Source organism: Pseudomonas sp. 4CAES_32.4 (genome assembly GCF_058136335.1).
On record NZ_CM176882.1, the window covers coordinates 5,597,501 to 5,712,843 of the forward strand.

100 protein-coding genes, 1 tRNA gene and 1 pseudogene (1 of these 102 cut by a window edge) are annotated in these 115,343 nt (G+C 59.5%); 58 read left to right on the top strand and 44 right to left on the bottom strand.

Annotated elements, in window-relative coordinates; all coding sequences use genetic code 11:
• Window positions 1-74: 74 nt before the first annotated feature.
• Together AC3Y64_RS25295 and AC3Y64_RS25300 are read left to right on the top strand one after the other, a co-directional pair.
• Window positions 75-1,499, top strand: a complete 1,425-nt coding sequence (locus AC3Y64_RS25295; RefSeq protein WP_489985615.1) for a peptidoglycan DD-metalloendopeptidase family protein — start codon at window positions 75-77, stop codon at window positions 1,497-1,499.
• Between the two features lie 3 nt (window positions 1,500-1,502).
• Window positions 1,503-2,594: an anhydro-N-acetylmuramic acid kinase gene (locus tag AC3Y64_RS25300; RefSeq protein ID WP_489985616.1), complete on the top strand. Its 1,092-nt coding sequence runs from the start codon at window positions 1,503-1,505 to the stop codon at window positions 2,592-2,594.
• A 71-nt stretch (window positions 2,595-2,665) separates the two neighbouring features.
• Here the strand turns inward: AC3Y64_RS25300 and erpA are convergent, their stop codons facing one another.
• Both erpA and argC read right to left on the bottom strand, forming a co-directional pair.
• Complete coding sequence (erpA, locus tag AC3Y64_RS25305) at window positions 2,666-3,016, bottom strand: iron-sulfur cluster insertion protein ErpA (RefSeq protein ID WP_003176443.1); 351 nt, start codon at window positions 3,014-3,016, stop codon at window positions 2,666-2,668.
• Window positions 3,017-3,183: 167 nt separating this feature from the next.
• Window positions 3,184-4,218 carry an N-acetyl-gamma-glutamyl-phosphate reductase gene (gene argC / locus AC3Y64_RS25310; protein ID WP_489985617.1) on the bottom strand — a complete coding sequence of 345 codons (1,035 nt, stop codon included), beginning with the start codon at window positions 4,216-4,218 and terminating at the stop codon, window positions 3,184-3,186.
• A gap of 134 nt (window positions 4,219-4,352) precedes the next feature.
• Here argC and hemJ point away from each other — a divergent pair, with 134 nt between their 5' ends.
• The 6 genes from hemJ to coq7 all read left to right on the top strand — a co-directional run bounded on the left by hemJ (window position 4,353) and on the right by coq7 (window position 8,926).
• Window positions 4,353-4,781 carry a protoporphyrinogen oxidase HemJ gene (gene hemJ / locus AC3Y64_RS25315; RefSeq protein WP_158955086.1) on the top strand — a complete coding sequence of 143 codons (429 nt, stop codon included), beginning with the start codon at window positions 4,353-4,355 and terminating at the stop codon, window positions 4,779-4,781.
• Between the two features lie 33 nt (window positions 4,782-4,814).
• Window positions 4,815-5,783 carry an NAD(P)H-dependent flavin oxidoreductase gene (locus tag AC3Y64_RS25320; RefSeq protein ID WP_489985618.1) on the top strand — a complete coding sequence of 323 codons (969 nt, stop codon included), beginning with the start codon at window positions 4,815-4,817 and terminating at the stop codon, window positions 5,781-5,783.
• Between the two features lie 79 nt (window positions 5,784-5,862).
• Complete coding sequence (locus tag AC3Y64_RS25325; protein WP_489985619.1) at window positions 5,863-6,813, top strand: DUF805 domain-containing protein; 951 nt, start codon at window positions 5,863-5,865, stop codon at window positions 6,811-6,813.
• Between the two features lie 61 nt (window positions 6,814-6,874).
• Entirely contained in the window at window positions 6,875-7,663 is a 789-nt protein-coding gene (locus tag AC3Y64_RS25330; RefSeq protein ID WP_489985620.1) for an SDR family NAD(P)-dependent oxidoreductase, read from the top strand.
• A gap of 81 nt (window positions 7,664-7,744) precedes the next feature.
• Entirely contained in the window at window positions 7,745-8,083 is a 339-nt protein-coding gene (locus AC3Y64_RS25335) for a histidine triad nucleotide-binding protein (protein WP_003228789.1), read from the top strand.
• Window positions 8,084-8,278: 195 nt separating this feature from the next.
• A complete protein-coding gene (coq7, locus tag AC3Y64_RS25340) occupies window positions 8,279-8,926 on the top strand; it encodes a 2-polyprenyl-3-methyl-6-methoxy-1,4-benzoquinone monooxygenase (protein WP_489985621.1) in 648 nt (215 codons plus the stop codon).
• Between the two features lie 119 nt (window positions 8,927-9,045).
• Here coq7 and AC3Y64_RS25345 read toward each other — a convergent pair.
• Together AC3Y64_RS25345 and AC3Y64_RS25350 are read right to left on the bottom strand one after the other, a co-directional pair.
• Window positions 9,046-9,180: pseudogene (locus AC3Y64_RS25345) on the bottom strand (adenosylmethionine decarboxylase); the annotation flags it as partial.
• A gap of 15 nt (window positions 9,181-9,195) precedes the next feature.
• Window positions 9,196-9,618 (bottom strand): OsmC family protein, encoded by a 423-nt coding sequence (locus tag AC3Y64_RS25350; RefSeq protein WP_003228794.1) that lies wholly within the window; start codon window positions 9,616-9,618, stop codon window positions 9,196-9,198.
• 238 nt (window positions 9,619-9,856) lie between these two features.
• Between AC3Y64_RS25350 and crp the strand changes: the two genes are divergently transcribed.
• Complete coding sequence (gene crp, locus AC3Y64_RS25355) at window positions 9,857-10,501, top strand: cAMP-activated global transcriptional regulator CRP (protein ID WP_095122650.1); 645 nt, start codon at window positions 9,857-9,859, stop codon at window positions 10,499-10,501.
• On the opposite strand, the gene AC3Y64_RS25360 is transcribed toward crp, so the two are convergent.
• The 4 genes from AC3Y64_RS25360 to AC3Y64_RS25375 form a co-directional block, all read right to left on the bottom strand.
• On the bottom strand, window positions 10,498-11,196 hold the full coding sequence (locus AC3Y64_RS25360) for a lipoate--protein ligase family protein (RefSeq protein ID WP_489985622.1): 699 nt from the start codon (window positions 11,194-11,196) through the stop codon (window positions 10,498-10,500). The genes crp and AC3Y64_RS25360 overlap by 4 nt on opposite strands.
• Window positions 11,197-11,331: 135 nt before the next feature.
• Window positions 11,332-12,168 carry an indole-3-glycerol phosphate synthase TrpC gene (trpC, locus tag AC3Y64_RS25365; RefSeq protein ID WP_489985623.1) on the bottom strand — a complete coding sequence of 279 codons (837 nt, stop codon included), beginning with the start codon at window positions 12,166-12,168 and terminating at the stop codon, window positions 11,332-11,334.
• Window positions 12,165-13,214: an anthranilate phosphoribosyltransferase gene (gene trpD, locus AC3Y64_RS25370; RefSeq protein ID WP_093441874.1), complete on the bottom strand. Its 1,050-nt coding sequence runs from the start codon at window positions 13,212-13,214 to the stop codon at window positions 12,165-12,167. Before trpD ends, trpC begins: the two co-directional genes overlap by 4 nt.
• Before the next feature lie 9 nt (window positions 13,215-13,223).
• Complete coding sequence (locus AC3Y64_RS25375; RefSeq protein WP_489985624.1) at window positions 13,224-13,817, bottom strand: aminodeoxychorismate/anthranilate synthase component II; 594 nt, start codon at window positions 13,815-13,817, stop codon at window positions 13,224-13,226.
• A gap of 408 nt (window positions 13,818-14,225) precedes the next feature.
• Here AC3Y64_RS25375 and estP point away from each other — a divergent pair, with 408 nt between their 5' ends.
• Window positions 14,226-16,133, top strand: coding sequence for an esterase EstP (gene estP / locus AC3Y64_RS25380; protein WP_489985625.1), 1,908 nt, complete (start codon window positions 14,226-14,228; stop codon window positions 16,131-16,133).
• A gap of 173 nt (window positions 16,134-16,306) precedes the next feature.
• On the opposite strand, the gene trpE is transcribed toward estP, so the two are convergent.
• From trpE to AC3Y64_RS25430, 10 genes are all read right to left on the bottom strand, one after another.
• A complete protein-coding gene (gene trpE, locus AC3Y64_RS25385) occupies window positions 16,307-17,788 on the bottom strand; it encodes an anthranilate synthase component I (protein ID WP_489985626.1) in 1,482 nt (493 codons plus the stop codon).
• Window positions 17,789-17,859: 71 nt separating this feature from the next.
• Entirely contained in the window at window positions 17,860-18,678 is an 819-nt protein-coding gene (locus tag AC3Y64_RS25390) for a phosphoglycolate phosphatase (RefSeq protein WP_489985627.1), read from the bottom strand.
• Window positions 18,675-19,349, bottom strand: a complete 675-nt coding sequence (rpe, locus tag AC3Y64_RS25395) for a ribulose-phosphate 3-epimerase (protein ID WP_007918813.1) — start codon at window positions 19,347-19,349, stop codon at window positions 18,675-18,677. The genes AC3Y64_RS25390 and rpe overlap by 4 nt, the downstream gene beginning before the upstream one ends.
• Window positions 19,350-19,428: 79 nt before the next feature.
• The gene (locus tag AC3Y64_RS25400; RefSeq protein WP_489985628.1) at window positions 19,429-20,577 is read right to left on the bottom strand and encodes an iron-containing alcohol dehydrogenase; all 1,149 of its coding nucleotides are present in this window, start codon (window positions 20,575-20,577) and stop codon (window positions 19,429-19,431) included.
• 223 nt (window positions 20,578-20,800) lie between these two features.
• Complete coding sequence (locus AC3Y64_RS25405) at window positions 20,801-21,625, bottom strand: ABC transporter permease (RefSeq protein WP_008084123.1); 825 nt, start codon at window positions 21,623-21,625, stop codon at window positions 20,801-20,803.
• Window positions 21,626-21,637: 12 nt separating this feature from the next.
• Window positions 21,638-22,885, bottom strand: a complete 1,248-nt coding sequence (locus AC3Y64_RS25410) for an ABC transporter permease (protein WP_489985629.1) — start codon at window positions 22,883-22,885, stop codon at window positions 21,638-21,640.
• 204 nt (window positions 22,886-23,089) lie between these two features.
• Window positions 23,090-24,133, bottom strand: coding sequence for an ABC transporter substrate-binding protein (locus AC3Y64_RS25415; protein WP_489985630.1), 1,044 nt, complete (start codon window positions 24,131-24,133; stop codon window positions 23,090-23,092).
• A gap of 48 nt (window positions 24,134-24,181) precedes the next feature.
• Window positions 24,182-25,306, bottom strand: a complete 1,125-nt coding sequence (locus AC3Y64_RS25420) for an ABC transporter ATP-binding protein (RefSeq protein WP_134177997.1) — start codon at window positions 25,304-25,306, stop codon at window positions 24,182-24,184.
• Window positions 25,307-25,654: 348 nt separating this feature from the next.
• Window positions 25,655-26,284, bottom strand: a complete 630-nt coding sequence (locus tag AC3Y64_RS25425; RefSeq protein ID WP_489985631.1) for a response regulator — start codon at window positions 26,282-26,284, stop codon at window positions 25,655-25,657.
• Between the two features lie 85 nt (window positions 26,285-26,369).
• The gene (locus AC3Y64_RS25430; protein WP_489985632.1) at window positions 26,370-28,766 is read right to left on the bottom strand and encodes a PAS domain-containing sensor histidine kinase; all 2,397 of its coding nucleotides are present in this window, start codon (window positions 28,764-28,766) and stop codon (window positions 26,370-26,372) included.
• A gap of 73 nt (window positions 28,767-28,839) precedes the next feature.
• On the opposite strand from AC3Y64_RS25430, the gene AC3Y64_RS25435 reads away from it, so the two are divergent.
• Window positions 28,840-29,829, top strand: coding sequence for an alpha/beta hydrolase family protein (locus AC3Y64_RS25435; RefSeq protein WP_489985633.1), 990 nt, complete (start codon window positions 28,840-28,842; stop codon window positions 29,827-29,829).
• A gap of 100 nt (window positions 29,830-29,929) precedes the next feature.
• On the opposite strand, the gene AC3Y64_RS25440 is transcribed toward AC3Y64_RS25435, so the two are convergent.
• Genes AC3Y64_RS25440 through AC3Y64_RS25450 form a run of 3 tightly spaced genes read right to left on the bottom strand, consistent with a single transcriptional unit; the run spans window position 29,930 to window position 32,386 of the window.
• Window positions 29,930-30,697 carry a DnaJ domain-containing protein gene (locus AC3Y64_RS25440; protein WP_489985634.1) on the bottom strand — a complete coding sequence of 256 codons (768 nt, stop codon included), beginning with the start codon at window positions 30,695-30,697 and terminating at the stop codon, window positions 29,930-29,932.
• Window position 30,698: 1 nt separating this feature from the next.
• Entirely contained in the window at window positions 30,699-31,370 is a 672-nt protein-coding gene (murU, locus tag AC3Y64_RS25445) for an N-acetylmuramate alpha-1-phosphate uridylyltransferase MurU (protein WP_489985635.1), read from the bottom strand.
• The gene (locus tag AC3Y64_RS25450) at window positions 31,367-32,386 is read right to left on the bottom strand and encodes an aminoglycoside phosphotransferase family protein (RefSeq protein ID WP_489985636.1); all 1,020 of its coding nucleotides are present in this window, start codon (window positions 32,384-32,386) and stop codon (window positions 31,367-31,369) included. The genes murU and AC3Y64_RS25450 overlap by 4 nt, the downstream gene beginning before the upstream one ends.
• A 130-nt stretch (window positions 32,387-32,516) precedes the next feature.
• Between AC3Y64_RS25450 and AC3Y64_RS25455 the strand changes: the two genes are divergently transcribed.
• The 11 genes from AC3Y64_RS25455 to AC3Y64_RS25505 all read left to right on the top strand — a co-directional run bounded on the left by AC3Y64_RS25455 (window position 32,517) and on the right by AC3Y64_RS25505 (window position 46,610).
• Entirely contained in the window at window positions 32,517-35,315 is a 2,799-nt protein-coding gene (locus AC3Y64_RS25455; RefSeq protein ID WP_489985637.1) for an LPS-assembly protein LptD, read from the top strand.
• Window positions 35,290-36,612, top strand: coding sequence for a peptidylprolyl isomerase SurA (gene surA, locus AC3Y64_RS25460; protein WP_489985638.1), 1,323 nt, complete (start codon window positions 35,290-35,292; stop codon window positions 36,610-36,612). The genes AC3Y64_RS25455 and surA overlap by 26 nt, the downstream gene beginning before the upstream one ends.
• Window positions 36,609-37,598, top strand: coding sequence for a 4-hydroxythreonine-4-phosphate dehydrogenase PdxA (gene pdxA / locus AC3Y64_RS25465; protein WP_489985639.1), 990 nt, complete (start codon window positions 36,609-36,611; stop codon window positions 37,596-37,598). The genes surA and pdxA overlap by 4 nt, the downstream gene beginning before the upstream one ends.
• A complete protein-coding gene (gene rsmA / locus AC3Y64_RS25470) occupies window positions 37,595-38,413 on the top strand; it encodes a 16S rRNA (adenine(1518)-N(6)/adenine(1519)-N(6))-dimethyltransferase RsmA (RefSeq protein WP_489985640.1) in 819 nt (272 codons plus the stop codon). Before pdxA ends, rsmA begins: the two co-directional genes overlap by 4 nt.
• Window positions 38,414-38,526: 113 nt before the next feature.
• Window positions 38,527-38,907 (top strand): Co2+/Mg2+ efflux protein ApaG, encoded by a 381-nt coding sequence (apaG, locus tag AC3Y64_RS25475; protein ID WP_150730241.1) that lies wholly within the window; start codon window positions 38,527-38,529, stop codon window positions 38,905-38,907.
• A complete protein-coding gene (locus AC3Y64_RS25480) occupies window positions 38,907-39,788 on the top strand; it encodes a symmetrical bis(5'-nucleosyl)-tetraphosphatase (RefSeq protein WP_489985641.1) in 882 nt (293 codons plus the stop codon). Before apaG ends, AC3Y64_RS25480 begins: the two co-directional genes overlap by 1 nt.
• 33 nt (window positions 39,789-39,821) lie before the next feature.
• Window positions 39,822-40,151, top strand: a complete 330-nt coding sequence (gene glpE / locus AC3Y64_RS25485) for a thiosulfate sulfurtransferase GlpE (RefSeq protein WP_283438574.1) — start codon at window positions 39,822-39,824, stop codon at window positions 40,149-40,151.
• A gap of 297 nt (window positions 40,152-40,448) precedes the next feature.
• Entirely contained in the window at window positions 40,449-42,371 is a 1,923-nt protein-coding gene (locus AC3Y64_RS25490) for a PrkA family serine protein kinase (protein WP_007910115.1), read from the top strand.
• A gap of 121 nt (window positions 42,372-42,492) precedes the next feature.
• Window positions 42,493-43,764, top strand: a complete 1,272-nt coding sequence (locus tag AC3Y64_RS25495; RefSeq protein ID WP_158953247.1) for a YeaH/YhbH family protein — start codon at window positions 42,493-42,495, stop codon at window positions 43,762-43,764.
• Window positions 43,761-45,323 carry a SpoVR family protein gene (locus AC3Y64_RS25500; protein WP_064119266.1) on the top strand — a complete coding sequence of 521 codons (1,563 nt, stop codon included), beginning with the start codon at window positions 43,761-43,763 and terminating at the stop codon, window positions 45,321-45,323. Before AC3Y64_RS25495 ends, AC3Y64_RS25500 begins: the two co-directional genes overlap by 4 nt.
• Window positions 45,324-45,386: 63 nt before the next feature.
• The gene (locus AC3Y64_RS25505) at window positions 45,387-46,610 is read left to right on the top strand and encodes a multifunctional CCA addition/repair protein (protein ID WP_489985642.1); all 1,224 of its coding nucleotides are present in this window, start codon (window positions 45,387-45,389) and stop codon (window positions 46,608-46,610) included.
• A gap of 91 nt (window positions 46,611-46,701) precedes the next feature.
• Here AC3Y64_RS25505 and folK read toward each other — a convergent pair whose 3' ends face one another.
• Together folK and folB are read right to left on the bottom strand one after the other, a co-directional pair.
• Window positions 46,702-47,217 carry a 2-amino-4-hydroxy-6-hydroxymethyldihydropteridine diphosphokinase gene (folK, locus tag AC3Y64_RS25510; RefSeq protein WP_489985643.1) on the bottom strand — a complete coding sequence of 172 codons (516 nt, stop codon included), beginning with the start codon at window positions 47,215-47,217 and terminating at the stop codon, window positions 46,702-46,704.
• Window positions 47,208-47,564, bottom strand: coding sequence for a dihydroneopterin aldolase (folB, locus tag AC3Y64_RS25515; RefSeq protein WP_489985644.1), 357 nt, complete (start codon window positions 47,562-47,564; stop codon window positions 47,208-47,210). The genes folK and folB overlap by 10 nt, the downstream gene beginning before the upstream one ends.
• Window positions 47,565-47,638: 74 nt before the next feature.
• Between folB and plsY the strand changes: the two genes are divergently transcribed.
• Window positions 47,639-48,208 carry a glycerol-3-phosphate 1-O-acyltransferase PlsY gene (plsY, locus tag AC3Y64_RS25520; RefSeq protein WP_489985645.1) on the top strand — a complete coding sequence of 190 codons (570 nt, stop codon included), beginning with the start codon at window positions 47,639-47,641 and terminating at the stop codon, window positions 48,206-48,208.
• 11 nt (window positions 48,209-48,219) lie between these two features.
• Here the strand turns inward: plsY and tsaD are convergent, their stop codons facing one another.
• Window positions 48,220-49,245: a tRNA (adenosine(37)-N6)-threonylcarbamoyltransferase complex transferase subunit TsaD gene (gene tsaD, locus AC3Y64_RS25525; RefSeq protein WP_489985646.1), complete on the bottom strand. Its 1,026-nt coding sequence runs from the start codon at window positions 49,243-49,245 to the stop codon at window positions 48,220-48,222.
• Window positions 49,246-49,444: 199 nt separating this feature from the next.
• Between tsaD and rpsU the strand changes: the two genes are divergently transcribed.
• The 16 genes from rpsU (at window position 49,445) to AC3Y64_RS25605 (ending at window position 70,006) form a co-directional block, all read left to right on the top strand.
• Window positions 49,445-49,660 carry a 30S ribosomal protein S21 gene (rpsU, locus tag AC3Y64_RS25530; protein ID WP_002551877.1) on the top strand — a complete coding sequence of 72 codons (216 nt, stop codon included), beginning with the start codon at window positions 49,445-49,447 and terminating at the stop codon, window positions 49,658-49,660.
• Window positions 49,661-50,145: 485 nt separating this feature from the next.
• Window positions 50,146-52,110, top strand: coding sequence for a DNA primase (gene dnaG, locus AC3Y64_RS25535; RefSeq protein WP_489985647.1), 1,965 nt, complete (start codon window positions 50,146-50,148; stop codon window positions 52,108-52,110).
• A gap of 67 nt (window positions 52,111-52,177) precedes the next feature.
• The gene (gene rpoD, locus AC3Y64_RS25540; protein ID WP_489985648.1) at window positions 52,178-54,025 is read left to right on the top strand and encodes an RNA polymerase sigma factor RpoD; all 1,848 of its coding nucleotides are present in this window, start codon (window positions 52,178-52,180) and stop codon (window positions 54,023-54,025) included.
• A gap of 127 nt (window positions 54,026-54,152) precedes the next feature.
• On the top strand, window positions 54,153-57,899 hold the full coding sequence (locus AC3Y64_RS25545) for a bifunctional diguanylate cyclase/phosphodiesterase (RefSeq protein ID WP_489985649.1): 3,747 nt from the start codon (window positions 54,153-54,155) through the stop codon (window positions 57,897-57,899).
• A gap of 15 nt (window positions 57,900-57,914) precedes the next feature.
• Window positions 57,915-57,991: transfer RNA gene (locus AC3Y64_RS25550), tRNA-Ile, on the top strand.
• A 249-nt stretch (window positions 57,992-58,240) separates the two neighbouring features.
• Window positions 58,241-58,807, top strand: a complete 567-nt coding sequence (locus AC3Y64_RS25555) for a PBECR2 nuclease fold domain-containing protein (RefSeq protein WP_489985650.1) — start codon at window positions 58,241-58,243, stop codon at window positions 58,805-58,807.
• A 297-nt stretch (window positions 58,808-59,104) separates the two neighbouring features.
• Entirely contained in the window at window positions 59,105-59,566 is a 462-nt protein-coding gene (locus AC3Y64_RS25560; protein WP_158953225.1) for an Lrp/AsnC family transcriptional regulator, read from the top strand.
• A gap of 206 nt (window positions 59,567-59,772) precedes the next feature.
• Window positions 59,773-61,455: a flavin monoamine oxidase family protein gene (locus AC3Y64_RS25565; protein WP_489985651.1), complete on the top strand. Its 1,683-nt coding sequence runs from the start codon at window positions 59,773-59,775 to the stop codon at window positions 61,453-61,455.
• Window positions 61,456-61,467: 12 nt separating this feature from the next.
• A complete protein-coding gene (locus AC3Y64_RS25570) occupies window positions 61,468-62,262 on the top strand; it encodes a carbon-nitrogen hydrolase family protein (RefSeq protein WP_489985652.1) in 795 nt (264 codons plus the stop codon).
• Window positions 62,263-62,300: 38 nt separating this feature from the next.
• Window positions 62,301-64,715 (top strand): pyrroloquinoline quinone biosynthesis protein PqqF, encoded by a 2,415-nt coding sequence (gene pqqF, locus AC3Y64_RS25575; protein ID WP_489985653.1) that lies wholly within the window; start codon window positions 62,301-62,303, stop codon window positions 64,713-64,715.
• Window positions 64,716-64,870: 155 nt separating this feature from the next.
• Entirely contained in the window at window positions 64,871-64,945 is a 75-nt protein-coding gene (pqqA, locus tag AC3Y64_RS25580; RefSeq protein WP_003422658.1) for a pyrroloquinoline quinone precursor peptide PqqA, read from the top strand.
• An 81-nt stretch (window positions 64,946-65,026) separates the two neighbouring features.
• Complete coding sequence (gene pqqB / locus AC3Y64_RS25585; protein ID WP_489985654.1) at window positions 65,027-65,938, top strand: pyrroloquinoline quinone biosynthesis protein PqqB; 912 nt, start codon at window positions 65,027-65,029, stop codon at window positions 65,936-65,938.
• A gap of 134 nt (window positions 65,939-66,072) precedes the next feature.
• Window positions 66,073-66,825 (top strand): pyrroloquinoline-quinone synthase PqqC, encoded by a 753-nt coding sequence (gene pqqC / locus AC3Y64_RS25590; protein WP_489985655.1) that lies wholly within the window; start codon window positions 66,073-66,075, stop codon window positions 66,823-66,825.
• Complete coding sequence (gene pqqD / locus AC3Y64_RS25595) at window positions 66,822-67,097, top strand: pyrroloquinoline quinone biosynthesis peptide chaperone PqqD (RefSeq protein ID WP_158953217.1); 276 nt, start codon at window positions 66,822-66,824, stop codon at window positions 67,095-67,097. Before pqqC ends, pqqD begins: the two co-directional genes overlap by 4 nt.
• The gene (pqqE, locus tag AC3Y64_RS25600) at window positions 67,069-68,241 is read left to right on the top strand and encodes a pyrroloquinoline quinone biosynthesis protein PqqE (protein ID WP_489985656.1); all 1,173 of its coding nucleotides are present in this window, start codon (window positions 67,069-67,071) and stop codon (window positions 68,239-68,241) included. Before pqqD ends, pqqE begins: the two co-directional genes overlap by 29 nt.
• Window positions 68,207-70,006, top strand: a complete 1,800-nt coding sequence (locus AC3Y64_RS25605) for a S9 family peptidase (protein WP_489985657.1) — start codon at window positions 68,207-68,209, stop codon at window positions 70,004-70,006. The genes pqqE and AC3Y64_RS25605 overlap by 35 nt, the downstream gene beginning before the upstream one ends.
• A gap of 117 nt (window positions 70,007-70,123) precedes the next feature.
• Here the strand turns inward: AC3Y64_RS25605 and AC3Y64_RS25610 are convergent, their stop codons facing one another.
• Window positions 70,124-70,282 carry a YqaE/Pmp3 family membrane protein gene (locus AC3Y64_RS25610; RefSeq protein ID WP_003228885.1) on the bottom strand — a complete coding sequence of 53 codons (159 nt, stop codon included), beginning with the start codon at window positions 70,280-70,282 and terminating at the stop codon, window positions 70,124-70,126.
• A gap of 194 nt (window positions 70,283-70,476) precedes the next feature.
• The gene (locus AC3Y64_RS25615) at window positions 70,477-71,760 is read right to left on the bottom strand and encodes an aspartate aminotransferase family protein (protein WP_489985658.1); all 1,284 of its coding nucleotides are present in this window, start codon (window positions 71,758-71,760) and stop codon (window positions 70,477-70,479) included.
• A 169-nt stretch (window positions 71,761-71,929) separates the two neighbouring features.
• Between AC3Y64_RS25615 and AC3Y64_RS25620 the strand changes: the two genes are divergently transcribed.
• The gene (locus tag AC3Y64_RS25620) at window positions 71,930-72,844 is read left to right on the top strand and encodes a LysR family transcriptional regulator (RefSeq protein WP_158955947.1); all 915 of its coding nucleotides are present in this window, start codon (window positions 71,930-71,932) and stop codon (window positions 72,842-72,844) included.
• Window positions 72,845-73,071: 227 nt separating this feature from the next.
• Here AC3Y64_RS25620 and AC3Y64_RS25625 read toward each other — a convergent pair whose 3' ends face one another.
• The 11 genes from AC3Y64_RS25625 to bioB all read right to left on the bottom strand — a co-directional run bounded on the left by AC3Y64_RS25625 (window position 73,072) and on the right by bioB (window position 87,892).
• Window positions 73,072-74,850 (bottom strand): acyl-CoA dehydrogenase C-terminal domain-containing protein, encoded by a 1,779-nt coding sequence (locus AC3Y64_RS25625; RefSeq protein ID WP_489985659.1) that lies wholly within the window; start codon window positions 74,848-74,850, stop codon window positions 73,072-73,074.
• A 212-nt stretch (window positions 74,851-75,062) separates the two neighbouring features.
• Entirely contained in the window at window positions 75,063-76,859 is a 1,797-nt protein-coding gene (locus tag AC3Y64_RS25630; RefSeq protein ID WP_489985660.1) for an acyl-CoA dehydrogenase C-terminal domain-containing protein, read from the bottom strand.
• Between the two features lie 90 nt (window positions 76,860-76,949).
• On the bottom strand, window positions 76,950-78,239 hold the full coding sequence (locus AC3Y64_RS25635; RefSeq protein WP_158955953.1) for a GGDEF domain-containing protein: 1,290 nt from the start codon (window positions 78,237-78,239) through the stop codon (window positions 76,950-76,952).
• 197 nt (window positions 78,240-78,436) lie between these two features.
• Window positions 78,437-80,539: a cytochrome-c peroxidase gene (locus tag AC3Y64_RS25640; RefSeq protein ID WP_489985661.1), complete on the bottom strand. Its 2,103-nt coding sequence runs from the start codon at window positions 80,537-80,539 to the stop codon at window positions 78,437-78,439.
• 268 nt (window positions 80,540-80,807) lie between these two features.
• Window positions 80,808-82,613, bottom strand: a complete 1,806-nt coding sequence (locus AC3Y64_RS25645; protein ID WP_158955957.1) for a phenylacyl-CoA dehydrogenase — start codon at window positions 82,611-82,613, stop codon at window positions 80,808-80,810.
• A gap of 275 nt (window positions 82,614-82,888) precedes the next feature.
• Window positions 82,889-83,185 carry a pyrroloquinoline quinone biosynthesis protein PqqE gene (locus AC3Y64_RS25650; RefSeq protein ID WP_489985662.1) on the bottom strand — a complete coding sequence of 99 codons (297 nt, stop codon included), beginning with the start codon at window positions 83,183-83,185 and terminating at the stop codon, window positions 82,889-82,891.
• Window positions 83,186-83,293: 108 nt separating this feature from the next.
• The gene (gene bioD, locus AC3Y64_RS25655) at window positions 83,294-83,974 is read right to left on the bottom strand and encodes a dethiobiotin synthase (RefSeq protein WP_489985663.1); all 681 of its coding nucleotides are present in this window, start codon (window positions 83,972-83,974) and stop codon (window positions 83,294-83,296) included.
• Window positions 83,971-84,780 carry a malonyl-ACP O-methyltransferase BioC gene (bioC, locus tag AC3Y64_RS25660; RefSeq protein WP_489985664.1) on the bottom strand — a complete coding sequence of 270 codons (810 nt, stop codon included), beginning with the start codon at window positions 84,778-84,780 and terminating at the stop codon, window positions 83,971-83,973. The genes bioD and bioC overlap by 4 nt, the downstream gene beginning before the upstream one ends.
• Window positions 84,773-85,504, bottom strand: a complete 732-nt coding sequence (locus AC3Y64_RS25665; protein WP_489985665.1) for an alpha/beta fold hydrolase — start codon at window positions 85,502-85,504, stop codon at window positions 84,773-84,775. Before AC3Y64_RS25665 ends, bioC begins: the two co-directional genes overlap by 8 nt.
• Window positions 85,497-86,675 carry an 8-amino-7-oxononanoate synthase gene (gene bioF, locus AC3Y64_RS25670; RefSeq protein WP_489985666.1) on the bottom strand — a complete coding sequence of 393 codons (1,179 nt, stop codon included), beginning with the start codon at window positions 86,673-86,675 and terminating at the stop codon, window positions 85,497-85,499. Before bioF ends, AC3Y64_RS25665 begins: the two co-directional genes overlap by 8 nt.
• 161 nt (window positions 86,676-86,836) lie before the next feature.
• Window positions 86,837-87,892 (bottom strand): biotin synthase BioB, encoded by a 1,056-nt coding sequence (gene bioB, locus AC3Y64_RS25675; protein WP_489985667.1) that lies wholly within the window; start codon window positions 87,890-87,892, stop codon window positions 86,837-86,839.
• Window positions 87,893-87,983: 91 nt separating this feature from the next.
• Between bioB and AC3Y64_RS25680 the strand changes: the two genes are divergently transcribed.
• The 5 genes from AC3Y64_RS25680 to rarD all read left to right on the top strand — a co-directional run bounded on the left by AC3Y64_RS25680 (window position 87,984) and on the right by rarD (window position 93,828).
• Window positions 87,984-88,718 (top strand): ComFC family protein, encoded by a 735-nt coding sequence (locus tag AC3Y64_RS25680; protein ID WP_489985668.1) that lies wholly within the window; start codon window positions 87,984-87,986, stop codon window positions 88,716-88,718.
• A gap of 184 nt (window positions 88,719-88,902) precedes the next feature.
• Complete coding sequence (locus AC3Y64_RS25685) at window positions 88,903-89,667, top strand: TOBE domain-containing protein (protein WP_489985669.1); 765 nt, start codon at window positions 88,903-88,905, stop codon at window positions 89,665-89,667.
• A gap of 70 nt (window positions 89,668-89,737) precedes the next feature.
• Window positions 89,738-91,639, top strand: coding sequence for a PhoX family protein (locus AC3Y64_RS25690; RefSeq protein ID WP_489985670.1), 1,902 nt, complete (start codon window positions 89,738-89,740; stop codon window positions 91,637-91,639).
• 166 nt (window positions 91,640-91,805) lie between these two features.
• On the top strand, window positions 91,806-92,780 hold the full coding sequence (locus tag AC3Y64_RS25695) for a serine/threonine protein kinase (protein ID WP_489985671.1): 975 nt from the start codon (window positions 91,806-91,808) through the stop codon (window positions 92,778-92,780).
• 160 nt (window positions 92,781-92,940) lie between these two features.
• Complete coding sequence (rarD, locus tag AC3Y64_RS25700; protein ID WP_489985672.1) at window positions 92,941-93,828, top strand: EamA family transporter RarD; 888 nt, start codon at window positions 92,941-92,943, stop codon at window positions 93,826-93,828.
• A 223-nt stretch (window positions 93,829-94,051) separates the two neighbouring features.
• Here the strand turns inward: rarD and AC3Y64_RS25705 are convergent, their stop codons facing one another.
• Complete coding sequence (locus AC3Y64_RS25705) at window positions 94,052-94,570, bottom strand: glycine cleavage system transcriptional repressor (RefSeq protein WP_016983184.1); 519 nt, start codon at window positions 94,568-94,570, stop codon at window positions 94,052-94,054.
• 515 nt (window positions 94,571-95,085) lie between these two features.
• Here AC3Y64_RS25705 and AC3Y64_RS25710 point away from each other — a divergent pair.
• Window positions 95,086-97,263 (top strand): malate synthase G, encoded by a 2,178-nt coding sequence (locus AC3Y64_RS25710; protein ID WP_489985673.1) that lies wholly within the window; start codon window positions 95,086-95,088, stop codon window positions 97,261-97,263.
• Window positions 97,264-97,474: 211 nt separating this feature from the next.
• On the opposite strand, the gene AC3Y64_RS25715 is transcribed toward AC3Y64_RS25710, so the two are convergent.
• Window positions 97,475-97,921 carry a response regulator gene (locus tag AC3Y64_RS25715; protein WP_430946100.1) on the bottom strand — a complete coding sequence of 149 codons (447 nt, stop codon included), beginning with the start codon at window positions 97,919-97,921 and terminating at the stop codon, window positions 97,475-97,477.
• A 258-nt stretch (window positions 97,922-98,179) separates the two neighbouring features.
• On the opposite strand from AC3Y64_RS25715, the gene AC3Y64_RS25720 reads away from it, so the two are divergent.
• From AC3Y64_RS25720 to AC3Y64_RS25755, 8 genes are all read left to right on the top strand, one after another.
• Window positions 98,180-100,114, top strand: a complete 1,935-nt coding sequence (locus tag AC3Y64_RS25720) for a putative nucleotidyltransferase substrate binding domain-containing protein (protein ID WP_489985674.1) — start codon at window positions 98,180-98,182, stop codon at window positions 100,112-100,114.
• Window positions 100,111-100,818, top strand: a complete 708-nt coding sequence (locus AC3Y64_RS25725) for a 3'-5' exonuclease (RefSeq protein WP_489985675.1) — start codon at window positions 100,111-100,113, stop codon at window positions 100,816-100,818. The genes AC3Y64_RS25720 and AC3Y64_RS25725 overlap by 4 nt, the downstream gene beginning before the upstream one ends.
• 242 nt (window positions 100,819-101,060) lie before the next feature.
• Window positions 101,061-101,537, top strand: coding sequence for an RNA polymerase sigma factor (locus tag AC3Y64_RS25730; protein ID WP_489985676.1), 477 nt, complete (start codon window positions 101,061-101,063; stop codon window positions 101,535-101,537).
• Window positions 101,534-102,508, top strand: coding sequence for a FecR domain-containing protein (locus tag AC3Y64_RS25735; protein ID WP_489985677.1), 975 nt, complete (start codon window positions 101,534-101,536; stop codon window positions 102,506-102,508). Before AC3Y64_RS25730 ends, AC3Y64_RS25735 begins: the two co-directional genes overlap by 4 nt.
• A 231-nt stretch (window positions 102,509-102,739) precedes the next feature.
• Window positions 102,740-105,178: a TonB-dependent siderophore receptor gene (locus tag AC3Y64_RS25740; RefSeq protein ID WP_489985678.1), complete on the top strand. Its 2,439-nt coding sequence runs from the start codon at window positions 102,740-102,742 to the stop codon at window positions 105,176-105,178.
• A gap of 74 nt (window positions 105,179-105,252) precedes the next feature.
• Window positions 105,253-106,383 carry a PepSY-associated TM helix domain-containing protein gene (locus tag AC3Y64_RS25745; RefSeq protein WP_489985679.1) on the top strand — a complete coding sequence of 377 codons (1,131 nt, stop codon included), beginning with the start codon at window positions 105,253-105,255 and terminating at the stop codon, window positions 106,381-106,383.
• Window positions 106,380-106,559 (top strand): hypothetical protein, encoded by a 180-nt coding sequence (locus AC3Y64_RS25750; RefSeq protein ID WP_489985680.1) that lies wholly within the window; start codon window positions 106,380-106,382, stop codon window positions 106,557-106,559. The genes AC3Y64_RS25745 and AC3Y64_RS25750 overlap by 4 nt, the downstream gene beginning before the upstream one ends.
• Window positions 106,560-106,767: 208 nt before the next feature.
• Window positions 106,768-107,397, top strand: coding sequence for a glutathione S-transferase (locus tag AC3Y64_RS25755; RefSeq protein WP_489985681.1), 630 nt, complete (start codon window positions 106,768-106,770; stop codon window positions 107,395-107,397).
• A 190-nt stretch (window positions 107,398-107,587) separates the two neighbouring features.
• On the opposite strand, the gene creD is transcribed toward AC3Y64_RS25755, so the two are convergent.
• The 4 genes from creD to rloA2 form a co-directional block, all read right to left on the bottom strand.
• Window positions 107,588-108,958, bottom strand: coding sequence for a cell envelope integrity protein CreD (gene creD / locus AC3Y64_RS25760; RefSeq protein ID WP_489985682.1), 1,371 nt, complete (start codon window positions 108,956-108,958; stop codon window positions 107,588-107,590).
• A 169-nt stretch (window positions 108,959-109,127) separates the two neighbouring features.
• Window positions 109,128-110,546 carry a two-component system sensor histidine kinase CreC gene (gene creC / locus AC3Y64_RS25765; RefSeq protein WP_489985683.1) on the bottom strand — a complete coding sequence of 473 codons (1,419 nt, stop codon included), beginning with the start codon at window positions 110,544-110,546 and terminating at the stop codon, window positions 109,128-109,130.
• Entirely contained in the window at window positions 110,546-111,226 is a 681-nt protein-coding gene (gene creB / locus AC3Y64_RS25770) for a two-component system response regulator CreB (protein ID WP_489985684.1), read from the bottom strand. Before creB ends, creC begins: the two co-directional genes overlap by 1 nt.
• A gap of 72 nt (window positions 111,227-111,298) precedes the next feature.
• Window positions 111,299-111,802: a retropepsin-like aspartic peptidase RloA2 gene (gene rloA2, locus AC3Y64_RS25775; RefSeq protein WP_008078089.1), complete on the bottom strand. Its 504-nt coding sequence runs from the start codon at window positions 111,800-111,802 to the stop codon at window positions 111,299-111,301.
• 306 nt (window positions 111,803-112,108) lie between these two features.
• Here rloA2 and yihG point away from each other — a divergent pair, with 306 nt between their 5' ends.
• Window positions 112,109-112,996, top strand: coding sequence for a 1-acylglycerol-3-phosphate O-acyltransferase, YihG family (gene yihG, locus AC3Y64_RS25780; protein ID WP_489985685.1), 888 nt, complete (start codon window positions 112,109-112,111; stop codon window positions 112,994-112,996).
• A 1-nt stretch (window position 112,997) separates the two neighbouring features.
• Here the strand turns inward: yihG and AC3Y64_RS25785 are convergent, their stop codons facing one another.
• Window positions 112,998-113,555 carry a DUF2780 domain-containing protein gene (locus tag AC3Y64_RS25785; RefSeq protein ID WP_489985686.1) on the bottom strand — a complete coding sequence of 186 codons (558 nt, stop codon included), beginning with the start codon at window positions 113,553-113,555 and terminating at the stop codon, window positions 112,998-113,000.
• Window positions 113,556-113,703: 148 nt separating this feature from the next.
• On the opposite strand from AC3Y64_RS25785, the gene AC3Y64_RS25790 reads away from it, so the two are divergent.
• From AC3Y64_RS25790 to AC3Y64_RS25800, 3 genes are all read left to right on the top strand, one after another.
• Window positions 113,704-114,339, top strand: coding sequence for a sigma-70 family RNA polymerase sigma factor (locus AC3Y64_RS25790; RefSeq protein ID WP_489985687.1), 636 nt, complete (start codon window positions 113,704-113,706; stop codon window positions 114,337-114,339).
• Complete coding sequence (locus AC3Y64_RS25795) at window positions 114,336-115,010, top strand: anti-sigma factor (protein ID WP_489985688.1); 675 nt, start codon at window positions 114,336-114,338, stop codon at window positions 115,008-115,010. Before AC3Y64_RS25790 ends, AC3Y64_RS25795 begins: the two co-directional genes overlap by 4 nt.
• Window positions 115,011-115,150: 140 nt before the next feature.
• Window positions 115,151-115,343 carry the beginning of a hypothetical protein gene (locus AC3Y64_RS25800; RefSeq protein ID WP_489985689.1) on the top strand. Its footprint extends 356 nt past the window's final position, so 193 of the gene's 549 nt are visible here — the first part of the coding sequence; its start codon is at window positions 115,151-115,153; the stop codon falls past the right edge of the window.

Sequence of the window (115,343 nt, forward strand, 5' to 3'; positions counted from 1 at the left end):
TTTATACAGTTATTTCATCTTCATCATGTCATTCATCTTTTCCAATTCATCTTTTTTCAAAGTCAAAACTACTTATGACCACAGAACCGTCTAAAGCGCCTCCGCTTTACCCGAAGACCCACCTGCTCGCTGCAAGTGGAATCGCCGCCCTTCTCAGCCTGGCACTCCTGGTATTTCCTTCCAGTGATGTTGAAGCCAAAAAGACGACCTTGAGTCTTGAACTGGAAAGTCCTGCTGAACAACTGACACAAGATCAAGACGCTGCTGATGCGGCTCAAGCCACAAATGAACCAGTAGCTTCACCGTTCGCCCAGATCGAAAACAGCGACGAAAATACCCCGCAAACCGCTGAAACCGAGCCTGCACCTGCGCCGGCAGCGGAAAAAACCAAGGCTCCCGGCCACCGCGAAGTCGTGGTCGCCAAGGGCGATACACTGTCCACCCTGTTCGAAAAGGTCGGCCTTCCAGCCGCGTCCGTGCACGAAGTGCTGGCAAGCGATAAACAAGCCAAACAATTCAGCCAACTCAAACACGGCCAGAAACTCGAATTCGAATTGAGCCCCGAAGGCCAACTGACCAGCCTTCACAGCAAGGTCAGTGACGTCGAAACCATCAGCCTAACCAAGAATGACAAGGGTTACGCCTTCAACCGTGTCACCGCGAAACCTACCGTTCGCACCGCTTATGTTCATGGCGTGATCAATAGCTCGCTCTCGCAATCCGCCGCACGCGCAGGCCTCTCCCACAGTTTGACCATGGATATGGCCAGCGTATTTGGCTATGACGTCGACTTCGCTCAGGACATCCGCCAAGGCGACGAATTCGATGTGATCTACGAACAGAAAGTGGTCAACGGCAAGTCTGTCGGCAATGGCCCGATCCTGTCCGCCCGTTTTACCAACCGCGGCAAGACCTACACCGCCGTGCGTTACACCAACAAACAAGGCAACAGCAGCTATTACACGGCTGATGGCAACAGCATGCGCAAGGCGTTCATCCGCACCCCGGTGGACTTCGCCCGCATCAGCTCGAAATTCTCCATGGGCCGCAAGCACCCAATCCTCAACAAGATCCGCGCTCACAAAGGCGTCGATTACGCTGCACCACGCGGCACGCCAATCAAGGCTGCCGGTGACGGCAAGGTCCTGCTGGCCGGCCGCCGTGGTGGCTACGGCAACACCGTGATCATCCAGCACGGCAACACTTACCGTACGCTGTATGGCCACATGCAAGGCTTCGCCAAAGGCGTGAAGACTGGCGGCACCGTCAAGCAAGGTCAGGTCATCGGTTACATCGGTACCACCGGCCTTTCCACCGGCCCGCACTTGCATTATGAGTTCCAGGTCAACGGCGTTCACGTCGATCCACTGGGTCAGAAGCTGCCAATGGCTGATCCAATTGCCAAAGCCGAACGCGCTCGCTTCCTGGCTCAGAGCCAGCCGCTGATGGCGCGCATGGATCAAGAGAGAGCCACCATGCTGGCTTCGAGCAAGCGTTAAGCCATGGCCCTGTATATCGGCGTAATGTCTGGAACCAGTCTCGACGGTCTGGACATTGCCCTGATCGAACAAACCTCGGCGATCAAACTGGTCGCCACGCAATACATCCCCATGCCTGAATCCCTGCGCGCCGAGCTGCTTGGCTTGTGCGCCAGCGGCCCTGACGAAATCGCCCGCTCGGCGATTGCACAGCAACACTGGGTGAAACTCGCCGCGCAAGGCATCGGCACTCTCCTCCATCAACAGCAACTCAAACCTGAAGACATTCGGGCGATAGGCAGCCACGGCCAGACCATTCGCCACGAACCGGCGCGCGGCTTCACCGTGCAGATCGGCAACCCTGCTTTGCTCACTGAGTTGACCGGCATCAGCGTCGTCAGCGACTTCCGCAGCCGCGATGTTGCTGCCGGCGGCCAGGGTGCACCTCTGGTTCCAGCCTTCCATGAAGCTTTGTTCGAAGAGCGTACCGGTAACCAGGCCGTCTTGAATGTCGGCGGTTTCAGCAATCTGAGTCTGATAGAGCCGACCAAGCCTGTAGCCGGTTTCGACTGCGGCCCGGGGAATGTTCTGATGGACGCCTGGATTCACCAGCAGCGCGGTGAAAACTACGATCGCAATGGCGACTGGGCAAAGTCAGGCTCTGTTGAGCCAACCCTATTGAAGTCATTGCTCAGCGATCCATTCTTCGTCACCAAGGGCCCGAAAAGTACCGGACGCGAAGTATTCAACCTGTCGTGGCTGGAACAACACCTGTCCCACCTGCCAGCCTTCGCAGCAGAAAACGTGCAGGCCACGCTGCTTGAGCTGACGGCCCTGACCGTTGTCGAGTCGCTGCAAAGCGCACAGGCTGATACGCAGGAGCTGCTGGTTTGTGGCGGCGGCGCACACAACGCCACACTGATGAAACGCCTGGCCGAGTTGCTGCCGAACACAACGGTCGCCAGCACCGCGACCCACGGCGTTGATCCGGATTGGGTCGAAGCCATGGCCTTCGCCTGGCTTGCCCATTGCTGCCTTGAAGGCATCGCCGCCAACCGGCCAAGCGTCACAGGCGCCAAAGGTCTTCGCGTACTCGGCGCCATTTACCCCAACTGAATAAAACGCGAGCAACAAAAAACGCCGCAGAACCGGAAGGCTCTGCGGCGTCTTGTTTGTAACGAAAGCGATCAGATCGAGAACGACGACCCGCAACCACACGTCGTGGTGGCGTTCGGGTTCTTGATCACGAATCGCGAACCTTCCAGACCTTCCTGGTAATCCACTTCAGCACCGGCCAGGTACTGGAAGCTCATCGGATCAACCACCAGACTCACGCCTTCGCGCTCGACGATGGTGTCGTCATCGGCCACATCTTCATCGAAGGTGAAACCGTACTGAAAACCTGAACAACCGCCGCCCGTAACGAATACGCGCAGCTTCAAGCGATCATTCCCCTCTTCATCGACCAGGCTCTTCACCTTGTGCGCGGCACCGTGGGTGAATTGCAAAGCCGTGGGGGTGAAGGATTCGACGCTCATGCTGACTATCTCCCGGCGTTACGCCGCCATAATGCGTGATGACGCGCATTATCCGCTTGTCCTAGAAAATCGGTCAACTATTGTTACGGTATATCAATAAACCCGATGAGCTGTTCAGCATGCAAAAAGGCCCGTTCAACGGGCCTTTTGCTGTGCAGCTTAACGTGTTACGGCAGCATACCGGCGTGGGACAGGCCGAAGCGCTCATCCAGCCCGAACAGGATGTTCATGTTCTGCACCGCCTGACCCGACGCGCCTTTGACCAGGTTGTCGATCACCGACAACACCACAACCAGGTCGCCATCCTGCGGACGGTGAACCGCGATACGGCAGACGTTGGCACCACGCACGCTACGGGTTTCCGGATGACTGCCCGCGGGCATCACGTCGACGAACGGTTCGTTGGCATAACGCTTTTCAAACAAAGCCTGCAGATCTACCGAGCGATCGACCACGGTCGCATACAGCGTGGAGTGAATGCCGCGGATCATCGGGGTCAGGTGTGGAACGAAGGTCAGGCCGACATCCTTGCCTGCAGCACGACGCAGCCCCTGACGAATTTCCGGCAGGTGGCGATGACCTTTTACCGCGTAAGCCTTAATGCTTTCCGACGTCTCGGAGTACAACGAGCCTACTGCCGCACCGCGACCGGCACCGCTGACACCGGATTTGCAGTCGGCAATCAGACGCGAAGCATCCGCCAGACCTGCCTCAAGCAGTGGCAGGAAACCCAGCTGTGTAGCGGTCGGATAGCAACCCGGTACGGCGATCAGGCGCGCCTTCTTGATCTGCTCGCGATTGACTTCCGGCAGACCGTAAACCGCTTCATCCAGCAGTTCAGGCGCGCCGTGCGGCTGACCGTACCACTTGGCCCACTCTTCGGCGTCCTGCAGACGGAAGTCTGCCGACAGGTCGATGACTTTGGTGCCCGCCGCCAGCAACTCGCCCGCCAAGGCGTGCGCGACACCGTGCGGCGTAGCGAAGAACACCACGTCGCAAGCACCGAGGGTTTTGATGTCCGGCACGCTGAAGGCCAGGCCGTCGTAGTGACCGCGCAGGTTCGGGTACATGTCAGCCACGGCCAGACCGGCCTCGGATCGGGAAGTGATGACAACCACTTCTGCCTGCGGATGCTGCGCCAACAGACGCAGCAGTTCGACACCGGTGTAACCCGTGCCGCCGACGATACCGACCTTGACCATAAACCTGCCCTCAACGAACCCACTGGAAAGCCGTCGATAATAGGGGCCGCGCGCCCCTGCGACAACCGTCAAGGTGACGTGCGGGCGCTCAAGCCTCTACTATCGGGCCTACCGTGAACCTGGAATAACTAAAAATGCTCTATCTATGGATCAAAGCTTTTCACATTGTCAGCATCGTCTGCTGGTTTGCCGGCCTGTTCTACCTGCCACGCCTGTTCGTGTATCACGCACAAAGCGAAGACACGATCAGCAAAGAACGCTTCAGCCTGATGGAGCGCAAGCTGTACCGCGGCATCATGGGCCCGGCGATGATCGCCACGCTGATCTTCGGCGGCTGGCTGATCTATCTCAACCCGGGCATCTTCAGCATGGGCGGCTGGATTCACGCGAAACTGACCCTCGTCGTCTTGCTGATTGGCTATCACCACATGTGTGGCGCGCAGGTAAAACGATTTGCCCGTGGCGAAAACACCCGCAGCCATGTCTTTTATCGCTGGTTCAATGAAGTGCCGGTTCTGATATTGCTGGCTATTGTAATTCTGGTCGTGGTCAAGCCGTTCTAACTTCAACAAGTACAGATCCTCGGGGTATTCAAAATGTCGCTGCCCGCTTTGCTGGAACAACGTCTGCGTTTGCCTGTGGTGGCGGCGCCGATGTTCCTGATCTCCAACCCGGAACTGGTGCTCGCCTGCTGCCATAATGGCGTGGTCGGCAGTTTTCCGGCCCTGAACCAGCGCGAAAGCAGCGGATTCAAGGCCTGGCTGGAACAGATCGAAGCGGGGCTGGCGACGCTGGATAACCCGGCGCCCTACGCGGTGAACCTGATCGTGCACAACAGCAATCCGCGCTTGCAGGCGGATCTGAATATTTGCGTCGAACACAAAGTGCCCATCGTCATCACCAGCCTCGGCGCGGTGAAGGAATTGGTCGATGCGGTGCACAGCTATGGCGGCCTGGTCTTCCATGACGTCACCACGCGCCGGCATGCGGAGAAAGCGGCCGAGGCCGGTGTCGATGGTTTGATCGCGGTGGCTGCCGGCGCCGGGGGCCATGCCGGCACCTGGAGCCCGTTTGCGCTGATCGCCGAGATTCGCGAGTTCTTCGACAAGACGTTGTTGCTTGCAGGATGTTTGAACCATGGCCATGAGATTTTGGCTGCACAACTGCTCGGCGCGGATTTGGCCTACTTCGGTACACGATTTATCGGCACTACCGAAAGTCATGCGCCTGACGCTTACAAGGAGATGCTGCTGACAGCCAAGGCCGCCGACATCATTCATACTCCTGCGGTGTCTGGGGTTCCAGCCAGCTTCATGCGCCAAAGCCTGCAAGCGGCCGGGTTCGATACGGCAGCACTGCAAGGCAAGGGTGAAGTGAACTTTGGCGACAAGCTCAAGCCGATCAGTGATGAAGCCAAAGCCTGGAAGACCGTGTGGTCTGCCGGCCAAGGCGTCGGGCAGATTGATGACTTGCCGAGCGTGGACCAACTGATTGCGCGCCTCGACGCAGAGTATCGCCAGGCCCAGGAACGCGTCGCACAGTTGCCGCAACGCTGGCCTCGCTAAGAAAAATCAGATCAGTCGCCGTCGGACTGGCCTTACACTGATGAACTTTCAATCTATTCGCGACAAGGATGCCTCGGCCATGAGTGACCCCCGTTACAAGATCGTATTCGACGGTGCTCTACAGCCCGGTGTCGATATCACCACTGCCAAACTCAATCTGGCGAACCTGTTCAAAAGCGATGTGGCAGCCATTGAGCGTTTGTTTAATGGCAGCGTCGTCGCACTCAAGCGTGACCTTTCCCACGGCGATGCCCAGACGTACTTGCAGGCGCTGAACAAAACCGGAATCGAGGCGCGCATTGAAAACGAAACACCTATCGAACTGAACCTCGCGGACGTCCGAGAGCATGCGTCGGCAATGGCGGAGCCGTACTCACCTTATGCACCACCCCGGGCCAACGTTGGCGAGCATCTTCCGGCATTCGCCACGCTCAAGCCATTCAGTGTCGAAGGCCGGATCGGTCGCCTGCGTTTTCTGGCGTGGACCATGGTGCTCAGCCTGGTGACGTTGCCAATAGTCGGCGTGTTCGCCCTGATCGCTTTGGGTCTGGTCAGCGGCGATTCGACCACGGGCTTGATCATTGGCGGCATTTTCGCCTTCTTCCTGTTTATCGGTTTCTTCATCGTCAGCATTCTGTTCAGCGTTCAGCGCTTGCACGATATCGGCTGGTCAGGCTGGCTCTGGCTGCTGAACCTGGTGCCGTTCGTAGGCAGTTTCTTCCCGCTGGTGATCATGGTCGTACCGGGCAATACCGGCGTTAATCGCTATGGACCTCCGCCTCCGCCGAACAGCACTGCGGTCAAAGTGCTGTGCTCGCTATGGATCGTGTTCTTCGCCTTGATCTTTGCCGGCGGACTACTCGGCGGCTTCTCGGCCGTCCAACAGGAATATGAAAGCAATCTGGAAAGCAGCTACGAAAGCGGCTCGGTAACCACCGATGAAATCGACGTCGAGGTCGAACCCGCAGCAAATTCCGCCGACGAGGCAGCCGAAGCCGCGCAGGCCCCTGTAGACTCTGCGCAAGAATGAACAGCGCTCCCCGCCGCGACACCCGCGTCGTTAGCGCGGAGCTGTTGCGATGGAGAATTGCATGACCCGTTACGCTCTGATCACTGGCGCTTCCAGCGGCATCGGCCTGGCCATGGCCGAAGCGCTGGCCCGGCGCGGCCGCAGCCTGATTCTGGTGGCTCGACAGCGTGATCAGCTGGAAAGTATTGCGATCGAACTGACCCAGCGCTTCGGCGTCGAGGTGCTGTTCCGCGCCTGTGATCTGGGCGAGCCGCTGCGCTTGTCCGGTTTTCTGCTGGAACTGGAAGAAGGCGACCGGCAGATCGACCTGTTGGTGAATTGCGCGGGCATCGGCACTTGTGGGCCATTCCTCGCGCAGGACTGGATGACCGAACAGGATCTGATCGAAGTGAATATCCTCGCCCTCACCCGTCTGTGCCATGCGATCGGCAACAGCATGGCCCTGCAGGGCGGCGGGCAGATTCTCAATGTTGCTTCGGTGGCCGCGTTCAATCCCGGGCCATGGATGAGCACCTACTACGCCAGCAAAGCGTATGTTCTGCATTTTTCCGAAGCCTTGCGGGTCGAGCTCAAGCAGAGCGCCGTGAGAGTTTCGGTGCTGTGTCCGGGGCCGACGCGCACAGCTTTTTTTCGCACGGCGCAACTGAACAGCGACAAACTCAAAAACAGCAAATTACTGATGAGCCCGGAGGAAGTCGCGCTGTACACCGTGCGCGCCCTCGACAAGAACCGCGCAATCATCATCCCGGGTCGGCGCAACCGCTGGTTCGCGTTCTTGCCGCGCCTGGGCTCGCGCTGGCTCAACCGCACTATCGTCGGCATGGTCAACAAAGCCTACTGCCCGCGCTGAAATGCCCTACAGGTAAATCACTGGGCGGGGCAGTCCGCCCTGAGTACACTCAGACCAGCCCAAACAACGGAGAAAACAGCAGTGGATACTCTGTTCACCAAGATCATCAACCGGGAAATCCCGGCCAAGATCATTTACGAAGACGACCAGGTTCTGGCGTTCCACGACATCGCGCCTCAGGCGCCTGTCCATTTTCTGGTGATCCCGAAGAAGCCGGTACGCACCCTCAATGACCTGACTGAAGACGACAAGGCACTGGCCGGGCATATCCTGTTCACTGCGCAGCGTCTGGCGCTGGAACTGGGTTGTGAGGAAGGTTTCCGGGTGGTGATGAACTGCAATGAAAAGGGCGGGCAGACGGTCTACCACATTCATATGCATGTACTCGGTCAACGTCAGATGAACTGGCCACCGGGCTGATTAACTACAAAACTGTGGGAGCGAGCTTGCTCGCTAAGGCGTCGGCAGATTCAAAATCTCCACTGCCCGACACTCCGCTTTCGCGAGCGAGCTCACTCCCACAAAAAAGCATGACCGCGCGGCACATGACCCAGCGCAAACCTTCCCCGGCCGATTCGGTTAAACTGGCCGCCGAGATTCTTCCCGGAGGTCAGCATGACTACCCAACGTCACTACTCGCCAATTGACCGTCTGCTGCTGCAAGCCGATGCCGCCATGCGCACTTTGCTGCCATTCAGTGGCCAGCCGTACCGTCCATCGCCAGCGATTTTGCAGCCGGACACGCCAATGAGCGATGAAGACACCCGCCATGTTGCCGGGCTGATGCGCATCAACCATACCGGTGAAGTCTGCGCCCAGGCGTTGTATCAAGGGCAGGCGCTGACCGCCAAGCTGCCACAAGTGCGCGAGGCCATGGAGCACGCGGCCGAAGAAGAAATTGATCATCTGGTGTGGTGCGAGCAGCGTATTCACCAGTTGGGCAGCCATACCAGTGTGCTTAACCCGCTGTTTTACGGGATGTCGTTCGGGATCGGTGCGGTGGCCGGGTTGATCAGCGACAAGGTCAGCCTCGGGTTTGTCGCGGCGACCGAACATCAGGTGTGCAAACACTTGAACGAACATCTGGAGCAACTGCCGGCGGAGGACGAAAAGTCCCGGGCGATTCTGGAACAGATGCGCATTGATGAAGAACATCATGCGGAGAGTGCGCTGGAAGCTGGAGGGTTTCGTTTTCCGGGGCCGGTGAAGTTCGGGATGAGTATTTTGGCCAAGGTGATGACCAAGAGTACTTATCGAATCTGAGAGTTGTAGTGCCGCAGAGAGCCTCTTCGCGAGCAAGCTCGCTCCCAGAGGGTTCTATGATCGAACAATAAAAAAAGGCGACTACCGCAAAGTAGTCGCCTTTTTTGTACTTGGGAATCTCAGGTCGGCATGTTGCGCGCGTAGAAGATTTCGAGCGCTTCGTGCGTCAAACGGTCGGTCACCTGAGCGCGTTGTTCGAGGGACAGGTTGCTGGTGGCGTCACCGAACAGGTCGTTATCCAGTTCGAAGTTCTTCGGGTGAATGTCGCTTCAACCGAGTTCGACGATTTCGTAGTCGTGGGTGATCGCCACACCCGCCGCGCCAAGCATGATCGAGGCCGAGCAATACTTCTCGGCGGACAACTCGATGGCGCGTTTGACCTGGGCTTCTTTCAAGCCACGGCCCTTGACCACGAAGTGCATGTGAATCTTGGTAAACACTTTAGGATCTTCGGTCGCGCGCTCGGCTTCGAGGAAAGCTTCGCAGCTCTCAACGGCCTGACGCGACTTCTTCAAGATGCTGACCACGTCGAAATTGCTGCAACCGCCCACACCGAGCAGGAGCATTTCCATCGGGCGAACACCCAGGTTACGACCACCGGCGTCCGGCGGACCGTCCATGACTACGACATGACCGCTGCCGGATTCGCCGAGGAACATGGCTTCGCCAGCCCATTGGATGCGTGCCTTCATCGCCAAGACTCCACTGTAGAAAAAAGGGTCGCCAGCTTAGCACAGGGCTTTGCTCGGACATCGTGGGATCCTTCGTAGGAGGGAAGCGTCTACGACGTAGGTAATTTCTCGAATTTGCGACGAAGTGTCTGTTAAGCTGGCGCCAATTCGCTGGCGCCCATGCCAGCTGTGCAGCGACCGCCTTCAGCGCCTCATAAAAAAATCAAACATCACCGTGCAGTCTTTTCGGGATACAACCATGGTTGCTATTACCCCCACACCCAAAATCAAGAACCTCGACAAGCTGTTGATGCATTGCCAGCGCCGCCGCCATGCGGCCAAAAGCAACATCATCTGCGCGGGCGATCGCTCCGATACGTTGTACTTCATCATAAAGGGCTCGGTGACGATCCTGATTGAAGACGATGACGGCCGTGAAATGATCATCGCCTACCTCAATGCCGGGGATTTCTTTGGTGAACTGGGCCTGTTCGAACAGGCTGGCCAAGAGCAGCAGCGCAGCGCCTGGGTGCGGGCCAAGGTTGAATGCGAAACCGCCGAAATCAGTTACGCCAAGTTCCGCGAATTGTCGCAGCAGGATCCGGACATTCTTTACGTCCTCAGCGGACAAATCGCACAACGTCTGCGCAACACTACGCGCAAGGTTGGCGATCTGGCGTTTTTCGACGTGACGGGTCGAGTAGCACGTTGTCTGCTGGAACTGTGCAAGCAGCCGGATGCGATGACTCACCCGGACGGCATGCAGATTAAAGTGACGCGTCAGGAGATCGGGCGGATTGTCGGTTGTTCGCGGGAAATGGTCGGTCGCGTGCTCAAGGATCTTGAAGAACGCAACCTGGTCGATGTGAAAGGCAAGACCATGGTGGTCTTCGGTACGCGTTAAGCGTACATCTGCGCCAGCATCAAACGAAACAGCTCATCAAGACGCGCCAAGGCCTGTGGCGCGTTGAATTTCTCATGCAGGGCGATGTGGCTTTGCGCCCTCACCCGCTGCTCCAGACCACACGCTTGGTTGAAGCGATTGACCGCCGCCACCATCGATTCGCGCTCGTCATCCATCAGCATCGCCCCGTGCACCAGACCGACCGGACGCTGTCCGCCCTGACTCTGGCGCCAGCGCTGGGCAGTGCCGACCATTTTTCGACCGTCGAGATTGACGTTGAAGCGACCATCACAGAATGCGCCGTCGATTTCGCCCAACGATGACGTGCCGCCCAATTCATCCAGCAACTGACAGATCGGATCGCACAAACGGCGGTAGCCGGTTTCGATGCGATTCAGATCACCTTCGCTGCGTGGTGGCGCATACACCAGTGCGATATTGATTGTTGCAGCCGATTGCGGGACGGGTTCGCCGCCGGTTTCACGCAGCAGGACCGGCCAACCGGCGGCAGCGGAGACTTCGCAGGCGTGGTCGAAAGCGGGTAAGCGATTGAGGCGGCGCGGCATGACCAACGCACGATCGCTGGGTTGCCAGAACAGCAGGCCAAATTCTGAGTCGCCGGCGCAGACCGAGGCCAGCAAATCCTGTTCGGCTTTAAGGCCGGCTTCGATGGTCAGGGGGGTTGGCAGCGACATTGAGAACTCCGGCAGATCCAAAATCTTCGGGGATTTCTAGTACCTCATCGCGAGCAGGCTCACTCCTACAATTGGAACGCGTTGCCCTGTAGGAGTGAGCCTGCTCGCGATGGGGTCGACTCGGTCTGGAGCGAATCAGTCGAGGGTCGACCCGCTGATCGGCACGCCACGCTCCGGGAAGAACAGACGCTGCAATTCAGTACCCGGATTTTCCGCACGCATGAACGCTTCGCCAACCAGGAACGAATACACCTCGCTGATTTCCATCAACTCGACATCGGCACGGTTGACTATGCCGCTTTCGGTGATGACCAGACGATCACGGGGAATCCGTGGCAGCAGGTCGAGGGTGGTTTCCAGGCTGACTTCAAACGTGTGCAGGTTGCGGTTGTTGACCCCGACCAACGGCGTGTCGAGGGTTTTCAACGCGCGCTCCAGCTCATCGCCGTCGTGCACTTCGACCAGCACGTCGAGACCGACGCTTTTCGCCACCGAAGCCAGCTCGGCCATTTTCACGTCATCCAGTGCGGAGACGATCAACAACACACAGTCAGCGCCCAGCGCGCGGGCTTCAACGATCTGGTACGGGTCGATCATGAAGTCCTTGCGGATCACCGGCAGGCTGCACGCCGCACGAGCCTGTTGCAGATAAGCGTCGGCGCCCTGGAAGTAATCGATATCGGTCAGCACGGACAGGCAAGTCGCCCCGCCCTTCTCGTAGCTTTTGGCGATATCGGCCGGAACGAAGTCCTCGCGGATCACGCCTTTGCTCGGCGAGGCCTTTTTGATTTCAGCAATCACCGCCGGCTGCTTTTTCTTTGCTTGCGCCAGCAACGCCTGGGCAAAACCACGGGGTGCATCGGCCGCCTTGGCCAGACTTTCCAGCTCGCTCAGGCTGACGCGGGCGCTACGCTCGGCGACCTCCTGAACTTTGCGGGCCAGAATGTTTTCCAGAACCGTCGGTACACTCATCCCTCATTCTCCACTTTGAATACCGCGGTAAAGGCACCCAGCTCCTCGAGTTTCTCCCGAGCGAGGCCGGTGTGCAGCGCGTCGTGCGCAAGCTCGACACCCTGTTTCAAACTGCTGGCCACGTCAGCGGCGTACAGCGCAGCACCGGCGTTGAGCACAATCATTTCGGCGGCTTTCTGGCCGTTTTCGGTTTTGCGCTTGCCAAGGGCATCACGGATCAGCGCCAACGATGCTTCCGGGCCTTCGACTGAAAGACCGTGCAGGCTCTGGCTCTTCATGCCGAGATCTTCCGGCTCGACCCAATACTCAGTGATTTCGTTGTTCTTCAGCTCGGCAACAAAGGTCGGTGCGGCGAGACTGAACTCGTCCAGACCGTCCTTCGAATGCACCACCAGCACATGTTTGCTGCCCAAACGCTGCAAGACTTCAGCCAATGGCCGGCACAGCGCCTGAGTAAACACCCCTACTACCTGATGTTTCACACCGGCCGGATTCGTAAGCGGGCCGAGCATGTTGAACAGCGTACGCAGGCCGAGATCGCGGCGCGGACCGGCGGCGTACTTCATGGCTTTGTGGTGAGTCTGGGCGAACATGAAACCGATGCCGACGTTGTCGATGCAACGCGCAACCTGCACCGGCGTGAGGTTCAGATAGATACCGGCGGCTTCGAGCAAGTCGGCGCTGCCGCTCTTGCCCGATACCGCACGGTTGCCGTGCTTGGCGACGGTGCACCCGGCAGCGGCGACAACAAAGGACGAAGCGGTCGACACGTTGAAAATGTTGGCACCGTCACCGCCGGTGCCGACCACATCGACCACGCCGTCGAGGGTTTTAAGTTCAACCTGATCAGCCAGCTCACGCATCACCGAGACCGCGCCGACGATTTCGTCGATGCTTTCGCTCTTCATGCGCATGGCCATCATGAACGCGCCGATCTGCGCGTCGGAGCATTGGCCGGTCATGATTTCGCGCATCACGTCGCGCATTTCATCGGTGCTGAGGTCGAGGTGATCGACGATACGGCTCAGGGCTGTCTTGATATTCATGGGAAGTCCTTAGCGCGTGCCGCCGGTTTGTTGGAGGAAGTTGGCGAACAGTTCATGCCCCTGCTCGGTGAGGATCGACTCGGGGTGAAACTGTACGCCCTCGATGTTCAGGGTCTTGTGACGCAGGCCCATGATTTCGTCGACCGAACCGTCGTCGTGTTGCGTCCACGCGGTCAGTTCCAGGCAATCGGGCAATGTGTCGTGTTTAACGATCAGCGAATGGTAGCGAGTCACGGTCAACGGATGGTTGAGGCCGTTGAAAACGCCCTTGTCCTCGTGGAATACCGGGCTAGTCTTACCGTGCATCACCTGTCGGGCGCGGACTACATCGCCGCCAAAGGCCTGACCGATGGACTGGTGACCCAGGCAAACACCGAGGATCGGCAGCTTGCCGGCAAAGTGCTTGATGGCTTCGATGGAGATGCCGGCTTCGGTCGGCGTGCAAGGGCCTGGCGAAACAACGATACGCTCGGGGTTAAGCGCTTCGATTTCGGCGATGGTCAGTTCGTCGTTGCGCACGACTTTGACTTCGGCACCCAGCTCGCCGAGGTATTGCACAACGTTGTAAGTAAAGGAGTCGTAGTTGTCGATCATCAGCAACATGGCGTTTCGAACCTCTTGAATTCTGACTTGAAGACAGCCTTCAGATGACTTGCCCGCAGGGCGCTGCACGATGTCGGACGCAGGTAGATGCGTCGGCAAAGCGGCATTTCAAACGGGTAAGGAAGGCAAAGCGATACAGATCCGGCGGGGCCGGCAGAAAAGATTCAGGCGCGCCAACGCCAGCGGGCGTGTGCCTTGATGACTTGATCCAGAAGTTTGCTGGTGATCAACACGGGGAAGGTCTCGTTCATACGTTCCCGCACAGTAACTTAGCTGGGCGGACCGTGCAATATGGCCGGGCCTGTGGGGGATAAATCCAGACGAGGATTCGCGACCGATGGCAAAACGCCGTAGGATTTTGGTACTGTCGTTTCGTTCACCTACAACAATAAATAAACGGACTTGCTCATGATCAGACAGACGTTGTTTGTACCGCTGGCCGGCTGCTTGTTGGCAATGGCTTGCGCCCAAGCGTATGCCGCACCCAATCCCTATTCGAATTTCGTGGTGTTTGGCGACAGCCTCAACGATGCCGGCACCTTCAGGGACACCGGCGGCCCGGCGGGTGCCACTCAGCGCTACACCAACCGCACCGGGCCGATCTATCTGGACGGCAGCGGCGAAGTGCGTGATCTGAACGCCACTCAACGGCTGGGCGCACGCCTCGGTTTCACCGCAGATCAAACCGCATCCTCCAGCTCGGCAGTGCGCGCCGAGAACGGCCAGCCTGACGGCAACAACTGGGCGGTGGGCGGCTATCGCACCGACCAGATTCTCGATTCGATCACCACCCAGTCCGCCACCGGCGAACGCACGCGCGCAGGCTACCTGCCGTCGAACGGCTTCCGCGCCGACCCGAACGCGCTGTATTACATCTCCGGTGGCGGTAACGATTTCCTGCAGGGTCGCATTCTCAGTCTGCCCCAAGCCAACGCAGCGGCTGATCGACTCGCTGATAGCGTGCAGACTCTGCAAACCGCCGGCGCTAAATACGTGATGGTCTGGCTGTTGCCTGACGTCGGCCTCACGCCGGCCATTAACGGCACCCCGCTGCAAGCCTTCAGCAGCCAACTCGCCGGTCAGTTCAACAATCAATTGGTCACGCGCCTGCAAGGCATCAACGCCGAAATCATTCCGTTAAACATTCCGGTGCTGCTCTCGGAAGTGTTTGCCGACCCGGGTCGCTTTGGCCTGGCCACCGACCAGAACCTCACCGCGACCTGCTTCAGCGGCAGCGGTTGCCCGGAAAACGCCCGCTACGGCATCAACAGTGCCACGCCGGATCCGACCAAACTGATCTACAACGATGGCGTGCACCCGACCGAAGCCGGACAGAAACTGATCTCCGACTACGCCTATTCCCTACTGGCCGCGCCGTGGGAACTGACGCTGCTGCCGGAAATGGCCCACGCCACCGTGCGTGCGCATCAGGATGAACTGCGCAGCCAATGGCAGGCGGATTGGGAAAACTGGCAAGCGGTCGGCCAATGGCGAGCGATTGTTTCCGCTGGCGGTCAGCATCTGGATGTCGACAGTCAAAGCAGCGGCGCCAGCGCCGACGGCAGTGGTTACAACCTCAACGTCGGCGGCAGCTATCGTCTTAACGAGGCGTGGCGCGTCGGTGTCGCGGGTGGTTTCTATCGGCAGAATCTCGAGGCTGGGCACAACGATTCGGACTACAAACTCAACAGTTACATGGCCACCGCGTTCGCCCAATTCCAGCAGAATCGCTGGTGGGCTGACATGGCGTTGACCGGCGGCAAACTCGACTACGACAACCTCAAGCGCAAGTTCGATCTCGGCGCCAGCGAGGGTGCGGAGAAAGGCGATACCGACGGCAGCCTGTGGGCGTTCAGCACTCGCATCGGTTATGACATCGCCCAGCCGGGCAGCGAATGGCATCTGTCGCCGTTCGTCAGCGCCGATTACGCCAGCGTCGATGTTGACGGGTATTCAGAGAAGAGCAATCGCGCCACCGCGCTGACCTTCGATGACCAGACCCGCGACTCGAAACGCCTCGGCCTCGGTCTACAGGGCAAGTACAACTTCACCCCGCAAACCCAGGTGTTCGGCGAATACGCCCACGAGCGCGAGTACGAAGATGACGTGCAGAAGGTGCGCATCGCACTCAATACCCTGCCAGCCAATGACTTCAAGCTTGAGGGTTACACGCCGCAGAGCCATTTGAACCGTTTGAGCCTCGGCGTCAGCCACAAGCTCACGGCGGATCTGGCGTTGCGTGGCGGGTATACGTTCCGCAAGGATGATGATTTTACTCAGCAGGGCGTTAACGTCGGTGTGGTGTTGGACTTCTAAAACCGCAGGCACAAAAAAAGCGGCGCCCTTACAGGCGCCGCTTTTTATTGCCTGAACACAGATCAAATGTAGGAGTGAGCCTGCTCGCGATTGCGGATTAACATTCAACAGATTTGTTGACTGACCCACCGCTATCGCGAGCAGGCTCACTCCTACAAAGGTTTTGTGTGGACTCAGGCTTCCGGGGTTTGCTCGGCCAGGGCGACGGCGCGGAACATCGCGCGGCGTTTATTCAGGGTTTCTTCCCATTCCAGCGCCGGCACCGAGTCGGCGACGATGCCGCCACCGGCCTGCACGTGCAGTTCGCCGTTCTTGATCACTGCGGTGCGAATGGCAATCGCGGTGTCCATGTTGCCGTTCCAGGCGAAGTAACCGACCGCGCCGCCATACACACCACGCTTGACCGGTTCCAGTTCGTCGATGATTTCCATCGCGCGAATCTTCGGTGCGCCTGACAACGTGCCCGCCGGCAGAATCGCCCGCAACGCGTCCATCGCCGTCAGCCCCTGTTTCAACTGGCCGGTAACGTTGGAAACGATGTGCATCACGTTGGAATAACGCTCGATGACCATTTTCTCGGTGAGCTTCACCGAACCGATTTCCGAAACGCGACCGGTATCGTTACGACCCAGATCGATCAGCATCAAGTGCTCGGCGATCTCTTTGTCGTCCGACAGCAAGTCTTCTTCCAGCGCCACATCGGCTTCTTCGGTCGCGCCACGTGGGCGCGTGCCGGCGATCGGGCGCACGGTGATCAGGTTGTCTTCGACGCGCACCAGCACTTCCGGCGAACTGCCGACGACGTGGAAATCGCCGAAGTTGAAGAAGTACATGTACGGCGTCGGGTTGAAGCAACGCAGGGCGCGGTACAGATCGATCGGTGCAGCCTTGAAGTCGATCGACATGCGCTGCGACGGCACGACCTGCATGCAGTCACCGGCGAGGATGTATTCCTTGATGGTGTCGACGGCTTTTTCGTAATCGTCCTGAGTGAAACTCGAACGGAACACCGGATCAGCCGATTGCTGTTTGCTGAAGTCCAGGCCTCGGCGCGGGGTGATCGGCTGACGCAGTTGCTCGAGCAATTCCTGCAAACGTGCCTGACCTTGTTCGAAGGCATCTTCCTGCGCAGGGTCGGCCAATGCGATCGCGTGCATCTTGCCAGCGAGGTTATCGAACACCACAACAGCGTCGGAAACCATCAGCAGGATGTCCGGCACGCCCAGCGGATCCGGGTTCGGGCACTTGCCTAGACGCTTCTCGACATACCGCACGCAGTCGTAACCGAAGTAACCGACCAGCCCACCGTTGAAGCGCGGAAGACCAGCAATGGTCGGCACGTTGTAGCGCGCCTTGAAGGTTTCGACGAAGGCCAACGGGTCTTCAACATCGTGGCTTTCGGTTTCAACGCCGTCAACGGTGATGCTGACGTGGTGGTCGTGGACGCGCATGACTGTGCGGCATGGCAGACCGATGATCGAATAACGGCCCCACTTCTCGCCGCCCTGCACCGATTCGAGCAGGTAGGAGTTGGGCTGGTCGGCCAGTTTCAGGTAGATCGACAGCGGCGTGTCAAAGTCGGCCAGGGTTTCGCAGGCCAACGGGATGCGGTTGTAGCCGTCAGCGGCCAAGCGCAGGAATTCTTCGCGGATCATAAGGTGCCTCGTGGTGTGAGGGGCAAATCAGTCAGGTATGCAAACGCGCCGGCAGGCCGGCCAGGAACAAGTCAGGCGCGCCAACGCCAGCGGGCCAGGGCCTTGATGACTTTCATCCAGAGTTTGCGAGTGACCACCACGATGGCGTTTCCAGAAGGGGATTGAGAAGCGTCGGGCAACGTTATCTCAGCGGCCGTAACGAGGCAACCGGGAATTAGCTTGCGCAGATCGTCGATCACCAGTGCCGGCGATTCTTCGGCAATCGGTCGGCCATGGTTGTAGCCGTAACTCAGCGCCACGCATTTGACCCCCGCCGCTTTCGCCGCCAGCACGTCGCTGCGTGAATCGCCGACGAACAACGATTGCGAGGCCGGGATGTTGGCCATTTTCATCACGAAGAACAGCGCCGCCGGGTCAGGCTTCTTCTGCGGCAAGGTATCGCCGCCGATAATCCACTTGAAGTAGCGGCCGATCTTCATCTGATCCAGCAACGGCGCGACGAAACGCTCCGGCTTGTTGGTGATCAGCGCCATGGCCACGCCTTGCTTGTGCAGCCACTTGAGGGTGTCGCGCACGCCGGGATAGACCACGGTCAGCTCATGGCTGGCGCCGTAAGCCTCCATGAACACTTCCAGCGCATGCTCGGCCTCGACGTCATCCACCGCCGAATGATCGATGCCACCAGCCAGAGCGCGGCGCACCAGCACTGGCGCGCCGTTGCCGACCCATTCGCGCACCGCTTCGATGCCCGCAGGCTGGCGGCCGAGGGAGAGCAGCATGGTGTCCACCGCCGCTGCCAGGTCTGGAACCGAGTCGATCAGCGTGCCATCCAGATCGAACATCACCAGCCGAGGCAGTTTTCCCGGGAACAGCTGCTCAAATCCGCTCATGGGCGAGCCAGCGCCAGTTCGGAACGCATCTTGTCGATGACTTCCTGGTAGTTCGGCGCGTTGAAGATTGCCGAGCCGGCGACAAAGGTGTCAGCGCCAGCCGCGGCGATTTCGCGGATGTTGTTGACGTTGACGCCGCCGTCGATTTCCAGACGGATATCACGGCCCGAAGCATCGATGATCGCCCGCGCTTCGCGCAGCTTGTCGAGGGTGCCAGGAATGAATTTCTGCCCGCCGAAGCCTGGATTGACGCTCATCAGCAAGACCATGTCGACCTTGTCGATCACGTACTTGAGCACGTCCAGGGGGGTCGCCGGGTTGAACACCAGACCGGATTTGCAGCCGCCTTCACGAATCAGTTGCAGCGAACGATCAACGTGCAGCGTGGCTTCCGGGTGGAAAGTGATGTAGGTCGCGCCGGCTTCGATGAAGTCGCCGACAATGCGATCCACCGGGCTGACCATCAGGTGCGCGTCGATCGGCGCGGTAACGCCGTACTTGCGCAACGCCGCGCAGACCATCGGGCCGATGGTCAGGTTAGGCACGTAGTGGTTGTCCATGACGTCGAAGTGAACGAAGTCGGCGCCAGCGGCGAGAACGTTGTCCACTTCCTCGCCGAGGCGGGCGAAGTCGGCGGAGAGAATCGACGGAGCAATTACGAAGGGCTGCATGACGCACCTTTTCTGAGCTAAATCACGATGGCGCGCATTGTAGCCTCATGCATTGCCGCGCGCACCGTGACCGCGATGATCAGTACGCCGCTCGGTAAATCTTCTCGATATCGACGGCGCTGAGTTTGCGCGGATTGTTGCGCATCAAGCGCTCGATCCCCGCAGCTTCTGCGGCCATGGCAGGGATCGCTTCTTCCGGCACACCGAAACTGCGCAGCCCGGCAGGAATTTCTACCGCTGCGCACAAATCGGTCATCGCCTGCACGGCTTTGTCGGCGGCTTCGGCGGCGCTCAGGTGAGCGGTCTTCACGCCCATGGCTTCGGCAATATCCTGCATCCGTTCGACGCAGGCCATCTTGTTCCAGGTCATGACATACGGCAGCAGCAAGGCATTGCTCACGCCATGGGCGATGTTGAAACGCCCGCCCAGCGGATACGCCAGCGCATGCACCGCGCCGACCCCGGCATTACCGAACGCCATGCCGGCCATCAGGCTGGCGGTGGCCATGTCTTCGCGGGCTTGCAGATTGGCGCCGTTGGCGTAGGCCTTGGGCAGGGCTTTGGCGATCAACTTGATCGCGCCGATCGCCAGTGAGTCAGTGATCGGCGAGGCATTCACCGACAGATAGGATTCGATGGCGTGTACCAACGCATCGACACCACTGGCAGCGGTCACGCTGCGCGGACAGGTCAGGGTCATCTGCGGACTGACCAGCGCCACGTCGGGCAATAGATAGTCGCTGACAATGCCCTTCTTCAGTTGCGCGACTTTGTCCGAGAGAATCGCCACATTGGTCACTTCGGAGCCGGTGCCAGCGGTGGTCGGGATGGCGATCAGCGGCGGGCCTTTGCGCGGCACCTGGTCGACGCCGAACAGATCTTCCAGCGCGCCGTGGTAGCCGGCATAGGCGGCAACACTTTTGGCGATGTCGATGGCACTGCCGCCGCCGAGGCCGATCAAGCCGTCATGCCCGCCCTCACGGTAAACACGCATGCAGTCTTCGACGATGGCGATTTCCGGGTCGGGCAGCACGCGGTCGAAAATCTCGTAGTCGCGCCCGCCGAGCTGCATCAGCGCCAGCTCGACCGTGCCGGATTTGACCAGCGCGGCGTCGGTGACGATCAGGGGATTGTCGATGTCTAGGCGCGTGAGTTCGGCGGCCAGTTGCTCGATTGCAGCGGCGCCGGTGATCAGTTTGTGAGCGATTTTGAACTGGGACAGACTCATCGTGCGCAGCCTCTTATAGATGTGGGAGCTGGGCACAAGATTAGCTGGGGATTTGGGGTTGTCTGCTATTCACTCCATGAATAACCAACGACTAGCCCCTGTCACTGATTGTTCCCACGCTCTGCGTGGGAATACCGCCGGGGACGCTCTGCGTTCCATTCGCGAGCTGGAACGCGGAGCGTCCCGAGAGGCATTCCCACGCAGAGCGTGGGAACGATCAGCGTCAGACCTGGGCGGTGCGCAGTTTTTCGCTGCGGCCGCGTAGCCATTCCAGCGTCAGCAGCAGGATTACGGAGAACGCGATCAGCAACGTCGCGGCAGCGGCAATGGTCGGGCTGAGGTTTTCGCGAATTCCGCTGAACATCTGCCGAGGCAATGTCGCCTGCTCAGGCCCCGCAAGAAACAACGTCACCACCACCTCATCAAACGATGTCGCAAAGGCGAACAGCGCCCCGGAAATTACCCCCGGCGCAATCAGCGGCAAGGTCACCCGACGGAACGCGGTCAACGGCGATGCACCGAGACTCGCCGCCGCCCGCACCAGATTGTGATTGAACCCCTGCAACGTCGCCGACACGGTGATGATCACAAACGGCACACCCAGCACCGCGTGCACCACGATCAGCGAGAAGAAGCTGTTACCCAACCCCAACGGCGCAAAAAACAGATAGCTCGCCACACCAATGATCACCACCGGCACCACCATCGGTGAAATCACCAGCGCCATCACCAGCGCTTTGCCGGGAAAGTCCCCGCGAGTCAGGCCAATCGCCGCCAGCGTACCGAAGATCATCGCCAGCACCGTCGCCGCCGGAGCAACGATGATGCTGTTCTTCAGCGCGCGCATCCATTCCGCCGAGGCGAAGAAGTCGTGATACCACTGCAGCGAAAAGCCCTGCAGCGGATAGACCAGAAAACTCCCCGAGTTGAACGACAACGGAATGATCACCAGCACCGGCAGAATCAGGAACAACAGAATCAGGCCGCAGAGAATCCGCAGGCTGTAGAACCACACCCGTTCGATGGGCGACATGTAAGGACTCAGCATCTCGAATTCCCCTTAGCTCAGGCGCAGGCGACTGGCGCCGACCAGCCAGCTGTAAATCAGATAAAGCACCACGGTCGCCAGCAACAACAGCCCGCCCAGTGCGGTGGCCATGCCCCAGTTGATGCTGGTGTTGGTGTAGAAGGCGACGAAGTAGCTGACCATTTGATCGTTCGGGCTGCCGAGCAGCGCCGGGGTGATGTAGTAGCCGATGGCGAGGATCAACACCAGCAGACAACCGGCGCCGACACCGGCGTAGGTCTGCGGGAAGTACACCCGCCAGAAACTGGCGAACGGGTGGCAGCCGAGGGAAATCGCCGCACGCATGTAGGTCGGCGAGATGCCTTTCATCACGCTGTAGATCGGCAGGATCATGAACGGCAGCAGAATGTGCACCATCGAGATGTACACGCCGGTGCGGTTGAACACCAGTTCCAGCGGCTTATCGATGATGCCCATGGCCATCAGGCCACTGTTGATCAGACCGCCCGATTGCAGCAGCACGATCCACGCGGCGACGCGCACCAGAATCGAGGTCCAGAACGGCAGCAGCACCAGGATCATCAGCAGGTTGCTTTGCCGCGATGGCAGGTTCGCCAGCAGGTAAGCCAATGGATAGGCGAGCACCAGGCAGATCACGGTGATGACCAGGCCCATCCAGAAGGTGCGAGCGAAGATGTCGAGGTAGATCGCCTGATCCGGGGTGGCCGGGGCGATTTCGCCGAGGTCGTCGATACGGTGATCGACCGCCGCCAGCAAGTAATACGGGGTGATGCTGCTGGTGTTGCGTTTGACCGCTTGCCAGTAGGCCGGGTCGCCCCAGCGCTCATCGAGGCCTTCGAGGGCTTCTTTATAAGAGGCCGGTTCGCTGGCGAAAGGCAGCGCCCGGGCGGTTTTGGTCAGCAGGCTGCGATAGCCGGCCAACTCCATGTTCAAGCGCTTGGACAGATCGCCCAGCGTCTGGTTTTTGCGTGCTTCGGCGAGGTCTTCGCCAGCGGCTTTGTAGACAGGTTCAGCGGGCAGGCCACGGCCGTCCCAACTGGCGATGGCCGCCACGGTGCGCGGCATGCCGCCGACCACTTCGGGGTTGCCAACACTTTTGTAGAGCAGCGCCACGATCGGCACCAGAAACACCAGCAACAGAAACAGCACCAACGGCGCAATCAGCGCTTGAGCCTTCCAGCGGTTGACCCGCTCGGCGCGCTTGAGCTTCTGCTTCAAGGTGGGGCTGTTGCCCTCGTTCAGGGGAACGGCGATGGCCATGACGTACTCCGCAAATCTTTGATCGTTACAGAGGTGGCGAACCACCTCTGTTATTGATAGCTACACATGATCGTTCCCACGCTCCGCGTGGGAATGAATCCAGTGACGCTCTGCGTCACACAGGGACGCGGAGCGTCCCGGGCGGCATTCCCACGCAGAGCGTGGGAACGATCATCCGGAAAGCCGTCGGCCCGTATGCTCGGGTTACTTCGCCGCCCAGGAGTTGAAGCGCTGCTCCAGTTGCTCACCGTTGTCAGCCCAGAAGCTGACGTCGATCTGCACCTGGTTGGCGATGTTTTCCGGGGTGGTCGGCATGTCTTTCAGGACATCCTTGGCCAGCAGCGGTACGGCTTGGGTGTTGGCCGGGCCGTAGGCGATGTTTTCCGAGTAGGTCTTCTGCTGCTGCGGCTGTACGGAGTAGGCGATGAATTTCTTCGCCGCTTCCGCACGCTTGGCGTCGAGACCTTTAGGGATCGCCCACGCGTCGAAGTCGTAAATGCCGCCGTTCCACACCACTTTCAGGTTGGATTCTTTCTGCACCGCCGCGATGCGACCGTTGTAGGCCGAGCTCATCACCACGTCACCGGAGGCGAGATACTGCGGCGGTTGTGCGCCGGCTTCCCACCATTGGATGTTCGGCTTCAGCTCGTCGAGCTTCTTGAATGCGCGATCCTGACCACCCTTGCTCGCCAGTTCCTTGTAGACGTCTTTCGGCGCCACACCATCGGCCATCAAAGCGAATTCGAGGGTGTACTTGGCGCCTTTGCGCAGGCCACGTTTGCCCGGGAATTTCTTGGTGTCCCAGAAATCCGCCCAACTGGTTGGCGCGGTTTTCAGCTTGTCGGCGTTGTAAGCCAGTACGGTCGACCAAACGAAGAAGCCCACGCCGCATGGCTGAATCGCGCCTTTGACGTAGTCTTCGGATTTGCCGAACAGCGCCGGGTCGAGTTGCTCGAACATGTCTTCGTCGCAACCACGGGACAGTTCTGGCGATTCAACTTCCACCAAATCCCACGACACGCTCTTGGTGTCGACCATGGCTTTGACTTTGGCCATTTCGCCGTTGTATTCGCCAGCGACGATCTTGCCGTTGCCCGCCGCTTCCCACGGTGCGTAGAAGGCTTTGACTTGCGCCGCCTTGTTCGCCCCGCCAAACGACACCACGGTCAAATCCGGGCCAGCGGCCATTGCGCTTGCCGCACCCATCAGGCCCAGGGTCAGGGCGGTGAACTTCAGGGATCTCAACATTTATTGTTCTCTCCACGTGCAGGGTTGGTGTTGGTATTGCCGGGGCGATTAATGCGCCTCTAGAAGTGGGTCGAGAGCACGTACGTGCTCGACCTGCCAGCCAAGCGGAACCACGTCACCGACGGCGAGCGCAGGATCGAGCTCGGCAATCGGTTGTTTCACGAAGAAGTCGGTTTTGCCACAGACTTCCAGGCGCACCCGGACGTGGTCGCCCAGATAGATGAATTCCGCCACCCTCCCTGAGAAGCGGTTGACGCATTGATCGCTCGAACCGTTGAGGCTGACGCGCTCCGGACGGATCGACAAAGTCACCGGTTCGCCGGTCTGGCCGACATTGACCGCCAGCGCCTCGACCTTTTCGCCACGGCCCAACTCGACCACGCAGCGCTCGCCGCTCTGGCTGAGCAGGCGGCCGTTGAGGCGGTTGTTCTCGCCGATGAAGTTGGCCACGAAGGTGTTTTTCGGTTCTTCGTAAAGCGTGCGCGGCGGGGCGATCTGCTGGATTTCGCCTTGATGGAATACCGCGACGCGGTCAGACATGGTCAGCGCTTCACCCTGATCATGGGTCACGTAGACCACGGTCACACCGAGGCGCTGGTGCAGGTGTTTGATTTCCATCTGCATGTGTTCACGCAATTGTTTGTCGAGGGCGCCGAGGGGTTCGTCCATCAAAACCAGTTGCGGTTCGAACACCAGCGCGCGAGCCAATGCCACCCGTTGCTGCTGACCGCCGGACAACTGCGCCGGGTAGCGCGAGGCGAATGCGTCGAGCTGGACCATGCTGAGGACTTTCTTCACGCGGTCGCTGACATCGCTTTTGTTCAGGCCACGCACGGTCAGCGGGAACGCGAGGTTTTCGGCCACGGTCATGTGCGGGAACAGCGCGTAGTTCTGGAACACCATGCCGATGTCACGCTTGTGCGGCGGCACGTTATTGATCGAGCGCCCGGCCAGCAGAATTTCGCCAGCGGTCGGCGTTTCGAAACCGGCGAGCATCATCAGGCTGGTGGTCTTGCCGGAACCGGACGGCCCGAGCAGGGTAAGGAATTCGCCTTTGCGAATGTCCAGGTTGAGGTCTTTGACGATCAGGTTCTCGCCGTCGTAGCTCTTCTGCACTCCACGAAAGCTGACCAGCACATCACTGGCCCCTGCGTTTGTATCGACCTGGCTCATACCCACACCTTTGTTGTTGATGACTGCTTGTGGATTAAGCCTAGTGGTTGCTGACAGGCGCGCAAATCGGGGCGCAGGAGAGAATCGCCTCAGCCGGATGGAAGGTTGGGGGTAGGGATTGCCCTACAAGGATGGCGTTAATGGATAAGGCAGTGGCGAGTGACAAGCTGCGAGCCGCAAGAACAAGCAAAAGCGCCTGTCGCTAATGGATATGCCTGCATTCTCAGGCTACATAGAGAACCCTGTGGGAGCTGGCTTGCCAGCGATAGCGGTGAGTCAGCCGACATCGATATGACTGACATGCCCTTATCGCTGGCAAGCCAGCTCCCACAGGTTTTTGTGGTGTGTTTAGAGGAGTTTGTGTTCCATCGCGTATTTGACCAGTTCGGCCAGCGAGGTGATGTTGAGCTTTTGCATCAGCCGCGCCTTGTGGGTGCTGATAGTTTTGCTGCTCAGCGCCAGTTGCTGAGCGATGTCATTGACGTTGGCGCCTTGGGCCAGGCGCTCGAACACCGAGAATTCGCGTTCGGACAGCAGCGAATGCAATGGCCGGGCATCGGTCAGGCCGACTTCGAAGACCATGCGGTCGGCCAGATCCGGATCGATGTAGCGCCCGCCCGCCGCGACTTTGCGGATCGCTGTGAGCAAGAGTGCCGGATCGCTGTCCTTGGTCGCGTAACCGGCGGCGCCAATCTTCAGCGCTCGCGCAGCCATCTGCGCTTCATCGTGCATCGACAGCACCAGAATCGCTGGTGGATTGTTCAATGCACGGATGCGAGGGATCGCTTCGAGGCCGTTGACCCCGGGCATGGAAATATCGAGTAGCACCACTTCGCACGGTACATGGCGCAGGGTTTCGAGCAGTTGTTCGCCATTGCTCGCCTCGCCCACCACTTGCAGATCCTTGGCCAGGCCAATCAATTGCTTGATGCCTTCGCGGACGATGGTGTGGTCTTCGGCTACCAGTACACGGATCAAATTTTTTCTCCAGACTTCAGGCAAACACTAATCCCTGTAGGAGTGAGCCTGCTCGCGATAGCGTCAGCTCAAACACCACAGACTTTCAGACCTCACTCACCGGCACCCGCACCACCAGACTGGTGCCCTCCCCCGGCTCACTCTCCAGCACCAGCCGCCCGCCCATGATCAACACCCGCTCGCGCATGCCGACCAAGCCAAACGACGTTGGCCGACCGGTAGCGGCGACAAATCCTACGCCATCATCACTGACCGTCAGACACAATTCGTCGCCGGCAAGCTCCAGCGTCAGTTCCACAGTATGCGCCTGGGCATGGCGCATCACGTTGGTCAGCGCCTCCTGCAAAATCCGGAACAGGCCAATCGCCTTGGCATCACTGAGCACTGGCAGATTGTCCGGCACCTGCACCAGACACGGAATCTGTGTGCGCGCTTCAAACCGCCGCGCCTGCCACTCGATGGCCGAAGCAATCCCGGCATCGAGAATCGGTGGCCGCAGCGCCGTCGCCACATCGCGCACCAACTGGAACAACTGGGCGATCAGGCGCTTCATGCTGTTCAGCCGTTCGTTCAGACCGGGGTCGAGTTGCGCGTAGGCCAATTCGCACATTGATGTCTCCAGTTTCAGCACGGTGAGCATCTGCCCCAGTTCATCGTGAACCTCGCGAGCGATGCGCGCCTTCTCTTCTTCGCGCACGCTCTCCAAGTGCGCTGACAGTTCGCGCAGTTGTTCGCGAGAGTCGGCCAGTTCGAGCTCGATGCGTTTGCTCTCGGTGATGTCCCAGACAATGCCGTCCCAGACGTAAGCGCCATCCTCGAGTTGCCGGGTGATCGCCTTGATCTCGGCCCAGCGCTGCTCGCCCTGACGGGTGAGGATTCGCCCCTGCCACGACCAGTCGCTGTCGGTGTCCAGCGCCTGATCCTGAGTGCGGTGGTAACTGGCCTTGTCGTCCGGGTGCACCAGACTGCGCAGGCCCATGTCGCGATGGGCAATAGCCGCCGGGGCGTATCCGACCAGGCTTTCGCTGCCCTCGCTGATGTAGGCAAAGTCGATTTGCCCAGTGACTGGCGCCCGTTCCAGACGAAATACCAACCCCGGCACGTTGGCGGCGATGCCTTGCAGACGCGCCTCGCTTTCCTGCAACGCCGCCAATGCCCGACGGCGTTCGGTGACGTCGGTGAGGTAAACCACCAGGTATTCGCTGTCGCGAAAGCGCAGGAAACTCAGCGACACATCCGCCGGCAAAACACTGCCATCGGCGCGCACGCAACTGGTCTCGAAACTCAGCGGCCCCTCTTCACTGGCCCGTGCGCGCTTCCACAAATTGAGCCAGCGATCCATGTGCAGACCCGGCTCGAAATCGATCAGCGGTCGCTCGATCAACCCGCCCGAGGGATAACCGAGCATGACTTCGGCCGCACGGTTGGCGTAACGCACATGGCTGTCCCAATTGACCCAGAGGATGCCGACAGTGCTTTGATCGATAGAAAACTGTGTCAGCCGCAAAGCCTCTTCGCTGGCGGCGCGCAAGGCGATGTCTTCCCGCGCGGCGAGCAAGCGTTGTTCAAGGCTGTGCTGCTGACGCCGCTGCCAGAACACAATCGCCACGCAACTGAGCAGCATCACCGCGAACAACAGGCTGAGGTTCTGCCAGAACCCCGGCGACTCTGAGAGTCGCGGGTATTTCGGTTGCAGCCATTGATTGTGCAGTTGCTCCAGATCCTTGGCCGGGATTGCGCGCAAAGCACTCTGGACGATGCCGGCCAGTTCCGGCCAGTCGCGGCGCGAGGCGACCCGCAACAACTGCGGCAGACCGATATCACCGACCACCACCAATTCGGCGAACTCCGGTTCTGCGGACAGGCGCCCGAGTTGCGCCTCATCGACCACCGCGTATGCCGCCTGCTGGCTCAACAGTAATTGCAGCGCCTGACGCTCCAGCGGCACGCCTTGCAGGTTCAGATGCGGATAGTTGCCACGCAGATAATCGGCCGTTGTGCTCGGCATGCGCACCGCCACGCGGGTCTGGCTGTCGAGTTTTTCCAGATCGACTACAGCGCCGGCCTTCTGATCGCTGACAATCAGTTGTGGCACGCGCATGTACGGATCGGAAAACTGCCACAGCCGCAACGCGCTCGGGGTCTGGCTCAAACCCGGAGCGATGTCGATCTCGCCTTCGCGCAGCGCTGTTTCCAGTTGCGCCAGGTCTTGGAAATTGCGCCAGCTCAGTTCGACGTTGAGCGCCTTGGCCAGCAACTTCATCAACTCGACGTTGGCCCCCGACAGCCGCTGCAGGCGTCGATCGTAGGTTGCATACGGCGCCTGCAACACCAGTCCGACGCGCAATTCATGGTGCTGCGCCAGCCATTGCTGCTGGCTCACCGACAACTGCGCAGCGTGTATCGGCGGCGCAGGCGCCGCCCAGCCCATCAAGGGAAACCACAAACAGCCGATAACCCACAGGCAGCAAAATCGCTTCATTGAAGTCTCATACACTGACAAATTCTGACCAACCCATTAGGCTGCCGGGATACTTTCTGGCCTGGAATAACCGATGCCCTCTGTCTACCGCCTGGCAATGCCAGCATTGTGCCTGTCGCTGCTCCTGCCTTGTGCGTTTTCCGTCGAAGCCGCCGATCCGGCACCTGCCGCAGCCGCGGAAAAACCTGGCGAAGAAAAACCCGTCGAACGCCAGCCACTGCTTGAGCGTAGTCAGGAAGAGGCCGCCGCACTGGAACGCAAGGTGCCGGCGCAAGAACAGCAACAATTGCAGGCGGGCAGCGATACGTTTCTCGCCCTGTGGAAACCAGCCAACACCGCCGAACCCAAGGGCGCGGTGATCATCATTCCTGGCGCGGGCGAAACCGCTGACTGGCCCCAGGCAATCGGCCCATTGCGGCGCAAACTGCCGGACGCCGAGTGGAGCAGCCTGAGTATCACCCTGCCTGATCTGCAAAGCGATGCCATCGCACCGCGAGTGATCGAGCCTGCCGCTGCGCCGAAAGCGCCGGAAACCGGCAGCAAGGATGCCACCACCGCACAACCGATCGAGCAGGCCGCCGGAGGTGAAGCCGAAGTGGCCGATCAGGTCGTTGCCGAGACCACCGAAGAACAAGCCAAGGCCGATGCCGAACGCATCTTCGCGCGCATCGATGCCGCGATTGGCTATGCCGAACAACAGAGTGCACGGAGCATTGTCGTGCTCGGTCACGGCACCGGCGCCTATTGGGCCGCACGCTATCTGAGCGAGAAACAAACGGCGCAAATCGAAAAGTTTGTCATGGTCGATGCGCAGGTGCCCGCCAAGGCCAAGCCGCCACTGGTTGAACTGACGCCGACACTGAAGCTGCCGACTGCGGATATTTTCTACATGGACAAACCGCTGGATCGCCACGCCGCGCTGGAGCGCATGCAGGCGAGCAAGCGCTTGAAGACCTCGGCGTTCAGCCAGGTAGCGCTGCATGCGTTGCCGGATAACAAGGCTGAACAGGAGCAACTGTTCCGCCGGGTGCGCGGCTGGTTGAATCCGCAGAGCACCGACTGATAAAAGCAAAAGCAAAAGATCGCAGCCTTCGGCAACTCCTACAGGAAACGCATTCCAAGGTAGGAGCTGCCGAAGGCTGCGATCTTTTGATCTTCAACGGTCAGCGAAAATCCCGCCGCTCACGAACCAACGTGTAGGCATTGTGCAGCTCCCGGGTTTTCTCGGTCGCTTCCCGCACCTGCGCCGCCGTCGCGCCGGTGCCGGCAATCTTGTCCGGGTGATGCCGGCTCAACAGCCGCCGGTACGCCCGTTTGATCTGCGCCGGTTCACTGGTCGCCGACACCCCAAGCAAGCGCATCGCTTCCTGATAACTCACCGCCGCACTGACGATCGGGCGCTTGCCCGGTTCGTAATCGCTGGCCAACGCTTGCACCTGATGCGTCGTCCAGCCCAGCCATTTGCCCCACTGCGCCAACAGCTCGCGCTCGCTGACACCGGCGCGGCCATCGGCCCAGACCATTCGCCAACAGGCGCGCAATACGCCTTCGGCAGCATGCGGTTGCGCACTCAGACGCTTCAGATAACCGCGCAGATTATCGCTGCCGGACTTGCCGCGATTGAACGCGGCAATCGCCCGACGCGTTGCCGGCTCGCCCATCTCCAGCGCACGCATCTCGTTGCGCGCCTGATGGATATGCCCGTCGGTAACCCGACCGTCGCTCTTGGCCAGACGTCCGAGCAGCACAAACAACAACTCGTCGTTGCGCAGCATTGGCCGCCCGCCGAGCTTCTCGCGCAAATGCCCCCAGCTCTGCAAATGCAAGCGCCGATCCAGCGCCTGCCCCAACAATGCCCCAAGCATGGCCCCCGGAATGCTGGCAATTGCAAAACCCGCTCCGGCTCCAATCAGAGTCCCTGGCCACAACATGTCAGCGACTCGCTTCTATCAAGGCTTCAGCTTCAGCCAGACGCTCGTGGGTGCCGACATCCACCCAGTGACCTTTCAACCGCTCGCCAGTGACTTCACCGTCCGCCATGGCTTTGCGCAATAGCGGTGCGAGTTTGAAAGCACCGTCCACACAACCGTCGAACAGTTGCGGATGGAGCACGGCGATACCGCTGTAGGTCAGGGTTGCTGCGTCCGTTTGGCCGTCGCTGACTTGACCGTCAAACAGACAGAAGTCGCCGCTCGGGTGATGCGCCGGATTATCCGCCAGCACCAGATGCGCCAAACCATTAATCGGCTGGTGCAGCACGCTGAAGTCGTAATCGGTCCAGATATCACCGTTGACCACCAGAAACGCATCGTCACCGAGCAGCGGCAGCGCACGGAAAATTCCGCCGCCGGTTTCCAGCGGCTCGCCTTCCGGCGAGTACTCGATGCTTACGCCGAACTGCGAGCCATCGCCGAGATAATCTTCGATCTGCTGACCGAGCCACGCATGGTTGATGACGATCTCGTTAAAGCCGGCTGCCGCGAGGGCGCGCAGGTGATACTCGATCAATGGCACGCCGTCGGCTCGCACCAGCGGTTTTGGAGTGGTCAGGGTCAGCGGGCGCATGCGCTCGCCTTTGCCCGCCGCCAGAATCATTGCCTTCATGCTGTTGCTCCACCCCGCAGGCTGGTGAACAGCGCTTGCAGCTCAGCCAGTTCAGGACGCCGGGCGATCACCGCTTCTATATAAGAGAAGAAGCGCGGCACGTCGGCCAGGTAACGAGGCTTTCCATCGCGGTGGCAGATGCGCGCGAAAATGCCGATGACTTTCAGGTGGCGCTGTACGCCCATCAGGTCACTGGCGCGCAGGAAGTCTTCGAAGTCCGGCTGCACCGGAATGTTCAGCGCCGAGGCTTGCTGCCAGTACCTTTCCAGCCAGCCACGCACGCGTTCTTCAGGCCAACTGAGGAAAGCGTCCTTGAACAGGCAGGTCACGTCGTAGGTCACCGGGCCATAAACGGCGTCCTGGAAATCCAGCACGCCAGGATTCGGCTCGCTGAGCATCAGGTTGCGGGGCATGTAGTCGCGGTGCACCAGGACTTTCGGCTGGGCCAGGGCGCTGTCGATCAACAGATCGCTGACCTTCTGCCACTGTTGTTGCTGAGTCGAATCGAACTCGACGCCGAGTTCGTGTTTCACGTACCACTCGGGGAACAGTTCCAGTTCACGGCGCAGCAATGCGACGTCGTAACTCGGCAACGGTGCAACCATCGGCAACTGCTGAAAAGCCAGCAGCGCTTGCAGGGCATCCTTGAACAACGCATCTGCATTTTCGCCATCGATCACGTCGAGATAGGTCTTGTTGCCCAGGTCATTGAGCAAAAGAAAGCCGCGTTCGAGGTCTTCGGCATAAATTTTCGGCACATTTATTCCGGATTTCGCCAGCAAAAACGCGATATCCACGAACGGTTTGCAGTTTTCCTGCGGCGGCGGTGCGTCCATCACGACGAAGCTGCGACCGGCGCCTTCCCAACGGAAGTAACGGCGGAAACTCGCGTCGCTGCTGGCCGCGGTCAACGTGGCCGGGGGCACGGCGCCCCAGCCCTGATCCGCAAACAGGATTGCCAACTGCTCATCGAGCCAAACTTTCAGGTGTTGCAAGCGTACATCTTGGTCAGGCATTGCAAGGGTCTCCGACGGCGCTAGCCGTCAAGCGGGTCATGCTTTATTATCCAGCATCTTTTTCAGACCATCGAGAGGCGTGCGGCCCACACCGCGGGCAGATGGCACGCAGGAAGCCCGGACTAATAAGATGGCATTGAAATCCCCCGCGTTTCGTAAAAAATTTCCGTTGTTGGTAACCGGCAGTCTGCTGGCTATGCAACCTCTGGCCAGTCAATTCGTTGTTGCCGCCGAGCAGTATGACTGCTCCGTCTCGGCTTCGGGTGGTTGGGCCTGTGCGCCCAAATCAACCGCTGCAGCTTTGCCGCCACGCCCAGTGCACGACGGCAGTGCCGTCAGCGCCACCGGCGAGGCAGCGAGCGAGAACGGTTCGGCTGCCGACACAGGCCCTAAAACGGCACTGGTCACCGAAGCCAAAGGCCGCGGTCTGAAATCCCGTAGCGAAGACTTCAGTCACCTCGACTGGGTTCCGCGCGAGAAGCTCACCGCCGCCCAACTGGCCGAGACCGGTCCGTATTGCTCGGGTGCCTACATCGAGCCGACTCGTCCTGGCATGAATGACAAGACGAATAAAAGCGATGCTCCGACCTTTATCGGCGCAAAAGCTTCGCGCTATAACACTGATGATCAAGTCGGTACGCTGGCCGGTGATGTCGTCCTGCGTCAGGGCAGCATGCAGGTCGAGTCCGACGAGGCCAGCCTGTACCAGGCCGAGAGCCGCGCCGAACTCAATGGCGACGTGCGTATCCGTGACAACGGCGCGCTGATCGTCGGCGACCACGCTGATGTACAGCTCGACACCGGTGAAGCCAAGGTCGACAACGCCGAATACGTGATGCACAAATCGCGCATCCGCGGCAATGCGCTGTACGCCAAGCGCGCCGAGAACGCGATCATCCGCTTGAAGGACGGCACGTACACCACGTGCGAACCGAACAGCAACGCCTGGCAGCTCAAGGGCAACAACATCACCTTGAACCCGGCCACCGGCTTCGGTACTGCGACCAACGTGACACTGCGGGTCAAAGACATTCCGATCCTGTACACGCCGTACATCTACTTCCCGATCGACGACCGTCGTCAGTCCGGCTTCCTGCCGCCGACAATCGGCACCGGCAGCGATACCGGCTTCATGCTGGTCACGCCTTACTACTTCAACCTGGCGCCGAATTACGATGCCACGTTGTACCCGCGTTATATGGCCAAGCACGGCTTGTTGATGGAGGGCGAGTTCCGCTACCTGACCAAATCCAGCGAAGGTCAGTTTGGTGCCGCGTACCTGAACGACGAGGACGACGAGCGCAAAGGCCAGACCGACTACGAAAAAACCCGTTACATGTACAACTGGCAGCACAAGGGCGGTCTCGATTCCCGCGTGCTGACTCAGGTTGACTACACCAAGATCAGCGACCCTTACTACTTCCAGGATCTGATGACTGATCAGATTGGCGTGAAGAGCGAGGATTACGTCAATCAACAGGGCTCGGTGACCTATCGCGGCGACAGCTATACGGCGCGATTGAATGCTCAGGCTTATCAGTTGGCAACCGTCTCGAACATCACGCCGTATGATCGTCTGCCGCAGATAACCTTCAAAGGCCAGCTCCCTGACCACCCACAAGGGCTAGACTTCGACTACGAAACAGAAATCGTTCGTTTCGAACGCGACTTGAAGGATGGCAACTTTGTTAACGAAGACGGCACGGTCGAGCGTCGTCTTGATAACAACGTATTTGGTCTGGGGCGAGCGAATGGCGACCGTCTCAACTTGAAACCAAGCGTCAGCCTTCCCTTGGAATGGACCTACGGCTTCCTGAAGCCGTCGGTCAAGTATCAGTACACTCAGTATCAACTTGATCTGGATGGTACCGGCAAGTCGCAAATTGCTTCGTTAAGTCCCGCAGATCAAAAGCTCAACGGGCGGTTCGATAGCAGCCAGAATCGCGGCGTACCGATCGTCAGTATCGACAGCGGTCTGTACTTCGATCGCAACACATCCTGGTTCGGCAAGGAATACCGCCAGACACTGGAGCCTCGCCTGTTCTACCTCTATGTGCCTGAGAAAGATCAAGGGGACATTCCGGTTTTCGACACCGGCGAATACACCTTCAATTATGCATCGCTGTTCCGCGACAACCGGTTCTCCGGTGCCGACCGCGTCGGTGACGAGAATAAGTTGTCGCTGGGTGTTACCAACCGCTGGATTGAAGAAGACGGTTTCGAACGGCAACGAATCAGTGTCGGTCAAGCGCTGTATTTCAAGGACCGCAAGGTCCAGCTTCCGGGTATCGATGCGAGCACTCGCCAAGACTCCCAAGCCAATGTTTCGCCGTACGCTCTTGAATACGAATACCGCTGGAATCGCGATTGGCGCACGACGGCCGACTACAACTGGGACCCGGACAGCCGCAGCCCGCGCTCTGGCAGTGCGATGTTCCACTACCAGCCTGAAGACAACCCGAACAAGGTCATCAACGCCGGCTATCGCTATCGCAATGACCAGGTTCGTTATGACCAGAACACAGGTCGATGGTCGGTGGGGGGTGGTGACTACGGCAGTCCGGGCCAACCTGGCTACGTGAAGGACTACTACAAGATCCAGCAGCATGACTTCTCGGTCATCTGGCCGATCGTTCCGCAGTGGAACGCGATCAGCCGCTGGCAGTACGACTACAACCGCAACCGTACGCTGGAAGCCTTCGGCGGTTTCGAATATGACAACTGCTGCTGGAAACTGCGCCTGATCAACCGTTACTGGGTCAGTTTTGACGAAAACAGTCAGAACGCCCCGGAAAACGAAAAAGGCGACCATGGCGTCTTCCTCCAAATTGTTCTGAAGGGACTCGGCGGCCTCACTGGCGCCAAGGTAGAGAGCTTCCTCGACAAAGGCATTCAAGGTTATCGTGAACGTGAAGACCAAGCTTTCTGATTGTCTGCGCCCGCTGATGCTGGGCGCGCTGTTCCTGGGTACGGCGGCCAACGCCGCCGTACAGTCCATCGATAAAGTGGTTGCGATTGTCGACAACGACGTGGTCATGCAGAGCCAACTGGACCAGCGTGTCCACGAAGTTCAGCAGACCATCGCCAAGCGTGGGGGTGGCTTGCCACCTCCAGGCGTGCTGGATCAGCAGGTGCTTGAGCGCCTGATTGTCGAGAACCTGCAACTGCAGATCGGCGAACGTTCCGGCATCCGCATCACCGATGAAGAGCTGAACCAGGCTGTCGGCACCATTGCTCAGCGCAACAACATGACGATTGAGCAGTTCCGTGGCGCTCTGGCTCGTGACGGTCTGAACTATGACGACGCCCGTGATCAGATCAAGCGTGAAATGATCATCAGCCGTGTGCGTCAGCGCCGTGTGGCAGAACGCATTCAGGTATCGGAACAGGAAGTGAAAAACTTCCTCGCCTCCGACCTGGGCAAGATGCAACTGTCCGAAGAACTGCACCTGGCCAACATCCTGATCCCGACGCCGGAAAGCGCCAACTCTGAAGCGATTCAGAGCGCCGCCCGTCAGGCCATGGAGGTTTACCAGCAACTCAAGCAAGGCGCTGACTTCGGTCAAATGGCCGTTGCCAAGTCCGGCAGCGACAACGCCCTGGAAGGCGGCGACATGGGCTGGCGTAAAGCCGCTCAACTGCCCCCGCCATTCGACCGCGAGCTGAGCAGCATGGCTGTCGGCGACATCACTCAACCTGCACGCACGCCGGGTGGCTTCATCATTCTGAAGCTGCTGGCAAAACGTGGTGGCGAAGCGCAGATGCGTGACGAAGTGCATGTCCGCCACATTCTGGTCAAGCCAAGCCCGATCCGCGACGAAGCCAAGACTCAGGCGCTGGTGCAATCGCTGTACGAGCGCATCGTGGCCGGTGAAGACTTCGCCGAACTGGCGAAGAACTACTCCGAGGATCCGGGTTCCGCCCTCAACGGCGGCGACCTGAACTGGATCGACCCGAACGCACTGGTGCCGGAATTCCGCGAAGTGATGGCCAAGACCCCACAAGGTCAGCTGTCCAAGCCATTCCAGACCCAATACGGCTGGCACGTTCTCGAAGTCCTTGGCCGCCGTGCCACCGACAGCACCGAACAAGCCCGCGAGCAGCAAGCCATGACCGTACTGCGTAACCGCAAATACGACGAAGAGCTGCAAACCTGGCTGCGTCAGATCCGTGACGAAGCGTACGTAGAGATCAAACTTCCTGGTGCAGACCAGGCAGCGCAGTGAAACCCCAGCGTTTCGCGCTGACACCCGGCGAACCAGCCGGCATCGGTCCCGACCTGTGCCTGCTGCTCGCCTCGCAAGCCCAGCCACATCCCCTGATTGCCATCACCAGCCGCGATCTGCTCAAAGAGCGGGCCGCGCAGCTGGGGCTGGCCGTCGATCTGCTGGATGTCGGCCCGAATCACTGGCCGGACGCCCCGGCGCCTGCTAATAGCCTGTATGTCTGGGATACACCGCTCAGCGCCCCCGTGGTTGCCGGGCAACTGGACAAGGCCAATGCCGCATTCGTCCTCGAAACCCTGACCCGCGCCGGCAACGGCTGCCTGAACGGCGACTTCGCCGGGATGATCACAGCGCCAGTGCACAAGGGCGTGATCAACGAGTCAGGCATCGCATTCTCCGGGCACACGGAATTCCTGGCTGACCTGACCCAAACCGCCCAAGTCGTCATGATGCTGGCGACACGCGGTTTGCGCGTCGCACTGGTCACCACTCACCTGCCCCTGCGTGATATTGCTGATGCGATCACGCCAGAGCGGCTGGAGCGGGTCACGCGAATTCTGCACAGCGACCTGCAAAACAAATTCGGCATCGCCCAGCCACGCATCCTGGTCTGCGGGCTCAACCCGCACGCGGGTGAAGGCGGACACCTGGGCCATGAAGAAATCGACATCATCGAACCCACCTTAGAGCGCCTGCGCGGTGAGGGCATGGACCTTCGTGGCCCGCTGCCTGCCGACACTCTGTTTACCCCCAAATATCTGGAGCACTGCGACGCAGTGCTGGCGATGTACCACGACCAGGGCCTGCCTGTACTTAAATACAAAGGCTTCGGCGCTGCCGTCAACGTGACGCTGGGCCTGCCGATCATCCGCACGTCGGTCGATCACGGCACAGCCCTGGATCTGGCCGGCAGCGGCAAGATCGACACCGGCAGCCTGCAAGTCGCCCTGGAAACCGCCTACCAGATGGCCGAGACCCGTTTATGACCGAGCAATACCAACACAAGGCGCGCAAACGCTTTGGCCAGAACTTCCTGCACGATGCCGGCGTTATCGACCGCATCCTGCGCTCCATCAGCGCCAAGTCTGAAGACCGCCTCTTGGAAATCGGCCCGGGCCAGGGCGCACTGACTGCCGGCCTGCTCAATTCCGGCGCGCAGCTCGACGTGGTGGAACTGGACAAGGACCTGATCCCGATCCTCAACCAGCAGTTTGCCGGCAAGAGCAACTTCAACCTGCACCAGGGCGATGCACTGAAGTTCGATTTCAACACGCTCAACGCCGCGCCGAACAGCCTGCGTGTGGTCGGTAACTTGCCGTACAACATCTCGACGCCACTGATTTTTCACCTGCTGAACAACGCCGGCATCATTCGCGACATGCACTTCATGTTGCAGAAAGAAGTGGTCGAACGTCTGGCCGCAGGCCCGGGCGGTGGTGACTGGGGTCGTCTGTCGATCATGGTTCAGTACCACTGCCGCGTAGAGCACCTGTTCAACGTCGGCCCCGGCGCGTTCAACCCGCCGCCGAAAGTCGACTCGGCGATCGTCCGCTTGGTGCCGCACGCCGTGCTGCCGCACCCGGCCAAGGATCACAAGTTGCTCGAGCGCGTTGTGCGCGAAGCGTTCAACCAGCGCCGCAAGACGCTGCGCAACACCCTCAAGCAATTGCTCAGCAATGCCGAGATCGAGGCCGCCGGTGTCGATGGCAGTCTGCGTCCGGAGCAACTGGATCTGGCCGCGTTCGTGCGCCTGGCCGACCAGCTCGCCATCCAGGCCCCGGCCTCCCCCGCCGCTGACTGACAAACGATGAACGCTATCGGGCAGGACGCCACTCTGGTTTACTGCCCGATACTTGCCTAGACTGATTCCCCATCAGCTACGCCCCGCGTTCCGCTTCGTTTAAGGCCTTTTGCATGTCCGATTCCCGTTACCAGGTCGATGTCAGTGTCGTTACCCGCTATCTGGCAGACCAATCGCAACCCGAGCACGACCGCTTCGCCTTCGCCTACACCATCACCGTGCAGAACAATGGCGAGCAGCCCGCGCGCCTGATGTCGCGGCATTGGGTGATCACCGATGGCGACGGCCACGTCGAAGAGGTGCGCGGCGCCGGGGTGGTCGGTCAGCAACCACTGATCGACGCCGGCCAGAGCCACACCTACAGCAGCGGCACAGTGATGACCACCAAGGTCGGCACCATGCAGGGCACCTACGAAATGGTCGCCACCGATGGCAAACACTTCGACGCCGTCATCAAACCTTTCCGCCTCGCCGTACCCGGAGCCTTGCACTGATGACGACGTACGCCGTCGGCGACCTGCAGGGCTGCCTCGAACCGCTGAAATGCCTGCTCAAGCAAGTGGCCTTCGACCCCAAGCTCGATCGCCTGTGGCTGGTCGGTGATCTGGTCAACCGAGGCCCGCAATCACTGGAAACCCTGCGTTTTCTGTATGGCATGCGCGAGTCGCTGGTCTGCGTGCTCGGCAACCATGACCTGCACCTGCTGGCAGCGGCAAAAAACATCGAGCGCCTGAAAAAGTCGGACACCTTGCGTGAGATTCTCGAGGCACCGGATAGCGCCGGGTTGCTTGAGTGGGTACGCCAGCAAAAGCTGATGCATTACGACGAGACTCGCAATGTCGCCATGGTGCATGCCGGCATTCCGCCGCAATGGTCGCTGAACCGCGCGTTGAAGTGCGCCGCCGAAGTCGAATCTGCCCTGCGCGACGACAATCTGTTCCCCGCTTACCTCGACGGCATGTACGGCAACGATCCGGCGAAATGGGACAACGATCTCAAAGGTGTGACCCGCCTGCGCGTCATCACCAACTACTTCACGCGCATGCGTTTCTGCACCGCCGAGGGCAAGCTCGACCTCAAGAGCAAGGAAGGCCTCGATACCGCACCAGCCGGTTACAAACCCTGGTTCCAGCACAAGGAACGCAAGACCAAAGGCCTGCGCATCATCTTTGGCCACTGGGCGGCACTCGAAGGCAATATCCACGAGCCGGGCATTTCCGCGCTGGACACCGGTTGTGTCTGGGGCGGCAGCCTGACCCTGATGAACGTCGACAGCGGCGAACGCCTGTCGTGCAAATGCGACGAACACGGCGGACTCGCCCCGAGCGTCGCGCCACTTATCCCCGAAACTTCGCCAGTCAGCGCGCCGCGTTAGACTGAGCTTTCAGCCGAGCAACAGGAACCCGCCATGAGCGAATTCAAACGAATCCCCCCGGAGCAGGCTCAGACCTTGCGCGAGCAAGGCGCCGTCGTGGTCGACGTGCGCGACCCTGCAACTTTTGCCGCCCTGCACATCAGCGGCTCGAAGCATCTGGACAATCATTCGCTGCACGCTTTCATTCAAGGCGCAGACCTCGATGCACCGACCGTGGTCGTCTGCTACCACGGCAATTCCAGTCAGGGCGCTGCGGCCTACCTGATCAGCCAGGGTTTTTCCGACGTCTACAGCATGGACGGCGGCTTCGAACTGTGGCGTACGACTTATCCTGCAGAAACCGCGCAGGGCACCGCCGAATAATTTTTTTGTCACGCGCAGGCCCCGGCTGCCGTGGGCCTGCGCAGGCAGACGAACGGTCTTGCCACAACTAATTACGTATCTCGCCTTTACCTCCTGAATTCCCAACTATCCTTAAGCCCAGGCCATCCAAAACAGGGGAGAGCCGGTACACCGGCGCACGGGTCATCGGGAGTGACTTTCGCGATTGTCGATCGTGAAAGTGTTCTGGGGGGTAAACAAACAGCTGCCAAAACGGTTGTTTGCCAGCATCGACTGAGTGATCCGGCGTCGGCTCCACGTATCGAGCGAGGTGACGTCATGAGTATCTTTAGCCACTTCCAACAACGCTTCGAGTCCACACGCCAGGAAGAACTCTCGCTGCAAGAGTACCTGGAGCTGTGCAAGAAAGACCGTAGCGCCTACGTTTCCGCCGCTGAGCGTCTATTGCTGGCGATCGGCGAACCGGAACTGCTCGACACCTCGACCAACTCGAGGCTGTCACGCATCTTCTCCAATAAGGTGATCCGTCGCTATCCGGCCTTTGAAGACTTCCACGGGATGGAAGAATGCATCGACCAGATCGTCTCGTATTTCCGTCACGCCGCCCAAGGCCTGGAAGAGAAGAAACAGATCCTCTATCTCCTCGGCCCCGTCGGTGGCGGTAAATCGTCCTTGGCCGAGAAGCTGAAACAGCTGATCGAGAAAGTGCCCTTCTACGCGATAAAGGGCTCGCCTGTATTCGAGTCGCCGCTGGGTCTGTTCAACGCCACCGAAGATGGCGCGATCCTCGAAGAAGACTTCGGTATCCCACGGCGCTACCTGAACACCATCATGTCGCCATGGGCGACCAAACGCCTGGCCGAATTCGGCGGCGACATCAGCCAGTTCCGCGTGGTCAAACTGTACCCGTCGATCCTTAATCAGATCGCCGTGGCCAAGACTGAACCGGGTGACGAAAACAACCAGGACATCTCGGCGCTGGTCGGTAAGGTCGACATCCGCAAACTCGAGGAATACCCACAGAACGACGCCGACGCTTACAGCTACTCCGGTGCGCTGTGCCGGGCCAACCAGGGCCTGATGGAATTCGTCGAAATGTTCAAGGCACCGATCAAGGTGCTGCACCCATTGCTGACCGCCACTCAGGAAGGTAACTACAACAGTACCGAAGGTCTTGGCGCGATTCCGTTCACCGGGATCCTGCTCGCTCACTCCAACGAATCGGAGTGGCACACCTTCCGCAACAACAAGAACAACGAAGCGTTCATCGATCGGATCTACATCGTCAAAGTGCCGTATTGCCTGCGCGTCAGCGACGAAGTGAAGATCTACGACAAACTGCTGTTCAACAGCTCCCTGGCCAAAGCGCACTGCGCGCCAGACACCCTGAAGATGCTCGCGCAGTTCACTGTGCTGTCGCGCCTCAAGGAGCCGGAAAACTCCAACATCTATTCGAAGATGCGCGTCTACGATGGCGAAAACCTCAAGGACACTGATCCGAAAGCCAAGTCGATTCAGGAATACCGCGACTCGGCAGGCGTCGACGAAGGCATGAACGGTCTGTCGACCCGCTTCGCGTTCAAGATCCTGTCCAAGGTTTTCAACTTCGATCCGCATGAAATCGCCGCCAACCCGGTGCACCTGCTCTATGTCCTGGAACAGCAGATCGAACAGGAACAATTCCAGGCCGAAACCCGCGAGCGCTATCTGCGTTACCTGAAGGAATACCTGGCACCGCGTTATATCGAATTCATCGGCAAGGAGATACAGACCGCCTACCTCGAGTCTTACAGCGAATACGGCCAGAACATCTTCGACCGCTACGTGCTGTACGCGGACTTCTGGATTCAGGATCAGGAATACCGCGATCCGGAAACCGGCGAGATCCTCAACCGTGTCGCGTTGAACGAAGAACTGGAGAAAATCGAGAAACCGGCCGGCATCAGCAATCCGAAGGATTTCCGCAACGAGATCGTCAACTTCGTGCTGCGCGCCAGGGCCAACAACAACGGCAAGAACCCGACCTGGCTCAGCTACGAGAAACTGCGCGTGGTCATCGAGAAGAAAATGTTCTCGAACACCGAAGATCTGCTGCCCGTCATCAGCTTCAACGCCAAGGCCAGCAAGGAGGACCAACAGAAGCACAACGACTTCGTCACTCGAATGGTCGAACGCGGCTACACCGACAAACAGGTACGGCTTCTTTCCGAATGGTACCTACGGGTACGGAAGTCGCAGTGAAGCAGCTGCAAGCTTCTAGCTCCAAGCTGCAAGAACAAAGCGCGTAACCCAGTGATGCCCGGGAAACTGCTTTTACTTGCAGCTTGAAGCTCACAACTTGAAGCTGCCCGGAGGGCTTCCTATGAGTTATGTGATCGACCGACGTCTGAATGGCAAGAACAAGAGCACGGTAAACCGCCAGCGCTTTCTGCGGCGTTACCGTGACCACATCAAGAAGGCCGTCGAAGAGGCGGTCAGCCGGCGCTCCATTACCGATATGGAGCACGGCGAACAGATCAGTATTCCCGGTCGCGACATCGACGAACCGGTGCTTCACCACGGGCGCGGCGGCAAGCAGACCGTGGTTCATCCCGGCAACAAGGAATTCACCGCCGGAGAACACATTGCCCGACCACCGGGCGGTGGCGGCGGGCGCGGACCGGGCAAGGCCGGCAACTCCGGCGAGGGCATGGATGAGTTCGTCTTCCAGATCACTCAGGAAGAATTCCTCGAATTCATGTTCGAAGACCTCGAACTGCCCAATCTGGTCAAACGCAACCTGAGCGGCACCGACACCTTCAAAACCGTGCGCGCGGGGATCAGTAACGAAGGCAACCCGTCGCGGATCAATATCATCCGCACCTTGCGCTCAGCGCATGCACGGCGCATTGCCCTGTCCGGCAGCAGCCGCGCGAAACTGCGCGAAGTCAAAGAAGAACTTGAGCGACTGAGACGCGAAGAGCCAGACAACTTCGGCGATATTCAGGAACTCGAGGCGGAAGTCGAAAAACTCAGCGCGCGAATCCATCGAGTGCCGTTTCTCGACACCTTCGACCTGAAATACAACTTGCTGATCAAACAGCCGAACCCAAGCTCGAAAGCCGTGATGTTTTGCCTGATGGACGTCTCCGGCTCGATGACCCAGGCGACCAAGGACATCGCCAAACGCTTTTTCATCCTGTTGTACCTGTTCCTGAAACGGAACTACGACAAGATCGACGTAGTGTTCATCCGCCACCACACCAGCGCCCGGGAAGTCGACGAGGAAGAATTTTTCTACTCGCGGGAAACCGGCGGCACCATCGTCTCCAGCGCGTTGAAATTGATGCAGGAGATCATGGCCGAGCGTTATCCGAGCAACGAGTGGAACATCTATGCGGCTCAGGCTTCCGACGGTGACAACTGGAACGACGACTCGCCGATCTGCCGCGACATTCTGATCAACCAGATCATGCCGTTTGTGCAGTACTACACTTACGTGGAGATCACCCCGCGCGAACATCAGGCCTTGTGGTACGAGTACGAACGCATCGCCGAAGCCTTTTCTGACACTTTTGCCCAGCAGCAACTGGTCTCGGCCGGGGATATCTATCCGGTCTTCCGTGAACTCTTCCAGCGCAGGTTAGTGACATGACCGCCAAAGAGCAGAAGCGCCAACCCATTTCCACCGGCTCCGAATGGACATTCGAGCTGATCCAGACCTACGACCGCGAAATTGCCCGTATCGCGGCCGGCTATGCGCTGGACACCTATCCCAATCAGATCGAAGTGATCACCGCCGAGCAGATGATGGACGCGTATGCCTCGGTGGGCATGCCGCTGGGTTATCACCACTGGTCCTACGGCAAACACTTCCTCAGCACCGAAAAATCCTACAGTCGCGGGCAGATGGGCCTGGCCTACGAGATCGTGATCAACTCCGACCCGTGCATCGCCTACCTGATGGAAGAAAACACCATCTGCATGCAGGCGCTGGTCGTGGCGCACGCCTGCTATGGCCACAACAGTTTCTTCAAAGGCAATTACCTGTTCCGCACCTGGACGGATGCCAGTTCGATCATCGATTACCTGGTGTTTGCCAAGCAGTACATCATGCAGTGCGAGGAACGCCACGGCATCGATGCGGTGGAAGACTTGCTCGACTCCTGCCATGCACTGATGAACTACGGCGTCGACCGCTACAAGCGTCCGTACCCGATTTCCGCCGAAGAGGAACGCCGGCGGCAGAAGGATCGCGAAGAACACCTGCAGAAGCAGATCAATGATCTGTGGCGCACCATTCCCAAAGGCGCGGACAAATACAGCGACAAGGACAACGCACGTTTCCCGGCCGAGCCGCAGGAAAACATTCTCTACTTCATCGAGAAGCACGCGCCGTTGCTGGAGCCTTGGCAGCGCGAGATCGTGCGCATCGTGCGCAAGATCGCCCAGTACTTTTATCCACAGCGTCAGACCCAGGTGATGAACGAGGGTTGGGCGACGTTCTGGCACTACACGCTGATGAACGACCTGTACGACGAGGGCTTGGTCACCGACGGCTTCATGATGGAGTTCCTGACGTCGCACACCAGCGTGGTGTTTCAGCCAGGTTTCGACAGCCCCTATTACAGCGGCATCAATCCCTATGCACTGGGCTTCGCCATGTACCGTGACATTCGGCGCATGTGTGAAGAACCAACTGAAGAGGATCGCCACTGGTTCCCGGAAATCGCCGGGACCGACTGGCTGTCGACCATCAAGTTCGCCATGAGCAGCTTCAAGGACGAGAGTTTCATCCTCCAGTACCTGTCACCTAAAGTGATTCGTGACCTGAAACTGTTCAGCATCATGGACGACGATCAGAAGGACGATTTGCTGGTGCCGGCGATCCATGACGAACCCGGTTACCGGATCATCCGCGAAACCCTGGCCGCGCAATACAACCTTGGCAACCGCGAACCGAACGTGCAGATCTACAGCATCGATCGACGCGGCGACCGCTCGTTGACCCTGCGCCATCAGCAACATGACCGTAAACCGTTGGGCGACTCCACCGAGGAAGTACTCAAACACCTGCATCGCTTGTGGGGCTTCGACATTCACCTGGAAACCCTGCAGGGCGACCAGATCATGAAAACCCATCACGTTCCGCCACGCAGTGAACACAGCGAAGGGGATTACGGTCGACTGGACCTCGCCGTCATTCATCTTTGAAACGGTTCTGGCCTCCGAAAGTCCGACGCAACGGTTATCCTGTCGGGCTAACGGAGGTTTTTTATGCAGATTTTCAAGGTTGGCGGTGCGGTTCGTGATCGCCTGCTAGGCAAACCGGTCACTGATATCGACTGGGTCGTGGTCGGTGCTACTGCCGAGGAAATGCTCGAGAAGGGTTACCGCCCGGTTGGCGCGGACTTCCCTGTTTTTTTGCACCCGAAAAGTGGCGAGGAATATGCCCTCGCCCGCACTGAACGCAAAAGCGGTCGCGGCTATGGCGGCTTTACCTTTCACGCCAGCCCCGAAGTCACGCTTGAAGAAGATCTGATCCGTCGCGACCTGACCATCAATGCCATGGCCGAGGACGACCAGCAGAATCTGACCGACCCCTACCACGGCCAACGCGATCTGGAAGCCCGGATTCTGCGTCACGTTTCCCCGGCGTTCGCCGAAGATCCCCTGCGCGTACTGCGCGTTGCCCGCTTTGCTGCCCGCTATGCCGGGCTCGGTTTTACCGTTGCGCCGGAGACGCTGGAGCTGATGCGTCAGCTCAGCGAATCCGGTGAGCTGGAGGCGTTGACCGCTGAGCGCAGCTGGAAAGAAATCTCCCGTGCACTGCTGGAAGATCAGCCGCAGGTATTCATTCAGGTGCTTCGCGATTGTGGCGCACTGAAAGTGTTGATGCCGGAAGTGGATGCGCTGTTCGGCGTGCCGCAACCCGAGGCGCATCACCCGGAAATCGACACCGGCCTGCACACCCTCAGCGTGCTGGAGCAATCAGCGCTGCACAAACAACCGCTGACCGTACGCTGGGCCTGCCTGCTGCATGACCTCGGTAAAGGGCTGACCCCGGAAGAAGAGTGGCCACGGCATATCGCCCATGAGCACACCGGACTGAAGCTGATCAAAGCGGTCAACGAACGCTTCAAGGCACCCAAAGATTGCCAGGAATTGGCCTTGCTCGTTGGCAAGTACCACACCCACGGGCACCGTGCCCTGGAGTTGAAGGCTTCGACGTTGCTGGAGTTGCTGCAGAGCTTCGATGTGTACCGCCGCCCGCAGCGCTTTGAAGAGTTTATCGCTGCTTGCGAAATGGATGCGCGGGGCCGTAAAGGGCTGGAGCAGAGAAGTTATCCACAAGCGGATTACTTGCGCGGTGCGGCGAAGGCAGCGCGAGAAGTCGCGGTGCAGCCGTTGCTGGAGAAGGGATTCAAGGGGCTAGAGTTGGGTGAGGCGCTGAAGCGTGAGCGACTCAAGGCGTTGAAAGTGTATAAAGAGAACGTTTGAAGCAAGATCAAAAGATCGCAGCCTTCGGCAGCTCCTACATGGGAATACGCGTTTCTCTGTAGGAGCTGCCGAAGGCTGCGATCTTTTGCTTTTAAAGATCCGAAGACGTGAGCTGCTGCCCGCGCCACTCAAACCCAACCGGCGCCAACACCTGCTCAATCTGCGCCTCTGCCCACAACGTTGCGAAGCTTTTTCCCACACCCGGATGCACGCGATCCGGCGCAATCAGCGACAACGGCCACAACACAAAGGCATTTTTCAGAATTTCTGCACGCGGCAACACCAGTCCGTCGAAATTGCCTGCCAGATCGCCATACAACAACACGTCGATATCCAGAGGCAGGCCTTTGCGATCCGGGGCATAGCGACCGTTATCCGCCTCAATAAACTTCAAGCGACGATCCAGTTCGATCAACGGCAGGTCGGTATACGCCGACACCACAAAGTTGAAGAACGGCCCGCTCTTGATCCCCACCGGCTGACTTTCGAACACCGCCGAACAGCGGATATCCACCAGAAACGTTGCCAATGCATCGAGACCTGCGCGCAAGTGGGTTTCGCGCTCGATATTGCTACCGAGCCCGAGATAGACCTGAGTCAGCGACATCCGCGCTCGATCTCCACACCCACGCCGCCCTTCGCAGCCGGCACTGCGCCTGGCTTGGTCAGTTTCAGGCGTATCCACGTGATCTTGAATTCGCTCATCAGCACTTCGACCAGACGCTCGGCGAAGGTCTCGACCAGTTGAAACTGCGCCTGTTCGGCAAACGCCTGAATTCGCGTGGAAACACTGGCGTAATCGAGCGCCAGGGTCAGATCGTCACCGGCGGCGGCCGGGCGATTGTCCCAGGCGAAGCTCAGATCAAGGCGCAGGCACTGTCGGATGCCGCGCTCCCAGTCGTAGGCACCAATCACGGTGTCGACTTCCAGGCCCTCGATAAACACTCTGTCCAAGCACTTCTCTCCGCTGCACGACAAGGGCGCAATGCGCCGTTAGAATCAGGGCGTCCTCGCCCGGAATAGTTAGCATGTTTTGGTTACTGGCGACTCTCGCCTACCTGCTCGGCTCGCTGTCCTTCGCCATTTTGCTCAGCCGCCTGACCGGAAATCCGGACCCGCGAATGAGTGGCTCGGGCAATGCCGGCGCCACCAACATGCTGCGCCTGGCCGGTCGCAAACTGGCGATTCTGACCTTGCTGGGTGATCTGTGCAAAGGCCTGGTGCCGGTGCTGATAGCCTCGGCGGCAGGCCTTTCGCTGCAGGATCAGGCCTGGATCGGCGTGTGCGCCGTGATCGGTCACCTGTTCCCGCTGTATTTCCGCTTTCGTGGCGGCAAAGGCGTCGCCACCGCAGCCGGCATGCTGCTGGGTCTGTATCCGCCCGCCGCACTATTGGCTATTTGTGCCTGGCTGCTGACGTTCTACCTGACCCGCACCAGCTCACTGGCGGCGCTGATCGCCACGCCCCTGACCCTGCCATTGCTGGCCTGGCAAGAACCGGAGGCGCTGTTACCGATGAGCGCGCTGACATTGCTGATCGTCTGGCGCCACCGCGGCAATCTACGCGACCTGCTTGCCGGGCGCGAACGGCATTTTTAAATGCCCGATTATTACAGCGCTGACAATTGCTCCATTGGCCAGCGCGCCTGCACGCTGATCGCCAGACTTTCCTGCTGACCGGCCTGCAAACGCTGGCAACCGGCAAACGCGATCATCGCGCCGTTGTCGGTGCAGAACTCCGGACGCGCATAAAACACATCGCCCTTCATGTCGCCGAGCATCTTCTCCAGCGAAACCCGCAGGGCCTTGTTGGCACTGACGCCGCCAGCGATCACCAGACGCTTCATGCCGGCCTGCTTCAGGGCACGCTTGCACTTGATGGTCAAAGTCTCCACCACGGCCTGCTGGAACGCCAGCGCGATGTCGCAACGGGCTTGCTCGTTGTCGTCCCCGGCGCTGACGCACTGCTGCCAGGCGTTGAGAGCAGAGGTTTTCAGACCACTGAAGCTGAATTGCAGACCCGGACGATCACACATCGGACGCGGAAAGGTGAAACGTCCTGCGACGCCCTTCTCTGCCAGCTTGGCGATTTCCGGGCCGCCCGGATAATTGAGGCCCATCATCTTCGCGGTTTTGTCGAACGCTTCGCCGGCGGCATCATCGAGTGTCTCGCCGAGCAAGGTGTATTGGCCGATGCCATCGACCTGAACCAGCTGCGTATGACCACCCGAGACCAACAAAGCGACGAACGGGAATTCCGGCGGTGTTGGCTCCAGCATCGGCGCGAGCAAATGGCCTTCCATGTGGTGCACGCCAAGCGCCGGAATGCCCCAGGCAAACGCCAGCGCCTGAGCACAGGAAGCACCGACCAGCAACGCGCCAACCAGTCCAGGACCCGCGGTATAGGCGATTGCATCGATCTCGGTGGGCACACAGTCAGCCTCGGCCAACACCTGACGAATCAAGGGCAGCATGCGTTTGACGTGGTCACGCGAGGCGAGCTCCGGCACCACGCCACCATAGGCGCGGTGCAGGTCGATCTGGCTGAACAGCGCGTCGGCCAGCAGACCGCGTTCGCTGTCATATAATGCGACACCGGTTTCGTCGCAGGAGGTTTCTAATCCCAGTACTAGCATGGGTTTGCGCCTTGTTTAGGCTGAATTCGAAGGCGCGCATTCTAGTCGCCGCGTGATGCCCCGACCAGCGGTTTTCGATCAGAGGCTTTGCATTCCGAGCGATGAGGGGTTAACATCCGCAACCCTTAAAAACCGACGTCTTCAAGTGCTCTTTGCCTGCGAGGATGTTGACCCCGGTAATGAATGAAGGTAGCTCTGGATGCCAGCCGTCAAAGTTAAAGAGAACGAACCCTTCGACGTAGCTCTGCGTCGTTTCAAGCGCTCCTGCGAAAAAGCCGGTGTACTGGCTGAAGTTCGTAGCCGCGAATTTTACGAGAAGCCAACTTCTGAGCGTAAGCGCAAAGCAGCAGCCGCTGTTAAGCGTCACGCCAAGAAAGTTCAGCGCGAACAGCGCCGCGCCGTTCGTCTGTACTAATACACAGACGTTCGTAGCAAGCTTCTTGCCTAAGCCCGGCTCTCAGCCGGGCTAATGGCATTTGCGTAAAACGCTTGATGCTTCACCGTCGAAGCCGCACACGCGACCGAGACAAATCTGCTTTACGCGTCAGACCTGGCTCTTTTGCCAGCGGTGCACGTCTTTTCTGACGAGCCTTTCAAGGCTACTGACGAGCACACCCACTGATTCCTCTCACGACGATCAGCCCAAGGCACCTGCATGCGTGCCCGCTTTATTGAGCTATCCGAGGCCCTCAACCGGCCGTCAGCGGATTCAGCGCAACACTTTCAAATAGTCGAAGACTGATGAGTACTAACGTCAGTGGATTTTCGGCAGATACACTTCCCGACAGCGATAACGCAGACGACACCGGTCGAGCCGCACTTTTTGCGTGCTTCCTACAATGACCCGCGTCCGCCAGCCTTTCGCATCGGACTTATTGCAGCGCAGACGACGAGAATGCCATGGCCGGGCTGATTCCCCAGAGCTTCATTGACGACCTGCTGAACCGCACCGACATCGTCGACGTGGTCAGTTCGCGCGTGCAATTGAAGAAGGCCGGCAAGAACTACACCGCCTGTTGCCCGTTTCACAAAGAGAAAACCCCGTCTTTCAGCGTCAGCCCCGACAAGCAGTTCTACTACTGCTTCGGCTGCGGCGCCGGCGGCAATGCCCTCGGCTTTCTCATGGATCACGACAACCTGGATTTTCCCCAGGCCGTCGAGGATCTGGCGAAAGCCGCCGGCATGGAAATTCCTCGCGAAGAAAGTGGCCGCCCGCACAAACCGCGCCAGCCGACTGATTCGCCGCTGTATCCGTTGCTCACCGCTGCCGCCGACTTTTACCGGCAAGCCCTCAAGAGCCATCCATCGCGCAAAGCTGCAGTGGATTACCTCAAGGGCCGCGGCCTGACCGGCGAGATCGCCCGGGATTTTGGCCTCGGCTTCGCACCGCCGGGCTGGGACAACCTGTTCAAGCACTTGAGCAGCGACACCCTTCAGCAGAAGGCCATGATCGACGCTGGTCTGCTGATCGAGAACGCCGAAACCGGCAAACGCTATGACCGCTTCCGCGATCGCGTGATGTTCCCGATCCGTGACACCCGCGGGCGTATCATCGCCTTCGGCGGTCGCGTACTGGGCGACGACAAGCCGAAATACCTGAACTCCCCGGAAACGCCGGTATTCCATAAAGGCCAGGAACTCTACGGCCTCTATGAAGCGCGCAAGAACAACCGCAACCTCGACGAAATCATCGTCGTCGAAGGTTATATGGACGTCATCGCCCTCGCCCAGCAAGGCTTGAAGAATGCCGTCGCGACATTGGGCACCGCGACCAGCGAAGAACACTTGAAGCGCCTGTTCCGCGTGGTGCCGAACGTATTGTTCTGCTTCGACGGCGATCAGGCCGGTCGCAATGCCGCTTGGCGCGCATTGGAAGCAACTCTTTCAAGTCTGCAGGACGGACGCCGTGCACGCTTCCTGTTTCTGCCCGAAGGCGAAGACCCGGACACTTTGGTACGCGCTGAAGGCACTGACGCCTTCAAAGCCCGCATCAATCAGCACGCTCAACCGCTGGCCGATTATTTCTTCCAGCAACTAACAGAAGAATCCGACCCGCGCTCGCTTGAGGGCAAGGCGCACATGGCCACCCTCGCAGCACCGTTGATCGACAAGGTGCCGGGCGCCAACCTGCGCATCCTGATGCGTCAGCGCTTGACCGAAATCACCGGCCTGAGCAGTGAAACCGTCAGTCAGCTGGCGCAAAGTGCGCCGCAGGAAGCGCCGCCCGCCTACGATCCGGGCATCGATTACGACGCAATGCGGGACTACAGCGACTACCATCAGCCGCAGGCACAGGACATGTATGTGCCGCAGCAGGAGTGGACGCCGAAGAAACCCGGCGCCGGCGGCAAGAAATGGGACAAGAAGCCCTGGGACAAAAACGGCCAGCGTGGCGGTGATCGGGAGCAACAGCGCCCACGCACGCCGATTGGCGTCGAATCGCCGACCCTGACCGCCCTGCGCACATTGCTGCATCACCCGCAATTGGCCGAGCGCGTCGAGGACGCCGGGCACATTGCCGACGAAAATCAGACCAATGCCCAGCTGCTTGTGGCACTGCTCGAAGCCGTACAGAAGAATCCCAAGCTAAACTCATTTCAGTTGATCGCGCGATGGCACGGCACTGAACAGGGTCGCTTGCTCAAGGCACTGGCAGAAAAGGAATGGCTGATTGACGGAGAAAACCTTGAACAACAGTTTTTCGACACCATTACTAGCTTGTCAGCCCGCCAACGCGAGCGAAATCTTGAACAGTTACTCAGGAAAGCCCGTCAGAGCGAACTGAGTATTGAAGAGAAAAATCAACTGCGCGACCTTCTAAGTCGCAATGTTTCCGCATCAAACCCGACCTCAACTGGCGCGTGAGGTCATAGCTCAGGTATAATCCTCGGCTTGTTTTTTGCCCGCCAAGACCTTCAGTGGATAGGGTGTTATGTCCGGAAAAGCGCAACAGCAGTCTCGTATTATTGAGTTGATCAAACTGGGTCGTGAGCAGAAGTATCTGACTTACGCCGAGGTCAACGACCACCTGCCCGAGGATATTTCAGATCCTGAGCAGGTGGAAGACATCATCCGCATGATTAACGACATGGGGATCCCCGTACACGAGAGTGCTCCGGATGCGGACGCCCTTATGTTGGCCGACGCCGATACCGATGAGGCCGCTGCGGAAGAAGCAGCCGCTGCGTTGGCAGCGGTGGAGACCGATATCGGTCGCACCACTGACCCGGTGCGCATGTACATGCGTGAAATGGGTACGGTCGAGCTTCTGACTCGTGAAGGCGAAATCGAAATCGCCAAGCGGATCGAAGAGGGCATCCGTGAAGTGATGAGCGCCATCGCGCACTTCCCTGGCACGGTTGACCACATTCTCTCCGAGTACACCCGCGTCACCACCGAAGGTGGTCGCCTGTCCGACGTCCTGAGCGGTTATATCGACCCGGACGACGGCATCGCGCCGCCTGCGGCAGAAGTGCCGCCGCCGATCGATCCGAAAGCGGCGAAAGCCGACGACGAAACCGACGACGATGACGCCGAATCTTCCGATGACGAAGAAGAAGCCGAAAGCGGTCCGGATCCGGTCATCGCTGCCCAGCGCTTCGGCGCCGTGGCTGATCAGATGGAAGTCACCCGCAAGGCCCTGAAAAAGCACGGTCGCAGCAACAAGGCAGCGATTGCCGAGTTGCTCGCACTGGCCGAGCTGTTCATGCCGATCAAACTGGTTCCGAAGCAATTCGAAGGCCTGGTCGAGCGTGTTCGCGGTGCCCTGGATCGTCTGCGTCAGCAAGAGCGCGCGATCATGCAACTGTGCGTCCGTGATGCACGTATGCCACGGGCCGATTTCCTGCGTCAGTTCCCGGGCAATGAAGTCGACGAAAGCTGGTCCGACGCCCTGGCCAAAGGCAAGAGCAAGTACGCCGAAGCCATCGGTCGCGTACAACCGGACATCCTCCGTTGCCAGCAGAAACTGATCGCGCTGGAAACCGAGACCGGTCTGACCATCGCTGAAATCAAGGACATCAACCGTCGCATGTCGATCGGTGAGGCCAAGGCCCGCCGCGCGAAGAAAGAGATGGTTGAAGCCAACTTGCGTCTGGTGATCTCGATCGCCAAGAAGTACACCAACCGCGGCCTGCAATTCCTCGATCTGATCCAGGAAGGCAACATCGGTCTGATGAAAGCGGTGGACAAGTTCGAATACCGTCGTGGTTACAAGTTCTCGACTTATGCCACCTGGTGGATCCGTCAGGCGATCACTCGCTCGATCGCCGACCAGGCCCGCACCATCCGTATTCCGGTGCACATGATCGAGACGATCAACAAGCTCAACCGTATTTCCCGGCAGATGTTGCAGGAAATGGGTCGCGAACCGACCCCGGAAGAGCTGGGCGAACGCATGGAAATGCCTGAGGACAAGATCCGCAAGGTATTGAAGATCGCTAAAGAGCCGATCTCCATGGAAACGCCGATCGGTGATGACGAAGACTCCCATCTGGGTGACTTCATCGAAGACTCGACCATGCAGTCGCCAATCGATGTCGCCACTGTTGAGAGCCTGAAAGAAGCGACTCGCGAAGTGCTGTCCGGCCTCACTGCCCGTGAAGCCAAAGTACTGCGCATGCGTTTCGGTATCGACATGAACACCGACCACACACTCGAAGAAGTGGGCAAACAGTTTGACGTAACGCGTGAGCGGATCCGTCAGATCGAAGCCAAGGCGTTGCGCAAGCTGCGCCACCCGACGCGAAGCGAGCATCTGCGCTCCTTCCTCGACGAGTGATACCAGAACCCCCGGCCCAGGCCGGGGGTTTTGTTTTTATGGCAGATTAAATTCCCCGCACCACCCTCCCCGCTGCTTACCCCGTCTACACTCGAAACAATCATCCCCGAGCCATAACGAGAGCGTTATGCCCAGATTGGCGTCCGTGCTTTTTTTGCTGTCACTGATGATCTGGACCGCTACGGCTAACGCGCTGACTCTGACCGATGAAGAACGTAGCTGGCTGGCGGCTCACCCGGACTTGCGCCTGGGTGTCGACGCGTCGTGGCCGCCGTTCGAGTACCGCGACGATCAGAATCGCTATCAAGGATTGGCGGCCGACTACATCGACGTCATCCGCCAGCGTCTGGCAATCAAATTGACGCCGATCGAACCCGTGAGCTGGACTGTGGTGCTGGAGCAGGTCAAAACCGGCAAGATCGACCTGTTGCCCGGGATCATGTCCACCCCGGAGCGCCAGAGTTACCTGTCATTCACCCGCCCTTATCTCGACTTCCCGATCGTCATCCTTGCCCACGTCGGTGGCGCGCAACCGCGCAAACTGGATGATCTCTACGGCCTGAAGATTGCCGTGGTGGAAAACTACGCGCCCCACGAACTGCTGCGCACTCATCACCCCGATCTCAATCTGGTGGCCATGCCCAATGTCAGCTCGGCGTTGCAAGCCTTGGCGACCGATGAAGTGGACGCCGTGGTTGGCGACCTCGCCTCCAGCGTCTGGAGCCTGCGCCAGCTCAAGCTCGATGGCTTATACGTGAGCGGCGAAACCCCATATCGCTATCAACTGGCAATGGCTGTGCCCCGCGACAACAAGGTTCTGGTGGGGATTCTCGACAAAGTCCTCGCTGACATGAGCCCGGATGAGATCAGCAGTATTCAGGAACACTGGGTCGGCAACGTCCTCGATCACCGGACATTCTGGTCAGACTTACTGATCTATGGGCTGCCGGGCCTTTTATTGCTGGTCACCATCCTGGCCGTGGTGATCCGCATCAACCGCCGCCTGAGTTCGGAAATCGCCCGTCGCATCGACCTCGAACAGGAACTGCGCAGCAGCGAATATCACTACCGCGGCCTGGTGGAAAGTCTGTCTGCCATCGCCTGGGAAGCGCGCATGAGCGACTTCACCTACAGCTATGTGTCGCCCCACGCCGAAGACCTGCTCGGTTATCCACAATCCCATTGGCTGATTCCAGGCTTCTGGCACAACATCATTCATCCGGCGGATCTGACCCGCACGCAGAGTTATTGCAAAGAAGCGCTGCGCGAGGGCCGCGATCACATTGTCGATTATCGCGTTATCACCGCCGATGGCCGCTGCCTGTGGGTGCGCGACATCGTCAGCCTGATCGAACATGGCCACGAGCCGGTGATGCGCGGTCTGATGATCGATATCAGTGAAATCAAGCGCACCGAAGAAGCCCTGCGGCTGTCGGAGCAGAAGTTTGCTTCGGTATTTCAGCAATGCCCGGACATTCTGGTCATCGCGCGGCTGTCTGACGGCTGTTTGCTGGAGGTCAACGAAGCCTTTGAAGAGCAGATTGGCCTGAGAGCCGAAGAAGTCATTGGTCAAACCGCCACTAACCTGAATATCTGGGGCATTCCCGGTGTCGGCCCCGGGCTGTTGCAGCGTTTGCAGGCCGGCAGCATTCGTAACCTGGAAATGCCCTTTCGCCGCAACAACGGCCAGTTGTTCACCGGCCTGATTTCCGCCGAGCCATTCGACCTCGACACCACGCCCGCATTGGTGGTCGTGGTGCGCGACATCACCCAGCTCAAGGAAACCCAACAACAGCTGCAAACCTCCGAGGAAAAATTCGCCAAGGCCTTCCACGCCTCGCCGGACGGTTTATTGCTGTCGCGCCAGAGCGATGGTTTGCTGCTGGAGGTCAACGAAGGCTTCAGCCGCATCACCGGTTTCAACAGTGCAATGTCGGTGGATCGCTCGGCGCTGGATCTGGGTATCTGGGTCAACCTCAACGAGCGCAAACAGATGCTTGATCTGCTGCACCGTGACGGTTTCGTCCGCGACTTCACCTGCCATATCCGTCGCAGCGACGGGCAGATTCGCCTCTGTGAAGTCTCCAGCCGTCCGCTGCCGATCGGCGAAGAAGACTGCATGCTGACCATCGCCCGCGATATCACCGAACGGCATCTGATGCAGGAAAAACTGCAACAAGCCGCGACCGTTTTCGAAAGCACTGCCGAAGGCGTGTTGATCACCGACACTCAGCAGCACATCAGCGCGGTCAACCGTGCCTTTACCGAAATCACCGGCTACAGCGAAAGCGAAGCCCTCGGCCATACACCGCGCCTGCTCGCGTCCGGCCTGCACGACAGCGCTTTTTATGCGGCGATGTGGCACCAGTTGACCGACGAAGGCCACTGGCAGGGCGAGATCTCCAATCGGCGCAAGAACGGCGAGCTGTACCCGAGCTGGCTGACCATCAGCGCCGTACGCAACCGCGACAAGTTCATCACCCATTTCGTCGCAGTGTTTGCCGACATTTCCAGCCTCAAGCACGCGCAGGCCAAGCTCGATTATCAAGCTCACCACGACCCGCTGACCGGCCTGCCCAATCGCACATTGTTCGAAAGCCGTTTGCTCACTGCACTCAACAATCAGCAGGAAAACGGTGGCCAGGGCGCCGTGCTGTTCCTCGATCTCGACCGTTTCAAACACATCAACGACAGCCTCGGCCATCCGGTCGGTGACCTGCTGCTCAAAGGCATCGCGGTACGCTTGAAAGAACAGCTACGTGACATCGACACGGTGGCCCGACTGGGCGGCGATGAATTCATCATCCTGCTGCCCGGCCTGCAACAGGCCAGTGATGCCGACAACATTGCCAGCAAACTGCTCAATTGCTTCGGGGCACCGTTCCAGGCCGGCGAGCATGAGTTTTTCATCAGCGCCAGCATCGGCACCAGCCTCTACCCGCGTGATGGCTGTGACGTCGCCACGCTGGTGAAGAATGCCGACGCGGCGATGTACCGCTCCAAGGCCAAGGGCCGCAACCGCGTCGAGAGCTACACCCGCGACCTCACCGCCCAAGCCAGCGAACGTGTGGCGCTGGAGCACGAACTGCGTCGGGCCATCGAGCGCGATGAATTGTTTCTCTACTACCAGCCAAAAATCAGTCTGGAGGACCACAGCCTGGTCGGTGCCGAAGCATTGATCCGCTGGCGCCACCCGACCTTTGGCGACGTGCCGCCAGAGCACTTCATTCCGCTGGCCGAAGAGAACGGCATGATCCTGCAGATCGGCGACTGGGTGCTGGAGACCGCTTGCCGGCAGATGTTTGAGTGGAATCAGGTTTACGACAGCCTAGGCCCGCTCTCGGTGAACCTCGCCGGTGCGCAACTGCGCCAGCCCAATCTGCTCGGACGCATCGAACAACTGCTCAAGGACAACCGTCTCCAACCGGATTTACTGCAACTGGAAATTACCGAGAATTTCATCATGAGTCAGGCCGAAGAGGCGCTGGCCGTGCTGCACCAACTCAAACACCTCGGCGTGCAGCTGGCGATCGACGACTTCGGCACCGGCTATTCCTCACTCAGTTACCTCAAGCGTCTGCCGCTGGATATCCTCAAAATCGACCAGTCTTTCGTCCGCGGACTGCCCGACGACCCCCATGATGCAGCGATTGTCCGCGCCATCATTGCCCTCGGCCGGAGCATGCAATTCACCGTAATTGCCGAAGGCGTGGAGACTCAGGCACAACAACAGTTTCTCGCTGCCGAAGGCTGTGAACAGATCCAGGGCTACATCGTCAGCCTGCCGCTGCCACCGGAAGAATTCGCCGCAACGTTTCTGCGTGTAACCGTATCGGATTTTTCGGATAGCACAGCCGAGAAACCGTCGCTATAATCCGCGACCTACTGAGGGCCTATAGCTCAGTTGGTTAGAGCAGAGGACTCATAATCCTTTGGTCCACGGTTCAAGTCCGTGTGGGCCCACCAAATTGAAAGCCGCGCTAAATGCGCGGCTTTTTCTTGGGCGATGGTTTAGGTATCGATGTCTTGGCGAGCGCAATGTCCGCAAGGCTTCCCCGAAGGGGGTGGGCAAGTTCCGAAGCGCGTTTCGAGGAATACAGCCGCAAGATCTGTAGGAACATTCTGAACTCATGTTTTCTCCACTTCTCCCGCCTTGTTGACCGTTTCTACCGACGAGTAATCTCCGGACGCCACCGCCCGTCCAGGATTGTTTTTATGCTCGTGAATGCTGCGTCACTGATAAAGGAAGCAGCCGACCAGCCAACCTGGATCGACTTTGCTTTACCTGATCTGAGAATGTTATCGAGGGAGCTTCGCTCAGCCGCAATCGAAGAAGTCAAAAGGGCTGACGACGCCGACGGCGCCCTCAAAATCCTCTTGGATCACTTGGGGTTCGTCGACGAGTCAGTACTGGCCGTCACTATCCTCACACCTATCGGAAACGTTGCAGTCATGAGAGACAAACTGGCTCACATAGTCGAGAAACGTCCAGACTCCCGAGAGCGCTATGTTCGACATGCAATCGATACGCTCACGGGACCTTTCGAAGTATGGAAAGTCCTTTACGATAATGGCGGCTTCCGAATGGCATTCATCAACGCCTATGCGGCAAAGAACGACATGCTTGTGGTGGTCGATATGCGTAACGGGCATGTCCTCTGGAACTTCATGCACGCTCCGGCAAGAGCGATGAACAAGCACCGCCAAGGCGAGCTTTTATACAAGAGGTACATTCTTGAAGACAAAGAAAAGGGCAGCCATTCGGCTGCCCTTGATGTTTGAATCCTGATATTTGCATCCTCAGGAAATGGGATGAAGAGGTCTCACCTTACACCGATGTTGCAGCATCGCTGAGGTACCTACATCCGCTAATGCCCTGCAAGGCAGCAGATTTCGCGCTCTTGCTGGCATTCTTGATAAATAGGCCAGGCAAGTCAAATCAAATATGCGATGTATTGTTTCAGCTCAACGATAGCGTCGACACTTGGGTGAACCGTTCAAACATCGCCTGTAAGCGCGCTGCTAACAGTGTCTGTAATATGCGCAACTCACCGCCCCCACACACCATGGAGCCAGCCCTTGCCAGACACCCGCCCGCCCGCGCTCGATGAAATCGATCGTCAGCTAATCGCCGCCCTGCAGATCAACGCTCGCGAAAGCGTGGCCATGCTTGCCCGGCAATTGGGCATTGCCCGCACTACGGTGACCTCGCGGCTGGCGCGGCTGGAAAAAGCCAAAGTGATCACCGGCTATGGCGTGCGTTTGGGTCAGCGGGTGGTCGATGGCGGCTTGCAGGCCTACGTCGGGATCAAGGTGCAGCCGCGCTCCGGCAAAGAGGTGGTACGCCGATTGGGTGCGATGGCGCAGGTGCAGCAGTTGTGTGCAGTGAGTGGCGAGTTTGATTATGTGGCGTGGTTGCGTACGGATTCGCCGGAGCAGCTGGATCAGTTGCTGGATCAGATCGGCAGCGTGGATGGGGTGGAGAAGACCACCACTTCGATCATTTTGAGTAGCAAGATTGATCGGGGGCAGCCGGTTTGAACTGTGTTGGGTGACAGCCCTCATCGCCAGCAGGGCTGGCTCCCACACTGGCCCTTATGTAGCAAAAGATCGTCACTCTGATGCATTAATTGGCAAAACGACGACACTTTGCGTCTTATTAACGTGTTCCACGCTCCCTAGAATGGCTGGCATCTTTTCCTATACTCAGACGCGCATCCCGCGTCGGGTCGCCAGCAAGGTCAGCCATGAACAAGAACAATCGCCATCCTGCAGACGGTAAGAAACCAGTCACCATTTTCGGCCCGGACTTTCCGTTCGCGTTCGACGACTGGATCGAACACCCCGCCGGTCTCGGCATCATTCCTGAACACAATCACGGCGCTGAAGTGGCGATTGTCGGCGCGGGCATTGCCGGTCTAGTGGCAGCTTACGAGTTGATGAAACTCGGTCTGAAACCGGTGGTTTATGAGGCGTCGAAGCTCGGCGGTCGCCTGCGCTCGCAAGCGTTCAACGGTACTGACGGCATCGTCGCGGAACTTGGCGGCATGCGTTTCCCGGTGTCTTCCACCGCGTTCTATCACTACGTCGACAAGCTCGGGCTTGAGACCAAACCTTTCCCGAACCCACTGACGCCTGCCTCCGGCAGCACCGTGATCGATCTGGAAGGCAAAACCCATTACGCACAGAAACTGGCGGATCTTCCGGCACTGTTCCAGGAAGTGGCTGACGCCTGGGCGGATGCCCTGGAGGCTGGTTCGCAGTTCGCCGATATCCAGCAAGCCATCCGCGATCGCGATGTGCCGCGCCTGAAAGAGCTGTGGAATACCTTGGTGCCGCTGTGGGACGACCGCACCTTCTATGATTTCGTCGCCACCTCGGAGGCCTTCGCCAAGCTGTCTTTCCATCATCGCGAAGTGTTCGGTCAGGTCGGTTTCGGCACTGGCGGCTGGGACTCGGACTTCCCCAATTCGATGCTGGAAATCTTCCGCGTGGTCATGACCAACTGCGATGACCATCAACACTTGGTGGTCGGCGGCGTCGAGCAGGTGCCGCAAGGCATCTGGCGGCATGTGCCGGAGCGCTGCGTGCACTGGCCCGAGGGCACCAGCCTGAAATCCCTGCATCGCGGTGCGCCGCGCTCGGGCGTGAAGAAAATCGCCCACGCGCCGGACGGCCGTTTCGCGGTCACCGACAACAATGGCGACACCCGCGAATACGCCGCCGTGCTCACCACTTGCCAGAGCTGGCTGCTGACCACGCAGATCGAATGCGACGAAACCCTGTTCTCGCAGAAAATGTGGATGGCGCTGGATCGCACCCGCTACATGCAATCGTCGAAAACCTTTGTGATGGTCGACCGACCATTCTGGAAAGACAAAGATCCGGAAACCGGCCGCGACTTGATGAGCATGACCCTCACTGATCGCCTGACCCGTGGCACTTATCTGTTCGACAACGGCGACGACAAACCCGGCGTGATCTGCCTGTCATACTCGTGGATGAGCGATGCGCTGAAAATGCTTCCGCATCCTGTGGAAAAACGCGTAGAGCTGGCGTTGAATGCGTTGAAAAAGATCTACCCGAAAGTTGATATCGCCGCGCGAATCATTGGCGACCCGATCACCGTGTCGTGGGAAGCTGACCCGTACTTCCTCGGTGCTTTCAAAGGCGCCCTGCCCGGCCACTATCGCTACAACCAACGCATGTACGCGCACTTCATGCAGGACGAGATGCCAGCCGAACAACGCGGGATTTTCATCGCTGGCGACGACGTTTCGTGGACGCCGGCGTGGGTCGAAGGCGCGGTGCAGACCTCGCTCAACGCGGTGTGGGGGATCATGAAACATTTCGGCGGCTCGACACATAAAGCGAACCCGGGGCCCGGTGATGTGTTCAAAGACATCGGCCCTATCGCCCTGCCCGAGTAAGAGGAATCCCTGATGCGTGTAGCCCTTTACCAATGTCCACCGCTGCCACTGGAGCCCGCCGCCAACCTGCAACGCCTGCATCAAGTGGCGATGGAGGCCAAGGGCGCCGACCTGTTGGTGCTGCCGGAGATGTTCATGACCGGCTACAACATTGGCGCCGAAGCGGTCAGCACCTTGGCCGAGGTTTACAACGGTGAATGGGCGCAGCAGATCGGTCGGATCGCCAAGGCTGCCGGTCTGGCGATTGTTTACGGCTATCCGGAACGCACCGCCGACGGACAGATCTACAACGCCGTGCAGTTGATCGATTCACACGGCGAACGCCTGTGCAATTACCGCAAGACGCATCTGTTCGGTGATCTGGATCGCTCAATGTTCAGCCCAGGCGATGATGAATTTCCCATCGTCGAACTCAACGGCTGGAAGCTTGGCTTCTTGATCTGCTACGACCTGGAATTTCCGGAAAACACCCGGCGTCTGGCCCTTGCTGGCGCTGAGCTGATTCTGGTGCCGACGGCGAACATGATTCCGTTCGATTTCGTTGCTGACGTCACCGTGCGTTCGCGCGCCTTCGAAAACCAGTGCTACGTGGCCTACGCCAACTATTGCGGCAGCGAAGGCGAGATTCACTATTGCGGGCAAAGCAGCCTCGCCGCGCCGGATGGCAGCCGCATCGCCCAGGCCGGACTCGACGAAGCGCTGATCATCGGCGAACTGGATCGGCAGTTGATGCTCGACTCCCGCGCCGCCAATCGCTACCTCAGCGATCGCCGTCCCGAGCTTTACGGCGCGCTCAACCAGCGCTAATCCGCTAGCATTGGCACTTCACTGTTCTGGAAGTGCCCATGCCTGCGCCGACTCACCCCCGCCCCCACACCGAAACCCTGGCCAACGGCTTGCGCGTGACCCTGCGTCATGTGCCTGGCCTGAAGCGCAGCGCCGCTGCTTTGCGCGTGGCTGCCGGTAGCCATGACGTACCACTGGCGTGGCCGGGGCTGGCGCATTTCCTTGAGCATTTACTGTTTCTCGGCACCGAGCGTTTTCCTACGGGCGAAGGGCTCATGGCCTACGTGCAAGGTCACGGTGGCCAGGTGAATGCCAGCACGCGCGAACGCACCACTGACTTTTTCTTTGAGTTGCCGACGCGTTCGTTCAGCGGTGGGCTGGAGCGTCTGTCAGACATGCTCGCCAAGCCGCGTATGAATCTGGACGATCAGTTGTGCGAACGGGAAGTGTTGCAGGCGGAATTTGTCGCTTGGTCGCAGGATCCTGCAGCGCAACGGCAGTTTGCGATGTACGAAGGATTACCGGCAGAGCATCCATTGCGCGGGTTTCATGCGGGCAATCGGAACAGCCTTAAAGTGGAAGATCCGGCGTTTCAACAAGCGTTGAAAGGTTTCCACCAGCAGTTTTATCAGACCGGGCAGATGACGCTGAGTCTGGTCGGGCCGCAAACGCTGGAAGAACTGAAAGCGCTGGCCGAGCAATTCGCGTCAGTGTTGCCTGTTGGGGATAAAATTGCGCAGGCAGCGCCTCTTCCGCTGGCGGTGAAAAGTTATCAACAGGTCGATGAACAGCGCAGCAATCTGTTGTTTGCCTTTGATGCATTGCCTGAGTCGTCCAACGAGGCTTTGGCGTTTCTTTGCCATTACCTGAACAGCACCAAGCCCGGCGGATTGCTGGCGTATTTGCAGGCGCAAAAACTGGCGGATGGATTGAGCGCTGCGCCGGTTTATCAGTATGCCGGCCAAGCGTTGTTGCATCTGCAATTCACTGCGACTTCCGAATCGTTAAACGCTATTCATGAACAACTGCTCAATTGGCTGAGTTTCTTTGCCCGGCAGGATTGGGCGCCTCTGCGCGAGGAATACGCGGCTCTGCTTCAACGTCAGCAGCAAGTCAGTGGCGCGCTGCAACGGGCGCGTATCGACAGTGAGCAGATGGAGACCGGTCTGTCGGATTCTGGTGTTGAAGCCCTTACACAGATTCTCCGCGAAATCGGCACTGTGGATAACTTCAGCGAGCACTGGCACCTGCCCGCTGCCAATCCCTTCCTGCGATCAAGCGAGCCGCTGGCCAACGCCGGGCTGATTCGCGGCCAGACCAGCGCTCATCGGGGTCTGCGCACATTCGCTCAGGATCGCTCCCGTGGCCGACGCGAACGTTCGCCGATGCAATTCAGCCAAGCGTTGCCGGACAGCGGCGAAGAAGGCGCGATCTACCTGCGTTGGCAGGTGGAATCCGCCGCCAGCATCGATCTACAGAGCACGCTGCAACGCAGTCTTAAACAAACCGGGCAAGACGCGCGTGAGGCCGGGGTCGATTTGTCTTTCAGCACCACCGGCAATCAATGGCTATTGAAGCTCACTGGCCTGCAGGAGCCCATGCCCAGCGTCCTCGAGCACGCGCTGAAATGTCTGACGCAAATTGACGCGGATTCACCGCGCAGCGAGCCGGAAACGCCGCTGATCGCCATCCGCCAATTGCTCAAAGCGCTGCCAGAACATGTTCTGCAACCCGCCGGCATAGGCGACGACGCCAAACACCTGTGGACAACTTCGCACTGGGACGGCCTAGCCCTGGGGCTGAATCAACAGACGCAATCTGCCATGGGTCTGGCCCTGAGCCGCGTTCCCGGTATTCCGGACAATCAATTGCCCGCACCGACGGCGATCACCGCGCAAAAGCAGTGGCTCCACATCGACACAGCTTCCAGCGAACATGCCTTGCTGCTGTTCTGCCCAGCCGCCAGCAGCAATATTGCCGACGAAGCGGCGTGGCGAATGCTCGCGCAACTGTGCCAGACACCGTTCTATCAACGTTTGCGGGTAGAGTTGCAATTGGGCTATGCCGTATTCAGCGCGTTGCGGCAGATACAGGGGCAAACCGCTCTCCTGTTCGGTGTGCAATCGCCAAGTGCCAAACCAGCGGAGCTGCTGGAGCACATCCAGCAATTTCTCAACGGCATCCCGGCCCTGATCGAACAGCTGGATCACGCCAGCCTCAGCCAGCAACGGCAAAACCTCGCTGATCAATTCGATGACACCAATCTGTCCAGCAAAGAGGCCGCCGAACTGCTCTGGCAGGCCAGACTCGCGGGCCACTCGTCGGATTATCTTGAGCAGTTGATTGCGACCATGCGAACACTGGATCGCCAAGCGTTGCTCAGCGCGGTACAACGCTTGCTCAACGCAGAGGGCGGCTGGCTCTGCCTCGCCAGCGATTCAGCCGCCGAAAGCACGTGGCAAGCGACAAATTGATCATTACCGAGGCTGCAACGAGCTTTCTCAAAGATTCACGGGCATTTACCCGGAAATTTTGAGTAACATAGCAGCCTAACTATTTGGAACATCTTTGCGCTGCCGTGGACTATAACTATGGACAGCGCTATCCCACCAACCTGAGGAGACACACCATGTCCTGGACAAAACCGGCTTACACCGACCTGCGTATCGGCTTCGAAGTCACCATGTACTTCGCCAGCCGCTGAGTTCTGCTTACGTAGAATTGCAGTGCAACGCCTCGGCTCGCCGGGGCGTTTTATTTTCCGCGTTGAAATGATGGAGTGTTCATGTTCGTCCAGATTCTGGGTTCGGCCGCTGGCGGCGGTTTTCCGCAGTGGAACTGCAACTGCGTCAACTGCGCAGGCTTTCGCGACGGCAGCCTGAATGCCAAGGCCCGCACCCAATCGTCCATCGCGATTTCCGATGATGGCGTGAACTGGGTGTTGTGCAACGCCTCGCCGGACATTCGCGCACAGTTGCAAAGTTTCGCCCCGATGCAACCGGGCCGCGCCCTGCGTGACACCGGCATCAGCGCGATCATCCTGATGGACAGCCAGATCGACCACACCACCGGTCTGCTCAGCCTGCGCGAAGGCTGCCCGCATCAGGTCTGGTGCACGGACATGGTTCACGAAGACCTCAGCACTGGTTTCCCGCTGTTCAAGATGCTCACCCACTGGAATGGCGGGCTGGACTGGAACCGCATCGAACTCGACCAAAGCTTTACCGTAGCCGCGTGTCCGAACCTGCGTTTCACCCCGCTGCCATTACGCAGCGCCGCGCCACCGTATTCGCCGCACCGTTTCGATCCGCATCCGGGCGACAACATCGGCTTGATCGTTGAAGACCTGAATACTGGCGGCAAACTGTTTTACGCGCCGGGTCTGGGCAAGGTCGATGCGCCGTTGCTGGAAATCATGGCCGGCAGCGATTGCCTGTTGGTCGACGGCACGATGTGGGATGACGATGAGATGCAGCGTCGTGGCGTCGGCACCCGCACCGGTCGCGAGATGGGCCATCTGGCACAGAACGGCCCTGGCGGCATGCTCGAAGTGCTGGAGCAGTTACCCGATCAGCGCAAAGTGCTTATCCACATCAACAACACCAACCCGATTCTCGACGAGGATTCGCCGGAGCGTGCCGAGTTGGCGCGGCGTGATGTTGAAGTGGCGTTCGATGGCATGAGTATTGTGCTGTAACTGATGGCCCCATCGCTGGCAAGCCAGCTCCCACAAGGTTCTGTGGCGTATACAAAACCTGTGGGAGCTGGCTTGCCAGCGATGACGTCCTGACAGACACCACAGAATCCAAAGGTTGGTCCCGGAGAACAGACATGACTGACACGCCAATGTCCCCCGCCGAATTCGAAGCGGCCCTGCGCGCCAAAGGCGCCTATTACCACATCTACCACCCCTATCACGTGGCGATGTACGAAGGCCGCGCCAGTCGCGAGCAGATTCAGGGCTGGGTCGCCAACCGCTTCTACTATCAGGTGAACATCCCCCTGAAAGACGCGGCGATCCTCGCCAATTGCCCGGACCGCGAAATCCGCCGCGAGTGGATTCAGCGTCTGCTCGACCACGACGGCGCCCCCGGTGAAGACGGCGGTATCGAAGCCTGGCTGCGTCTGGGCCAAGCGGTCGGCCTCGACCCGGATCAACTGCGTTCTCAGGAACTGGTGCTGCCCGGCGTACGCTTCGCCGTCGAAGCTTACGTCAACTTTGCCCGCCGCGCCAGTTGGCAAGAAGCCGCCAGCAGCTCGCTGACTGAACTGTTCGCGCCGCAGATCCACCAGTCGCGCCTCGACAGCTGGCCGCAGCATTACCCGTGGATCGACCCGGCCGGTTACGAATACTTCCGCACCCGCCTCGGTCAGGCGCGACGCGATGTCGAGCATGGTCTGGCGATCACGCTCGAGCACTACAAGACCCGCGAAGGCCAGGAGCGCATGCTGGAAATTCTCCAGTTCAAACTGGACATTCTTTGGAGCATGCTCGATGCCATGAGCATGGCCTACGAACTGAACCGCCCGCCGTACCACAGCGTGACCGAACAACGCGTCTGGCATAAAGGAATCACCTTATGAGTTTCGACCGCAGCAAAGTCCCGACCTGGCGCCCTGGCTACCGTTTCCAGTACGAACCGGCGCAGAAAGGCCATGTGCTGCTGTACCCGGAAGGCATGATCAAGCTCAACGAAACCGCTGCGTTGATCGGCGGCTTGATTGACGGCGAACGGGATGTCGCGGCGATCATCGCCCAACTCGATGAGCAGTTCCCCGGCGTGCCCGAGCTCGGTGACGACATCGAGCAATTCATGGAGGTTGCCCGTGCGCAGCACTGGATCGAACTTGCCTGATACGTCGGTGCAAGTACCGCCAAAACCTGAAATCGGCCTGCCGCTGTGGCTGCTCGCCGAGCTGACCTACCGCTGCCCGCTGCAATGTCCGTACTGCTCCAATCCGCTGGATTTCGCCGAGCAGGGCAAAGAGCTGACCACAGAACAATGGATCAAGGTGTTTCGCGAGGCGCGGGAGATGGGCGCTGCGCAACTGGGCTTTTCCGGTGGCGAGCCACTGGTGCGTCAGGATCTCGCCGAGCTGATTCATGAAGCGCGGCAGTTGGGTTTCTACACCAACCTGATCACTTCTGGCATCGGCCTGACCGAGCAGAAAATCAGCGACTTCAAGAAGGCTGGCCTCGATCACATTCAGATCAGTTTTCAGGCCAGTGACGAGCAAGTGAACAACCTCCTCGCCGGCTCGAAAAAGGCCTTCGCGCAGAAGCTGGAAATGGCTCGCGCGGTGAAAGCTCACGGCTATCCGATGGTGCTGAACTTCGTCACCCATCGGCACAATATCGACAAGATCGACCGCATCATCGAGCTGTGCATCGCGCTTGAAGCCGACTTCGTCGAACTCGCCACTTGCCAGTTTTACGGTTGGGCGCAGCTCAATCGTGTCGGCCTGTTACCGACCAAGGAACAACTGGTGCGCGCCGAACGCATCACCAATGAATACCGCGCGAAACTGGAAGCCGAAGGGCATCCGTGCAAGCTGATTTTCGTCACCCCGGATTACTACGAAGAACGCCCGAAAGCCTGTATGAACGGCTGGGGCAGTATCTTTCTGACGGTCACGCCGGACGGCACCGCCCTGCCCTGCCATGGCGCCCGGCAGATGCCGGTACAATTTCCCAATGTGCGCGAACACAGCATGCAGCACATCTGGTACGACTCGTTCGGCTTCAATCGCTTCCGTGGTTACGACTGGATGCCCGAGCCGTGCCGCTCCTGCGACGAGAAAGAAAAAGACTTCGGCGGCTGCCGCTGCCAGGCGTTCATGCTCACCGGTGATGCGAGCAACGCTGACCCGGTGTGCAGCAAATCCGAACACCACGGCGTGATTCTCAAGGCCCGCGAAGAAGCCGAGACCGCCACCCAAACCATCGAACAACTGGCCTTCCGCAATGAACGAAACTCGCGCCTCATCGCCAAGGGCTGAGCCTTTCAGCGCCTCGCAAGCCGTTGCTGCCGGCATGGATTTCGCCGAGCTTCAGCTCGGTGCCAACGGTTTGTTCTGGAATGAATATCGCCCGGAAGATGCCGCATGCCGGATCTGGCATTGGCGCGATGGCGTGGCGAAATGTCTGACGCCGAATGGCTTCAGTGTGCGCAGTCGCGTGTACGAATATGGCGGTGGTGCGTTTTGTCTGACGCCGGATGGGGTGGTTTTCGTCGCGGAGGCGGATCAGCAGTTGTACCGCCAGACGTTGGATGGCGAGCCCGAGGCGCTGACGTCGGGCGAGTGCCGTTATGGCGATCTGCATTTTGCGTTCGGCCAAGTGCTGGCGGTTGAAGAACAGCAAGATCAGCATCGGCTGGTGGCGATTGATCTGGCGGACGGCACGCGGCATCTGTTGGCTGAGGGCGCGGACTTTTACGCTGCGCCCACCCTCAGCCCGGATGGCCAGCGTTTGGCCTGGATCGAGTGGAGCCGACCGCATCAGCCGTGGACTGCAACGCGATTGATGGTCGCTGACGGTGATTTTTCTGCGCCCCGTTGTGTGGCTGGCGCCGAGATTGAAGAATCCATTCAACAACCGCGATTCGATGCCGAAGGTCGGCTGTTTTGCCTGACCGACACCGGTGGCTTTTGGCAGCCTTGGGTTGAGACTAGCGACGGTTTGCAACCATTGCCCGCTGCGCTGGCCGATCATGCACCGGCGCCGTGGCAACTCGGCGGCTGCACCTGGTTGCCTGTGGAGGATTCGTTTTTAGCCAGTTGGAGCGAAGGTGGTTTCGGACGCCTGACGCTTGGCGATGAGGATTTCACTGGCGACTACAGCCGCTTCCGGCATTTGGCGCTGGATGAGCAAAACATCTACTGCATCGCCGCCTCGCCGATCAGTCCTTCGGCGGTTATCACCATTGATCGAGCTACACGCGAAGTGAAAGTGCTGGCCGGTGGCGTGGCCCCGTTGCCCGCTGAGCGTATCAGCCGTCCGCAAACGCTTTGTTACCCGAGCGGTTCGGGCGAGGCTCATGGGTTCTTTTATCCAGCCATGAGCGGTGAGACGAAACCGCCGCTGGTGGTGTTCATCCATGGCGGTCCGACGTCGGCGTGCTACCCGATGCTCGACCCACGCATTCAGTACTGGACGCAACGCGGCTTCGCCGTTGCCGATCTCAACTATCGCGGCAGCAGCGGTTATGGCCGGGAATACCGCCAGGCTTTGCATTTGAGCTGGGGAGAGGTGGATGTCGAGGATGCTTGCGCGGTGGTCGCGTATCTCGCCGAGCAGGGTTTGATCGACGGTGATCGCGCGTTCATTCGGGGCGGCAGCGCGGGCGGCTACACTACGTTGTGTGCCTTGGCGTTCCAGCAAGTCTTTCGTGCCGGCGCCAGCCTCTATGGCGTCAGCGACCCGGTGGCGTTGGCTCGGGCGACGCACAAGTTCGAAGGGGATTATCTGGACTGGCTGATCGGCGATCCCGTAAAAGACGCCGAACGCTATGCCGCCCGCACGCCGTTACTGCACGCGAGCAACATCCGTGTACCGGTGATCTTCTTTCAAGGCGAACTGGACGCCGTTGTTGTACCGCAACAGACCCGCGACATGGTCGCGGCGTTGGAGCAGAACGGCATCCCGGTCGAAGCACACTACTATCCCGAAGAACGCCACGGCTTCCGCCGTGCGGCCAATCAGGCGCATGCGTTGGAGCAGGAGTGGAAGTTTTACCGGCGGGTGATGGGGCTCACGGATTGAAATCTGCGGTGCCCTAATCGCTAGCAGGGCTAGCTCCCACACTGGACTTGTGGCGTTCACAAATCCTTGTGGGAGCTAGCCCTGCTAGCGATGGCAATCTATCTGGCGCTTGGCAAATCAACGCTTGGCGATGATATACACCGCATGCACGATCCCCGGAATATACCCGCACAACGTCAGCAGAATGTTCAACCAGAACGCCCCGCCAAACCCGACCTGCAGAAACACACCCAGTGGTGGCAACAGAATAGCGATGATGATGCGAATGAAATCCATGGGTCAGCTCCTGAATGGGGGTTGGCTCGCTTGAGCCATACAAGCTAATCGACCTGCGCCGTTCGTCAGGGTTCAGTGCAACTGCCATTTGATCGCCATCACCCCACAAAAAAACGCCCCACGCCAAAAGAATCAGGCGCAGGGCGTGCGTTATACCGCGAGACGGTTCTTTAATTCGGGTAGGAAAGTTCAGCTCAGACGGCAATCCCTTTGCGGCATTGCAGTTGGGCGGTGCGTACTCGCGAGAAGGCGCGGCCCAGGCGCAGGAGCATTTCGTCGATGTTGGTTTTGCTCACGGTGAGGGCTGGGGTGAAGCGCAGGCAGTTGGCTTGCGGAGCATTGAGCAGCAGGCCTTCTTGCACGGCGGCATGGACGACGGCTTCGGCGGAATCGTCTGACAGGGTCAGTCCATAGAACAGGCCTTGACCGCGCAGTGCGCCATGTTCATAGCGGTGCGCCAATCGAGCCAGACCTTCGCGCAGATGCTGGCCGTTGTCGTTGACCTGCTGGAGAAAGCTGCGGTCGTGCACGCTGTCGAGCACCACCAGACCGGCCGCGGTCATCAGCGCGTTGCCGTGATGGGTGCCGCCCAGTTCGCCCGCCTCGAAACAGCACGCTTTGCCCCGCGCCAACAGTGCCGCCAAGGGCACGCCGCCGCCCAATCCTTTGCCGAGCACGACGATATCCGCGCGCACGCCGTAGGACTGTTCGGCGAGCAACGTGCCGCAGCGGCCGATGCCGGTTTGCACTTCGTCGAGGATCAGCAGAATGCCCAGTTCACGGCACAGTCGCTCAACACCTTTGAGGTAATGCTCGGTCGCCGGCACAACCCCGGCATCGCTCTGGATCGGTTCGAGCATGATCGCCACGGTCTGCGCATCGACCGCTGCATGCAGCGCCGGCAAGTCGTTGAACGGCACCAAATCGAAACCCGGCAGTAACGGCGCGAAACGATTGTGCAGATTGCAGCTGTCCGAGGCGGAAATCGTCGCCAGACTGCGGCCATGACATCCCTGCTTGGCGACGATAATTCGCGAGGCGCCGCCGCGATGCAACTGGCCCCACTTGCGCGCCAGTTTGATCGCCGCTTCACAGGCTTCACTGCCGCTGTTGAGCAAGTAGGCCTGATCACTGGAAGTAGCGGCGCACAGGCGTTCAGCGAGGCTGAGCATGCCGCGATTGTGCAGATTAAAACCGGGATTGATCAGCGCCTGCGCCTGACTGCTGATGGCTTTCACCAGCGCTGAAGGACTGTGGCCTAGGCTATTGGCACCACCGGCCTGAGAAAAGTCGAGGTAAGCGCGGTCGTTGCTGTCCCACAACCACGAACCTTGCCCCCGGACGAAAACCTGTTGCGGCCGTTCGACGCTGGGCATCAGGCGCTCAGCGCAGAGCTGCTCGCTGTTATCAAAAGGGTCAGCCTCGAAAACGAGGTCATCAAGACTCGGCGTCTGGCGCCGCAAACTGAACAGATTCATTGAAAAACACCTCGTTTAAGGTGTTCTGAATTGCCTATGTAAACACTGTCGAAGCGAACGCTATTCATCGCGCTTTCTGGCCCTGTAAGCCTTGTGAATGCGGTTAGACTAGGCTCACTGACGGCTTCGGGCCATTTCGATTTACCAGCATTTTCGATAAGTATTGCTTATGGATTTTAAACAACTGCGTTATTTCGTCGCGGTCTACGAGGAAGGCCATGTTGGCCGTGCCGCTGAACGCCTGTCGATCTCGCAGCCGGCCCTGTCGCAGCAGATCCGCCAGCTCGAACAAAATCTCGACGTCACCCTGTTCGAGCGCAGCAGCAAACGCCTGCTACCGACCCTCGCCGCACATACGTTGTACAACCACGCACTGCCGCTGCTGGATGGCTTGCAACGAGCGCGCGAGGCATTGGGCAACTTCAAGGGCCAGGCTTTGCGCACGCTGGCGATCGGCGTGCTGCAAACGGTTCATACCAGCCTGGTGCCGCAAATGCTCGAGCGGGTGCGCAAGGCGCAGCCGCATCTGGTGGTGCAGATTTATGAATTGACCGGACTTGAGATCGAACGCCGGCTGCTCAACGGCTCGCTGGATATTGGCATCAGTTATCTACCGCCGCGCCAACCGGGCCTGCACGGCGTGATGCTTTACGAAGATGAGCTGACGCTGGTGATTCCGGCGGACCATCCGTTGCGCGAATTCAAAAAGGTCTCGATGCGCCAAGCCGCCGAGCTGCCGATGCTGCTGTTGGGCGAAGAGTTCCAGATCCGCCAGATCTGGCAGGCGCAACTCACTGCCCTCGGGCGACGTCCGCAGGTGCAGGCCGAGCTGAATAATATGGTGGGGATTCTCGACAGTCTGCCGCACACCAAACTGGCGACGGTGTTGCCGGGGCGCTCGCAGAAGGAATACGACGATCAGGATCTGCTGTGGAAACCGCTGAGCGAACCACGGGTGCCACTGAAGGTTGGTCTGGTCTGTCGCGATGTGCAACGCCAGCAAGCACCCTTGGCGCTGTTGCAGACATTGCTGGAGGAAGTGATGCAGCGTGAAGTGAGGCCCGAACAGGATCCTTTGGCCTGATGACTTTTCTGCAGGCAAAAGAAAACCCCGCCGAAGCGGGGCTTTGCAGACTGTTTCCCTGACATCCATTTCACTCCGCCACCCTGGCAGAATCCTACGTGTCCGTGTTGTTGCTTTGCGCTTCCTGCGCGACGTCCATGAAATGTAGATTAGCCGTGGATCCAATCCACGCATATGGGAGAACAGCAGTACGTCATGTAAGAGAATGCTTACATGACGTGATCGCATCAGAACTGAGCAGCATCCAGCAGGAACAACGACTCGCTGCCCGCCTTCACTGACGCGCTCAACGAGTGGATACGCGGCAGCAGACGGGCGAAGTAGAAGCGCGCGGTGCCGAGCTTGCTGGCGTAGAAATCGTCCTGCGTTTCTTTGCCAAACGAAGCCTTGGCCATCAGTGCCCACATGTAGGCGTACGCCGTGTAACCGAATGCTTGCAAATATTCGACCGAGGCCGCGCCGATTTCGTTCGGATTGTTTTTCGCCCGATCCAGTACCCACGACGTCAACTCGTCGAGGGTGTCGACGGCATCGTTCAACGGCTTGGTGAATTCGCCCAGATCGGCACTGGCGGTTGCGGTGAAATGGCGGATCTCGTCGGCGAACAGTTGGTAGAACGCGCCGCCGCTGCCGACGATCTTGCGACCGACCAGATCCAGCGCCTGAATGCCGTTGGTGCCCTCGTAAATCTGCGTGATGCGTACATCACGCACCAGTTGCTCCTGGCCCCACTCGCGGATGTAACCGTGGCCGCCGAAAATCTGCTGGCCGTGCACGGTGGTTTCCAGACCCAGATCGGTGAGGAACGCCTTGGCCACCGGCGTCAGCAACGCGACCAGGTCCTCGGCACGCTTACGGGTCGTAGCGTCTTCGCTGAACTTGGCGGTGTCGAGTTGCATCGCCACGTAAGTGGAGAACGCACGGCCGCCTTCGTTCGAGGCTTTCATGGTCAGCAGCATGCGCCGCACGTCCGGGTGGACGATGATCGGGTCAGCGACTTTGTCTTTGTTCTGCGCCCCAGTCGGCGAACGGCTTTGCAGACGGTCGCGGGCGTATTCAACGGCGTTCTGGTACGAACGCTCGCCAGTCGCCAGGCCTTGGATACCAACGCCCAGGCGCTCGTAGTTCATCATGGTGAACATCGCGGCCAGGCCTTTGTTTGGCTCGCCAACCAGATAGCCTACGGCTTCGTCGAAGTTCATCACGCAGGTCGCGGACGCCTGGATGCCCATCTTGTGTTCGATCGAACCGCAGTTCGCCGGGTTGCGTGCGCCCAGGCTGCCGTCGGCATTGACCATGAACTTCGGCACCAGGAACAGCGAGATGCCTTTCGGGCCCGCAGGGGCGTCCGGCAGTTTCGCCAATACCAGGTGAATGATGTTTTCGGTGAGGTCGTGTTCGCCACCGGTGATGAAGATCTTGGTGCCGCTGACCTTGTAGGAACCGTCGGCCTGAGGCTCGGCCTTGGTGCGAATAATCCCCAGGTCGGTGCCGGCGTGCGGCTCGGTCAGGCACATCGAACCGGCCCAGACGCCCGCGTACATGTTCGGCAGGTACGCGGCTTTCAGCTCTTCGCTGGCGTGGGCATTGATCGACAGGCAGGCGCCGGCGGTCAGCATCGGGTACAGACCGAAGGACAGGCTGGCGGAGTTGACCATTTCTTCGACCTGCGCCGACACGGCTTTGGGCATGCCCATGCCGCCGTATTGCGGATCACCGCCAACGCCGACCCAGCCGCCTTCGGCATAAGTCTGATAGGCCTGTGGGAAACCGGCCGGGGTGGTCACGGCACCGTCGGCCCAGTGGCAACCTTCTTCATCAGCCGCACGGCTCAGCGGCGCGATGCTTTTGCTGGTGACCTTGCCGGCCTCTTCGAGAATGGCTTCAACGGTTTCAGCGTCGACAGTCTCGGCCAGCGCTGGCAGTTCGGCCCAGAGTTTGGCGACCTCGAACACTTCATTGAGGACGAAGCGCATATCGCGCAGCGGCGCTTTGTAGTCAGCCATGGCAAACCTCGCAAGATCTAAACAGGTGATTCGTGGAATGGTGTTTTCGTTGAGCCCGAGTGTACCTCAACAACTTTTGCGACACATAGGGTCAACCGGTGACTGATTTGTTATTTTTAGTCACCAGAAAAAGATCGCAGCCTTCGGCAGCTCCTACAGGTAAAACTCGATCCCATGTAGGAGCTGCCAAGGCTGCAATCTTTTGCTTTTTCCTAAAGAGAAAACAGTTCAGCAGGCAATTTCATCAAACAATCACTCCCCGCCTCGATCGCCGCCCGATGCGCCGCCGTACGCGGCAACAAACGCTTGAAGTAAAACTCGCACGTCGCCAGTTTCCCGCGCAGATAATCCGCCTCGCCCTCGCCCGCCTCCAACTGCGCCTGCGCCACCAACGCCATGCGCAACCACAGATAGCCAAGAATGATGTACCCGCTGTACATCAGGTAATCCACCGACGCCGCGCCGACTTCATCCGCGTTCTTCATCGCCGCCATGCCGACCTTCATAGTCAGGTCGCCCCACTGCTGATTGAGCTCGTTGAGCTGCGCAACGAAGCTGCCCAACTGCGGATGCTCGGCGTTTGCAGCACAGAACTTGTGGACGATCTTGGTAAACCCTCGCAGCAACTTGCCCTGACTGCCCAACACTTTGCGCCCAAGCAGATCCAGCGCCTGAATGCCGTTGGTGCCTTCGTAGATCGGTGCGATCCGGCAATCGCGCACCAACTGCTCCATGCCCCATTCGCGAATGAAACCGTGGCCACCAAACACCTGCATGCCGTGGTTGGTCACTTCCAGGCCGGTGTCGGTCATGAACGCCTTGCAGATCGGCGTGAGGAACGCCAACAGGTCTTCGGCTTCCTGACGTGCTTCGGCATCGCTGCTCAGGTGCGCGACATCGAGCATCTGCGCGGTGAAATAGGTCAGCGCGCGGTTGCCTTCGTTGAAGGCTTTCATGGTCAGCAACATGCGCCGCACGTCGGGGTGGACGATGATCGGGTCGGCGGCTTTGTCCGGGGCTTTGGCGCCGGTCAGTGAGCGCATCTGCAAACGGTCGTTGGCGTATTTGATTGCGCCCTGAAAGCTCGCCTCCCCCAGACACAGCCCCTGCATGCCGGTGCCGAGCCTTGCGTGGTTCATCATGGTGAACATGCAGTTGAGGCCTTTGTTCGGCTCGCCGATCAGGTAACCCTTGGCGCCGTCGAAGTTGAGCACGCAGGTGGCCGACGCCTTGATGCCCATTTTGTGTTCGATCGAACCGCAGGACACGCCATTGCGTTCGCCCGCCTCGCCTGCTGCATCCGGCAAGAACTTCGGCACGATAAACAGTGAAATACCCTTGGTTCCCGCCGGCGCGTCCGGCAGTTTCGCCAACACCAGGTGAATGATGTTGTCGCTCATGTCGTGCTCGCCGGCGGAGATGAAAATCTTGCTGCCGGTGACCGCATAACTGCCGTCAGCCTGAGGCGCGGCGCGGGTTTTGATGATGCCCAGATCGGTGCCGCAATGGGCTTCGGTCAGGCACATGGTGCCGGTCCATTGGCCGGCGGTGAGTTTGCTCAGGTAGATGTCTTTCTGCTCGGCGGTGCCGTGGGCGTGGATCGCCGACATCGCACCGTGAGTCAGGCCCGGGTACATGCCCCAGGACGTATTGCTGGAGCCGACCATTTCGCTGATGACCAGCCCCAGCGAACTCGGCAAGCCCTGCCCGCCGTATGTTGGATCCGCCGCCAGACCGTGCCAGCCGCCCTCGACGTATTGTGCGAAGGCTTGCTTGAAGCCTGTAGGCGTTGTCACCACACCGTTGTCGAAATGGCAGCCCTCTTCGTCACCGCTGCGATTGAGCGGGGCGAGAACGTTCTCACAGAACTTCGCGCCTTCTTCAAGGATCGCGTTGATCATGTCCGGACTGGCGTCGTCGGCACCGAGGGCGGCGTAGTTGGCGTGAAAGTCGAAGACGTGGTCGATCAGAAAACGCATGTCGCGCAGCGGGGCTTTGTACTCAGGCATGGTGGCTTCTCCGTCAGCAGATCACTCCAACCTACTGCCGGCCACCACGCCTCACAATCATTGTGCAGACGCTGAATGCGCCGTCATCACTCAACCCGCAGCGGTGTCCATGCGCACTGCGCCGCGACGGTTCTGGCCGTATGCGACCACACAGTTTCGCCCTGCGCCCTTGGCGCTGTAGAGCGCCTCGTCAGCGGATTTCAGGACTTGCTCTGGGGTGCGCTGCTCCAACCGCTCGGCAACGCCGATGCTCACCGTCACCGACACACTGGAAGCGCCGGAACCGCTGCGGCGCTGGCGACCTTGCTGGTCATCCTGCGGGCGGTTTTCCTGATTGCGCAGTTGAATGTTGTAGGACGCAATCGACTCGCGGATCACTTCCAGATGCGGCATGCATTCCTCAAGGGTTTTGCCTGCAAACACCAGGGCGAATTCCTCACCGCCATAGCGATACGCCCTACCGCCACCGCTGATTTTCGACAGCTTGCTGGCGACTAATCGCAGCACTTGGTCGCCGACGTCATGGCCATGGGTGTCGTTGAATTTCTTGAAGTGATCGACGTCACTCATCGCCAGTACATAGTTGCGACCGAGACGCTGCATGCGTTCGTTGAGTGCGCGTCGGCCCGGCAGACCGGTGAGTTCATCGCGGAAGGCCATTTGATAAGCCTCGTGCGCAACGGCGGCGGCGATCATCAACATGACCTGGCTGCACATGATGTTCAGGGTAAACGGCAGGATGAAGGTTTTCGGCAGCATCCAGAACACGCCGAGCAAACCAACCAATTGCGCCGCGTGCAGCGGGCGCGGGTTGCGCCAGTATTGCCAGGCGAGTAACAGGAAGGCCGAAATGAACACCGGGTATGACATCTGGATCAGGCTCATCCACGCGCCGTGCAGCGCCGGCCAGCGGATTTCGGACAGCCAGATCAGCAGCGCCTGGGGATAACTTTGCTCCAGCCCCAACGCCACGCTGCCGAAGATCAGTAACACGGCAAACCGCGCCACCATGTCTTGAAACAGGTGAGTGCGTTCCTGCCACGCGGCGAACAGCCCGAACAACAGCGGCAACAGCAAGCAGACGAGGTGGAAAACTACCGCGGCGTCTTCGCGCACCTTGCCGTTGTCGCGGTAATAGTCGGTCTGGGTGTCGAGCAGAAAGTAGGCGATGTACACCGTGAGCATCAGAAACAGTTCGCGCTGACGTCGGTAAACCGCGCAGTAAGCGCCACCCAACAGCAAAACCAGGGTCGGTAACACGTTAAATAGAGAAGTGAAGAACACGTTGAGGTCTTTGACGTACGCAGCCGCCAACCCCGCGAGTAACAACAGCAGTGAAGGTAGGAAATGACTGAAACGTACAGCGGAAGAACGCGGCAAGGGTAAAGCTCCGACCCGTCATGGCAAAGAGATGGCATTGTGCCTGCAATGCGTGCAGTTAAGCACACACAATGTGATCCAGATCACACGCACTCTCTTTAACGGCAGAAAACCTGACTATCTGAGCGATTTGCCAAGTTTTTTGCCTTCCCCGAGCCATGGCCACCATCACTGATGGCCAGGACTGCAGATATCCCTCACAGATCGTTGTAGAACGGCAGTAGTGGCCCCTCCGCCGGGCTCCGTCCTTCAGCCCCGTATGGCTTGAGATTGAGCGAAGCATCCGCCGCTTGCCGGGTGGTGACTTTCGGACTGGCCGGGCGCTGGGTCACGGCATTTTCATCACCGATATGGCCCTGCGGAATGACCAGCGATGGGTGATCAAACGGCGCCCGCTCCCAAGCCACGCGCGGATCGGTCAGAGCGACTTCCATGAACTTCACCAAAGCGTCGAGCTCATCGGGCGTCAGGTTGAGGTTGGTCATGTCCGGATCAAGGTTCGAGGTGTTGTGCTGACTGACCGTCGGATGCTCGAAACCGCTGGTGTTGTTGGCGTCTTCACCACGACGATCGCCACCACGGTTGTAGAACTCCATCACTTGCTTGAGCGTGGCGCGGCTGCCGTTGTGGAAGTACGGCCCGGTCAGGGCGATGTTGCGCAGAGTCGGCGTCTTGAAGGCGCCATCGACCGAGTCGCGGAAGTTGACGTTGGGTTTGAGTGTCGCGTCGCACGGAATCGCTGCGCTGAGCGGTGCTTCGAAGGTGCAGACATCGACGTCCAGCGGATCGGGAATGCTGCCACCCTGCAACAGCTTGTTGTACTGCCGACTGAACGACCACGGGTTGCCCCAGGCATCCGAGCCACCGAGGGCCAGATCTTCAGATGTCGGCCGCACGCCGGTGTTGTAGAAGCCGTTGTCGTAAAGGGTGGTGAGGTTGTCAGCCATGACCATGCGCTCGATGCGCTCACGCGGATGCATCAGTAAACGGCTGGCAGCGTTGGTCAGCTCCGCGCCGCCGTGGCAATTGACGCATTTGCCCTTGCCGAGAAACAGGTTCATGCCCTGCACTTGCTGCGCGTTCATGGCAGTTGAATCGCCCTGCAGGTAAGCGTCGATCGGCGCTTGATCAGAGATCAGCGTGGACTCGTACATTTGAATTGCCAGCCCGAAGAACAGCGGAAAGTTGGCCTCCATCTGCGTGTACGGTGCGCCGCCAACCAGCACGTTTTGCGTGGCGTTCCACAGACGTGGCTGGAAGGCGTTTTTGATCAACTCGCGATAGGTTGGGCGACGTGCACCGGAGACCGAAGCGAGTACGGAATCGTTGGAAGAAATCCGCTGTTGCTTGAGCATCAACTGATCGAGCATGCGCCGGCCAATGTCGGCGAAGGTGCGACCACCGCAGGACATTTCCACCGCACTGCCCGGCGGGCCCACCGCTTGCGAGGCAGCAGATGCGTCGTTGAGCGCCAGTCTGACTCTGGTTGCAACGGTGCTGCGCTCGCTGGTCACGTAGATGCCCGCATCGGGATCGCGATTGCCGAACGGTGAAAAACCGTTGAAAACGTTGTTGGCCCGACCGTCCCAGAAGTTGCGCACGTTGAACGCAGCGTTGATCACCGACGGCGCATTCCGCCCGGTGCTGCGGCGAACGTTGATGCCGCCGACCTGGAAGATGCCATCCGGCTGCTGGGTGCACTTGTCGAAACGCGGCTGGTTGGGCTTGACGAAGTTGGCGTCGAACACGCCTTGGGAGCCAACCACGTCGTCGCTCGAATAGACGATCGGCGAGTTGCGCTCCAGTGGATTGCTCAGCACATGGGTCGGGAAGTCGGTTTTCTTCAGCGTGTAGTTCGGGCCGCCCTTGCCGCCGGACAGCGTTGCGTAGGACGCCACATCGCCGGGAATGTCCGACGCCACAAAGGGCTTGTTGAAGATCGAGGCGACGTTGGCATTGGTGTGGGCCTGGCCGGGGTTGAGTTGGTTGGTGATGCGGTGGTCGACGCCGGCGTGATAGTGGCAGGACGCGCAAGCCGTGGCGCCATCGCTGCCGACCTCCATGTCCCAGAACAGCGCTTTACCGAGCAGAATCGCGGCGGAGCGGTTGAGCACGTAGTCGGTCATCAGGTCGACCTTGCGCCCACCTTCTGTGCCGGAAGGATCGGGCGGAATCATGCCGCGCAAGGATTGCAGGCTCGGCACCTCCGGCACGGGCGGATCCACTTCGACGGCATCAGCCGCCATCGCACCGCAGGCACTCAGTGTGAGGGCTAACCCGACAAGTCGACAGATGTTCATGTGCTTCACCCTGACGTTGTTGTTATGAGTTCGCCGGGCGAGAGGCGTCGTGAACAGGACAGGATTTCTCGTGAGCGCCGGTTAATCTGCGCAGTGCAATTAATTGGCCACTCTTTCGAGAAACATTTTGAATCAATAAACGCGGGGGAAGCGCGCTGGCAGCCACCGTTTCTGCTGGGGAATCGCCCCAGTGTTGGGGATAAATCCAACGCAAAAAAAACCGCTGCCCCAGAGGAGCAGCGGTTTTTTCAAGCGACCGCGTTGAGGCTTAGTAGCCCAGTGCGAAGTCTTCTTCTTTCATGTCCATCAGGTTGTTGGCGCCCGACAGCATGGTGGCTACGTGGGTACGGGTACGCGGCAGGATGCGCTGGAAGTAGAAGCGCGCGGTTTGCAGCTTGGCGGTGTAGAACGCCGCGTCGCCAGTGCCTTCTGCCAGCTTCTCGGCTGCCAGACGTGCCATGTCGGCCCAGAAGTAAGCCAGGCAGGCATAACCGGAGTACATCAGGTAGTCCACGGAGGCCGCGCCGACTTCTTCGCGATCTTTCATGGCAGCCATACCGACCTTCATGGTCAGCTCGCCCCATTCCTTGTTGATTGCTGCCAGCGGTGCGACGAACTCTGCAACGGCTTCGTTGCCTTCGTTGTTCTGGCAGAACTTGTGGACGATCTTGGTGAAGCCTTTCAAAGCCTCGCCTTGGGTCATCAGCACTTTACGGCCCAGCAGGTCGAGTGCCTGGATACCGGTGGTGCCTTCGTACAGCATCGAAATGCGGCTGTCGCGAACGTTCTGCTCCATGCCCCACTCGGCGATGAAGCCGTGGCCGCCGTAGATCTGAACGCCGTGGTTGGCGGATTCGAAACCGACTTCGGTCATGAACGCTTTGGCGATCGGAGTCATGAAGGCCAGCAGTGCGTCGGCTTTCTTCTTCTCTTCTTCATCGACGCCGTATTTGACGATGTCGACCTGCTTGGCGGTGAAGTACACCATCGCACGGTTGCCTTCGGCGAAAGCCTTCATGGTCAACAGCATGCGGCGTACGTCCGGATGCACGATGATCGGGTCAGCAGCTTTTTCCGGCGCTTTCGGACCAGTCAGGGAGCGCATTTGCAGACGATCGCGAGCGTATTTCAGACCGCCCTGGAAACCGATTTCGGCGTGGGCCAGACCTTGCAGTGCGGTACCCAGACGTGCGGTGTTCATAAACGTGAACATGCAGTTCAGGCCTTTGTTCGCCGGGCCGATCAGGAAACCGGTAGCGCCGTCGAAGTTCATCACGCAGGTAGCGTTGCCGTGGATGCCCATCTTGTGTTCCAGCGAACCGCAGGTCACTGCGTTGCGCTCACCGACAGTGCCGTCAGCATTCGGCATGAATTTCGGAACGATGAACAGCGAGATGCCTTTGGTGCCAGCCGGTGCGTCCGGCAGGCGGGCCAGCACGATGTGAATGATGTTGTCGGCCATGTCGTGTTCACCGGCCGAGATGAAGATCTTGGTGCCGGACACTTTGTAGGAGCCGTCAGCCTGAGGTTCGGCCTTGGTGCGCAGCATGCCCAGGTCGGTGCCGCAGTGCGGCTCGGTCAGGCACATGGTGCCGGTCCATTCGCCGGAGACCAGTTTGGTCAGATAGGCTTCTTGCTGTTCTGGGGTGCCGTGCTCGGAGATGGTGTTCATCGCGCCGTGCGACAGGCCTGGGTACATGCCCCACGACCAATTGGCTTCGCCAACCATTTCGCTCACGGCCAGACCCAGCGACTCCGGCAGACCTTGACCGCCGTGCTCGACGTCGTGAGCGAGGCTTGGCCAGCCGCCTTCAACGAATTGCTTGTAAGCCTCTTTGAAGCCCGTCGGGGTTTTCACGCCGGACTCGCTCCAGGTGCAACCTTCGAGGTCGCCCACACGGTTCAGCGGTGCCAGTACCTGCTCACAAAACTTGGCGCCTTCTTCGAGAATGGCGTCAACCATGTCCGGAGTTGCGTCTGCGCAAGCCGGAAGGCTCTGATAGTGCGCTTCGTAGCCGAGCAGCTCGTCACGAACGAAGCGAATATCACGCAAGGGGGCCTTGTAGTCAGGCATAGCGATAAACCTCTGCTGATGTAACCGGGAATGAACGACCGTGTTGATTTGTTGTGACGGTCAAACAGTTGTTTGAAACATACGTTTACGCCGAAATCTTGTCAAGCATCGATCTTTTGCCGTTCGTCATCAGATTTTTCAAACGCCGGACACAGCAAACCGCCATGCGCTCGAACGAGCCACAGACGCTGAAAAAAGATTAGTTGAGGGAGAAGGACTTACAACGAAAAACGCCGCGACAGGTCGCGGCGTTCAGCGTGTAGAAGGCAAGAAAATCAGGCGAAGGTATCGATGATCGTACCGAGCACTTCATCGGAAGCCTTGGCGACCTTCACACCCAGCTCAGCCTGGATCTTGCCTTGGGACATCTCGACCACGTTGCTCGCCAGATCCGATTGCTGGGCACGATCCACGCCGCGCAGGCGATCAACCTGCACTTCGGACGACTGGCTGGTCACCGAACGCTCAATCGTGTTGTTGGCAATCTGGCTGGCTGCCTGATCGACGCGGTTCTGACCGCTCTGAATCGAGCTCAGGCCTGCATAAAATGCTGTGTTACCGGAGATTTCCATAACAGTTCTCATCCTTGGGAAGGATCAATGACCGCCATTGAAGCAGAGGCGTCAGAAAAACACCCGTCAAAAACACTAATGGCACAGTGCCTGCCCATAGAGAAAAGCTTAGTCGAGCAGATCCAGTTGCAAATGATCGGCCACCGCTTCAGCGCTGATGGCCTTGAGTTTCGGTACACGCCCCAGGCACGGCGCCGGAATCCGCTCGGCCAATGTGGCGAGGTTTTCCTCCAGCCGCGAAGTCTTCGGATCGATGATATTCGCCACCCACCCAGCCAGTTGCAGACCATCCCGGGCAATCGCCTCGGCCGTCAGCAACGCATGACTGATGCATCCCAGCCGCACGCCGACCACCAGAATCACCGGTAGCTTCAGCGCAATCGCCAGATCCGACAAATTATCCTGATCCGCCAACGGCACCCGCCAACCACCCGCGCCTTCGATCAAGGTGAAATCGGCATTCATCGCCAGAATCTCGCGCATCGGCGCCAGCAGCGATTGCACGGTCAACGCCACACCCGCTTCACGCGCCGCCAGATGCGGAGCAATGGCCGGCTCGAACGCGACTGGATTGACCTGTTGATAAGTCAGGGGCAACGAACACTCGGCCAACAGCGCCAGCGCATCGGAGTTACGCAAGCCCTTGGGCGTGACGTCGCAACCGGACGCCACCGGTTTGCCCGCCGCCGTGCTCAGCCCCGCCGAACGTGCCGCGTGCAGCAACCCGGCGGCAACCGTGGTCTTGCCGACATCAGTGTCGGTTCCGGTGATGAAATAGGCTGCGCTCATACGGGTTTCTCCAACACGGCGTAGACCACCTGATAAGTTGCCGGCAATCCCGACGCCTCACGGAACTGCTCGTATGCTTCAACCAACCCGAGAATCCGCGCGCGCCCGGTCAAGCCGCCCGGCCGCCCTAGATTCAGATTGTGCGCACCCAAGGCTTTCAATTCATGGGTCAGGCTGCGCACGTCAGGGTAATGCAGCACATGCGCCTGATTCTCCAGACTCAGCGTGCGCAAACCACTGGCCGCAGACAATTGCTCATAACGCGTGAACTCGCGGAAGCGGTTGACGTGCACCAGCCCGTCGACCTGCCGCCAGCTGTCGCGCAGCTCAAACAACGTCCCTACACAAAGACTAGCAAATGCAAAAATCCCGCCCGGCTTCAATACGCGAAAAGCTTCGCTGAGCACCGCATTGAAATCCGCACACCACTGCACCGCGAGGCTGGAGAAGATCAGGTCGCAGGTCGAATCCTGCAACGGCAGTCGCTCCGCATCGCCGGCAATGAAATGCTCGGCGCCGCCCAATGGCCGCGCGTGATCGAGCATGCCCTCGGCGATGTCCAGCGCCAGACCTTGGCCATGAGTAAAGCGCGAAGCCATTGCTCGGGTGAAATATCCGGTGCCACAGCCCAGATCCAGCCAGCGCGCGGGTGCGAAATCCACCGGCAAGCGCTGCAGCAATTGTGTACCGACATCGCGTTGCAACTCGGCGACGCTGTCGTAACTGGCCGCTGCGCGGGAGAACGAGGCCGCCACCTGACGCTTGTCAGGCAAGCCGCCAGGCAGCACAAGAGACAAATCAGTCATCACCGCACTCATGTAAAAAAGCCTGGATCGCACCCGCCAGTCCGTGGGGATCTTCCAGAAGAAACGCATGACAGGCCTGTTCGATCAGACCTATTTCGATATCCGGTAACAGGGCGAATAACGCCCCCGCCGCTTCCGCCGGGACCAGAGCGTCCTGTCCGGCGAACAGATGAAATTGCGGGCCGCGATAGGCTTGCAGAGCGTCGCGGGTGTCGATCTGCGCGAGCAGTTCCAGCCCGGCCATCAATGCCGTCGGCGCGGTATGTGGCGCGCCACCCAGCATCAGTCGCGACAAGCCGCGCGGGTCTTGCGCGCCTTGGGCACAGAGCAGCGAGAAACGTTTGAGGGTCGTACGGGCATCGGCTTGGCAACCGGCGAGAAAGGCGTCGAACGTCTCGCCCGCCATCGCGTTCGGCCATTGTTCATGGGCAACAAAAGAAGGGTTGCTCCCCAGCGTCAGCAACCCGCAGCAACGCTCGCCACGACGCGCCGCCAATTCGGAGGCGAGCATGCCGCCCAGCGACCAGCCGCCAAGCCATACATCCTGAGGAATGCGCTCATCGAGTTCGTCGAGCCAGTCTTGCAGGTCACTGGAGTCCAGCTCCGGCAACGGCTCGATTTCGATATTCAGATGTTCGTCGAGCCCCTGCAATGCCGCCGCCAGAGGCTCCATCGGCGAAATACCGAGGCCCCAGCCGGGCAGCAGAATCAGGCGATTACGCATGGCTTGGCTCCGACGTCAGTTGGGCAAAGCAATCGGCCAGTCCTTCTAACAATAGCTGCACCTGCGCCTCGCTGTGAGCGGCGGTCAGGGTCACGCGCAAACGCGCGCTGCCGGCAGGCACGGTTGGCGGGCGGATCGCGGTGACCATCAGCCCGCGCTCGCGCAACATCTGCGACAAGCGCACCGCGCGCCCGGCATCGCCAATCATGATCGGCTGGATCGGCGTGAAGCTGGCCATCAACTCCAGGCCGATCTGCTCGGCGCTACGGCGGAACTGGCGGATCAGCGTCTGCAGATGCTCGCGGCGCCAATGCTCGGTGCGCAGCAGCTCCAGACTTTTCAGCGTTGCACACGCCAGCGCCGGTGGCTGGCTGGTGGTGTAGATGTACGGGCGGGCGAACTGGATCAGGCTTTCGATCAGTTCCTCGCTACCCGCCACGAAAGCGCCAGCGGTGCCGAAAGCTTTGCCGAGGGTGCCGACCAGTACCGGCACATCCTCTTTGCTTAAACCGAAATGCTCGACGATGCCGCCGCCATTCGCACCGAGCGGGCCGAAACCGTGAGCATCATCGACCATCAGCCACGCGCCTTTGGCTTTGGTTTCACGGGCCAACGCTGGCAGATCGGCAAGATCGCCGTCCATGCTGAACACGCCGTCGGTGACCACCAGCGTATTGCCGGTGGCTTTCTCCAGGCGCTTGGCCAGACTTTCCGCATCGTTGTGCAAATAGCGGTTGAAACGCGCGCCGGACAGCAGCCCGGCATCGAGCAACGAGGCGTGATTGAGGCGGTCTTCCAGCACCGTATCGCCCTGCCCGACCAGCGCGGTGACCGCGCCTAGATTGGCCATGTAACCGGTGGTAAACAGCAGCGCACGCGGACGACCCGTGAGATCGGCCAGGGCTTCTTCGAGAGCGTGATGCGGGCTGCTGTGGCCGATCACCAAGTGCGAAGCACCGCCACCGACGCCCCAGCGTTCAGCGCCGGCACGCCAGGCTTCGATCACTTGCGGGTGATTGGCCAGGCCGAGGTAATCGTTGTTGCAGAAGGCGAGCAACGGTTTGCCGTCGACCACCACTTCAGGCCCCTGTGGGGATTCAAGCAGCGGGCGCTGGCGATAGAGATTTTCGGCACGGCGGGCAGCAAGGCGTGCGGCGAGATCGAAAGACATGCAGGCCTCGACAGTCAGATCACATGAATCACGATGGACACAGACCCTGTGGGAGCTGGCTTGCCAGCGATGGCGGCGGCACCTTCAACACAGATGTCGACAGGTAGTCCGCTATCGCTGGCAAGCCAGCTCCCACAGTGTTTTGTATCGCATCAAAAAAATCAGACGGCGGCGTTATAGAACTGCTCGCTGCTCTTCTGCTCCACCAACGCCTGCTCGATCGCTGCCTGATGCACCTCATCGGAATGCTCTTCGCGAGCCTCCGGCGCAATGCCCAGGCGCGCAAACAACTGCATGTCCTTGTCGGCCTGCGGGTTGGCGGTGGTCAGTAGTTTGTCGCCGTAGAAAATCGAGTTGGCGCCGGCGAAAAATGCCAGGGCCTGCATCTGCTCGTTCATCGCTTCACGGCCGGCGGACAGGCGCACGTGGGATTGCGGCATGAGGATACGGGCCACAGCGAGCATGCGGATGAAGTCGAACGGGTCGATGTCTTCAGCATTTTCCAGCGGCGTGCCGACGACTTTCACCAGCATGTTGATCGGCACTGACTCCGGATGCTCCGGCAGGTTGGCCAACTGGATCAGCAGGTTGGCGCGGTCATCCAGCGACTCGCCCATGCCGAGAATGCCACCGGAGCAGATCTTCATCCCCGATTCACGCACGTAAGCCAGCGTTTGCAGGCGCTCGCTGTAAGTGCGGGTGGTGATGATGCTGCCGTAGAACTCCGGCGAGGTGTCGAGGTTGTGGTTGTAGTAATCGAGACCGGCCTTGGCCAGTGCTTCGGTCTGATCCTGATCGAGACGACCGAGGGTCATGCAGGTTTCCAGGCCCATGGCCTTCACGCCTTCGACCATTTTCAGCACGTACGGCATGTCTTTGGCCGACGGATGCTTCCACGCGGCGCCCATGCAGAAACGCGTCGAACCGATGGCTTTGGCGCGAGCAGCCTCTTCGAGGACCTTCTGCACTTCCATCAGCTTTTCTTTTTCCAGGCCGGTGTTGTAGTGACCGGACTGCGGGCAGTACTTGCAGTCTTCCGGGCAGGCGCCGGTCTTGATCGACAGCAACGTCGAAACCTGAACGCGGTTGGCGTTGAAATGCGCGCGGTGCACCGTCTGAGCCTGGAACAGCAAGTCGTTGAATGGCTGTACGAAGAGTGCTCTGACTTCGGCCAATGACCAGTCGTGACGCAGGGTGGCGGTGGTGCTCGCGCTCATGGCTAATTCCTTGGTTATGCTTGGCTGGCGGCTGCGGGAACGGAATACCCACAGGCGCTACACGGATGTTCGGCATATTTAAGGAAGAGTCATGCGCTGTCAACCACGATACAAAACTTCGGTTTACATCTGTTTAAAAAACGAACAAACCTGTTTGCTGTGCGATGAGCCGACAGAAGCAGAAATGCCAATGTGTGTGGCCTGCGAAACTGAGTTGCCCTGGCTTGGCGATCACTGCATCGCCTGTGCGTTGCCGCTCCCCGGCGCCGGCCTGACCTGCGGTGAGTGCCTGCTAGAGCCTCCGGCGTTCGAACAGGTCGCTGTGCCATGGTTTTATGGCTTCCCGGTCGACAGTTTGATTACGCGTTTTAAACACAACGCGAAATGGCCGTTTGGCCACCTGCTCGCCGACGTTCTCGGGCAATACCTGCAACATCGCTTCGAAGAGGGTTTGCCAAGGCCCGATGCGTTGCTGCCGGTACCGCTGGCGGGTAAACGGCTAAGGAAACGCGGATTCAATCAAGCGGCGATGTTGGCGCGCTGGCTGAGCACCTCGCTGGATCTGCCGTGCGACGAGATGGTTCTGCGCCGCATCAAGGACACCGATGCCCAGCAGGTGCTCGACGCCAAGTCGCGTAAACGCAATCTGCGCAATGCGTTCGACCTCATGCCGGATGCGCAGGTGAAAGGCCGGCATTTCGCGTTGATTGATGATGTGCTGACCACTGGCGCCACTGCGCAGGCGCTTGCGCGTCTATTGATGGACGCTGGCGCTGCGCGGGTCGATGTCTATTGCCTGGCGCGCACGCCGAAACCCGGAAGCTGAAGCCAACACAATCCCCCTGTAGGAGTGAGCCTGCTCGCGATAGCGTCATCAATGCCAACATTTATGCTGACTGAACCACCGCTATCGCGAGCAGGCTCACTCCTACAGGGATTTGGGTTCGGCTTGACTCTCGCGTCACTAGCGGCCAACTTCCACGTCCACCGCCACAAAAAAGCACCCTCCCATGTCCATGCCCTCCCTGTTGTCCCAGCACATCGTCCGCCGTCCGCAGCGTATCGCCCTGCTGCAACACATCGCCGAACAAGGCTCGATCACCCGCGCCGCGAAAAGCGCCGGTCTGAGCTACAAAGCGGCGTGGGATGCGATCGATGAGTTGAACAACCTCGCGCAGAAACCGCTGGTGGAGCGTGCCGTCGGCGGCAAGGGCGGTGGCGGCGCGAAACTGTCCAGCGAAGGCGAACGCGTTTTGCGTCTGTACCAAAAACTTCAGGCCTTGCAAGCGCAGGTGCTGGAGGCGGCAGAAGACGCCAGCGACCTCGATCTGCTCGGGCGATTGATGCTCAGAACCAGCGCACGCAATCAGCTGCACGGCAAGGTCGTGGCGATTGAGGCGCAGGGCCGCAATGATCTGATTCGTCTGGAGTTGGCTGAAGGCCTGTGCCTCAATGCGCAAATCACCCACGACAGCACTGTGCATCTGGAACTGCAACCCGGCACCGAAGTCGTCGCGTTAATCAAGGCTGGCTGGCTCGAACTGCTGACCCTCGAGCAACCTGCAACGTCTGGTCACAATCTTCTCAAGGGCACCATCGAAGCGATCCTCGACGCCGAAGACGGCCCCAGCGAAGTGCGCATTACCCTGCCCAACGGCCATACCCTCTGTGCCTTGGCCGAGCCGCTGGACTTGCGCACCCGGGGGCTGGTCGTCGGGCAAGCGGTGCAGGTGCAGTTTTCGCCGTCCAACGTGCTGATCGGCACGCCGCTGTAATCGAGGCCTGCAACAAAAGCGTCATCGCCTCCCTTTAAGGTTGCTGCCAAAACCATGCAGGGAGCCTGATGTGAGCCTATTAGAAGAAAACCAATCCACCGACCTGGAAAAAATGGTCGGCCTCAGCCGTCGCGGTTTCATCGGCGCCGGTGCGTTGTGCGGTGCAGCGATGTTCCTCGGCGGCAGCCTGCTGAGCCGCAGCGCGCTGGCCACCGGTGTCAGCGCCGGCAACAGCCGCTTGCTCGGCTTCGAGAGCATTCCCGCCGCGACCACCGACGTCATCACTCTGCCCAAAGGCTACAAGTCTTCGGTGCTGATCAGTTGGGGCCAGCCCCTGCAAAAGAACGGCCCGGCGTTCGATCCGAGCGGCAACGGCACCGCCGCCGCACAGGAAGTGCAGTTCGGCGACAATAACGACGGCATGAGCCTGTTCGCCTTCCCCGACGATCGCAACCGCGCGTTGATGGCGATCAACAACGAATACACCAACTATCGCTACCTCTACCCGCACGGCGGCATGCCGCAATCGGCCGAAGACGTGCGCAAGGCGCTGGCCTGCGAAGGCGTATCGGTGATTGAAGTGCAGCGCAAGAACGGTCAGTGGCAGTTCGTCCAGGGCTCGCGCTACAACCGTCGCATTCACGGCAACTCGCCGCTGCGCATCAGCGGCCCGGCGGCCGGTCACGAGCTGATGAAAACCGCTGCCGACAAGCACGGTAAGAAAGTCCTCGGCACTTTCCAGAACTGCGCCAACGGTAAAACCCCGTGGGGCACTTACCTGACCTGTGAAGAAAACTTCACCGACTGTTTTGGCAGCAGCAATGCTCAGCAGCAGTTCGACCCTGCACAGAAGCGTTACGGCGTCTCGGCCGCCAGTCGCGAGATCAACTGGCACCCGTACGACCCGCGCTTCGACATGGCGAAGAACCCCAACGAACTCAACCGACATGGCTGGGTGGTCGAGATCGATCCGTTCGATCCGCAATCGACCCCGGTCAAACGTACGGCTCTGGGCCGCTTTAAACATGAAAACGCCGCACTGGCCGAGACCGATGACGGCCGCGCCGTGGTGTACATGGGCGACGACGAACGCGGCGAGTTCATCTACAAATTCGTCAGCCGCGACCGCATCAACCACCGCAACGCCAAGGCCAACCGCGACATCCTCGATCACGGCACCTTGTACGTGGCGAAATTCGATAATGGCGACAGCAACCCCGATCACCCGAAAGGCCAGGGCCAGTGGATCGAACTGACCCACGGCAAGAACGGCATCGATGCCAGCAGCGGCTTTGCCGACCAGGCTGAAGTGCTGATCCACGCGCGCCTCGCCGCCAGTGTGGTCGGCGCGACACGCATGGACCGCCCGGAATGGATCGTCGTCAGCCCGAAGGACGGCCAGGTTTATTGCACCCTGACCAACAACGCCAAGCGCGGCGAAGACGGCCAACCGGTGGGCGGGCCGAACCCGCGCGAGAAGAACGTCTACGGGCAGATTTTGCGCTGGCGCACCGACCGCGATGATCACGCTTCGAAGACGTTTGCCTGGGATCTGTTCGTGGTCGCCGGCAACCCGGGCGTACACGCTGGCACGCCGAAGGCCGGCTCGAAGAACATCACCGCGCAAAACATGTTCAACAGCCCGGATGGTTTGGGCTTCGACAAGGCTGGGCGCTTGTGGATTCTGACTGACGGCGATTCGAGCAACGCCGGCGACTTTGCCGGCATGGGCAATAACCAGATGCTGTGCGCCGATCCCAAGACCGGTGAAATTCGTCGGTTCATGGTCGGGCCGATTGGTTGTGAAGTCACCGGGATCAGTTTTTCCCCGGATCAGAAAACCCTGTTTGTCGGGATTCAGCATCCGGGCGAGAACGGCGGCTCGACCTTCCCTGAGCATTTGCCGAATGGCAAGCCACGCTCGTCGGTGATGGCGATTACCCGCGAAGACGGCGGGATCGTCGGCGCCTGACAGGCCCTCATCGCTGGCAAGCCAGCCCCCACAGGGAAACGCATTTCTAATGTGGGAGCTGGCTTGCCAGCGATAGCGTCAGCGAAGACACCAACCACCTCCCCCGCTGCCATCTGCGCTACCATGCTGGGCCGGACGCGGCAGCCTGCTGCGCGCAGGAGTCAGCATGGCCCACCCGTTTGAAACCCTCACCCCCGACCTCGTCCTTGATGCCGTTGAAAGCATCGGGTTCCTGAGCGATGCGCGCATTCTGGCGCTCAACAGCTACGAGAACCGCGTCTATCAGGTCGGCATCGAAGACTCCGAACCGCTGATTGCCAAGTTCTATCGTCCGCAGCGCTGGACCAACGAAGCCATCCTCGAAGAGCACAAGTTCACCTTCGAACTGGCCGATGTCGAAATTCCAGTGGTCGCACCGCTGATCCACAACGGCGAAACCCTGCACGAACACGCCGGTTTCCGTTTCACCCTGTTTCCTCGCCGTGGTGGCCGGGCGCCGGAGCCGGGCAATCTTGATCAGCTGTATCGTCTCGGCCAGTTGCTCGGGCGGATTCACGCCGTCGGCGCGACCAAGCCGTTCGAACACCGTGAAGCCCTCGCCGTACAGAACTTCGGCCACGCCTCGCTGAACACCTTGCTCGAAGGCAACTTCATTCCGAAAAGCCTGCTGCCGGCCTACGAGTCCGTCGCCCGCGACCTGCTTAAACGCGTGGAAGACGCCTACGCCAACACGCCGCACCAGAACATCCGCATGCACGGCGACTGCCACCCCGGCAACATGATGTGCCGCGACGAGATGTTCCACATTGTCGATCTCGACGACTGCCGCATGGGCCCTGCAGTGCAGGACATCTGGATGATGCTCGCCGGGGATCGTCAGGAATGCCTCGGCCAGCTGTCGGAGTTGATGGATGGCTACAACGAATTTCATGATTTTGACCCGCGCGAACTGGCGCTGATCGAACCCCTGCGCGCCCTGCGCCTGATGCACTACAGCGCGTGGCTGGCACGGCGCTGGGATGATCCGGCGTTCCCGCACAGCTTTCCGTGGTTCGGCACCGAGCGTTATTGGGGCGACCAGGTGTTGGCGTTGCGCGAGCAATTGGCCGCGCTCAACGAAGAACCGCTGAAACTCTTCTGATCAAAGATCAAAAGATCGCAGCCTTCGGCAGCTCCTACCTTGGAAGACATTCCCCTGTAGGAGCTGCCGAAGGCTGCGATCTTTTTGCGTTCCGGCACGACACATCTATACAACCTCTTTACAATCCCTCCTTTGTTAGCTGCCTAAGCAAGGATTCTGCATGCAAGCCGCCAACCCGCGTCGCGGGTACATTCTGGGCCTGAGTGCCTACATCATCTGGGGCCTGTTCCCGATCTACTTCAAAGCCATCGCCGAAGTGCCGGCCGTCGAGATCATCATCCACCGGGTGCTGTGGTCGGCGCTGTTTGGTGCACTGTTGCTGATGGTGTGGAAACACCCGGGCTGGCTGCGCGAACTGCTGGACAACCCGAAGCGCCTGGCGATTCTGGCGTTGAGCGGCACCCTGATCGCCGCCAACTGGCTGACCTATGTGTGGTCGGTGAACAACGGACGCATGCTTGAGGCGAGCCTCGGTTACTACATCAATCCGCTGGTCAACGTGTTGTTGGGTATGTTGATTCTCGGCGAGCGTCTACGACGGATGCAGTGGGTTGCGGTGGGTTTGGCGGCGGTGGGCGTGGCGCAGCAGGTGTGGCAAGTCGGCAGTCTGCCGTGGGTGTCGCTGGTGTTAGCGCTGACCTTTGGCTTCTATGGTTTGATCCGCAAACAAGCGCCGGTCAAAGCGTTGCCGGGTTTGGTGGTGGAAACCTGGATGCTGGTGCCGATTGCCATTGCCTGGTTGCTGTTCAATCAGACCGCCACCAGTGCCCAGCCGGAGTTCTGGACCACGTCGCAAGCTTGGTGGCTGGTGGCGGCCGGCCCGGTGACGCTGGTGCCGCTGGTGTGCTTCAACGCTGCCACGCGACACTTGCCCTACACCACGATCGGCTTCCTGCAATACCTCGCACCGACGCTGGTGCTGTTGCAAGCCGTGCTGCTGTTTGGCGAGCATTTGTCGTCGAGCACCTTGATCGCGTTCATCTTCATCTGGGCCGGTCTGGCCGTTTACAGCATCGATGCCGTGATCAGTTTGCGCCGGCGCAGCTGATCAAAAAACACACAAACCCTCACAGGCCACGGTTCTCGTGGCCTGCATCGTTCCTTCCCAAGGTTATCCACAGCGTGATCCCCGCCGTTTGTGCGCAAGTCACTGAATGCTGGCGGTTTTTTGATCAACTCCGGCAAAGCCACGGCGGGCCTGGCGATGCGGGCAATCTCTACAGGTTATCCACAGGCAGGTGCACGTTAAAACTGGATAACCTGATCCGCGCTTAAACGTCTGTGCGTAACACCAGTTCGACCATCAGATCATCGGCCAGGGTTTCCAGACGCGACTGTAAAACGTCCAGCGACAGGGTCAGTGGCACCGCGAGAATCGCTTCGGCGTGAAACAGCGGCTCGCTGCTCATCGGCGCCGGACGCACCTCAGTCACCAGCCGCTCAAGGTTGACGCCCTGCTCGCTCAACAGCCGGGTGATGTCGCGCACGATCCCCGGGCGATCATTGCCCACTAGGTCCATGGCGATCGGTTTCCAGGTGCAGGACTGCTCGATGCCACTCTCGGCAATCAACACGCGGATGCCATGGGTCGACAATGCTTGTAGGGCATCGACCAATTCGTCGTAAGCCTCCGCCGGCACGCCCACCCGAAGAATCCCGGCGAACTGCCCGGCCATCCGCGACATGCGGCTTTCCAGCCAGTTACCGCCATGCTCGGCGATGCATTGGGCGATGCGCTCGACCTGCCCGGGTTTGTCCGGTGCAAAAACGGTGAGTACGAGATGGTCCATGGCGTCGCCCTCTTGTCATGACTTTTGTTATAGAAGAGGAAGTATAGGCAAGCGGGGATTTCGCGCTGAGGCGACCGGCCTCTTCGCCAGCAAGCTCGCTCGTGCAGGGTGTAAGCGAAATGGGCGGCAATAGCAGCCAAATACTATTTATGTGTACAACTTTTGATATTTAACTGGAACAATCCAATGGTTTTTTGAGAACATCCCTTTCCGCGATGTGACCGCAATGCGACATGAGGTCGCAGAACGACGTAACTAGTCTGATTTTCACAAGCGCAACTCATCATGTAGTATACCGCAGCGCGCACTACATAACGCTGGATCGATGTCTGCCCAAGGCATGCTCACAACCCTGAAAGCCCCGTCAGCAAGGCCCCAAGCCTTTGATTGGTCCCAGCCCAGCCGCCAGCAATGGCATGTACTGGTCGGCAGGTTTGTGGTTTAAATGGCCAGAGGCTTCATTGTCAAAATTGAAGAGCTGAAAAGCGAAATAGCTGAGCAGAGTGAGGCAAGCAATGACTGAACACGTTCAAGTCGGTGGCCTGCAGGTCGCCAAAGTCCTGTTCGACTTCGTGAACAACGAAGCCATTCCCGGTACCGGCCTCACCGCCGACAAATTCTGGGAAGGTGCTGACAAGGTCATTCATGACCTGGCGCCGAAGAACAAAGCCCTACTCGCCAAACGCGATGACTTCCAGGCTCGTATCGATGCCTGGCATCAGGAACGCGCCGGTCAAGCGCACGACGCCGTGGCCTACAAAGCTTTCCTGCAAGAAATCGGTTATCTGCTGCCAGAAGCGGCTGATTTCCAGGCAACGACGCAAAACGTCGATGACGAAATCGCCCGTACCGCCGGCCCGCAACTTGTTGTGCCGGTGATGAACGCTCGCTTTGCTCTCAATGCTTCGAACGCCCGCTGGGGTTCGCTGTATGACGCCCTCTACGGCACCGACGCGATCAGCGAAGACGGTGGCGCGGAAAAAGGCAAAGGCTACAACAAGGTGCGTGGCGACAAAGTCATCGCCTTCGCCCGTGCCTTCCTCGACGAAGCCGCGCCATTGGCCGCCGGCTCCCACGTCGATTCGACCGGCTACAAAATCGCTGACGGCAAACTCGTGGTCACCCTCAAGGGCGGCAGCAACAGTGGCTTGCGCGACGACGCACAACTGATCGGTTTCCAGGGCGACGCCAACGCGCCAATCGCGATCCTGCTGAAACACAACGGTCTGCACTTCGAAATCCAGGTCGATGCCACCACCCCGGTTGGCCAGACCGATACTGCTGGCGTCAAAGACATCCTGATGGAAGCGGCGCTGACCACCATCATGGACTGCGAAGACTCCGTGGCGGCCGTCGATGCTGACGACAAAGTGGTGATCTACCGCAACTGGCTCGGCCTGATGAAGGGCGATCTGTCGGAATCTGTGTCCAAGGGCGGCCAGACCTTCACCCGCACCATGAACCCGGATCGTACTTACGCCGCGCCAAATGGCGGTGAAGTGACCCTGCACGGTCGTTCGCTGTTGTTCGTGCGTAACGTTGGCCACCTGATGACCATCGACGCGATCCTCGATAAAGACGGTAACGAAGTGCCGGAAGGCATTCTCGACGGTCTGGTCACTTGCCTCGCGGCGATGCACAACCTCAACGGCAACACCTCGCGTCGCAACACGCGCACCGGTTCCGTGTACATCGTTAAACCGAAGATGCACGGCCCGGAAGAAGCGGCGTTCACCAACGAGTTGTTCGGTCGCATCGAAGACGTACTGGGCCTTACGCGCAATACCCTGAAGGTCGGGATCATGGACGAGGAGCGCCGTACCACGGTCAACCTCAAGGCCTGCATCAAGGCAGCCAGCGAGCGTGTGGTGTTCATCAACACCGGTTTCCTCGACCGCACCGGCGACGAAATCCACACCTCCATGGAAGCCGGCCCGGTTGTGCGCAAGGCAGACATGAAGGCTGAGAAGTGGATCGGCGCTTACGAAAACTGGAACGTCGATATCGGTCTGAGCACCGGCCTGCAAGGTCGCGCGCAAATCGGTAAAGGCATGTGGGCGATGCCCGACCTGATGGCCGCGATGCTCGAGCAGAAAATCGCTCACCCGCTGGCCGGCGCCAACACCGCTTGGGTGCCATCGCCGACTGCTGCTGCACTGCACGCGCTGCACTACCACAAGGTCGACGTGTTCGCCCGTCAGGCCGAACTGGCCAAACGCGCTCGCGCTTCGGTGGACGACATCCTGACCATCCCGCTGGCGGTCAATCCGAACTGGACGCCAGAGCAGATCAAGAACGAACTGGACAACAATGCCCAGGGCATTCTCGGTTATGTGGTGCGCTGGATCGACCAGGGTGTCGGCTGCTCGAAAGTGCCGGACATCAACGACGTCGGCCTGATGGAAGACCGTGCCACGCTGCGTATCTCCAGCCAGCACATCGCCAACTGGCTGCGCCACGGTGTCGTCACCGAAGCGCAAGTGATGGAAAGCCTCAAGCGCATGGCGCCAGTGGTTGACCGTCAGAACGCCAACGACCCGCTGTACCGTCCACTGGCGCCGAACTTCGACAGCAACATCGCCTTCCAGGCGGCGGTCGAACTGGTGATCGAAGGCACCAAGCAGCCGAACGGTTACACCGAGCCGGTTCTGCACCGTCGTCGTCGCGAGTTCAAGGCTGCCAATGGCCTGTAACCTGCGCTGATTGCCGGACATGAAAAAGCCCTGATCGAGAGATCAGGGCTTTTTCTTTGGGAGGCAAAATCAAAAGATTTGTGATCGTTCCCACGCTCCGCGTGGGAACGCAGCTCGGGACGCTCCGCGTCCCCTCCAGAGCCGAACGCGGAGCGTCCGGTGAGGCGTTCCCACGCAGAGCGTGGGAACGAGCGGCAACGAGTCGCAGGTATTAGGGTTCGATACCCAATTCATGCTTCACCAGCGCCAACAACTTGCCCGTATCAATCGGCTTGAGCAGAAAATCCACCACGCTCAAATGCATCGCCGCAATCGCGTCTTTCACATCGGCATCGCCAGAAACAATGATGATCGGCATCGCCGCGCGTACCGACTCCCGCACTTGGCGGATCAGATCCAGACCATCGACATTGCCCATGCGCAAATCGGTAATCACCAGCCCGATCGAAGGTTTCTCCGCCAGCATCTTCAATGCCGTTTCACCACTGGCTGCGGTCATGCAACGAATGCCGTCCAACGCGAGAATCTCCGATAGCAGTTCCCGAGCGTCCTTGTCGTCATCGACGATCAAGACGCGCTGCGGTGGCAGGTCGGGTTCGAGCATCACTGCGCTGAGCGCTTCACGCTCGGCATCGCTCAAAATATCGTGGTCGGACATGGCGTTCTCTAAATGTTCAAATCAATCCCTTGGCAAGTGGTCAGACATCGCAGGGCAGAGCTTCAATGTGCACTTCGTCGGATTTTTTTCCAAGAGGGTAACCGAGGGAATTTCCGACTGTTTGCGTAGGGCATCTCCGAAACTTCGCCCATGGTGGCAAAACCTAGACTTACGTCCAATGGGCACCCTGTCCGTAGGGGCCGACCATGGCCATAACGATCCGACAACAACAATTCGAAAAAGACTGCGGTAATGGTTATGAGTAAAGCGGACGCCTTCACCCAGGCAGGGAAAACCGCGGTATTGCAGAACATTCAGGGCACCCTGCAATTCCTCCAGCGCTTCCCGCCCTTCAATCAGATGGAACACGCCCACCTCGCCTATCTGGTGGAGCAATGTCAGCTGCGGTTTTACGCTCAGGGCGAGAGCATCATCAAACCCAGCGACGGCCCGGTCGAACACTTCTATATCGTCAAACAAGGCCGGGTGGTCGGCGAACGCCAGCACATCACCAAGCCCGGTACCGAAACCACTTTCGAAATCACCACGGGCGAATGCTTTCCCCTGGCCGCGCTGCTTGGCGAACGCGCGACCCGCACCGAACACCTCGCGGGCGAAGACACCTTCTGCCTGCAACTGAATAAACTCGCCTTCATCAAGCTGTTCGCCCTCTCCAACGCCTTCCGCGACTTCGCCTTGCGCGGGGTCAGCAGCCTGCTCGATCAGGTCAATCAGCAAGTGCAGCAGAAAGCCGTGGAAACCCTCGGCACGCAGTACTCGCTGAACACCCGCCTGGGTGAACTGGCGATGCGTCACCCGGTGACGTGCAGCCCGGACACACCACTGCGCGAAGCGGTGAAGCTGATGCACGAGCAACAGGTCGGCAGCATCGTCGCGGTGGATGAGCACAAGGCGCCCCTGGGGATTTTCACCCTGCGCGATTTGCGCCATGTCGTGGCGGAAGGCGTCGGTGATTTCAGCGAAGCCATCGAACGCCACATGACCCGCGCGCCCTTCTATCTGTCGCCGGATCACAGTGCCTTCGACGCGGCGATCGCGATGACCGAACGGCATATCGCCCACGTCTGTCTGGTCAAGGATCAGCGCTTGTGCGGCGTGGTCTCCGAGCGCGATCTGTTTTCCCTGCAACGGGTCGACCTGGTGCATCTGGCGAGGACGATCCGCAGCGCTCAGCGCGTCGAACAACTGGTGAGCCTGCGGGGCGAGATCGGCCAACTGGTCGAACGCATGCTCGCCCACGGCGCGTCGTCGACGCAGATCACCCACATCATCACCCTGCTCAACGACCACACCGTGTGCCGGGTGATCGAACTGACCCTCGCGGAAAAAGGCGACCCCGGCATTCCGTTCACCTGGCTGTGTTTCGGCAGTGAAGGCCGCCGCGAACAGACGCTGCACACCGATCAGGACAACGGCATTCTGTTCGATGCCCGTGATGCGGCACATGCCGCCGAGATTCGCGGCAAGCTGTTGCCGATTGCCCAGCAGATCAACCACAGCCTGGCGCAATGCGGCTTCACTCTGTGCAAGGGCAACATCATGGCCGGCAACCCCGAGCTGTGTTTGTCGCGGGCCGAATGGGCGCGGCGTTTTGCAGCTTTTATTCGTGAGGCAACGCCGGAGAACCTGCTGGGGTCGAGTATCTATTTCGATTTGCGCGTGGTCTGGGGAGATGAGCAAAGCTGCGAGCAACTGCGTCGAGGCATTCTTGATCAGGTCGGCGACAACCGTTTGTTCCAGCGCATGATGGCCGAAAACGCTTTACGCAATCGTCCGCCAGTGGGGCGTTTCCGTGAGTTTGTGCTGGCACGCAAGAATGGCGAAAAAGCCACGCTGGATCTCAAGGTTCAAGGCCTGACGCCATTCGTGGATGGCGCACGCTTGCTCGCATTGGCCAACGGCATCGACGCCAACAACACCCTCGAACGCTTCCGCCAGTTGGTCGATAAAGAGGTCATCGAACGACTGGACGGCGCGGCGTATGAGGAGGCATATCACTTCATTCAGCAGACGCGCATGCAGCAGCATCAGTTGCAGACCCGCGAGAATCTGCCGTACTCCAACCGCGTCGATCCCGACAGCCTCAATCACCTCGACCGGCGCATCCTGCGTGAATCCCTGCGCCAGGCCCAACGCCTGCAAAGCAGCCTGACCTTGCGGTATCAGCTATGAGCCTGTTTTCGTGGCTGCGCCCGGCCAGTCCGGTAGTGCCAGCGGAGTTGCAGCAGCGTCTGGCCCAGTTGCCGACGATCAACGAACTGGGCGAGTGCACCCTGCGCGAACAACGCTGGGTGGTGCTGGATCTGGAGACCACCGGGCTCAACCTGAACAAGGATCGCGTGCTGTCGATTGGCGCGGTGGTGATCGAGGATGGCGCGATCGATTTCAGTCAACAGTTCGAACGCACGCTGCAATGCCGCGAATTGAAGCTCAGCCCCAGCGTGCTGATTCATGGCTTGGGGCCAAATGCGATTGCCGCAGGCAGTGAGCCGGCCGAGGCCTTGCTGGAATTGCTCGAGTTTATCGGCGACAGCCCGGTGCTGGCGTTTCATGCGCCATTCGATCAGCACATGCTCGGGCGCGCATTGAAGGAACATCTGGGGCACAAGTTGCAGCAAGTGTTTCTGGATGTCGCTGATATTGCGCCGCTGGTGTGTCCGCAGGCGCAGATTCGCGAGGCCGGGCTGGATGAGTGGATCGAGTGGTTCAAGCTCGAAGTGTTCGAGCGGCATAACGCGAGCGCCGATGCGCTGGCCACGGCGGAGCTGGCGTTGATTCTGTTCAGCCGGGCGCGTCAGCAGCAGATTCATAGTCCGCTGAATTTGCAGCAGCGGTTGAGTCAGTGGAAGCGCCGCCAGCAAGCCCCCTCCTTCTAAAAGCCCCCTGTAGGAGCTGCCGCAGGCGGCGATCTTTTGACCTTGATCTGCAAAACCAGGATCAAAAGGTCGCACCCTGGGGCTTCTACAGGTTTATCCAAACGTGTCACCTGACCAGTGGCCAATTGCTAACCATTCCCACCTCTGCCAGAATCGCGAACAATTCGCGTTAGTTAATATTTCCCAATCGGTGATATTCGGTGCCTTCAGCCCAAAGCCCTCACAGTGATCTCGTTGGTGCGATGTATCGCGACCATCGCAGTTGGCTATTGGCTTGGCTGCGCCGCAATGTGGCTTGTCCGCAACGGGCCGAGGATCTAAGTCAGGACACCTTTGTGCGCCTGCTCGGCCGCGATGAATTGCTGACGCCCCGCGAGCCCCGAGCGTTTCTGGTGGCGATCGCCAAAGGCCTGCTGTTCGATTACTTCCGTCGCGCCGCGCTGGAACAGGCTTACCTCACCGAACTGATGCTGATCCCCGAAGGCGAACAACCTTCTATAGAAGAACAGCAACTGATCCTCGAAGACCTCAAGGCCATCGACCGCTTGCTCGGCAAACTGTCGACCAAGGCTCGCGCTGCCTTCCTTTATAACCGCCTCGATGGCCTCGGCCATGCCGAGATCGCCGAGAAGCTCGGCGTTTCCGTGCCACGTGTGCGCCAATATCTGGCGCAAGGCATCCGGCAGTGTTACATCGCCCTGTACGGTGAACCGACGTGACTCCGGCCAGTTCCCGTCCCGTGCCGGCCCATGTGCTGGACGCGGCGATTGCCTGGCAACTGACCCTCGATTCCAGCAGCCCGCTGGAGCGCGAAGAGTTCGCCAAATGGCATGCGGCCAATGAAGAACACGCCCGCGCCTGGCGCCAGTTGGGGATGCTTGATCAGCGTTTCAGCGTGGCCAAAGGCCCGGCCCGTAGCGCCTTGCTGCAATCGCGCGAGGGCATTCGCCGCCGCGTGCGCAAGTTGGGCAGCGGTCTGGCCAGCGTCGTGGTGATCGTGGGGTTGGGATTGTTCGCCAGTGAACGGTGGCTGCCGCTGGATTATTGGCTTGCCGATCAACGCACAGCCACTGGCGAGCAACGCATCGTGCATCTGGCCGATGGCACCGTGCTCAATCTCAATACTCACAGTGCCGTGGATGTGCGCTTCGATGAGAAGCAGCGGCTTGTCGTTTTGCAGGAAGGCGAGATTCTGGTCGAAACCGGCCACGGCGATCCGCGGCCCTTCATCGTCGAAACCCGCGAGGGCAGCATGCGCGCCTTGGGTACGCGGTTCCTGGTCAAGCGTGAGGACGACGGAACGCGTTTGAGCGTGTTGCAGTCGGCTGTCGCCGCCCATGCGCAGACGAATCCGCAGGAACAGATCCTGCGTGAAGGCCAGCAAGTGCTGCTGCGCAGTGATGGTCTGGGCTCGATCGTCGCCCTCAACCCCGGCGCCGATGCCTGGACACGCGGCATGCTGGTGGTCGACAACGCCCGGCTAAGCGATCTGGTGCACGAACTCGGGCGTTATCGGCGTGGGCATCTGGGCGTGGCGCCGGAAGTGGCCGACCTACGGATTACCGGCAGCTTTCCGCTGCATGACACCGACAAAGCCTTGAGCGCCCTGTTGCCGACCTTGCCGGTGCAGATTGAGCAGCACACGCCTTTTTGGGTGACTGTCGCCAAGGCTGATTCCAAGCCTGATTAATGGTTTGTCTGAGCGGCCGCCATCGCTGGCAAGCCAGCTCCCACAGGGATCTGTGGTGAATATCAATTTTGTGAACAGCACTGAACCCTGTGGGAGCTGGCTTGCCAGCGATGAGGCCGCAGTAGCCTCCACTTTCAGTTAATCGAAATTATTTTCATCCAGCCCTATCACTTTTTCAGTTTCATCCGGCACACAGGCAATTGAGAAATATTTCCATTCAGGAGCCGCCGTATGTCCCGTTCGCTAGACACCTTGTTGCGCCCCAGTCTGCTGGCTGTCGCCATCGCGCTCAGCACGCCGCTGATCAGCAACCCGTTGCTTGCCGCTGAACAAGCGTCCAGCGTGCGCGCCTACAACCTGCCGGCGGCGCCGCTGTCGACCACCCTCAACCAGATCGCCAGCCAGGGTGGCCTCGCGCTGTCGCTGAGCCCAGCGCTGGCGGCGGGCAAGACGTCGGCGCCGGTCAACGGCCAATACGACGCGGCCGGCGCTCTGCGCGCGGCCCTGCGTGGCACCGGTCTGCAACTGGAACAGAGCGGCGCGGGCACTTACACCTTGGTCGCCGTACCTGACGGCGCGATGGCCCTGCCGGAAACCGCAATCATCGGTGTGGAAAACCTCGAAAGCGCCTGGGGCCCGGTCGAAGGCTACACCGCCAGCCGCACCGCCGCCGGCACCAAGACCGACACCGCGCTGGTCGAAGCTCCGCGTTCGATCTCTGTGGCGACCCGTCAGCAAATGGAAGATCGTGGCGTGCACAGCCTCGACGACGCCGTGCGCTACATGCCCGGCATCACCGCCAGCAGCTACGGCAGCGACACCCGCATCGACTGGCTGCGCGTACGGGGTTTCGAACCGACCCAGTACCTCGACGGCCTGGCGCTGCCACGCGGTATCTACGCCAACCCGAAACCGGAAACCTGGAACCTCGACCGCCTCGCCTTGCTGCGCGGCCCGGCTTCTTCGGTGTACGGCCAGACCCCGCCGGGCGGCCTGCTGGACATGGTCAGCCGTCGTCCAAGCGCCGAAGCCAGCAGCGAAATCCAGTTGCAGTACGGCAGCGACAATCACCGCCAGATCAACTTCGCCAGCACCGGCAAGATCGATGAAGCGGGCCAGTTCCTGTATGGCATCAGCGGCGTGGTGCGCGACAGCGATACGCAGATCGACCATATCGAAAACAAGCGCTACAACATCGCGCCGAGCCTGACCTGGAACATCGACGACGACACCAAGCTGACCCTGCTCACGCAGTTCACCCGTGACGATACCGGTGTCACCAGCCAGTTCTATCCGATCCAGGGCACCAAGATCGACATGCCCTTCGGCAAGATCTCCCACCACAAGAACCTCGGTGATCCTGACTACGACTTCTACGACCGCACCTACTACGCGCTCGGTTACGCCTTCGAACATCGCCTGAACGATGTCTGGCAGTTCAAGCAGAACCTGCGTTACACCAAGTCGGATCTGGCGTTCCAGACGGTCACCGTCAACAGCTACAACCCGTCGTTCGCCGGTTTCACCGTGGATGATCAGGGCAACGTCGGTCGCGGCACCACCAACGTCGATGAGGACATCAGCCAATTCGCCGTGGACAACAACTTCCAGGCTGACTTCGCCACCGGCGACATCCGTCATACCCTGCTGCTGGGTCTCGACCATCAGCGCAGCAACGACAACTACACCTCGATCTTCGGCAGCGCGCCGGAGATCAACGTCAACAACCCGATCTACGGCCAGACCATCGTTCGTCCACCGCGCTCCAGCGCGTTTTACGATTACAACCAGAAGACCACCCAGACCGGCCTTTACGTGCAGGACCAAATGGCTCTGGATCAGTGGCGTCTGACCCTGGGCGGGCGCGAAGACTGGGTGCACACCAGCACCAAATTCTTCAACAAGGACGACGCCACCAACACCCAGCGTGACAAGGCGTTCAGCGGCAACGCGGCGATCAGCTACGTGTTCGACTCGGGCTTCGTGCCGTACTTGTCGTACGCCGAATCCTTCCAGCCGACTGCTGGCGCCGATGCCACCGCCACCGACTCGTTCAAGCCGACCGAAGGCAAGCAGTGGGAACTGGGCATCAAGTACCAGCCACCGGGCAGCAAAACCCTGCTCAGCGCGGCGGTGTATGACTTGACCCAGAAGAACGTCTCGGTCAACAGCATCGTCAACAACGTGACAATCACCAGCCAGACCGGCGAAGTGAAAGTCAAAGGCCTGGAGCTGGAAGCAGTCTCCGACGTGACCGACAACCTGAAAGTCATCGCCGCCTACACTCTGGCCAAATCCGAAGTGCAGAAAGGCGTCGACAAGGGCAATCGCCTGCAACTGATGCCGAACCAGCAAGCCTCGCTGTGGACTGATTACACCTGGCACACTGGCGTGCTCGACGGCTTCGGCATCGGCGGCGGTGTCCGTTACACTGGCAACACCTATGGCGACAAAGGCAACACCTGGCTGGGCAAAGCGGACGCTTACACCGTGTTCGACGCCGCCGTGCATTACGACCTCGGTCGTCTGGACAACAGCCTCAAAGGTGCGTCGCTGGCACTCAACGCGACCAACCTGTTCGACAAGGACTACATTTCCACCTGCGACGGCTTCTATTGCTACTACGGCGACCAGCGCAGCGTCATCGCCAGCGCCACTTACAAGTGGTAAGCAACTGAGCTGAAACAGGCCCTGTTACCAGGCCGTCCCTCGTGGACGGCTTTGGTGTTTTTGAAGGTCATGAAATGAAAAGTAAAACTATTCGTCGCTGGTCGTTCGTCCACACCTGGACCAGTCTGATCTGCACCGTGTTTTTGCTGATGCTGGCGCTGACCGGTCTGCCGTTGATTTTCAGCCATGAAATCGACCATCTGATCGGTGATGCCCCAGAGTTGCGCGAGATGCCGGCCGACACGCCGCAGCTCAATCTGCAGCAACTGGTGGACGCGGCGCAGAAACATCGTCCCGGCGAAGTCATGCAGTACTTCGGCTATGACGACGAAGACCCGAACGCAGCGTTCGCGATCATGGCGAAAACCGCCGGCACCGAGCCCAACTCGTCGCACACCTTCATGCTCGATGCGCGTACCGGCGAAGCGCTGGAAACCCCGTCGGCCAACGGCGGCTTGATGCTGTTCATCCTGCGCCTGCACGTCGACATGTTTGCCGGGCTGCCGGGCAAGTTATTGCTGGCGTTCATGGGCTTGCTGTTTGTCGTCGCCATCGTGTCCGGGACGGTGTTGTATTTGCCGTTCATGCGCCGGTTGAAATTCGGCACGGTGCGTCAGGAAAAATCGACCCGTTTGCGCTGGCTCGACCTGCATAACCTGATCGGCGTGGTCACCCTGACCTGGGCGTTAGTGGTCGGCGTGACCGGCGTGATCAGCGCCTGCGCCGACCTGCTGATCGCCGCATGGCGCAACGATGCACTGACCGCCTTGATCGAGCCGTACCGCGATGCCCCGCCGCTGACGCAACTGGCACCCGCCACGCGTTTGCTCGACATTGCCGCTGAAGTCGCGCCCGGCATGAAACCGGATTTCATCGCCTTCCCCGGCACGCGGTTTTCCAGCGAACACCATTACTCAGTGTTCATGAAGGGCGGCACGCATTTGACTTCGCACTTGCTGACGCCGGTGCTGATTGATGCCACCACCCTGAAGGTCACCGCCGTGGCCGAACGGCCGTGGTACATGGACGCCATGGGCATGTCGCAGCCACTGCACTTCGGTGACTACGGCGGCATGCCGATGAAAATTCTCTGGGCCACCCTCGATGTGCTGACCATTATCGTCCTCGCCAGTGGTGTGTACCTGTGGGTGGTACGACGCAAGGCCGCCAAGCCTGTACTGGAAACGGCGGAGGCGTCTGCATGAAGCCGCGTCAGTCGAATTTCTGGAAAGTATTCAGCACGCCGCTGGTGATTGCGCTGCTGAGTGCGGCGGGGTTGTTTGCGGCGTTGTTGGGGGATGGGATCTGGGATGCGTTGAGCTGGGTCGGGCTGGGTGTGCCGGCGTTTTTGGCCATCAAGGGATTGCTGCTGCGCAGCTAGTTTTTGCGTTGTCGGTAATGGCCTCATCGCTGGCAAGCCAGCTCCCACAGGTTTTGCGATGAACGCAGATTTCAAGTTCGGCAGAAATCCTTGTGGGAGCTGGCTTGCCAGCGATGGCGGCCTTTGGAACGCCATAAATTACCTCGCCAGCCTCGCCGCATCTGGCTAGGCTAACCTTCTGCTCTTCGACGATCACCGAGGTTCATCCATGTCCGCCCCCAGCATGACCCTGTACCACAACACCCTCTCCCCGTTCGTACGCAAAGTGATGGTCTTGCTGCATGAGACCGGTCAGCAGGATCGCGTCGCGTTGCAAGACTGCGTGCTCAGCCCGGTCAGCCCGAGCGCGGAGCTCAATGCCGACAATCCGCTGGGCAAGATCCCGGCCCTGCGTCTGGCCGACGGCAATGTCATCCATGACAGCCGCGTGATCCTCGAATACCTCGACCAACAGCACGTCGGCAACCCGCTGATCCCCCGTGAAGGTGCGGCGCGCTGGCGGCGTCTGACCCTGGCCTCGATGGCCGACGGGATCATGGATGCTTCGGTGCTGGTGCGTTATGAACTGGTGCTGCGCGCGCCGGAAAAGCATTGGGACGAATGGCTTGAAGCCCAGCGCGACAAGATCCGCCGCGCCCTCGCGGTACTGGAACACGATGCGATTGCCGAGCTGACCAGTCATTTCGATGTGGCGGCGATCAGCGTGGCGTGTGCGCTGGGTTATATCGATCTGCGTTTCCCGGATCTGGGCTGGCGCGACGCCAACCCGCAACTGGCCAACTGGTTCTTTGAGGTGAGCCAGCGACCGTCCATGATCGCGACTATGCCCAAGCCTTAGTTTTTTGACGCCTGCTCCGGCCTCATCGCTGGCAAGCCAGCTCCCACAGGATTTGCGTCTTCACCGAATCCATTGTGGGAGCTGGCTTGCCAGCGATGGCGGCACCTCGGTTCCACAGGCAAAAACCCGATAATCCGCGTCACCAACTCATCCTTCCAGCGCTGATCCTCACGCAACCCCAGCGACCGGCTCATTGCATCGCCCCCACATCAAACTCCAGCGGCTTGCCCGGCTTCTGCCCAATCCCGTACCAATCCAGTTTGCGCGTCAGCACCATAAACACACCAAGCAAGCCGAACAGCAGCAACGAGCCCATCAACAACGCGTAATCCTCGGCACTCAACAACCCGTAGAGCAGGCCATACAGCGCCGCCAACCCTGCCGAAAAACTTAAGCCATGACGCACGCTGTGCAGCACATGGCAGACGTAAAACCCGATCAACAACACACAACCACTGGCCGACAGCAAATACGCCAAAGCAAACCCAATGTGTTCCGACAACGACAGCAACAACAGATAAAAGAACGCCAGCGCGACACCGACCAACGCGTACTGCACCGGGTGCACCGCCAGGCTCTTGAGCACTTCGAACAGGAAGAAACCGGCGAACGTCAGGACAATGAACAGCAGCGCATATTTGATCGCCCGGTCACTCTTCAGGTACTGATCCACCGGGTCGATGAAACTCACCCCAAAGCTGCGCCCGTTGAACGCCTCGCAATCATTGCTGCCCACGCATCGGCTCATGGCGTCTTGCAGGTTGGTCGAAAAGAACGTGGTCTGCCAATCGGCGCTGAAGCCCTGATCGTTGATTTCGCGTTTGGCCGGCAGGAAGTTGCCGATAAAGCTTGGATGCGGCCAATTGGCGCTAAGGCTGACGCTGCTGGACTTGCCCACTGGCAGCACTTGCAGCGAGCCGGTGCCTTGCAGGCGCAAATCAAAACCGAAACTCAGCTCGGTGGTTTTGCTGGTGTCGAGCAGTGGTAGCGTCACCCGCACACCTTCACCGAGCCAACCGACTTGGGTGCCGGGAACGAAGTCCAGGCGCTGGCCATCGAGTTCCAGTTTCAGCGCATTTTCGATGCCACGAATGTCGCTGATCCCGACCGCGAGAAACGCTGCATCAAACTGATAATCCGTGAAGTCCTCTTTGATGCCCAACTGCGCCGGCAATGAGAAATGGCCGTTAATGCGGTTGTCGGCATGGAATAGCCGCGCCTCATAAATGCCCCGCGCGCGCAGTTCGGTTTGCACCTGACCGTCGAGTTCGAAACGCTCCGGCAAGAAGTACAAACGGCCGCGCTCTTCGCTCGGTTCGTCGTAACGCTGGTTGGTCTTGTCGTTGGTTTTCCAGTTGTGAATCACTTTGCGGTACGGCACCACCATCACCGGCCCGCTCAGTTGCTGGCTGTAGCTGGAACTGCGGGCGATGTCTTCGAGCACGCCGTCGCGCAGTTGCTGGCGGTCGTCGATGACGCCGTCGATCATCAGCAGCGGTATCAGCAACAGCAGGATCAGCAAGGCGATGGCGCCGAGCTTGATGGTCAGATTCTTGTTCATGGGACTCTCCCTGTTTGGATGGGCAGAGTCTGGTGATCGGGTGTGGGGGGTTTGTGGGGGGAATGTGGAGATTGTGTGGAAAGATCAAAAGATCGCAGCCTTCGGCAGCTCCTACAGGGGTCCGTAACCCAATGTAGGAGCTGCCGAAGGCTGCGATCTTTTGACTGTATCAAGGCAAGCGCAATACCACTTCAACGCCTCCCTCAACATTACGAATGCTCATCGCCCCACCATGCAACTTGACCACCTCTTCAACGAAGTTAAGCCCCAACCCCGTACTTTTTCGACCACTGTCCGGGCGCGGTAGCGAGTAAAAGCGCTCGGTCAAACGCGGCAAGGCGTAATCGGGAATCGGTGCGGTTTCATTGAAGAGTCGGCAAACAATCTGCTCCTCGTCGCGCTGGGCACTGAACCGCAGCAAGCCCTGACGCGGGGTGAAATCCAGCGCATTCTCCAACAGATTGCCCAGCGCCTGACGCAGCAAAAACGGCTCGCCGATCAGCAGCAGATCCGCCGCAATCGTCTGTTCAACCCGCAACTGCTTGCCTTCAATCCGCGCCGTCTGCCCCTGCAACAACTCATCGACCAACACGGCCAACGGCACGGCAACCCGCTCCTCCAATCCTTGACGTTGTTCGACCTGCGCCAGATTCAGCAAGCGTTCGATCAACTGCTGCATACGCGCACTTTCGCTGTCGATGTTGCCGACAAAACGCAGTCGCTGAACCGGTGGCATTTCCCCTTGCAGCAACTCTGCCGCGCCACGAATCGCTGCCAGCGGGCTCTTCAGTTCGTGGGTCAGCGTGTGCACGTAACGCTCGACGTAGGCCTTGCCTTCCAGTTGCGTACGCATCTGTTCCACAGCGGTAGCCAGTTGTTCCAGTTCGCCGCCGCGATAGTGCGGCACTTCCACCCGTCGGCCTTCGCTCACGGCCTGGGCATACCCGGTCAACCGGTGCAGTGCACGGCTTAGCCACCACGACAGCAACGCGCCAAACAGCAGGCCGAGGCCGATCAACCCGGCGCCGTAAAAAAGCAGACGTTTTTCCGTGCGATCAACGTAGGGCTGCAATGAGCTGTTGGGCTTGGCCACGGTGACCACGCCGATAATCTGGCCGTTGTCGCGGATCGGCGCGCCGACGTGCATCACTGACGAAGTGGCGTCGTCGGGATCGCTGCGGGTCGAGCGTGCGCCGTACTCACCGCGCAACGTCAGGTAGACGTCGTTCCAGCGCGAGTAATCCTGACCGACTGCGACGCCACTGGAATCGAGCACGACGATGCCTTTGGCGTCGGTCACGTAAATGCGGTGGTTGACCTGATTTTTCGGCAGCCCCCAGATCGTCGCTTGCGGCTGACGTTCGCCGTAAGCGCGGAGCAACTCCGGCCAGCGGTTCTCGCTGAGGGTGCCGGCCTTGAAATCGTCTCGCAGGATTTCCGCCATCAAATTAGCGGTATCGACGAGGGTTTCTTCGGTGGACTGGCGCACGCCGGGACGGATTTCTTCCATCACCGTGTTGAGCACAAAATAGCCGGTAAGGCCGATGAACAGCACGTACACCAGAAAAATCCGCAGGCCCAGGGACATCAGCTGTGCCCCGGGCTGTAGCTGTAACCGAGGCCGCGATGGGTCTGGATCGGCTCGGCATCGGCTCGCACAAGACGCAACTTGGCGCGCACGCTTTTGATGTGGCTGTCGATACTGCGCTCGTAGCCAGCATCGGCTGCCACGCCCAACGCGTCGAGCAACTGTTCGCGACTGAACACTCGCTCGGGTTGTTCGAGCAGGCATTGCAGCAGGCGAAATTCATGGCGGGTCAGGCTCAGGTTCTGGCCGCGGTAACTGATTTGCACACGTTCAGGATCGACGCGAAACAGCGCTGAAGAGGCTTCAATCGGGGGGCGCGGCGCCATGCGTTTGAGGATGGCCTTCACCCGTGCGGCGACTTCCCGCGGGCTGAACGGCTTGACCACGTAGTCGTCGGCGCCAATCTCCAGCCCGACCACGCGATCGATCTCGGCATCACGAGCGCTGAGGAACAACACTGGCACTTCGCTGAAGCGCCGCAATTGTTTGCAGGTCTCGAAGCCACTGATGTCCGGCAGGCCGATGTCGAGGATGATCAGGTCGGCCGGGGTCTGTCGCTGATGTTCCAGCGCTGCCGCGCCGAGGCTCAGCCACGTGGTGACGAAGCCCTCGCCCTGCAAGGCAAAAATCAGCGTGTCGGCAATCGCCGCTTCGTCTTCGACAATCAGGATATGAGGCATGGCGTCCGAGCCCGTGGTTGAGTGCGCGAACGGTGCCCCAAGCCTGACGTTACGTCAATGAGACCACTTGGCTCAGCAGTCCGGTTTGTCTGCGGTAAAGCGACGAGCCGGGTTCACTGCAGCGCCAAATTCACGCAAAGCTTTGGCACCGATCAGCAGCGGGTAATTGAAGTTGCTGCGGTCGGTCAGGTTGACCTCAACGGTACGCTTGACGTTGCCCAGGCACAGCTCGAGATCGACCACCGGGCGTTTGGCGACTTCGGTGCTCTCACCCTCGTCCTCTTCATCCGAACGGCTCTTGATCTTGCTGATCCGCGCGACCTTGTGTTCGTAGACCTTGTTGCTGGCGTCCTTGGTGCCGAGGCGGAAACGCACCCAGTCGTCGCCGTCGCGGGTGAAGGTTTCGATGTCTTTGGCCGACAGCGAGGCGGTCAGTGCGCCGGTGTCCATCTTGGCCTTGAGCACTTCGCCGCCGATTTCCGGCAGCGCGATGTATTCGTAGCGCCCGTACAGGGTCGGCTCAGCGGCCATGACCGGCAGGGCGACGAGGGCAAACAGTGCAAGGAGGGATTTCACGTAAGGGGCTTCCTTGGAAAATGAGGGCGGCAGACTGGGATTTTAGACACCCAGTTACTAATTCGTTCGCCCGTACAACCGCATCGCTGGCAAGCCAGCTCCCACAGGTTTCTCTGGTGTTCACAAGAATTTCATCCACTGAAAATCCTTGTGGGAGCTGGCTTGCCAGCGATGAGGCCAGCACATTCAGCACGACTCTTGAGCGAAGCATACCGCCCCAAAGGTGAAACATTCGTCACCACCGATTTGGCCTGCCGCGCGAAGCTGCTTATCATGGCGCGCCCATCCGATTTCAAAGAGTTGCCTATGCGCCGCCTGCTCACCGGCTGTTTCGTCACCTTGCTGCTGTTGCTCAACACCCTGATCCTGATCGGGCCGTTGATGGTCTTTGCCCTGCTCAAACTGGTCGCCCCGGGCCGCTGGCGCGACTATGCATCGGGGGCGGTGATGTGGATCGCCGAGACCTGGGCGGAAATCGACAAACTGATTTTCCGCCTGTGCATTCCCACTCAATGGGACATTCGCGGCGGCGAGGATCTGCGTGGCGACACCTCGTATCTGGTGGTCAGCAATCACCAGTCGTGGGTCGATATCCCGGCACTGATCCAGACGCTCAACCGGCGCACGCCGTTCTTCAAGTTCTTCCTCAAGAAAGAGCTGATCTGGGTGCCGTTCCTCGGGCTGGCGTGGTGGGCGCTGGATTACCCGTTCATGAAGCGCTACACCAAGGCATTCCTGGCGAAGAATCCGGAACTGGCAGGCAAGGATCTGGAAATCACCAAGCAGGCCTGCGAGCTGTTCAAGCGTCAGCCAGTGACCGTGGTGAATTATCTGGAAGGTACGCGCTACACCGCCGCCAAAAGTACTGAGCAACAATCACCGTTCAATCACCTGCTCAAGCCCAAGGCCGGCGGCGTGGCGTTCGTGTTGGCGGCGATGGGTGAACAGCTGGATGCGATTCTCGACGTCACCGTGGTGTATCCACAGGCGAATATTCCGGGGTTCTGGGATTTGATCAGCGGCAACGTGCCGCGCGTGATCATCGACATCAAGACCCGCGAACTCGACCCAGCGCTGTGGCAAGGCGATTACGAGAATGATCCGCTGTTTCGGCAATCGGTCCAGAGCTGGGTCAACCAGCTCTGGACCGAGAAGGATCAGCGCATCGCCGAATTGCGCGGCGAGCGCCGCTGAATCAGCTACCGGTGCCAGTGCCCCAGATGCTGCCCAGGCTTTGCAGCAGTGGGCCGCCGACGCCTTGGTCACCCAGGTACTTGAGCAGCACCGGGGCAAACTGGCCGACCATGCCGCTGTCCATGCCCAGCGCGCCGAAGGCGTTGTTCAGGTCGCTGGTGTCCTTGACGTTACCCAGTGCGTTTTCCAGACCGGCGGATTTGCCGGACTGACCAAGCAACCCGCTCAACGCCGCCAGGTTGCCGCTACCGCCCGACAGCTTGTCGATGCCTGGCACTTCTTTGGCCAGTTGCGAATAATCGGTGCTGCTCAATTGATTCTTGGCCAGACCCAGCATGGCGCTGGTGCCGCCGACCGCTTGTTGCGGGGTCACACCCAGACCGGTGACGGCCTGCAGCAGACCGGCGGTTTCCGAAGTCGGCGCTGCGGCGGTGGCAGCGTTGCCGCCCTGCATGCTCGAAGCAGCCTTGGTCACGTCGTCCAGGCTGAAACCGGCAAACACCGGGCTGGCCGCAAGGGTCATCAGCGAAGCCATTGCAATACCGCGTGAAATCTTCATTCAGACATCCTCTTGCGCTGTGAAAACCGTCCGTCGATAGACGATAAAACTGCCGGTTTGACCGGGTACGCGCAGGCATGTTCCTCGCCTGCGCATCCATTTTCATCATACCCACGTATATGAATCGTGAAACCCTGGGATTGCCGCGATGAATGGCACAACCGCTATCGCTGAACTAGCCTGTGAACATTCCGAGTCTCGCCCTCGTGCGCTCGGCCTTGTCTGGAGAGTCGTCATTTCCACCGCCGACACCGATCAGTTGCGACAGCTGTTGGCCCAGTGTTCACTGGGTGATCGTCGTGCCTTCGAAACCCTGTATCGCCGTGTCGGCCCGCGTCTGCATGGCGTGGCCTTGCGCTTCGTGGGGCGCACGGATCTCGCCGAAGAAGTGCTGCAGGAAGCATTCGTGCGCATCTGGAACAACGCCTCGCGCTACGAGGCGCACCTGTCGGCGCCACTGACCTGGATGATCAACATCACCCGCAATCAAGCCATCGATCAGTTGCGCAAGCACCGCGACCGGGCGCTGACCGACTTCGAACAGGACGCCCTGACGGACGAAAGCCCGTCAGCCCATGACCAGTTGAACAGCGTCCGCGAGGCCACGGCCCTGAACCGTTGCCTGGAAACCCTGGAAAGCATGCAGCGCCAATCGATCAGCGTGGCTTACTTTCAGGGATTGTCCTGCACCGAACTCGCCGAACACCTGGCCACGCCACTGGGGACGGTGAAGTCGTGGATCCGTCGTGGTATGGAACGCCTGCGCCGGTGTCTTGAATCATGAATTACCAGACCCCTGCCCTGCGCCGCGCCCTCGCCGCCGATTACGCCATCGGCCTGATGTCGGCGGCGGCGCGTCGACGGTTTGAACAGCTATTGCTGGATGACGCCGCGCTCCGGGCGGAACTGGCGCAGTGGCAGGAAACGCTGGTCAGCCTCACCGAATCCCTGCCGGAACATCCGGTGCCCGATCGCGTGTGGCAAGGCATCACCGCGCGCATCGAACCGCAAGTGCTGCACGTTCCGCAGAAACGGCCGTTCTGGAACTGGCTGCGACTCACCGCAGCGGTCTGCTCCATCGCCGTGCTGGTGTTCCTCGGCTCGCTGTACAACCGCGACGACGCCCGCTACAGCGCCACCCTGCTGAGCGCCGATGCGCAACCGGCGCTGAAGGTCGAGGCGCATGCGGATTATCTGCAAGTCGAACCGCTGACACTGGCGGCGGTAGAGCCTGATCGCAGCCTGGAACTGTGGGCGATTCCGGCGGACGGCAAACCGATTTCCCTCGGCGTGATTCCGGCGGGAGGCAACGGCAAGGTTGAGTTGGGCGAGACGCAGAAAGCCTTGATCGGCAAGCCAATTGCGTTGGCGGTGAGTCTTGAGCCTAAAGGCGGCTCGCCAACTGGTCAGCCGACTGGGCCAGTTCTGTATCAAGGCACGTTGGCTGCCCTGTAAACGCGTGGCTTTTCCCGGAGAGAGAAACAAACGCAACATACCGCCACAACTTATGCCTTGAACATGGAAAGACCAAATCTATATAACTCTCCTCTCAAGAAACGCCCCTACACCCCGAAATCAAATCAGAGAGAGCTAATATGGATATTTCCTCTAACACTTCCCAAGTCGAACTTTCGCCAAACATCCCTACCCCGCAAACTTATCGTCAGTTTGTGTTCTGGCCGTCGGCGCGTAATGACGAGGACACTCTCGAAGTCCAAGTCAATGCTGAAATGGCACTTTTACTTGACTGCCATTTTATTCCGGAAGCAACAAGCGATCTCATCACCA

Excerpts from the sequence above, each read along its gene's own strand:
- AC3Y64_RS25295 (WP_489985615.1), top strand. The coding sequence starts at position 75 with ATGACCACAGAACCGTCTAAAGCGCCTCCGCTTTACCCGAAGACCCAC.
- AC3Y64_RS25300 (WP_489985616.1), top strand. The coding sequence starts at position 1,503 with ATGGCCCTGTATATCGGCGTAATGTCTGGAACCAGTCTCGACGGTCTG.
- erpA (WP_003176443.1), bottom strand. The coding sequence starts at position 3,016 with ATGAGCGTCGAATCCTTCACCCCCACGGCTTTGCAATTCACCCACGGT.
- argC (WP_489985617.1), bottom strand. The coding sequence starts at position 4,218 with ATGGTCAAGGTCGGTATCGTCGGCGGCACGGGTTACACCGGTGTCGAA.
- hemJ (WP_158955086.1), top strand. The coding sequence starts at position 4,353 with ATGCTCTATCTATGGATCAAAGCTTTTCACATTGTCAGCATCGTCTGC.
- AC3Y64_RS25320 (WP_489985618.1), top strand. The coding sequence starts at position 4,815 with ATGTCGCTGCCCGCTTTGCTGGAACAACGTCTGCGTTTGCCTGTGGTG.
- AC3Y64_RS25325 (WP_489985619.1), top strand. The coding sequence starts at position 5,863 with ATGAGTGACCCCCGTTACAAGATCGTATTCGACGGTGCTCTACAGCCC.
- AC3Y64_RS25330 (WP_489985620.1), top strand. The coding sequence starts at position 6,875 with ATGACCCGTTACGCTCTGATCACTGGCGCTTCCAGCGGCATCGGCCTG.
- coq7 (WP_489985621.1), top strand. The coding sequence starts at position 8,279 with ATGACTACCCAACGTCACTACTCGCCAATTGACCGTCTGCTGCTGCAA.
- AC3Y64_RS25350 (WP_003228794.1), bottom strand. The coding sequence starts at position 9,618 with ATGAAGGCACGCATCCAATGGGCTGGCGAAGCCATGTTCCTCGGCGAA.
- crp (WP_095122650.1), top strand. The coding sequence starts at position 9,857 with ATGGTTGCTATTACCCCCACACCCAAAATCAAGAACCTCGACAAGCTG.
- AC3Y64_RS25360 (WP_489985622.1), bottom strand. The coding sequence starts at position 11,196 with ATGTCGCTGCCAACCCCCCTGACCATCGAAGCCGGCCTTAAAGCCGAA.
- trpC (WP_489985623.1), bottom strand. The coding sequence starts at position 12,168 with ATGAGTGTACCGACGGTTCTGGAAAACATTCTGGCCCGCAAAGTTCAG.
- trpD (WP_093441874.1), bottom strand. The coding sequence starts at position 13,214 with ATGAATATCAAGACAGCCCTGAGCCGTATCGTCGATCACCTCGACCTC.
- AC3Y64_RS25375 (WP_489985624.1), bottom strand. The coding sequence starts at position 13,817 with ATGTTGCTGATGATCGACAACTACGACTCCTTTACTTACAACGTTGTG.
- estP (WP_489985625.1), top strand. The coding sequence starts at position 14,226 with ATGATCAGACAGACGTTGTTTGTACCGCTGGCCGGCTGCTTGTTGGCA.
- trpE (WP_489985626.1), bottom strand. The coding sequence starts at position 17,788 with ATGATCCGCGAAGAATTCCTGCGCTTGGCCGCTGACGGCTACAACCGC.
- AC3Y64_RS25390 (WP_489985627.1), bottom strand. The coding sequence starts at position 18,678 with ATGAGCGGATTTGAGCAGCTGTTCCCGGGAAAACTGCCTCGGCTGGTG.
- rpe (WP_007918813.1), bottom strand. The coding sequence starts at position 19,349 with ATGCAGCCCTTCGTAATTGCTCCGTCGATTCTCTCCGCCGACTTCGCC.
- AC3Y64_RS25400 (WP_489985628.1), bottom strand. The coding sequence starts at position 20,577 with ATGAGTCTGTCCCAGTTCAAAATCGCTCACAAACTGATCACCGGCGCC.
- AC3Y64_RS25405 (WP_008084123.1), bottom strand. The coding sequence starts at position 21,625 with ATGCTGAGTCCTTACATGTCGCCCATCGAACGGGTGTGGTTCTACAGC.
- AC3Y64_RS25410 (WP_489985629.1), bottom strand. The coding sequence starts at position 22,885 with ATGGCCATCGCCGTTCCCCTGAACGAGGGCAACAGCCCCACCTTGAAG.
- AC3Y64_RS25415 (WP_489985630.1), bottom strand. The coding sequence starts at position 24,133 with ATGTTGAGATCCCTGAAGTTCACCGCCCTGACCCTGGGCCTGATGGGT.
- AC3Y64_RS25420 (WP_134177997.1), bottom strand. The coding sequence starts at position 25,306 with ATGAGCCAGGTCGATACAAACGCAGGGGCCAGTGATGTGCTGGTCAGC.
- AC3Y64_RS25430 (WP_489985632.1), bottom strand. The coding sequence starts at position 28,766 with ATGAAGCGATTTTGCTGCCTGTGGGTTATCGGCTGTTTGTGGTTTCCC.
- AC3Y64_RS25435 (WP_489985633.1), top strand. The coding sequence starts at position 28,840 with ATGCCCTCTGTCTACCGCCTGGCAATGCCAGCATTGTGCCTGTCGCTG.
- AC3Y64_RS25440 (WP_489985634.1), bottom strand. The coding sequence starts at position 30,697 with ATGTTGTGGCCAGGGACTCTGATTGGAGCCGGAGCGGGTTTTGCAATT.
- murU (WP_489985635.1), bottom strand. The coding sequence starts at position 31,370 with ATGAAGGCAATGATTCTGGCGGCGGGCAAAGGCGAGCGCATGCGCCCG.
- AC3Y64_RS25450 (WP_489985636.1), bottom strand. The coding sequence starts at position 32,386 with ATGCCTGACCAAGATGTACGCTTGCAACACCTGAAAGTTTGGCTCGAT.
- AC3Y64_RS25455 (WP_489985637.1), top strand. The coding sequence starts at position 32,517 with ATGGCATTGAAATCCCCCGCGTTTCGTAAAAAATTTCCGTTGTTGGTA.
- rsmA (WP_489985640.1), top strand. The coding sequence starts at position 37,595 with ATGACCGAGCAATACCAACACAAGGCGCGCAAACGCTTTGGCCAGAAC.
- apaG (WP_150730241.1), top strand. The coding sequence starts at position 38,527 with ATGTCCGATTCCCGTTACCAGGTCGATGTCAGTGTCGTTACCCGCTAT.
- AC3Y64_RS25480 (WP_489985641.1), top strand. The coding sequence starts at position 38,907 with ATGACGACGTACGCCGTCGGCGACCTGCAGGGCTGCCTCGAACCGCTG.
- glpE (WP_283438574.1), top strand. The coding sequence starts at position 39,822 with ATGAGCGAATTCAAACGAATCCCCCCGGAGCAGGCTCAGACCTTGCGC.
- AC3Y64_RS25490 (WP_007910115.1), top strand. The coding sequence starts at position 40,449 with ATGAGTATCTTTAGCCACTTCCAACAACGCTTCGAGTCCACACGCCAG.
- AC3Y64_RS25495 (WP_158953247.1), top strand. The coding sequence starts at position 42,493 with ATGAGTTATGTGATCGACCGACGTCTGAATGGCAAGAACAAGAGCACG.
- AC3Y64_RS25500 (WP_064119266.1), top strand. The coding sequence starts at position 43,761 with ATGACCGCCAAAGAGCAGAAGCGCCAACCCATTTCCACCGGCTCCGAA.
- AC3Y64_RS25505 (WP_489985642.1), top strand. The coding sequence starts at position 45,387 with ATGCAGATTTTCAAGGTTGGCGGTGCGGTTCGTGATCGCCTGCTAGGC.
- folK (WP_489985643.1), bottom strand. The coding sequence starts at position 47,217 with ATGTCGCTGACTCAGGTCTATCTCGGGCTCGGTAGCAATATCGAGCGC.
- plsY (WP_489985645.1), top strand. The coding sequence starts at position 47,639 with ATGTTTTGGTTACTGGCGACTCTCGCCTACCTGCTCGGCTCGCTGTCC.
- tsaD (WP_489985646.1), bottom strand. The coding sequence starts at position 49,245 with ATGCTAGTACTGGGATTAGAAACCTCCTGCGACGAAACCGGTGTCGCA.
- rpsU (WP_002551877.1), top strand. The coding sequence starts at position 49,445 with ATGCCAGCCGTCAAAGTTAAAGAGAACGAACCCTTCGACGTAGCTCTG.
- dnaG (WP_489985647.1), top strand. The coding sequence starts at position 50,146 with ATGGCCGGGCTGATTCCCCAGAGCTTCATTGACGACCTGCTGAACCGC.
- rpoD (WP_489985648.1), top strand. The coding sequence starts at position 52,178 with ATGTCCGGAAAAGCGCAACAGCAGTCTCGTATTATTGAGTTGATCAAA.
- AC3Y64_RS25545 (WP_489985649.1), top strand. The coding sequence starts at position 54,153 with ATGCCCAGATTGGCGTCCGTGCTTTTTTTGCTGTCACTGATGATCTGG.
- AC3Y64_RS25555 (WP_489985650.1), top strand. The coding sequence starts at position 58,241 with ATGCTCGTGAATGCTGCGTCACTGATAAAGGAAGCAGCCGACCAGCCA.
- AC3Y64_RS25565 (WP_489985651.1), top strand. The coding sequence starts at position 59,773 with ATGAACAAGAACAATCGCCATCCTGCAGACGGTAAGAAACCAGTCACC.
- AC3Y64_RS25570 (WP_489985652.1), top strand. The coding sequence starts at position 61,468 with ATGCGTGTAGCCCTTTACCAATGTCCACCGCTGCCACTGGAGCCCGCC.
- pqqF (WP_489985653.1), top strand. The coding sequence starts at position 62,301 with ATGCCTGCGCCGACTCACCCCCGCCCCCACACCGAAACCCTGGCCAAC.
- pqqB (WP_489985654.1), top strand. The coding sequence starts at position 65,027 with ATGTTCGTCCAGATTCTGGGTTCGGCCGCTGGCGGCGGTTTTCCGCAG.
- pqqC (WP_489985655.1), top strand. The coding sequence starts at position 66,073 with ATGACTGACACGCCAATGTCCCCCGCCGAATTCGAAGCGGCCCTGCGC.
- pqqD (WP_158953217.1), top strand. The coding sequence starts at position 66,822 with ATGAGTTTCGACCGCAGCAAAGTCCCGACCTGGCGCCCTGGCTACCGT.
- AC3Y64_RS25605 (WP_489985657.1), top strand. The coding sequence starts at position 68,207 with ATGAACGAAACTCGCGCCTCATCGCCAAGGGCTGAGCCTTTCAGCGCC.
- AC3Y64_RS25610 (WP_003228885.1), bottom strand. The coding sequence starts at position 70,282 with ATGGATTTCATTCGCATCATCATCGCTATTCTGTTGCCACCACTGGGT.
- AC3Y64_RS25615 (WP_489985658.1), bottom strand. The coding sequence starts at position 71,760 with ATGAATCTGTTCAGTTTGCGGCGCCAGACGCCGAGTCTTGATGACCTC.
- AC3Y64_RS25620 (WP_158955947.1), top strand. The coding sequence starts at position 71,930 with ATGGATTTTAAACAACTGCGTTATTTCGTCGCGGTCTACGAGGAAGGC.
- AC3Y64_RS25625 (WP_489985659.1), bottom strand. The coding sequence starts at position 74,850 with ATGGCTGACTACAAAGCGCCGCTGCGCGATATGCGCTTCGTCCTCAAT.
- AC3Y64_RS25630 (WP_489985660.1), bottom strand. The coding sequence starts at position 76,859 with ATGCCTGAGTACAAAGCCCCGCTGCGCGACATGCGTTTTCTGATCGAC.
- AC3Y64_RS25640 (WP_489985661.1), bottom strand. The coding sequence starts at position 80,539 with ATGAACATCTGTCGACTTGTCGGGTTAGCCCTCACACTGAGTGCCTGC.
- AC3Y64_RS25645 (WP_158955957.1), bottom strand. The coding sequence starts at position 82,613 with ATGCCTGACTACAAGGCCCCCTTGCGTGATATTCGCTTCGTTCGTGAC.
- AC3Y64_RS25650 (WP_489985662.1), bottom strand. The coding sequence starts at position 83,185 with ATGGAAATCTCCGGTAACACAGCATTTTATGCAGGCCTGAGCTCGATT.
- bioD (WP_489985663.1), bottom strand. The coding sequence starts at position 83,974 with ATGAGCGCAGCCTATTTCATCACCGGAACCGACACTGATGTCGGCAAG.
- bioC (WP_489985664.1), bottom strand. The coding sequence starts at position 84,780 with ATGACTGATTTGTCTCTTGTGCTGCCTGGCGGCTTGCCTGACAAGCGT.
- AC3Y64_RS25665 (WP_489985665.1), bottom strand. The coding sequence starts at position 85,504 with ATGCGTAATCGCCTGATTCTGCTGCCCGGCTGGGGCCTCGGTATTTCG.
- bioF (WP_489985666.1), bottom strand. The coding sequence starts at position 86,675 with ATGTCTTTCGATCTCGCCGCACGCCTTGCTGCCCGCCGTGCCGAAAAT.
- bioB (WP_489985667.1), bottom strand. The coding sequence starts at position 87,892 with ATGAGCGCGAGCACCACCGCCACCCTGCGTCACGACTGGTCATTGGCC.
- AC3Y64_RS25680 (WP_489985668.1), top strand. The coding sequence starts at position 87,984 with ATGCGCTGTCAACCACGATACAAAACTTCGGTTTACATCTGTTTAAAA.
- AC3Y64_RS25685 (WP_489985669.1), top strand. The coding sequence starts at position 88,903 with ATGTCCATGCCCTCCCTGTTGTCCCAGCACATCGTCCGCCGTCCGCAG.
- AC3Y64_RS25695 (WP_489985671.1), top strand. The coding sequence starts at position 91,806 with ATGGCCCACCCGTTTGAAACCCTCACCCCCGACCTCGTCCTTGATGCC.
- rarD (WP_489985672.1), top strand. The coding sequence starts at position 92,941 with ATGCAAGCCGCCAACCCGCGTCGCGGGTACATTCTGGGCCTGAGTGCC.
- AC3Y64_RS25705 (WP_016983184.1), bottom strand. The coding sequence starts at position 94,570 with ATGGACCATCTCGTACTCACCGTTTTTGCACCGGACAAACCCGGGCAG.
- AC3Y64_RS25710 (WP_489985673.1), top strand. The coding sequence starts at position 95,086 with ATGACTGAACACGTTCAAGTCGGTGGCCTGCAGGTCGCCAAAGTCCTG.
- AC3Y64_RS25715 (WP_430946100.1), bottom strand. The coding sequence starts at position 97,921 with ATGTCCGACCACGATATTTTGAGCGATGCCGAGCGTGAAGCGCTCAGC.
- AC3Y64_RS25720 (WP_489985674.1), top strand. The coding sequence starts at position 98,180 with ATGAGTAAAGCGGACGCCTTCACCCAGGCAGGGAAAACCGCGGTATTG.
- AC3Y64_RS25725 (WP_489985675.1), top strand. The coding sequence starts at position 100,111 with ATGAGCCTGTTTTCGTGGCTGCGCCCGGCCAGTCCGGTAGTGCCAGCG.
- AC3Y64_RS25730 (WP_489985676.1), top strand. The coding sequence starts at position 101,061 with ATGTATCGCGACCATCGCAGTTGGCTATTGGCTTGGCTGCGCCGCAAT.
- AC3Y64_RS25740 (WP_489985678.1), top strand. The coding sequence starts at position 102,740 with ATGTCCCGTTCGCTAGACACCTTGTTGCGCCCCAGTCTGCTGGCTGTC.
- AC3Y64_RS25745 (WP_489985679.1), top strand. The coding sequence starts at position 105,253 with ATGAAAAGTAAAACTATTCGTCGCTGGTCGTTCGTCCACACCTGGACC.
- AC3Y64_RS25750 (WP_489985680.1), top strand. The coding sequence starts at position 106,380 with ATGAAGCCGCGTCAGTCGAATTTCTGGAAAGTATTCAGCACGCCGCTG.
- AC3Y64_RS25755 (WP_489985681.1), top strand. The coding sequence starts at position 106,768 with ATGTCCGCCCCCAGCATGACCCTGTACCACAACACCCTCTCCCCGTTC.
- creD (WP_489985682.1), bottom strand. The coding sequence starts at position 108,958 with ATGAACAAGAATCTGACCATCAAGCTCGGCGCCATCGCCTTGCTGATC.
- creC (WP_489985683.1), bottom strand. The coding sequence starts at position 110,546 with ATGTCCCTGGGCCTGCGGATTTTTCTGGTGTACGTGCTGTTCATCGGC.
- creB (WP_489985684.1), bottom strand. The coding sequence starts at position 111,226 with ATGCCTCATATCCTGATTGTCGAAGACGAAGCGGCGATTGCCGACACG.
- yihG (WP_489985685.1), top strand. The coding sequence starts at position 112,109 with ATGCGCCGCCTGCTCACCGGCTGTTTCGTCACCTTGCTGCTGTTGCTC.
- AC3Y64_RS25785 (WP_489985686.1), bottom strand. The coding sequence starts at position 113,555 with ATGAAGATTTCACGCGGTATTGCAATGGCTTCGCTGATGACCCTTGCG.
- AC3Y64_RS25790 (WP_489985687.1), top strand. The coding sequence starts at position 113,704 with ATGAATGGCACAACCGCTATCGCTGAACTAGCCTGTGAACATTCCGAG.
- AC3Y64_RS25795 (WP_489985688.1), top strand. The coding sequence starts at position 114,336 with ATGAATTACCAGACCCCTGCCCTGCGCCGCGCCCTCGCCGCCGATTAC.